Here is a 115343-nt window from a genome sequence, read left to right on the forward strand (position 1 = left end):
ACGTCGCCGCCGTCGTCGGCGACGACATCGCGCTGCACCGCCGCGACGCGTTGTGGGCAGCCGCCCTTCAGACGGCGATCGCGCGCCGCAGCGGTGACACCGGAGCCATGCAGAAGCACTGGTATACCGCGATGGAAGTGCTCGCCGAGTACTCCACAGACCTGTTCTTTCTGCTGCCGCTGGGCGAATTGTGGATCACCGCCGCGCGGCTGCGGCAGGTCGACCGGTTGCAGCACACGCTCGACGAGGCGTTCGCGCTGCTGGCCGCGCTCGGCAATCCGGTGTTGTGGTCGGTGCCGCTGCACTGGGCGGGGGTGCACGCCGGAATCCTGGCCAACGCCCCCGAGGCGGTGGCGCCTCACGGACAGGCGCTGACGGCCGCCGCAGCGCATAGCGCGTTCGCCAAGGCGCTCGCCAACGCGGGCCGCACCTGGTTGCGCACGCTGGCCAATTCGGTCGATGCTGACGAAGTCACCTCGGCTGCAAGGCTTCTGGCTCAGTTCGGCCATACCTGGGATGCGACCCGCTTGGCTGGGCAAGCCGCGCTACAGACGTCCGACGGCCGCATCTCAGGCGCGATGCTGCAGTTGGCGCGCGACCTGAAACAGACCGTCGCGCTCGACGACGCGCCCGGTCTCGAGTCCGCGACCGCGACGCGGGACGTGCGGTCCGGTCCGGCCCGCGCGTCCTCGTCGCGGCTGTCCGACCGCGAGCGCGAGGTCGCCGAACTTCTCCTGCTCGGCATGCCGTACCGCGACATCGGCAACCAGCTGTTCATCTCGGCGAAGACCGTCGAGCACCACGTCGCGCGCATACGCCGGCGGCTCGGCGCTGAATCCCGTTCGGAGATGTTGTCGATGCTGCGCACCATGCTCGCGCCGCAGGCCTGATCCCCTAACGCCGGTCGATCCCCCATTCGCGATCCCCTACGAGGGCCGGTTTGGCAACGGGAATTCCACCGATCTGCGCGCCCGTCAAACGCCTTACCCTCGTTCGCATGTGGAATCAGGACGCGCCCGGCGGCCGTGCGTTGGGGCTGTCGGTCGGCGCGACCAACCTCGCCGCGGGCGGTGACGGCCACACCTCGGCCGTGCGGCCTGCCGAGGTAGTGCTACGGGGCCAGCGGCTCACCGGTTTCGTCGACCGCGTCGGAGACCCGGTTCCGCTGATCGCCGCCGACGGCTCGAGCCATTACCCCGAGGCGCTGCTGGCTGAAGCGCTTGATGCACTCGCCGAATCGGCCGCCGAGGGCGTGCCCGCAGCGGGTGTGACGGTCGCCGTTCCCTCGCACTGGCGGCCGGCTGTCGTCGACGCAGTGCGTCGCGCGTTGCCCGGCCGAGCCGTCGTATCGGACGCGACCGCGGCCGTAACGGCGCTGGGCGCCGATCCCGGGCTGCCGAGTCGGGGCGTCATCGTCCTGTGCGACTTCGGCGGCAGCGGCAGCAGCATCACGTTGATCAACGCCTCCGCGCACTACGCCGTCGTCGGCGAGACGCTCCGCTACACCGATTTCTCCGGTGACCAGATCGACCAGGCGCTGTTGCGGCGGCTCGCGGTCGACGCGCCGCACGCGTCCGACACCGCGATGGTCGGCTCCCTGGCGCGGCTGCGTGCCGAGTGCCGCGACGCGAAGGAACGCTTGTCCGCGGAGACGGCGACCGCCGTCGGGGACATCCGCATCACCCGCGCCGAACTGGAAGACCTCATCGGTGACGCGTTCGCCGGTTTCCTGGCGGCCTTCGACGACACGCTGCAGCGCTACGGCGTCCCGCACGCGGGCGTCGCTGCCGTCGCGACAGTCGGCGGCGGCGCGCGCATCCCGCTGATCACGCAGATGCTGTCCGAGCACGTGCGGGTGCCGGTGGTGACGATTGCTTATCCCCAACTCACCGCCGCGAAGGGCGCGGCGCTGATCGGGGCGCGCAGCCGTGTCGTCGAACCCGCGACGACGCTCGCGCCTGTCGCCGGGGTGTCCCCGCCGGAGTTCGCGCCCCTGGCGTGGTCGCAGGCCGACTCGGACTTCGACTCACAGTTCGACGACAATGAGCCCGAACTTCCCTACGCGCCTGCGGCCGCGCACCGGCCCGCAATGCAATTTCAGCAGCAGGATCGGCGCGACGAGGATGCGCCGCCGCGCCGTTCGCCGCTCGTGCTGTTCGGGCTGTCGGCCGTCGCCGCGGTCCTCACGACGACCATCTTCGGCTTCATGCAGTTCGGCGCGGACACCGCTACCCCCGTCGAGGCAGCGACGACGATCGCGCCTTCCCCCGCGCCTGCGGCGCCGGCTCCCACTCCTGCACCCCCGGCGCCGCAGGCCTCCCAAGCGACCACCGTGGTCGTGCAAAGATCCAACCCGGTCACTCAGCACCCGCAGCGCCGGCAACCGGCGCCGCCCGCTCCTGCGGCCCCGGCTCAGCCGCCGGCACCGCCACCTCCGCCACCGCCCGCGTCGACGACGGCGCCTGCGACGACCACGCCTGCGACGACCACGCCGCCGACGACCACACCACCGAGTACACCGCCGTCGACACCGCCCAGCACACCCCCGAGCTCTGCGCCCTCGACACCCCCGAGCACGCCGCCGTCGACGCCCCCGGCCGACCCCGGCCCCGACGACGTCGAGCCCGAACCTGTGACCGATCCCGCCGACCCGGGCGACCCCGCCGAAACCCCTGATCCGTAGTTAGGTCAGCCTTCGTAGCGGTGTTTACCCGCGGGGTGCAACTATGAGCCCGGGCTGAACAGGCCCTGCGCTAGTTACCGACGGGTAACATCCGATAAGTTACCCTTGAGTAACTTGGGAACGGGAGGCAGGCAGTGGATACCCAGATGCTGATCAGGCTCATCGTGGGCCTTGGGCTGACGGCCCTTGTGTTGGTATTCGCTGCCAAGCGCGTGCTGTGGCTGACGACCCTGATCCGGTCGGGTCAGAAGACGAGCGTCGAGAACAACCGCAAAGACAACCTCGTCAAGCGCATCACCACGCAGTTCGAGGAGGTCTTCGGGCAAACCCGGCTGCTGCGCTGGTCGGTCCCCGGAATCGCCCACTTCTTCACGATGTGGGGCTTCTTCATCCTCGCCTCGGTCTACCTCGAGGCGTACGGCCTGCTGTTCGACCACGACTTCCACATCCCGATCGTCGGCCGCTGGGACGCACTCGGCTTCCTGCAGGACTTCTTCGCCGTCGCCGTGCTGGCAGGCATCGTCACGTTCGCGATCATCCGCGTGGTGCGCGAACCCAAGAAACACGGCCGCGACTCCCGGTTCTACGGCTCGCACACCGGCGGCGCGTGGCTGATCCTGTTCATGATCTTCAACGTCATCTGGACGTACGCGTTGGTGCGCGGTGCCGCGGTGAACACCGACGCCCTGCCCTACGGCAACGGCGCGTTCTTCTCGCAACTGATGGGCTGGGTGCTGAGCCCGCTGGGCACCACCGCCAATGCGTGGATCGAGACGATCGCGCTGCTGCTGCACATCGCTGTCATGCTGGTGTTCCTGCTGATCGTGTTGCATTCCAAGCACCTGCACATCGGCCTGGCGCCGATCAACGTCACCTTCAAGCGCCTGCCCAATGGCCTGGGTCCGCTGCTGCCGGTGGAGTACGACGGCAAGCCGGTCGACTTCGAGGATCCGCCGGAGGACGCGGTGCTGGGCCGCGGCAAGATCGAGGACTTCACGTGGAAGGCCTACCTCGACATGACCACGTGCACCGAGTGCGGTCGCTGCCAGTCACAGTGCCCGGCGTGGAACACCGGCAAGCCGCTCTCGCCGAAGCTCGTGATCATGAACCTGCGCGACCACCTGTTCGCCAAGGCGCCCTACATCCTCGGCGATAACGAGACGCCGCTGGAGAACACGCCCGAGGGCGGCCTCGGTGAGGAACTGCGCGGCGAGAAGCACAGCGAAAAGCACTCGCATGAGCACGTGCCCGAGTCCGGCTTCGAGCGGATCATGGGGTCCGGCCCGGAGCAGGCGACCCGCCCGCTGGTCGGCACCGCCGAGCAGGGCGGCGTGATCGACCCCGACGTGCTGTGGTCCTGCACCACCTGCGGCGCGTGCGTCGAGCAGTGCCCCGTGGACATCGAGCACATCGACCACATCGTCGACATGCGCCGCTATCAGGTCATGATGGAGTCCGAGTTTCCTGGCGAACTCGGTGTGCTGTTCAAAAACCTTGAGACCAAAGGTAATCCGTGGGGTCAGAACGCCAAGGACCGCACGAACTGGATCGACGAGGTCGACTTCGACGTGCCGGTCTACGGCAAGGACGTCGAGTCGTTCGACGGCTTCGAATACCTGTTCTGGGTGGGCTGCGCCGGCGCCTACGAAGACCGGGCCAAGAAGACCACCAAGGCCGTCGCCGAACTGCTCGCCACCGCAGGCGTCAAGTACCTGGTGCTCGGCGAGGGCGAGACGTGCAACGGCGACTCGGCCCGCCGATCGGGCAACGAGTTCCTGTTCCAGCAGCTGGCGGCGCAGAACGTCGAGACGCTCAACGAGATGTTCGAGGGCGTGGAACGGGTGGACCGCAAGGTCGTCGTCACCTGCCCGCACTGCTTCAACACCCTCGGCCGCGAATACCCGCAGCTCGGCGGCAATTACACCGTGCTGCACCACACGCAGCTGTTGAACCGTCTGCTCCGCGACAAGAAGCTGGTGCCCGTCACCCCCGTCGACGGCGGCTCGGACGGACAGGGCATCACTTACCACGACCCGTGCTACCTGGGCAGGCACAACAAGGTCTACGAGGCGCCGCGTGAACTGATCGGTGCCTCCGGTGCGAAGCTCACCGAGATGCCGCGCCACGCCGATCGCGGACTGTGCTGCGGCGCAGGCGGCGCGCGGATGTGGATGGAAGAACACATCGGTAAGCGCGTCAACCAGGAACGCGTCGAGGAGGCGCTTGATACCGGCGCCTCGAAGATCGCCACCGGCTGCCCGTTCTGCCGCGTGATGATCACCGACGGCGTCGACGACGTCTCTGCCACCAGGAACGTCGAGAAGGCCGAAGTGCTCGACGTGGCGCAGCTGCTGCTAGGAACGCTGGACAAGAGCAGCGTCACGTTGCCTGAAAAGGGCACGGCGGCAAAGGAAGCCGAGGAGCGCGCAGCGAAACTCGCCGCCGAGGCTCCTGCTGTAGAGGCGCCCGCAGAACAGAAGCCGGAGGCCAACGCGGAGGCCGCCACGGCGACCGAAGCCGAATCGCCCACTAAAGCGGCCGAGTCCAAGACGGCCACCGCGGCGCCGGCCAAGGGGTTGGGCATCGCAGGGGGCGCCAAGCGCCCCGGCGCGAAGAAGACTGCCGCGAGCGCCCAGCCGGCGCAGGAAGCGACGGCAGGCGTCAAGGCCGAGCCCGAGGTCAAGGGCCTCGGCATCGCAGGCGGCGCGAAGCGCCCCGGCGCAAAGAAGACTGCGGCGGCCCCCACGGCGTCGGCAGCACCGGCCGCCGAGACGCAAGCCGAACCCGCCCAGCCCGCGACCGAGGTCAAGGGCCTCGGTCTCGCCGCGGGAGCGCGCAGGCCCGGAGCCAAGAAGGCGCCGGCGAAGGCGTCACCCAACGAGGGTGAGGCCACCGTCACGCAGCCGCCGAACGTCGATCCGGACAAGGCCGAGGCGGGCGCCAAGACCGACACCGCCGATTCGGATCTGGGGCTCGACGACAAGCCCCAGCCCGAGGTCAAGGGGCTCGCGATCGCCACGGGGGCGCGACGCCCCGGCGCCAAGAAGGCACCTCAAAAGGCTGCTCCTGCAACGACGTCCGAGCCTGAAGCCGCTGCGGAGCCGACGCCCGAGACTCCCGAGCCGACGCCCGAGGCGAGTGACGACAATGGCGAGGCGCCCGCCGCGCCGGTGAAGGGCCTGGGTATCGCGAAAGGTGCACGCCCGCCCGGCAAACGGTAACGATTTGCAGGATTGAAGCGCTGATCGCGGCCAATCTGGTTGTGCTTCGGCCAGCGCTGTTCGCACCAAATTCTGACGATTCCGAGTTCGGCGTCGGCCCAATAGCTCGACCTCACGCCGAATGCACACGGTGCGTTCGTGCACTCATTGACGGCGGGTTCCCATCTGTTCATGCTGGGGCACTTCACTTTCGTCACTGACCGTGGCGATCGTCCGGTTCCCGATCAGCTTGAGGAGTGGGATGCTGGGCGCACCGTATGAGGGCGTTCCCGTCGTGCGGACGGGCGCGGCACGCTGGCGGCGCGTCGTCATGCCGTTGGTTGTCCTGTCTGCGGTCGGACTCGTTGCCCTGCTGTTGGCGGGTCGCGGGCAGCAGACGGAGATCCAGGGCGCCGGCTCAACTCTGGCGCAACCGTTGATCGAGCGAGCGGCGAGCGACTTCCGCAATGCGCAGGCCGCCGATGACCCCACGCGGCCCGAAGAGACCGGTAACGACTGGGTGCTGAATGGATCCGGTATCGAATACGAGCCGGTCGGCTCGATGGGCGGCATCATGCGGCTGTCCGATCCCGAGATCGATTTCGCCGTCTCCGATTACCCGCTCTCGGCTGACGGGCTGAAGGAGCTGGCGGTCGCGCAGTTCCCGATCGCCCTGGGCGCCATCGCCGTGGTGCACAGCGTGGATCTGCCGGCGGGGCAGGATCTGCGCCTGGACGCGGACACCCTTGCCGCCATCTACTCCGGGGAGATCACCCGCTGGAACGACCCGAGGATCGCGGCGACCAACCGCGGGGTCAGGCTGCCCGACCAGGCGATGTCCGTGGTGCACCGCAGCGACGGGTCGGGATCGACGCGGGGTTTCACCGGATACTTGAGTGCGGGCAGCCCGCAATGGGCCGCCGGTCCTGGCACGGGAACCGAAATCGAGTGGCCCACGGGCGCCGGGGCAGAGCGCACCGAGGGAGTGATCGAGCAGGTGCGCGGCAATCCGGGATCGATCGGCTACGTCGAATTCGGTCAGGCAGGCCGCGCGGGTCTCGACGTCGCCGCCCTCGCCAACGCCTCGGGGATGTACGTCCTGCCGAGCGAAGACGCCATGCTGGCGGCCGCTTCGTCGCACAACTGGAGCGGCAGTGACGATTACGTCACCGCGCTGGCCACCGCGGACGACAAGCAGGCCTACCCGGCCACCGTCGCCATCTACGTCATGGTCAAGCGCGACCCGGAGTTCGCGCGGCAGACCCAGCGCACCTTGAACTACCTGCGGTTCCTCCTCCAGGACTTTGGCGGCGCCGCCAAGGATCTCGGCTACGTCCCACTGCCGGCCTCGGCCGCGCAAGCCATCGAAAACTACTGGAACAGAACGGTTTCCGGCGCGACCTGACCGGCGCCGAACCTCGACCCATCCCATCCGAACCTGATCAGCGTCAAGAAGGAACATCGTGGATGTCGACATCCTCAAGGAGATCATTGCCCCCGTCGTCGGCGGGCTCGGCATATTCCTGCTGGGGCTGGAGTTCATGGAGCGCGGCATTCAGTCGCTGTCGGTGAACCGGATGCGCGACCTGCTGGGCAAGATGGCGGGAAGTCCGGTGAAGGGGGTGTTCGCGGGCACGTTGATCACCGGTGTCATCCAGTCGTCCACCGCGATGACTGTGATGACCGTGGGACTGGTCAACTCCGGGGTGCTCGCGCTGCGTGGAGCCATCGGCGTGATCATGGGCGCCAACATCGGCACCACCTTGGGCAACGGCCTGATCGCCATGCCACTCGGCCCACTGGGTCTGCTGTTCGCGGGGATCTTCGCCTCGGTCTACGTCTTCTCGAAGTCGGACAAGGCCCGCAACATCGCGTTGTGCGGCATGGGCTTCTCGCTGGTGTTCTACGGCCTCAACCTGATGACGGGCGGTCTCAAGCCCCTGCGTGAGATGCCGCAGGTCATGAGCGTCATCTCCGGCCTGGACGCATCCTCGTTCGTCGGCGTGGTCTCGTGTGCCCTGATTGCCGCGCTCATCACGGCGCTGATCCACTCCTCGTCGGCAACGATCGGCATCGTCATGGGGCTGGGTGCGTCGGGTGTACTGGAGTGGAAGACGGCGATCGCGTTCGCCATCGGCGCCGACCTCGGCACCACCATCACGTCGTGGATTGCCTCGCTCAACCTGTCCAAGAACGCCAAACGCACGGCGTACGCCCACATCGCGTTCAACTTCATCGGCGTCTGCGTGGTCGTCTCACTGTTCTTTCCCGCGATCTCCGTCCTGCAGTGGGTGATGGGCTTCTTCGGCGGCGACCCGGGCAGTCCAGTGATGGTGGACGGCGAAGAAACCTTCCCCCTGGTGCCCGTCGCGGTGGGCCTGTTCTCGATCTTCTTCAACATCTTCAACGTGCTCATCCTGTTCCCCTTCGTGGGCACGTTCGAGCGCGTCCTCATGCGCATCGGACACAACGACGACGATGACATCGAGGACTACTCGTTGCCGAAGTACTTGGATCGCAAGAGGATCAACGACTTCAACCGTGCCGTACCGGCCATGCGGCAGGAGGTCGCCCGTGCGCTTCAGGGAAGCAGGTTGTTCCTCGACACCGCCCGGGGCGAGCGCAACGCCGTGAAGAAGACCGCTGAGCACTCGGCGGCGATCGACGCGCTCTCTCGTGAGATCCGCGCCTACTCCGCGCAGCTGTTTCACCATGACCTGACGCGGGAGCAGATGGACCTCGTCGCGAGCATGATCGAGGAGGCCGACTTCACCGGCTCGCTCACCGAGTCGCTGCACCAGATCGCCAGGCGCATCCAGCGCGAAGAATTCAGTCCCGCGAGCCGGGAGGTGCTCGACAAGGGGCTCGACCACCTCGACCAGAAGTTGTCGCTGCTCGAGTCTGAAGCCGCCACCGACGACGGCGACGTCGCACCGGAGTTCGCCGTGCTCGACGCCCCTGAGTTCGAGGCGATGCGTTGGACGGTGATCGACGCCGGCGACATCCCGCCCGCCGAGAAGGGTGCGTTGATCGCGCTGTTGGGTTCCATGGAACGGGCCGAGAGCCTGATCGACCGGATCGCGCAGGAGCGCGTCTCGGTTGATCGCGAGCAAGCCAACGTTCTCACCCAGCCTTGAGTGGAGGCGGCGCCCCTGCGGCCGCATATTGGCTGGACAGCAATGAGACGATAAGGGGTGTGACCACCCACCACGTGCCGTTTCATGCCACCGGCCATCAGCGGCAGCGCACGTTCACGCAGTCGTCGAAGCTGCAGGACGTCCTGTACGAGATTCGCGGACCGGTGCACGAACACGCGTCGCGGTTGGAGGCCGAGGGGCACCGAATCCTCAAGCTGAACATCGGCAATCCGGCGCCGTTCGGGTTCGAGGCGCCCGACGTCATCATGCGCGACATCATCGCGGCGCTGCCGAACGCCCAGGGCTACTCGGACTCCAAGGGCATCGTCAGCGCGCGCCGGGCAGTGTTCACGCGTTACGAACTCGTCGACGGCTTCCCCAGATTCGACATCGACGACGTGTACCTCGGCAATGGGGTCTCCGAGTTGATCACGATGACGCTGCAGGCACTGCTGGACAACGGCGACCAGGTGTTGATCCCCGCGCCGGACTATCCGCTGTGGACGGCCTCGACCTCGCTGGCGGGCGGCACCCCCGTGCACTACATGTGCGACGAGACCCAGGGCTGGCAGCCCGACATCGCCGACCTGGAGTCGAAGATCACCGACCGCACCAAGGCGCTGGTCGTGATCAACCCGAACAACCCGACGGGCGCGGTGTACCCGCGTGAAGTGCTCGAGCAGATGGCCGAATTGGCGCGCAAGCATCAATTGCTGCTGCTGGCCGACGAGATCTACGACAAGATCCTCTACGACGACGCCGAGCACACCGCGATGGCTTCGGTGGCGCCCGACGTGCTGACGCTGACGTTCAACGGCCTGTCCAAGGCGTACCGCGTTGCCGGCTACCGGTCGGGATGGCTGGTGATCACCGGCCCGAAGGAGAACGCGGCCAGCTTCATCGAGGGCATCAGCCTGCTCGCCAATATGCGACTGTGCCCGAATGTGCCCGCACAGCATGCGATTCAGGTGGCGCTGGGTGGCCACCAGAGCATCGAGGACCTGGTGCTGCCTGGAGGTCGACTGCTCGAACAGCGCGACGTGGCTTGGGAAAAGCTCAACGAGATCCCCGGGGTGTCGTGCGTCAAACCGCGAGGCGCGCTGTATGCGTTCCCGCGGCTCGATCCCGAGGTGTACGACATCGTCGATGACGAGCAATTGGTGCTCGACCTGCTGCTGCAGGAGAAGATTCTCGTCACGCAGGGCACCGGATTCAATTGGCCGACACCGGATCACCTGCGCATCGTGACGCTGCCGTGGGCCCGCGATCTGTCCAACGCCATCGAACGACTCGGCAATTTCCTGGCCGGTTACCGCCAGTAGCGCGACGCGTCGCCGAATGTAACGCCACGGCGGCAAACAAGCTTGTTTCCGCCACTTCGTTAGTTCCGCGGATTGTCGGCCGGCGGACGCCGGGCGAACTGCCGTGCCCTCTACTCTGACCGCGTGACGCATTCCCATGCCCACTCGCATTCGCTGCAGGGCCCCTCCCCACTGGGGCCGTTGGCGGCCAGGATCGTCGTCGGCTTGCTCGTCGCCATCGGAGTCGTCGTTCTGGCCTGCGCTGCATGGCTGTGGCCGACTCAGCAGAAGGTCGACATCCCGCTGCCGTTCCAGAACGCCGCGGGTGGCGCCGTCACCACCGAGGGCGGGCACGTGGTCTCCAGCAGGGCGACGGCGTGCGGCAGCTCGTCGGTGGGCCAGGTGCTGACGTCGGTTCCCGCGCCTGCCCAGGACGGCGGCGGCCAATGCGTCCAGACGCTGATCGCGATTGACTCAGGCCCGAACACCGGCGCCAACACCGTGCTCGAGTTCAGCGGCGGACCAGGGCAACCGAATCTCGCCGTCGGCGACGAGATCAGGATCAGCCGCGAGGTCGACGAGACGGGAACGACGACCTACTCGTTCTACGACTATGAACGGGCGTGGCCGCTGTTCGGACTGGCCGCGGTGTTCGCGGTGGTGGTCGTCGCGGTCGCGGGGTGGCGCGGGCTGCGCGCGCTGATCGGCATCGTCGTCGCGTTCCTTGTGCTGGTGGCTTTCATGCTGCCCGCATTACGCGACGGGACGTCCGCCATCCCCGTCGCGCTCGTCGCCTCGGCGGTGATCCTGTACGCCGTGATCTACCTGGCGCACGGTGTCAGCCTGCGCACCAGCGCGGCGCTGCTCGGCACCCTGACCTCGCTGCTGCTCGCCGCGCTGTTGTCATGGGGCGCAATCGAACTGACGCACCTCACGGGTCTGTCAGAAGACCAGAACAACGAGGTGGCCGCCTACCTGGGCGACGTGTCGATCACCGGCCTGCTGCTGGCGGGCTTCATCGTCGGCTCGCTCGGCGTGCTCAACGACGTCACCGTCACCCAGGCGTCGACGGTGTTCGAAATGGCCGGCCTCGAGAACAGCTCACGGCGGACGATCTTCCTCGGCGCCATGCGCGTGGGCCGTGACCACATCGCGAGCACTGTCTACACGCTGGTGCTGGCGTACGCGGGCAGTGCGCTGCCGCTGCTGCTGTTGTTCAGCGTCGCCAACCGTTCTCTTGCCGATGTGCTGACCAGCGAGAGCGTGGCCATCGAGATCGCCCGATCGGCGGTGGGCGGCATCGCGCTGGCGCTATCGGTGCCGTTGACGACGGGCATCGCGGCGGTGCTGGCCACCCCGCGCACCGCTACCGCTCCAGCAGTTCCATCAGGTAGGCGCCGTAGCCGGACTTGAGCAGCGTCTGCGCGCGGGCGGCCAACTGGTCGTCGTCGATGAACCCGACGCGCCAGGCCACTTCCTCCGGCACGCTGATCTTCAGGCCCTGCCGCCGTTCGAGGGTGCGCACGTAGTCGCTGGCATCCAGTAGCGAGTCGAATGTGCCGGTGTCGAGCCACGCGGTGCCGCGGGCCAGCACCTCGACCGACAGCCGGCCCTGCTCGAGGTAGGTCTGGTTGATTTCGGTGATCTCGTACTCCCCGCGCGCCGATTTTCGAAGCGATCGGGCGATCTCCACGACGTCGTTGTCGTAGAAATACAGGCCGGGCACCGCGTAGTGCGACTTCGGGGTCGCGGGCTTCTCCTCCAGCGACAGCGCCCTGCCGTCGTCGCTGAACTCGATGACTCCGTATGCCGACGGGTTCCCCACCCAGTACGCGAAAATCGCCCCGCCGTCGACATTTTGGAACCTGCGCAAGCTCGTACCGAGGCCAGGTCCATAGAAGATGTTGTCGCCCAACACCAAAGCCACCGAGTCGTTCCCGATGTGCTCGGCGCCGATGACAAAGGCCTGAGCCAGCCCGTCGGGCTGATCCTGCACCGCATAGCTGAGGTTGATGCCGAAACCGGAACCGTCACCGAGCAACCGCTGAAATGCCGGCGCATCGAAAGGCGTGGTGATCAGCTGGATGTCGCGGATACCCGCCATCATCAACGTCGACAGCGGGTAGTAGATCAGCGGCTTGTCGTACACCGGCATCAATTGCTTGCTGACGCCCATGGTGATGGGATACAGCCGCGTCCCCGAACCACCGGCCAGGATGATGCCGCGCATGGTCATGGTCGAGAAGTTACGCCATTCAGAACTGCGTACGCTCCAACCAGGCGTTCCAGACCGTGCCGTCGCCGAACATCTCCAACCCGAGTTCGTCGGCGGTCCTGCGACGCGTGATCGCAAGAAGCAGGTCGCCGGCGGTGCCGCGCACCGCCACGTCGCCCTTGCCGTGCTGATGTGACCACCACACGCCGTCGTCGTCGTGCACGATCGTCCACTCGCCGGTCGGTCCGAGCCGCCCGTCGGTGGCGTGCAGGTGCATCGTGTGGCCGCGTTCGAGCGGCGGGGGCGCCGTGCGCTCGATCGCCATCAACTCGACCCATTCGCTGATCGCGTCAGCGGCCAACTCAGGCGACAGGTCATACGCGTGGCCGACCGCTAGCGCCGCGTCGGCCGTGTGCACCGTCACCTCGTGCAGGCGGCGCCGGATCCACCACCCGGCCGGGCGAGGTCCGAGGAACGTCCACACCCGCGCGGACCCGACACGGTCAACGGCGTCGACGATCAGCTGGGCACCTTCGTTGAGCCAGTCGATCGCGCCGTCCGGATCGTCGGGGGGCTTGCCGTCGCGGACCTCTCGAGGGTCAAGCGCCTCACTCCGGCGGTCGGCGATGATCTGTGCGGCCCACCGGTTGCCCCGTCCGACGTGGCGGAAAAGCTGCTTGAGCGTCCAGTCGGGACACGTGGGCACGGGCAGAGACGAATCTGCACTGCGAATCAGGTCGCCGAACGATCGGGTCTGGTCGAGCAGCGCGGCTCGGAAGTCCACGCCACGAACCTAACTCAATACTCGACGCGGAAACCTCCGATGATGCTGATTGAGTTGCCGTCGGGATCGGTGACGGTCGAGAGCCGTACACCCTTATTGGCGTCGACGATCTCACCCGGCTCGAGTCCGCGACCGCTCACTTCGGCGAGGTGGCTTTCCAGGTCGTCGACGGCGAAGTTCAGCAGGCCCGAACCCGCCCGCTCGGCGTCGATGAACACCTGCACCCATGCGCCGGGCAACACCTGCCACTCCACCAGTGTGGGCATCGGATTGTTGTCGGCCGGTCGGCCGAACAACGAGCCGTACCACTCGCGGCTCTTGTCCAGGTCTGTCACCGGCACCACAGCCAGCACATGGTCTATCGCCATGGATCGTTCCCTCCCGTTGATTCTCAGAGGTACCGACCCGCTCAGGCGGGCGAACTCATCGCGCGCGCGGTGCCCAAGGTGATCGGCAGTGATGCCCATCCCCGCAGGACACGCGTTTCGCGGCGGCTGCCTACACCTGCGAGGCGCGCGTCGGGGAAGCGCTCGAAGAAGGTCCGCAAGCCCACCTCACCCTCCGCGCGCGCCAGCGCGGCACCGAGACAGAAGTGCCTGCCGCCGGAGAACGAGAGATGCTTGCCCGCGTTCTCGCGCTGCAGGTCGAAGGTGTGCGGGTCGGCGAACACCTTCGGGTCGCGGTTGGCGCCTGCCAGGTAGACGATGATGCCCTCGCCGCGCCGGATGCGGGTGCCCTCCACCTCGGTGTCCTCGGCGGCGATACGCGCGGACAGCTGCACGGGTGAGTCGAGCCGCAGAATCTCCTCGACCGCGGTGGGCCACAGTTCGGGTTGGGCCGCCAGCGTCTGCAGATGACCAGGGTTGTCGAGCAGCATGCGAATGCCGTTGCCCAGCAGGTTGACTGTGGTTTCGAAGCCGGCGGCCAGCACCAGGCCCGCGGTCGCGAGCAGTTCCTTGTGGGTCAGCGGGCCGCCCTCGGCGGTCTCGGAGCCGCGGATGATCTGGCTCATCAGGTCGTCGCCCGGGTTACGGCGCAGTTCGTGCAGATGGTTCGACAGCCAGTCGTTGAAGCCCTCGATACCGCGGTACACCTTCTGGTACTGCGGCCAGGTCAGGCCGATATCGAGGCTGGGGGCACCGAGCTCACCGAACTCCAGGATGTGCGGTCTGGCCTCGTCGGGTACGCCGAGGATGTCGCCGATGATCGTGACGGGAAGCTGCGAGCAGTACCTGTCGACAACATCGACGGTGCCCTCCTCGTCTTCGAGATCGTCCAGCAGCGTGTTGGCGGCGTCCTGGACACGATCGCGGAGCGCGGCCACCGCACGGGGCGTGAACACCGACGACACCAGCTTGCGGTAGCGGGTGTGGTCGGGAGGCTCCACCGAGAGCATGGACGGCGGCTGAATCGGATGCAGCAGATCAGGTCTGGTGCGGGTGGCCAGCCACTGCAACGGTTTGGGCAGGTTGGTGCCGAGCCCGAAGACGTGGAACTCGTCCGACCGAAGGAGGTCGTTGGCGACCTTGTGGTCGACGGTCATGTAGATCGCCCGGCACTTCACGATCGGACCCCGCGCCCGCAGCTCATCTTGGAAGGCGACGGGGTTGGCCCGAATGTCCGGATCGATGAGCAACCGCCCCTGCGGATCGCCGCGACGGGCGAAGACCTTCGAGATTCCGCGGATCACGCCGTGCACCGCGAACCATTGGATTCGCTGCTTGACCGGGTTCTGCGCCATGATGCTCCCGTCCAACCGAATCGCGATTCGGTTATTTACCGGAGCCTACCGAATTACCATTCGGTATGGCAAGGAAGCGGATACCGGCCGCGCAGCGGCGGGCGCGCATCCTCGACGCGGCCGTCGAGGTGTTCGCCGCGCATGGGTATTCCGCGGCAAAGATGCAGGACATCGCGGCGCGCGCCGGCGTTGTGCCGTCGGTGCTCTACGACCACTTCGCCTCGAAGCGCGAGCTGCACATCACGTTGCTCGAACTCCACGCCGCGCAGTTGCGCGACCGCTCGCTGCGCATCCGCGAGGGAATCTCCGTCGAGGAGTTGGTCCGCGACAGCATCGCGAGCTACTTCGCGTTCGTCGAGGAAGACCCGTTCATGTGGCGCGTGCTGCACCAGGATCCCCCGGCCGACGACGAGATCGCCGCCGTCTGTCGACGGATCGCCGACCAGGGCACTGCGGGCATCGCCGAGCTGATCCGCTTCGGCGCGGGCGAGGCCACTTCAGTCAACGGCATTTCACTCGACGACGGGGCGTGGATCCTGGCCCGCGCAACACAATCGGCCAATGACGGCGTCGCGCGGTGGTGGTACGACAACCGCGACGTGCCGCGCGAACGTGTGGTCGAGATCGTCTTCATGTTCTTGTGGCAGGGCTTCGAGGGACTGATCAAACAGTCATCGACCGGTTGACCCGCTTCTCCCCAGACAGAACACCCGCCAACCGGCGCTGCTCCACCGATCGGCGTCGAGACAATTACGGCCATCGACAACAACTTTCGCGCGCACCGTGCCTGCGAGCTCACGCGGGTCGAGGTTCACGAACTCGCGCCATTCGGTGAGCACCAGCACGGCGTCGGCGCGGTCGCACGCCTCGAGCACCGAGGTGGAGTAGGTCAGCGTCGGAAACACCCGACGCGAGTTCTCCATCGCCTTGGGGTCATAGACGTTGACGGTGGCACCGTTGAGCTGCAGCATGCCCGCGACGTTGAGCGCAGGCGAGTCTCGCACGTCGTCGGATTCGGGCTTGAACGCCGCACCGAGGACGGCGACGTTGGCGCCCAGTAGCGAGCCGCCGCAGGCCTTGGTGGCCAGTTCGACCATTCGGGTGCGACGGCGCATGTTGATGCTGTCGACCTCACGCAGGAAGGTCAGCGCGTGGTTGGCACCCAGTTCTCCCGCCCGCGCCATGAACGCGCGGATGTCTTTGGGCAGGCAGCCACCGCCGAACCCCAGTCCCGCGTTGAGGAAACGCCGCCCGATGCGGGGGTCGTAACCCAGCGCGTCGGCCAGCATCGTGACGTCGGCGTCCACGGCCTCGCACACTTCCGACATCGCGTTGATGAACGAGATCTTGGTCGCCAGAAAGGCATTCGCCGACACCTTGACCAGTTCCGCGGTCTGCAGGTCGGTCACCAGCAGCGGCGCGCCCTCATCCAGCAGCGGTGCGTAGAGTTCACGGACGGCTTCCTCGGCGCGGGTCGACCCTTCCTGCACGCCGACGACGATGCGATCCGGGTGCAGCGTGTCGTGCACAGCGAAGCCCTCCCGGAGAAATTCGGGGTTCCACGCCACCTCCACGTCAACGCCGTCCGGCGCGAGCGCGCGCGCACGCTCGGCGAGTTCGGCCGCGGTTCCGACCGGCACCGTCGACTTGCCGATGATGACCGCCGACCGCCGCAGCCGCGGCACCAGCGAGTCGATCACCGCGTATACGTGGCGCAGGTCCGCGCCGTACTCGCCCTTCTTCTGCGGCGTGCCGACGCCGAGGAAGTGCACGTCGGCATGCTGGGCAGCGGCCTCGTAATCGGTGGTGAACTGCAGACGACCGGCAGCGAGGTTGTCCCGCAACATCTTCGGCAGGCCTGGCTCGTAGAACGGGATCTCGCCCGCCGCGAGCTTGGCCACCTTGCCGGGATCGATGTCGACGCCGATCACGTCGTGCCCGAGCTCGGCCATTCCTGCCGCATGAGTCGCGCCGAGATAGCCGGTGCCGAATACGGAACATCGCATACTGCCTCTTTAGGCAGCGGCGATGAGCTAACTGCTACGCGACACGGGCCGGCAGACCAACGGCAGGTGACGAGCAGACGCTAGCCGCTGCAGAAGATGAGGAAGCACTGATTGCCTCCGCTGCCGCGACCCGAGGATCCGCCGCCGTCGTAGTCGCCTGAGTCGCGGCCGTAGTCACCGCGCCCGTAGTCACCGGACCCGCGGGACCCGGAGTTCGATCCGCTGCCGTTCTGCCAGGGCGACTCCGGGTAGTCGGGCACTTGTGGCTCTTCGGGCTCGGGCAGCGGCGGGGTCCACGTCGGCCGGGGCGGCGTCCACGTCGGGGTGGGCGGTTCCCACGTGGGCGTCGGCGGTTTCCAGGTGGGGCGAGGGGCCTGCCACGGCGGCGTCCACGGATTCTGCCGCGGATACCGATACACCGGCGGCGGGTTGTAGATCGGCGGCGGGATGTAGGCAGGCACCGGCGCGGGCACCGGAGCCGGAGCCGCCGGTGCGGGCGCGGGTGGCGGCGCAATGGGAGCCGGCGGTGGAGCGGCGGGCGCCGGGGCCGGCGCCTCGACGAAGACGGTGCGCGGCGGAGCTTGCGGCGCCTGCTGCACGACCGGCACCGGCGGCTTGATGGTCTGCGCCGGAGGCGCGGGCGGGGGCGCCACGGCCGGTGCCGCTTCCCGCACGGGCGGCGGTGCGGGCGCCACGACGCTCGGCACGATCGCGCTCTGGCCGGGGCTGGGGCGCTGGTCGGCGGTGGGCCGGATGCTCACGGCCAACGAAATGACCAGTGCGACAACGCCGACGACGAAGACCGACGTCAACGCGCTGCCGACGAGCAGGAATGGCTTGCGCTCCTCATCGGCCGGGATCTCGAGGTCGGTCGGCGGTTCGTAGTCCAGGCCGGTGCTGCCCACCGGTGCCATCTGGGTCTCGGCGGCCGCAAGGCCGGCGTAGATGGAGCCGGCGGTGGTGCCGTCGGGATCCTGCGAGTAGGCCAGCCCGACGGTCGACGCCTCGAAGGCCGGGGCGTTGGCCGCGGCCAGGGCCGCACCGCGCGCCAGCGCGAGTTCGGGTTCGTCCGGCGCACTGACCGGCAGGCTGACCAGACCCTTGAGGTGGGCCTTCACCGAGCTGACGTCGACGCCGGAGCCGACGACGAACATGCCCTGCGGCGGCGACTCCTGCCGATCGACCGCTGCTGCCATTTCGGTCAGCACGGCCATGGCATCGTCGCTGTGCAGGCTGCGGCTCAACACCTTGACGACCGACCCGTCGTCGGTCTGCACGACCGACAGCGTCGCGGTGTCACGATCGATGAAGAACAGCGCGGTGGTGTCATAACCGACCGCCCGCCCGACGGCTTGAGCCAGCGCTGCCGCGGCGTGGCTCGCGGAGACGAGCATGACGCCCTCGATGCCACGGGCGGCCAGCGCATCGCGCAGCGCCGACGCCTCGGCATGGTCACTCCACGTGACGCCGATGGACTTCAGATCGTGGCCGCCGCCCTCGGCGCTTTCTTGCGTTCCGAGGATCGCCGCCACGACTTGGTCGGCCGCGCTTGACGTTGCCAAGCCGTCGTTCGACATGACGTCGAAGGTGTCGTGATCGACCGTCACCCCGTCCGCTTTTTCGCCTTCGACCAGCACCATGCGGACCGTCGTAGGTGTCATCGACACACCTAATACGATGTCCACTGACCCCTCCAAAAAGTTTGCTACGCCGTTTATGGAATTGCTGGGCTCTCGTCCCGCACGAGCCGACAACTAGTAATTCATCGGCGTGACCAGCTGAAGCGTTACATCCGATGCGCATTTGCTGGCGGCTCTTAGGAACTCAACCCTACTCGGCTCAACGGCGAACCGCGTCCGGTGGTTCAAACGCAGCGGCGGGGGTTTTCAGTCCCTTGTGTCCTCGGCCGTCTCGGGCCGCTTCTGCAGAGCGTCGAGGCTGCCGAGCGTCGGCGGCCGCCGCACCGGCTGATGCCCGTGCACGCCCTCGGCGTAGGCCGTCTCGGCGTGCTGGCTGAAGTCGACGCCGGTGGTCTCGTCTTCGGCGCTGACGCGGAACCCGAGGACGCGGTCGATGACCTTGGCCAGCACGTAGGACACGACGAAGGCGTACAGGCTGACAACCAGGGCGCCGAGCGCCTGCTTGCCGAGCTGAACCAGCCCACCGCCGTAGAACAGGCCCTCCGGGCCGGCCGTCATCACTTCGTTGGCCAGCAAGCCGATGAGCAGCACACCGACGAGACCGCCGACGTAGTGCACGCCGACCACGTCCAGCGAGTCGTCGTAGCCGAACCGGAACTTCATCCCGACCGCGTAGGAACAGATCACGCCCGCGGCCAGGCCGACGACGAAGGCACCCAGGGTGTTCACCGTTCCGCAGGACGGCGTGATCGCGACCAGTCCGGCCACCACCCCTGATGCGGCGCCGAAGGTGGTCGGCTTCCCGTCTCGGAACCGCTCGACCGCGATCCAGCCGAGCATTCCGAGGCACCCAGCGACGAGCGTGTTGAGGAACACCGCAGCAGCGGTGCCGTTGGCGGCCAGCGCCGAGCCCGCGTTGAACCCGAACCAGCCGAACCACAGCAGGCCTGCGCCCAGCAGGACGAACGGCAGGTTGTGCGGGCGCATGGAGTCCTTCTTGAAGCCGATGCGCGGTCCGAGCACCAGCGCCAGCGCCAATGCCGAGGCGCCCGAGACGATTTCGACCACGAGGCCGCCCGCGTAGTCGAGCACGCCGAGTTCGAACAACCAGCCGCCGGGCCCCCATACCCAGTGCGCCACCACCGCGTAGACGGCGACCGTCCACAGCGGCACGAACACCATCCATGCCGAGAACCGGGCGCGATCGGCGATCGCGCCGCTGACGAGAGCGGCGGTGACGATAGCGAAGGTGAGCTGGAAGGTGGCGAAAAGGAGTTCGGGCACCGCGCCGCGGGCGGTGGTCGGGTCGATACCGAGCATGCCGAAGTGAGCGAGGTTGCCGATCAGCCCGCCGCCCGCGTCCTCGGAGAACGCGACGGAGTAACCGACGAGGAGCCAGGCCACGGTGCACGCCGGGATCGCGACGAAGCACATCATGATCATGTTGAGCACGCCGGTGGTGCGGACCATGCCGCCGTAGAAGATCGCCAGTCCCGGGGTCATCAGCAGGACCATTGCCGTGGCGGCCAGCAGCCACGCGGTGGCTGCGGGATCGATCGCGTCCATTGGGGCTCCCTCCCAGTCGGAGAAGAGCTTGGCCATTGTTCGTTTCAGGCGCGGGGCGGATGTGTTTCGGCCATGTTTCGTGTTGCCGCGTCGTTACCGAATGCTCACCGTCAGGTCGACTTGATGAAGTTCAGGTACGAGCGTGACGGGGTCGGTCCTCGCTGGCCCTGGTACTTGGACCCGGCTTGCGAACTGCCGTAGGGGTGTTCGGACGGACTGGTCAGGCGTAGCAGGCAGAGCTGGCCGATCTTCATACCGGTCCACAGCGTGATCGGCAGGTTCGCGACGTTCGACAACTCGAGAGTGATGTGGCCCGAGAACCCGGGATCGATGAAGCCCGCGGTCGAATGCGTGAGCAGACCCAGGCGGCCCAGCGAGGACTTGCCTTCGAGCCGGCCCGCCAGGTCGACGGGCAGCGTGCAACGCTCCAACGTCGAGCCGAGCACGAACTCGCCGGGGTGCAGCACGAACGGCTCGCCCTCCTTCGGTTCGACGAGGGTGGTGAGGTCGTCTTGGCGCATCGACGGATCGATGTGTGTGTACCGGGTGTTGTTGAACACGCGGAACAGGTTGTCGAGCCGAACGTCGACGCTCGACGGTTGCACGAGACTGTCGTCGAACGGATCGATGCCGAGTCGCCCCGCGGCGACCTCGGAGCGGATGTCGCGATCGGAGAGCAGCACGCGACGAGCGTAGCCGCTCGAAGTGTTAGCCTTCGTGATCACACAAGCCAGTTGAATATGCCGATGTAGTTCAATGGCAGAACATCAGCTTCCCAAGCTGAATACGCGGGTTCGATTCCCGTCATCGGCTCCAAGGAAGCGCCAGATCATCCGCACCTGTCGCGACTCCTAGAACTCGAACTGCCGCAACTGCCGTCGCGATCTGATGCCCAGTTTGCGGAACGATGCGGCGAGATGGCCTTCCACATTCTTCACGGTGACGAACAGCTGGTCAGCGATCTCCCGGTTCGTGTGCCCGGCTGCGGCGAGGGCGGCGATCCGGCGCTCCGAAGGCGTCAAGGACTCCGGCCCGTGGCGACCGCGGGCCCGTGTCGAACCGCCCGCCGCGGCAAGCTCGGCGGTGATGTACTCGGCCAACGGCAGCGCACCACTGCGGTCCGCGATCGGCAAGGCCTCTTCCAGAGCGCGACGCCCGTCTGCCCGGTACCCGGCCCGCCGCAACGCCGCGCCCCAATCGGCCAACGCGCGCGCGAATTCCAGCGGCGCCTCGGTCGGTCGAAGTATCTCCGCGGCTTCGGCCAGCATGTCGAGATCGGTCTGCTGCCCCACCAGGGCACGCACGCGCAGGGAGCGCCCCCCGTCGATCGGGTTGCCGGTACGGCTGCCGGTGGCGACGGCCGCATCCGCAAGGTCGATCGCTTCTTCCCGGCGCCCGAGTTGGCTAAGAGCAAGCGCCGCGTCCAGTTGCCACGTCCAGATCGAAAGGCCTACCGCGCCGACCGCGTCAAGCTCTTTTCCTGACGCGAGTAAAACCTGAAGTCCATTCTCGACCGCACCGGACCGCACCAATGCTCTGCCGAGGGCGCTCTGCGCGATAGCCGCCATCGGCGTGTCCTCGCGTTGAGGCGGAAATTCGAGTGTCTGCCCGATGGCGACGGCTTCGGCTACCTTGCCCTGCTCGATGAGCGAGTGTAGGAGGGCGTACATCGCGATCGGCGGCGTCAGCCCCGCCACGAGATTTGCTGCGATCAGAGCAGCGCGCGCGTCGGCTTCGGCGTTCACAAGCTCTCCGGCTCTATACCTAGCCGTGGCGCGCGCGGCGACGGCTTCCGACATCAGCAGCGGGGAACTCATCGCGGTGGCCTCGACAACCAAGGCATCGGAGACCGCGAGCGATCGCCGAATGAGGCCCAGATTCATGGCGATATATGAGATCGCGACTGGCGTGAAGCCGTCGGCCGATTGACTGAAGCTGCATCGACCCGGCCGGGTCAGCCGATCGACCATGGGGAGGAGTTCGGCGATCGGCGTTCCGACCTTCGCGAGATCGAACGCGGCGGCTGCCAGCGCTGCGCGTTCGCCCGGGCGATCCCCCGGCAGTCCGCGCGCGTTCGACACCACCGGGCCAATGGTCGCCGAGAGACCCGGAGTCGTCGATGCGCACATGATCCTCGCCGCGTCGATGAACCATCCGAGTTCACTGTCGGCGTCGCCGAGTTGATCGCGCGCCGCCACGAGCGCATCGCTCGCCGCAGAGTTCAGGCCGGCGAATCCGAGTAGCCTCGCCCGCTGGAGTTCGATCTCGGCCCGGACGGGACCAGCCGGCGCCAATTCAGCCGCTGAAGCCAAGTGCGCCAATGCTTCCGGCCGATGGTCGAGCCATTCCGCGCGTGCCAAGGCGATCGTCAGCCGGATCCGACGTTCGACGGCCGCAGGCTCACGGAGTGCACGTTGGAGCAGTGCGATCGCTTCGTCTGGCGCTCCTCGACCGAGCGCATCATCGGCCGCGGTTTCGAGGGCCTCAACCGCCCACGACTCGCCGACAACGGCGCAGTGCAGCAGATGAGCCGCAACCTCCTGCGCCGCAGCGGAGCGCTTGGCCAGGATTGCGGCGGCATCCCGATGGCGGGTCGCGCGAATTGGCGCAGGGATCTGTTCGGCGACAACGGATTCCACCAGTGGGTGGACGAATCTGAGGTCGCTGGTGAGAACGGACGCAGCGATCAGGCGTCCGATGGCCCGCTCGGCTTCGCTCGTCGACAAACCAGCGAATTCGCCGAGGATGTCCAGTGATTGTCGCGAGCCCAGGATCGCGACGGCGCTGGCGACCGCCGCAGCGGCCTCGTCGAGCGCGGAGATGCGTGTAGTGATCAGCGCCTCCAAAGAGGCCGGTCGTGCACCAGGAACCTCGGCGCCGTCGAGCGCATTCGGCTTCTTCGCAGCCAGTTGTTTGAAGACCTCAGTGAGGAACAGCGGGTTGCCGCTCGTCCATGTCGTGCATTCGGCGACGAATGCCTCCTCGATCCTCATGCCGGGGAACCAGCGGTGAGCCATCGCCGTCACACCGGCCGCGCTGAGCGGCGCGGGAACGATCGTCCGAACGCCTGGGATCTCGTACACCGATTCCAGCATCGACCCGGCGGGCACGGGCTCGCCTTGGCGCATCGCCAGGATGATGGCGATCGCCGACCCTTCGACGCGCCGCGCCAGAAAGTCCAGCGCCCGCAGCGATGCGTCGTCGGCCCAGTGGATGTCGTCCACGATCACGACGAGCGGACGCTCCTCAGCGAGCGCCGCCAAACCCTTGGACAGGGCGGTCAGGACCGCGAAAACTGAGTCCGGCACCGGCGGGACGGCAGCGTCATCGAGCGCGGCCGTGACGCCGACGCCGCCCGAGTTGAGCAAGGTCTCAACCGCGTCCTCGTCTAGGCCGGCAATCAGTTGGCGAACAACTCCAAAGGAGTAGTCGCGTTCAAGCAGCGAACATCGTGCCCGTAAGACACGCGCTTCGGCAGCCGACAAGTCGAGGGCATCCAACAGCGCTGTCTTGCCGATTCCAGCAGGACCGAGCAAGTTTGCGACCGCACCACGACCCGCGACGGCATCGTTAATTACCCGTCGGAGTGCTCCGAGGGCCTCGTCCCGCTCGACCAGTGCAGTCCTGGTGGTCACAGCAATCTCACAGCGAATAGTTCTACTGCACACGGCGAGTGGTTGCCAGCAATCGCGATTCTCAAAGCGGCGGCCGGTCCCGACGCGGTGGCAACCAATGCGCCCGACAGCACGGCGCCCACGGCGATCCCCAAGGAACAAAACCGCTACTGATTACGAATCGTCGTCAATAGGTTGCCGGGCGCCGCATCAAGGTCCCCGCCTCGTCGCACCGATGCAGTCGGTCACGTAAACGGTGGAGTCGATGCCGTCAGCAATTTTCGAACCGTCTCGAGTAACGCACGAAACAGGCCCCCCGGACTTGGGGGGCCTGATTCGTGTCAGACAGATTTTGCCGCGTTACGGAGTGCCGTCAGCGCCGTCCGAGTTGCTGGCGCCACCAGTCGCGGTGCCGCCGGAGCCACCGGAGCCGGGGCCGCCATCGCCTCCGTCGCCACCCTTTGCTGACCCGGTCGGCGGGTTGGCGTCGTTGGAAACGACCGTGGCGTTGCCGCCCCGGCCGCCCGTACCGCCGTCGCCGCCGTCGCCGCCAGTCGCATTCCGGGTAGAGCTAACAGCCTCGCCGCCATCGCCTCCAGGGCCGTCGCCGTCACCGCCGTCGCCGCCGTCGCCACCGAATGCGTCGCCACCATCGCCCGACGGGACAAAATCACCCGGAGGGAGACCCCCTTGGGGCACCTGGTACGGCCCGACTGTGGTGATTGTTCCGCCCGGCGCCGCGAGCGCTACGCCACCGTCACCACCAGCGCCATCTGTGGCGTTGGAACTATCTCCGCCAGCGCCACCCGCTCCGCCGTAGGCGTCACCTCCGCCTCCTGACATGGCGCCGCCGCCTTGACCGCCGTCACCGCCGTTACCGCTGACCGAATCCGATGAGCCGCCGTCGCCGCCGCGGCCGCCGACAGCGTCTCCACCGGAGACAGTGGTCGTCGTGATCTGTTGGGGCTGATCGTTGACGACCGGGCCCAGGCTCTTACCGGTGACGACCAGAACCGGCACGGCGGCCGCGTTGCCACCAGCGCCACCGTCGCCGCCGCTGGTTTGGCCGGAGCCGGAAAGGGTCGAGCCACCGTCGCCGCCCGCTCCGCCGAGCGCTGTGCCGCCATATGCATTTCCGCGGCCGCCGGTTCCGCCGTCGCCGCCCACGACACCCGTCCCGCCGCTGCCGCCGTCGCCGCCGACGGCATGGCCGACCTGGGCGGTCTGCAAACCGGTAACAGGATCGGTGGTGACGATGGCGTTGCCGGTTGCCTCGCCGCCCACACCCCCGTTGCCGCCAGACGCAAGGTACCCACCGGAACCGCCGGCGCCGCCACCACCGGCGATGGCCTTGGCACCAGATGTTTCTGCGTTGCCGCCGGCACCCCCGTTACCGCCATCGCCGAATTGCCCGCCCTTCCCGCCGTTACCACCGGCCGTGCCGAAGGCTTCGCCGCTGGTCCTGATGTCGGAGTAGCCGTCACCGCCATTTCCGCCGCTGCCGAACATTGCGGCGTTGCCACCGTTGCCGCCGGCCACACCGGGGATGGTGGAATTCCAGCCATCACCGCCGTTGCCGATCAACATGCCGCCGTTGAATCCGTTGGGGTGTGAGGCGGTGCCGTCCATCCCGTTGCCGATGAAGATGTTGACGATCGGCACCGCCCCGGCGAAGTCCAACAGCGGATTGTTCAGGATGAGATTCACGCTCGGCTGCAGGTTGCGTACGACTGCGCCATTACCGAAAAGGTCGTTCAGCACCTGGGGCGGTAGGTTCAACGCCCGAGAGGGTATGTCGGTCGATCCTGGAATCAGGAGGACTCCCGGCGATCCAATGGGAGATGGCGTCCTGGGCGAGCTGTCCGGGTTCGATAGTGCGGTGGGTGGTAGCGGCAGGGCCGCGGCGGCGGTCGTCGGCTGTTTGACCATCGCCGCGCCGGCCGGTTGCAGCGGGTTGCTGGCCACCTGGAACGGAAGGCTCAGCGCCCCAGAGGGCGCGTCGGCCAATCCCGATGGGAGGACTCCGGCCGATCCAGCGCTCGACGGCAACCCGGCAAAGGTCGCCGCCCTTAACAAAGCGGTGGGCGTTGGCAGCGATAAGGCCGCCAACGACGTGGTGGGCGGCTCCGGGGCGGCCGGGGTCGGGTGCCCGACCATCGCCGCACCGGCGGCGGCCACAAGGCTCGCACCGGTCGCGGCGGCAGCAAACCGTCTCGACAAACGCTTCATCTCATTTCCTCCCGAAATGGTGATAGTGGAAGCTGTTGAGCAATCCTGCGTCGCCACCATCCGTGAGGCACTAGGGAAAAACCCTAGGATTTGCCGACGTCGCGTAAACGGTGGAGCAAATGCCCTGAGCAATTTCGTGAAAGCGTGCGGATTGACGCACGAATCAGGCCCCCCGACTCCGGAGGGCCTGATTCGTGTCAGAAGGATTCAGACGGCGTCAGGGAGAGCCGTCGGCGCCGTCGTTGCCTGGGGTGTTGCTGACGCCGCCAGTCGCGGAGCCACCGTCGCCGCCCTTGCTGCCGTCGCCACCGTCGCCGCCGTCGCCGCCCTTGGCCGAGCCGGTCGGCGCTGGAGGGATGCCGAAGTTTGAACTAACTGTGGCGTCGCCGCCCCGGCCGCCCGGACCGAACTTGCCGCCATCGCCGCCATCGCCGCCATCGCCGCCAGTCGCATTCCGCCGGACGCTAATCGCATCACCGCCAGCGCCTCCAGGCCCGCCTTGGATACCGCGTACGCTGTCGCCGCCGTCGCCGCCGTCGCCGCCGTGCGCGTTGCCGCCATCGTCCGACAGAACGATGCCCCCCCCTGTTGTTATCGTTCCGCCCGGCGCTGCAGACCCGCTACCACCGTCACCACCAACGCCACCAACGGTGCCAGCTGTTCCCCCATGGCCGCCCGCTCCGCCGTACGCGTCACCTCCGCCTAGTGACGTCGCGGACCCGCCGTCACCGCCGTCACCGCCGCCATAAGTCGCCGTGCCGCCGTCGCCACCACGTCCGGCGATAGCGACTCCGCCGGAGACAGTGGTCGTCGTGATCGTGGAGGGCTTGTCGTTGACGACCGGGCCTAGGCTGATCCCGGTGACGATCGGAACGGGCACAGCATCCGCGTTGCCGCCGGCTCCGCCGTCACCTCCGATGGCGTCACCGTTAGCGACGAAGCCTTCGCCGCCGCGGCCGCCCGCCCCGCCGGTCGCGTCGCCACCATGTGCCTCGCCGCGGCCGCCGGCACCGCCGTCGCCGGCAAACAAACCCGCCCCGCCGGCACCGCCGTCGCCACCAGTGGCGTTGGCGACCTGAACGGTCTGCAAGCCGGTAACAGGATCGGTGGTAATGATCTCGTTGCCGACTGCGTCGCCGCCAGCACCCCCGTCACCACCAAAGGTGTAGACCCCGGAACCCCCGGCACCGCCGTCGCCGGCGGTCGCGGTGGCGCCCGAAGTTTCTGCGTCGCCGCCAGCGCCGCCCGCACCGCCTTCGCCGAACAAACCGCCGCTACTGCCGCCATTCCCGCCGTTGGTGCCGGTCGCAACGCCCGAGGTTCGGATATCGCTGTACCCGTCGCCGCCATTGCCTCCATTGCCAACGCCAAGCAGTGCGCCGTTGCCGCCGTTGCCGCCGGCCACACCGGGGATGGTGGAATTCCAGCCATCACCGCCGTTGCCGAATAACGCGCCGCCGTTGTAACCGTTGGGGTGTGAGGCGGTGCCGTCCATCCCGTTGCCGATGAAGATGTTGACGATCGGCACCGCCCCGGCGAAGTCCAACAGCGGATTGTTCAGGATGAGATTCACGCTCGGCTGCAGGTTGCGTACGACTGCGCCATTACCGAAAAGGTCGTTCAGCACCTGGGGCGGTAGGTTCAACGCCCGAGAGGGTATGTCGGTCGATCCTGGAATCAGGAGGACTCCCGGCGATCCAATGGGAGATGGCGTCCTGGGCGAGCTGTCCGGGTTCGATAGTGCGGTGGGTGGTAGCGGCAGGGCCGCGGCGGCGGTCGTCGGCTGTTTGACCATCGCCGCGCCGGTCGGTTGCAGCGGGTTGCTGGCCACCTGGAACGGAAGGCTCAGCGCTCCAGAGGGCGCGTCGGCCAATCCCGACGGGAGCACTCCGGCCGATCCAGCGCTCGACGGCAACCCGGCAAAGGTCGCCGCCCTCAACAAAGCGGTGGGCGTTGGCAGCGATAAAGCCGCCAACGACGTGGTGGGCGGCTCCGGGGCGACGGGGGTCGGGTGCCCGACCATCGCCGCACCGGCGGCGGCCACCAGGCTCGCACCGGTCGCGGCGGCAGCAAACCGTCTCGACAAACGCTTCATCTCATTTCCTCCCGAAATGGTGATAGTGGAAGCTGTTGAGCAATCCTGCGTCGCCACCATTCCGTGAGGCACTAGGGAAAAACCCTAGGATTCGCCATGGCGCGCGCACCGGTGCAGCGACCGTGATGGTGGGGGCTTGACGCCCCTGTTGCGGGCTGGCCGTCCCTTAGACCGCCGGCGCGCGAACCGGTCTGACGATCCTGCACAGGGCGCGCATATCACCGGCATCGAGCATGCGAACATCGCTGGGGCCTCTGAGTGGCGGTCGGTGGATGTCTCCCAAGCTGATCCGCGGGTTCGATTCCCGTCATCGGCTCCACGGATCTCGGCTACTCGGTTTTGGTCGCCGTCTTGGGAGCGCGCCCGATAGGCCGAAACGACGCCAGTCCCTGACTAATGTTGAGCGTCTATGGACATTGACGGGGTTGAGCCCGCGTTTACCTGGCGTGGCCGGCGCGAGCTGGTCAAGACCTTGCACGAACAGGTGGACGCGCTGGTGGCGGATTGCGACCAGATGGAACAGCTGGTGCGGGTGATCGTCGCAATCGGCTCCGATCTTGACCTGGAAGTGACGCTGCATCGAATCGTCAACGCGGCGATGGAGTTGAGCGGTGCCGCGTACGGAGCGCTGGGTGTCCGTTCGTCCGACGGCACCTTCGTCTCGTTCATCGGCGCGGGAATCGACGAAGACACGGCCCGCGCGCTCGGCGAGGTGCCAGTAGGTCAGGGCCTTCGCGTCGATGACTTGAGTGCTCAGCAGGCCGCCGGGCTGCACGCACGCACCCCGCCGATACGGGCACTCCTCGGATTTCCGATTACCGTGCGGGGAGCTGACTTCGGGAATCTCTACCTCGCCGACGACCGGCCTGGCCGAGTGTTTTCCGACCCTCAGGAGAGTGCCGTGCGGGCGCTGGCGACAGCGGCGGCGGCGGCCATCGACAATGCGCGTCTCTTTGAGCGAGAACGCGAATCGGCGAAATGGACCAAGGCAAGCCGCGAGATCACTACAGCGCTGCTGTCCGGCGCTCCACAGACGGGGCCGCTGCAGCTCATCGTGAACCGGGCGTTGGATTTGGCCGATGCCGAGCAAGCGATTTTGCTGGTTCCAAATGAGCCCGATCTGCCCGTCGACGACGTCGACACACTCGTTGTGGCTGCGACAGCGGGCCGGTACGCCTCGGAGGTCATCGGGCGCCAGGTCCCGATGGACGGTTCCACCACAGGCGGCGTTGCGCGTCGCGGTGTACCGCTGATCACCGATTCTTTTCAATATCCGATCGAGGGGTTCACCGATGTGGGTGACCGCTCGGCGATTGTCATGCCGTTGACGGCGGACGACGTGGTGCTCGGTGTGATTGCCGTTGCGCGCCGTCCTCAGCAGCCGCCCTTCGGCGAGGACTACCTCGAGCTCGTCAGTGACTTCGCCCGCCACGCTGCATTGGCATTGGCGTTGGCGGCAGGTCGCGAGCATGCGCTCAATCAGGAACTGGCTCAAGCGGACACGGTGGATGACGCTTTGAAGGCTGCAGCCGAGGAACTGCGTCGGCTGTGGCGGGCACGCCGGGTGCTGGCCATCACCTTCCCAATCCGCGGATCCTCCGCTGAAACCACCCCGCAGGTGGTGTCGGTCGGCGAGGTCACGCAGTGGTCAGATTTGCCGTCCGATACCCAGCGAATGCTCATCTCGTTGCGCGACGGTGACTTGCTCACACCGAACACGACGGTGCCCGGGACTGCGGGCATTGCGATGCAGCATCCCGAGGGCGTACTCGTCGTGTGGATCGATCTGACCGAGCAGCGACCATTCACACTCGAAGACCAGACCTTGCTCACCGTCTTGGCAGGACGCCTCGGCCAGGGCCTGCAGCGGGTGTATCAGGTTGACCAGCAACGCGAGACCGCCCTGGCCTTACAGCATGCAATCCTCGGTCCTGCTGATCTGCCGCACGGGTTCGCGGTGCGGTATCAGGCTGCGAGTCGGCCCCTTCAAGTGGGCGGTGACTGGTACGACGTCGTCGACCTCGACGACGGGCGCATCGCGTTGATTGTGGGCGACTGCGTCGGCCATGGCCTCGCCGCCGCCACTGTGATGGGTCAAGTGCGCAGCGCCTGCCGAGCGCTGCTGTTCGACAATCCCAGCCCCGGCGCCGCCCTCGCGGGAATCGATCGCTTCGCGGCACGACTGCCCGGTGCCCAATGCACCAGCGCCGTCTGCGCAGTACTCAACCCCGAGACCGGTGAACTGGTGTACTCCAGCGCCGGACACCCGCCGCCCATTTTGATCCATGCTGACGGCACAATCCGGATCCTCGACGACGGCCACACCATCACCTTGGGGATCCGACGTGACTGGCCCCGCCCGGAGGCCCATGTGACGGTGCCAGCGGGCGCGACCCTTCTGCTCTACACCGACGGTCTGGTCGAGCGTCGCTCTATTGCGCTGGAGCAGGGCATTTCCCGAGCCGCCGAGCTCATGCGGAACCTCCGCGGCTCGGCGCTGGAAGATTTAGCGGACCAAATCATGACAGGTCTCGCGCCGGGGGGCGGCTACCAGGACGACGTTGTCCTTCTGCTGTACCGGCATCCTGCCCCGCTGGAGCTGCGCTTTTCCGCTGATGTCAGCCAGCTCGCCCCCACCCGCACTGCCTTGCGCAGCTGGTTGGCCCGGGCCCAGGTGCATCCGGATCAGGCGATGGACGTGCTCGTCGCCGCCGGAGAAGCCGTCGCCAACGCAATCGAGCACGGTCACCGCCATAAGCCAGGCACTGTCAGCCTGCGCGCGACCGCACTGGTCGACCAGGTGCGGTTGACCATCAGTGACACCGGCTCGTGGAAGCCTCCACAGCCGTCGCGCGACTCTCATCGCGGGCGGGGCATTACCCTCATGCGAGGGCTCATGCGCGAGGTCACCATCGACTCCGACACCACTGGAACCACAGTTCACCTATCCGCGAGGATCACCTGATGCCCACGTCGCTCACTCTCGACACCGCACGCTATGACGACGGGAAACTCGTCCTGATCGCAGCGGGCGAGATCGACCTAAGCAACATCGACGCCTTCACCCAGGCCCTCGCCGCTGCTACCACCGAGACCGCTGACAGCGACGGAACGCTTGTCGTCGACCTCAGCGCCGTTGAATATCTCGACAGCGCTGCGATCAACGCCTTGTCTGTTCGGGCCGGATACATCGCGAATCTCATCGCACACCCACGCCTGATGTCCACCGTCACCATCAGTGGCCTGAACGAACTGGTCAACATCGAACCCGCGCCGTCGGCCGCGGAGCATTGACGCAGCCGCGAACCTAGCCGAGCCTCGGCCCCGGAACCCCCGGCGGGCACGGCCCGGGCAGGAACATCGCCCAGCACCAGCCTGGTGGAAGAGGCGGCGGCGCGGGACGCCAGTACTGGCTTGCGGGCGGCCCTGGCGGATTCGGTCCATCCCAGATGTTCTGCGCGACATTGCCCTGCCCGTGGTAGACGAACCAATACTCATGGCAGACGCTTTCGTCCCAGCGCACCGGGTTGACCCTCTTGTTCCCGGTTTCCACCGGCGGATCCCCGGGGCACCACGTGTTAGGGCCGCCCGGAGGAGTTTGGGCCTCGGCGACACCGGTGGACAAACCCAGACCGGTAATGGCAATGCTGGCGGACAACACCGCTCCCGCGATGACCCGCTTTCGGCTGTGAGTGGTCATGTGTGCTCTTCCTCGTTGAGCGCCGCGTCGTCGGCGTCGTTGAGGTCAGTTCACCGGGGTGTAGGCGCTACCGATCCCAAGAATGTCGCAGTGGCCGGCGCATGAGGTTTCCACCGGCTCAACGAACCGCCCGGAATATTTTCTAGGTTCGTTAATACACCTTCGGCGGTCTTCGCTGCGCGAAATGGGTTCGGGCAAGCCAATACTCGTTACCGAGGTGGGTTGCGCCGAAAGCGGTGGGACAGAAGGCAACGACATCGCCGTGCTCGAGACGACGACAGGTCCGGACACGTTCGCGGCTATGCAGCGGACGCTGGACGAGGTCTGGTCGGCACACAGCGCGCCCGACCGGGCCCGAATGTACATGGACCTCGCGGTGGGTGAGGTAGGGGCGAACGATGGCAAGCCCTCGAGCGTCGACCTCGACACGGTGTCGCTGCCCGACGAACTCGCCGAGCACGGTCGCGAATTGGCAATTGCGTTACGCGTTCTCGATGAGCTGTCGTACCGCAGTGACAAGGACGGCAATCACCGGACTCTCGTCTCGCGGACCGACTGACAGCGGGGCTTGATATGGCCACTGCCCCTCGCCCGCGCGCGGTAGCCGACGACCACGTTCGCCCTCACTCAGCGGGCGGCAGCCCGTTCGCGCTCTTCGAGTGACGTCGCCCAGTACCGCACGCCCACCGTCCACCCCGTGAACGCGACGAGCGCGACCAGATCACTGGGAAGCAACCTCGGGTCCTTGAAGGCGTCCAGAACGATAACCACCGGGTTGACCAGCATGAGAACGACGCAGAACCAGAAGACGACGCGAGCGATTCTCCCGGCAGGCCGGGTGAACTTGTACAGCAGCAGTGCGCGACGCAGCGTCATCCGGTCTTGCGCCTCCGCGAGGGGCTCTGAGTTCTCAATGTGTTGCGACGCGAAGCGGAAGGCCATGGCGATCACCATCGAGACACAGATGGCGATGAGGTCGCCGTAGACGAATCCCCCCGAGAAATAGTCCGGAATGCCGAGTGTGTCTTGCCTGCCGAAAGCAGCACTGAGCGCCGACGAGACCTCGAGCACGGCCACGCCCAGGAAGAAATAGAAGATGCCACGAAGGACCCTTGCGGCGCGGCGGCGCATGGGGAATGCGAGAAGCAGTCGCCGAAGCGTGATGGTCGACTGTTCCTCGACGGGCGACGGCTTGGAGCCGGTGACGAGCTCCGTGGCCTCCTCGAGCCAAGCCCGCGCCTGGGCTGTGGCACGCTGTTCTGCGTCAGCGGAATCCGCGACCAGCTTGCTCGCGGTCCACCATTCAGTGGCGAACGCGACTTGTCTACTGGCGTCTTCGAACGCTAGTTTCCGCTGTCCGACTTGGGTTCTGCGTTCGCGCCAGTCCCCGATCGCGATGGCGGCGACACCGATCGCCGCGGTCAGGATCGGGGTGACCACCGTGAGTGCTATGCGTATGACCTGTTCGGAATCCATTGGTCACCCCCGCACCGCCCCTCGAGTGGGTCTCTGCGGCTGATGATGCCACGCAGGGCGGCTCTGTATAGCCGAGTGCACAGGTTCGATCCCGCGTCGGGTCCCATCGTGCGGGGCTAAGCTACGGCTATCGCAGCTGAGGCGGTGGTGATGACATGGCTGTTACCTATTGCCGAAGCGTTGCAGCGCTGACCGCATGTGTCGGGTTGTTCTTGGCAGGCTGCGCGATAGAGCCCGCGCCGCCGGCGGCGTTGAACACCATCGATCCGGCCGCGCTACGAGTGGCCGTCGACACCGCCGCCAAGGACATGATGGTCCCCGGCGCGCTGGTCATGGTCCGCACACCACACGGCGACATCACCGTCGCCACCGGCACCACCGAAACAGGCACCCAGTCGCCGCCCACCGCGAACACCCATTTCCGCATCGCGTCGAACACGAAAACCATGACAGCAGCGCTCATTGTGCTGCTGGCGCAGGACGGCAAGGTCAGGTTCAACGACCCGGTATCGACCTACGTGCCGGATGTTCCCAACGGCGAGAACATCACCGTCGCAGAGCTTTTGACAATGCGTAGCGGGCTGTACGGGTACACCGCCGACCCGTCGCTGTCGGCCGCGATGGATGCGGACCCCGGCAGGGCATGGACACCACAGGAGGTTCTGGCCATTGCGTTCCGGCACCCACCTCAGTTCACACCCGGTACCGACTTCGAGTACAGCAATACCAACTACGCCCTGCTCGGCCTGATTGCCGAGAAGGCCGGCGGGCAGACACTGGCACTGCAGTTCCGAGATCGGTTGTACGGGCCGGCCGGATTGACCCAGACGTCGCTTCCCGCCGCGAACGACACCACCCTGCCAGCACCGTATTCACACGGATACATGTACGGCGGAAGCTTCTACGCGCTCGCCGACGATCCCTATCCCCCCGAGATGCAGGCCGCGGCCTGGGTCGGAACGTTGAAACCCGTTGACTACACCCATCAGAACTCGTCGTACGCCACCGCCGCCGGCGGCGCGGTCTCCACGGCCGACGATCTCGCCACCTGGATGCAGGCGCTCGTCACCGGCAAGCTCTTCAACGCCTACTTCCGTCAGCAGTGGTTGGCCAGCCCGCAGGTAGAGGATCCTGCGGCGGGCCCGGACGGCCAGAAGTACGGATACGGCATTTCCTATCAGCGCTTCGGCCCCAGGGCCGCAATGTACTACCACGGAGGGGAACTGCCGGGGTTCAACTCGTTCATGGGTCACGACCCGGAAAACGACGTGACGCTGATTATTTGGACGAATCTGACGCTGACGCCGGACGGTAAGACCACCGCACAGGCGCTCCTGCCAATGATGCTGAACCAGATCTACACCGGACTGTCGCTGTGAAACGACAGCGATGCGACACTGACGCCGTGGCGGGACTGCTCAACGACAAAGTCATCATCGTCGCCGGTCTCGGCGGCATCGGGAACGGCCTGGCGAAACGCTATGCCGACGAAGGTGCGCGACTCGTCATCGGCGACCTCGACGCGGACCTGACGACGCGCGTCGCCACTGACCTCGATGCCTCCGGTGAGCGTGTTCTCCCAACGGCCCTCGACGGCGCCGACGAGGGCTCGGTCGCTTCGATCGTCGCGCTTGCCGTCGACACGTTCAGCCGCCTGGACGGCATTCACGTCAACTTCACCAGCGCGGCCGACGCGTACTTGCCCGGTGGCGTTGTCGACATGCCTCTCGATGTGTTCGACGACGTGATGCGGGTGAACACCCGCGGTTTCGTGATCTGTGCCAAACACGCCATCCCCCCGATGATCGACGGTGGCGGCGGATCGATCGTGTTCACCGCCTCGATCGACGCCTACAACGGCGCGGGCACCCGAGTGGCCTATCAGATGAGCAAGGCGGCGGAACTGGCGTTGATGCGCCACATCGCTCGGCGCTACGGTCCCAAGGGAATTCGCGCCAACGCGATAGCACCCGGGTTGATTTGGCACTACAAGTTCGACGAGATGACGATGCCGGACGGCGTGGTCGACCAAACGCGGGCGCGTCAGATGATCAAGTCGCGCTTCGGCAATCCCGACGACGTCGCGGCGCTCGGGGCGCTATTGCTGTCGGACGACGGGAGTTTCATCACCGCCCAGACGATCAGCGTCGACGGTGGCGTGACATTCCGTCCTTGACGGTCAGCGGTAGTAGATCTCGCTACCGGTCGGGTATCCGCCGCCCGTCGTGGTGATGTGGACGTGGTCGTAGTGGCCGTACCCGCCTTGGCGGCCACCACCGGGCGTGTAATAGCCGCCGCGCCAGATCGCGTCCTGGATTCCAAAGCGGGTGGCGTTCGCCATCACGTACGAGACGATCCTGTTCCCGAGTTCGATACCCGCGTCGCTGCTGGGGTCGGGGATCATCACGTCCAGCGCGAGCCCGTCAGGGTGCCAGCGCAGTGAATCCGGCCGCACACCGCCAATGTTGCTGATCTCAGGGAACAAGGCACTGATGCTGCGGGCGACCAGGATGGTCCTGACCTGCAGGCCGCTTTCGGGTGCGACGCCGGCAGGCAGCGTCCGGTCGACTACTCGCAGGCGGGCCGCAGCCATCGCCGGATTCGGTGCGGCGTTGGAACTGGCGTGACTGATCACCAGAGCGGGTGCGGGCGCGGTCGGCGCCGCGGCGACGATCTCGACGTTCGGCGCCAACTCCTCCGCGACCTCCGCGACGGGCTTGGGCTCTTCCCTTGCGACACGCTGATAAGCGTCTCCGGCAACGGCTAAGAACACGGCGGCGGGTGCGACAGCTGCCGCCACGGCCGCCGGCGACTTACGCCGTGTCTTGGCTACGGAATGCCTGCCCACGAGAAATCACCCTACGAGAGAATCGAGCAAAAAGTCACGGTGTTGTCACGATTTTGTCACGAACACCACATCAGTGCTGGTAGGTAGGCTCTCACGCGCACGATCGCAATGGCAAATTGGAAGCGCCCAATACAGAGATGACAGCAAACCTCGGGGAAGGTGATCCAGGGTTCGGCTACGTCGACATCGGCACCACGGGCCGTCCGCCCCGCCGCAGTCGGAGAAGCCATACTCACGCGGCAGCATCGACGGCGGGCGCAGTCACCTCGGTTCAGCAAATCAGGGCGCTGATCTCCACCGCGTGACAATCAGCGCCGATTTGTCCATCCAGTGATCTCAGATGTGCGACTCTTGTCCCAAGTCGGGGATGCATCAATCGAGGGGTCCATCAGCAATGGGTGCATCTGCATACATCGGTCGTGTCGGCGGTTTGGCCGTGGCGCTGGGCGTCGGGGCGGCGGTAGCAACCGGTCATGGCGTCGCGTGGGCAGACGAAACGGGGTCGACTTCGTCGACGTCTGAGTCGTCGGCGTCCACCTCAGCCGACACCGCGCCGACCGGGAGCCAACCCGCGTCATCGGCGGCGGCCACGAACAACACCGCCGCGCAGACCGCCGGTGCCGACGCCGACGCCGACGAGGTCGACGCCGACGAAGACGATGGCGACGAGAACGCCGACGAAGACGAAGACACCGACGAAGAGAACGCCGACGAAGAGAACGACGACACCGACGCGGACGCGGACACCGATGGTGGCGAAGACCTCGGCGTCGATACCGGCGGGGACGGGGTCGTCGACACCGGCGCAGGCACGGAGCCGCCTGCCGCGCAGCCGGGCGACGACAACGCATCCTCCAACGGCGCCCCGGCACAACCGGCCGCCCCCGCGGCGCGGGCTGTGGCCGCCGCCTCCACCGGCGAGGAGGACAAGGCTGCGCAGAACCTGACCGCCGGCGACACTCAAGCCAACGCCCAGCGTATGGCGGTGGACATCACGCCTGCCGTCGAACAGACCCAGACGCTCATCACGACGACGCAGACCGCCGCTGTTCCGGTGGCACTGGCCGCCACCCAGGCGCCCGCCGCGCCGCAGAACCTGCTGCAGCGGGTCGTGGTCAACGTGTTGTCGAGCCTCGGCATCGGGCAGTTCGTCTCCAAGCTGCCCGGCGCCCCGGTGTGGTCGCCCATCGTGATGGCGCTGCTCGGTCTTGGCGCACGTCGCGAGTTCAACGAGCCTCCGATGTCCTTCGCGAGGGCGCTGGCCGCAGTGTCGACCTCCTCGGTCCTGACGTATCCGGCGACCAGTCGAACGCCTCAGTACATCAGCGCCAACACACATTTCATCGAATTCGTGACCGGTGCGGGAAACCTCAACAACACCACCACCCGCTTCGGTATCGGCGGCACCGACCTCGGCATCATGTGGGACAACGGAATCGCGGACAACCCGGCGACACCGGACGTCAACGAACACCAGGTGCTGATCGCCTTCGGTGACACGTTCAGCAACGGCTGGCCGAATGTGCGGACCGGCGTGTGGCGGTTCAACACCCTGTTCCGCTCCGCGGACGGCACCTTGAGCAACGGGCTGTACGTGCCGAACGGTGTGCCGTACGACCACTTCAGTGGTTCGCCGATGGAGCGCCCGAACTGGTCGGACCCGATACTGCCCAGCCCCGGCCAGCCCGTTCACTCGCCCTACGCCATCGGCCCGGAAGTGACGATCATTCCGACCGCGGGCATCTCCACCCCGTACAACAACGCCTACGGCGCCCGGCAGTACATGAGCTTCATGTCGGTCCGGTCCTGGGACACCCCGGGCCGCTGGACGACGAATTACTCGGGCATCGCCTACAGCGACGACAACGGACAGACCTGGCGGATCGCGCCGACGAGCATCCGCACCGCGGCGGCCGGGCGGGCGACCGTGCCCTACGTGTCCGGCAACCAGAACTTCCAGCAGGGCGCGTTCGTCGCACCTCCCGCGGGTTCCCCAGAAGCCGCGGCCGGGTGGGTCTACGCGTACGGCACACCGTCCGGGCGCGCCGGCACGGTGTACTTGTCACGGGTCCAGCAGACACAGATCCTCGACGTGTCCAAGTACGAGTACTGGAACGGTTCGACCTGGGTCGCCAACACACCGTCGGCGGCCAAGCCACTACTGCCGGGAACAACCACCAGCTTCTTCTTCTTCAAGCAGACCACCTATCCGGCCGTCAGCGAAATGTCGGTGCAGTACAACCCGTACCTCAAGAAATACGTGATGCTGTACGGCGACTCAGGCGGCAAGATCGTGATGCGCACGGCCACCTCGCCCGAGGGCACATGGTCGGCCCCGACGACGCTGGTGGGCGCCTCCAGCATGGCCGGCAAGTACGCGCCGTACATCCACCCGTGGTCGGGCTCCGACAACGTGCCCACAGCCGAGCAGAAGTACCTCTACTGGAACCTGTCCACATGGAACGACTACCAGGTGAGGCTCATGCGGACCGATCTGACGAAGGTGTAAGTGCGCGCCATCGCGTTGGCAGCGGCGTGGCTCGCGGTGGCCGCGCCCGCTGTCGCGCACGCGGAACCCGTTGCGCCACAACCTGGTGCGCGATGTCCGGCAGTCCTTGTCGATGCGCTCACTCGGGCGTCCGATCAGTCGACCGTTCTGCGGTGCGGTGACACCGGCTGGCAGGTTGTCGACGACCCCCATCCGCACAGCGACCGATGGTTCTCCTACGGACCCGCGCTCGTCCTGCACGGCGAGGCGCAGCGCAACCGCGAGGCCGACTCCGGCGATTGGCTCGCCACCCCGCAGGACTCCGCAAGCCGGTGCACCGCCGTTCAGACCGCCATCGCCGACACCGGATCGCTGGGGCCGCCGCAGACGTCGGCCGGCGAGCCGGGGGCGCCCTTCGCGGTCGAGTTCCTGCCGCTGCTGTTCACGGTCGACCTAAGTGGGGACTGTCTCTGGGTTCGGCGGTAATGTCGGATTACCCGAACGCAGATCGAAGGCAATCCCATGGACGTCGTGCTCGGCCTGTCGATGACATCCCGCGCTGTGCGCTGGGTACTGGTCGAGGGGACGACGGGCGAGGGCGCCACCCTGAATCGCGGCGCGTTCGATCTCGACATGCCGGTGGATCCCGAGGATCTGCTCGACGTTCTGCTGGTCAGTGAGGTCGAATCACAACGTGTGCACGCCATCGGGGTCACCTGGACGAACGAGGCGCAAGACGCAGCCACTGGCATCTTGAACTCGTTGACCGCCAGAGGATTCGACAACGTCATCGCGGTATCCGAACTCGAGGCGGCCGACGTGCTCGCCGGAGGAATCGCAGGAATCGCCGAGTACGACGACGTCGCGGTGTGCATTGTCGAACCCGACGCCGCGCTGGTCGCGGTGGTCGACTCCAGTGGCGTGACCGCCGACCGGATCGCCCGACCCCTCGACGGCGCCGATGTCGTCGAACTGCCCAGCAGCGTGCTCGCCATGCTGGAACTCGACGACTGGCGCCCCGACGCGGTGTTCGTCGTCGGCTCGGCCACTGACCTCGACGTGATCGTCTCGACTCTCGACGCGGTGACCGAGGCGCCGGTCTTCTCGGCAGCCGAGGCCGAGCTCGCGCTGGCGCGCGGCGCCGCGCTCGCCTCGGCGAACGCCGTCAACGCCCTGACGCCCGCGCGGTCGAGAATTCCGTCGAAGGTCGGTGCATTGGCGTCCGTCGTCGCCGCAGCGGTGGTGACCTTCGTCGTAGCGCTGTCCGCCGCACTGGGTCTGCAGCTCTCATCGCCGTCGTCGGAACCGCAGACCGCCGGCGCCACCGAGCCCGCGGCCGCCGCTGAGGCGGCGGCACCTGAAAAGCCCCGCCGGATCGCGTCGATCGAGGAGGCGCGTCCGGTTGTCGCGCAGACCATCGTCGTTGCCGCGCCACCGCCGCGGCGAGTCGCACCCGAACCGGTGTACGACCCGCCCGCCTATGTGCCGCCCGCCCCGCGGTACACACCACCCGCGCCTGCCTACACACCGCCGGCTCCGGCATACACACCGCCGGCTCCGGCATACGTTCCACCACCGGCGCCCGCCTACGTCCCGCCGCCGCAGGTGCCCAATTACGTTCCGCCGGTTCAGCAGCAGCCCCGACTCCGCGACCGGATCATCGAACGCCTCCCGATCATCAACCGGTTCCACGAACCGGATTACCAAGCCCCGCGTTAGAACTCAGGGACAGGCGGCGGGTGCGTCGTCGCGAACCGGGTTCTGCGCGGGCAGCGTGTAGGTCACGGTGGCCACCGCGTCGTCGGTGCCCTGGTTGAACACGCGGTGCGGAACGCCGGTCTGTACGAAGACGGATTGGCCTGCGCTGTAAGGGATCGCCGCGCACCCAGGCGCGGACTGCACCCAGACCGTGCCGTCGGTGACGTTCGAGTACTCGGGTCCGGAATGGGTGTGCCAGCCGCTGCTGGCGCCGGGAGCGAGTTCGACCTCCTGAATGTAGAACGCCGTCTGCTGGCCGGCGGCGACGATGGCGATCGGCGCGTCCGTCGTACCCTTCGAGATGTCGGTGCGCTCGAGGTCTCCCTCGGCCGGTGTCGCCGCCGCGGGGCCGGCGAATGCACCGGTGCCGACGATGGCCGCTGTCGCGGCCGCTGAAAGGAATCTCTTTTTCACGGTCTCTCCCCTCCGGCGCTCAAGGTACCGGCTGATAGGGATTCTGCGGCACCTGAATCGGAATCGGCACCGGAACGAACGGAACGTTGAGGTAGGTCGTCGTCATCGGCGTGGTCATCGGAGTGGTCGTGGTGGTGGTCGGCGTGGTCGTCGTGGTTGTCGACGGTGTGGTCGTCGTGGTGGTCGTTGTCGTGGTGGTCGTTGTTGTGGTCGTGGTGGTGGTCGGCTGAGTCGTCGTGGGGGCGACCGTCGTCGTCACGGGTGGAGGCGGCGGGGGCGGCGGCTCACTGCTGAGGATCACGGTCTCGACCGGCGGGCTCGTCGGCGGCGCACTCGGCGGGCTCGTCGGCGCCGCACTGGGCGGCGGAACCGACATGGTCGTGCCTGGGACTTCGGTGACCGTGGTGCTGTCGGTCGCACTTAACAGCGCGATGGCCACGCCGCCCACCGCCACGAGCGCGATGGCGGCGGCCACTCCGAACACGAGTTGGGGCAGTCGATGCCATGCGCGCGGCGTCTCGATCGGTCCCGTCGGCGGCACGTACTGCACGGGCGGGCGCGTCGGGGTGTCGTCGTGTGCGGCATAGGGCACGGGTTCGTCGGCGCCGTTGTCGTCCTGCGACCAGGCCAGCGCGCGGAACGTCGACGACCCGGGTGCCTCGGGCTCGACGGGGACCACCGGAGCCATCCCGGTAGCGGCGTCGGCCGCCGAACCGTACGCAGCGAACAACACGGCACCCATCGCTGCGTCCAACGCCGGTTGCGGCGTCGTCACCACCGGAGCCCGGGTGTGCGCGGCGAGCCGTTCGGTGACAAACGGAATGGCGGCGCCGCCGCCCACCGCTGCAACCGCCGAGACGTTCGTCCACCCAATTGCGTTGCTGTTCAACGCATTGTCTATCGCTGATAGCAGGCCGGAGAGTGGAACCGCGATCAACTGCTCGAGTTCGCCGCGGGTCACCCGGACAGCCGACCGGAGCCCGGGCAGTTCGGCGGCCACTTCGATGACCGACTCCGTCGACAACTGCTCCTTGGCGTGTCGGCACTGCTCACGTAACCGGGTCAGCGATCCGACGGCGGCGGTGCCCGCTGGATCGACCCCGCCGGTGGCTGCGAGGCAATCGAGCAGGTGAGTGAGCAGTGCCTGATCGATCAGGTCGCCGGACAACTCCGTGTACCGGGTGGTTTCGTCGATCGGCTCGAAAAACGCGGCGGCGTTCGCCAGCGTGATACTGGTGCCGCCACCGCCGAAGTCGAGCAGTACCACGACGCCCTGCGAGGGCAGGCCCGGGTTGGCGTGCAGTGCGGTCAGCGACGCCACGGCGTCCGAGACCAGGCGCACCGGCACCCCGGCCGGCGCAAGGGCCGGGTGGTCGCGCAATGCGGTGCGCATCGCCCGGAGGTGGTTCGGTCCCCAGTGCGCGGGCACCGCGATGGCGGTGTCGGCCGACGGCTGTCCACCGGCCGACACCGTCAAGGCCGCCAGCGCGTCGGCCAGCAGCCGCTCAGCGCGATGCGCAGTTCCGTCGGCGGCCACCAACGGCACCGAGTCACCGACGCGTTCGACCAGGCCGCTGAGCACGGTGCCGTCGGCGAGGGTATGCACCGAACGCTGAATCACAGGTTGATTGCCGACGCGCGCCGCGACCAAGTTCGTCGTCCCGATCGACAACCCCAAAGGGTCGCTCATATCGGAGCACACGATAACCGGCCAACCTGGCGAAACGGGGTAGACACTCCGTGCGAACCCCGTTCGGCCAGCACGGTTTTGAGCGGCCCCCAGTGGGTACAGCCAAGGCCATGACATCTCTGTGGCTAGCAAACCGGGCCGATCGGGCGAGCGCGGCGAATCCGCTGGTCGAAGCCGACCGGTCGGTCGACGTCGTGGTGGTTGGCGCAGGTATCACCGGGCTGATCACCGCCGTGCTGCTGGCGCGGGCCGGCAAGGACGTCCTGGTACTTGAAGCGCAGTTCATCGGGGCGGGCGCCACGGGCAACACGACCGCGAAGATCAGCCTGCTGCAAGGCACGAAGCTGTCCAAGATCATGTCCAAGCAGGGCGAGAAGACCGCACGCCAGTACGTGGAGGGCAATCGCGAAGGCCAGGACTGGCTGGTGCGGCACTGCGAGGCGCACGGCATCGCCGTGCAACGCGAGGACGCCTACACCTACGCACAGTCCGAGAAGGGCTTGTCGTCGGCGCGCGAGGAGTACGACGCTTGCACGGCGGTCGGCCTCGCGGCCGAATGGGTCGACGACGCTGACGTTCCGTTCCCGTTCTCCGGTGGTGTGCGACTGGCCGATCAGGCGCAGTTCGATCCCATGCCGTTGCTCGACAGTCTCATCGTCGAACTCGACGAACGTGGCGGCCGTCTCGCGCAAGGCGTTCGGGTGCAGAAGGTCTCGAACGATTCCAACGGGCTGACGTTGAATGTGCGCACTACTGAGGGCCACGAATTCGACATCGCCGCAAAGCAATGCGTGCTCGCCACGGGTATTCCGATCCTCGATCGCGGCGGCTTCTTCGCCCGCCTGAAGCCGCAACGTTCGTATTGCATGGCGTACAAGGTGCCGGGCAATATCACGCGCGGCATGTACATCTCGACCGACTCCCCCACCCGGTCGGTCCGTTACGCACCCACTTCCGAGGGCGACCGGTTGATCGTCGGCGGCGCCGGCCACCCCGTCGGCCACGAGAAAAGCCCGTCGTCCTCGGTGTCAGAACTCGACTCGTGGGCGAAGAAGCACTACCCCGGAGCCATGCAGACGCATTACTGGTCGGCGCAGGACTACTCGCCGGTCGACGAGCTCCCGTATGTGGGGCCGATCCTCCCAGGGCATGAATCCATCTTCGTGGCAACGGGTTTCGACAAGTGGGGCATGACCAACGGACCCGCCGCCGCGCTGGCGCTGTCGAGCCGGATCCTCGGGGGCCGCATGGACTGGGCCGAGGCCTTCGCCAGCTGGAGTCCGCACGAGCTGTCCGGCATCCCCAAAGCCCTGCAGACCAACATGCAGGTCGGGTTCTATCTCGCCAGGGGGTGGGTCACGCCCGTCACCCGCACGTTCAATCGCACGCCGGAAGACGGCGGCGTGGTCAGCGGCCCGCCTTGGCACCTCGAGGGACGCGCCGTCGTCGACGGGAAAGAGCATCGGGTCTCGCCGGTGTGTCCGCACCTCGGCGGCATCGTCAATTGGAACGACGCGGACGAGGCGTGGGAATGCCCCCTGCACGGATCGCGCTTCGCCCCCGACGGCACGCTGCTCGAGGGTCCCGCAACGCGGAACCTCACGCCGGCACAGTAGCCGCACGCCGCGCCCGTGTGCTGCAATGTCGGCCATGGGTGACATCGACGAGATCCAGCAAGTCAAGTACCGGTACCTGCGGGCGCTCGACACCAAGCACTGGGACGACTTCGCCGCCACCCTCACCGACGACATCGTTGGCGACTACGGCAGCTCACTCGGTCAAGAGCATCACTTCACCGACCGCGATTCTCTGGTCGAGTTCATGCGCACGTCGATGCCCGCCAATGTGCTCACCGAACACCGAGTGACCCACCCCGAGATCGCCGTCGACGGCGACGAGGCCACAGGCATCTGGTACCTGCAGGACCGAGTGATCGTCGCCGACTTCAATTTCATGCTCTACGGCGCGGCGTTCTACGAGGACCGCTACCGGCGCACCCCCGACGGCTGGAAGATCAGCGCGACAGGCTACAAGCGGACCTACGAGGTCACGATGTCCACCGAGTCGATCACGAACTTCAAGGTCGAACCGGGCAAGGCCCTCAACATTTGACTACTTCGACAGCGCGATCACCGCGCCCGGCCGCAGCCACCGGATCAGCTTGACCATCATCGCGTCGTCGATCGCGACGCAGCCTGCCGTCGGCCCGCCGTCGGTGGTGTGCAGAAAGAACGCGCCTCCCTTACCCGGAACGCGCGCCTTGTTGACCCCCATCACGACCGCGTGCGCGTACTGCGGGATGTCGAGGTTCTCGGTGCCGTCGGACAGCGCGGTCGAGAAGGGGCACCGCGACTCCTCACACACCTGCATGGTGTTGTAGGTCGGGCTCTTCATGTCGCCGTCCCACCAATGGTTGGGACCAACCTGCACGTATTGCAGACCGCCGCCTGGATTCGGCTGCGTGCCGAAGGCGAAGTCGAGGCTGTAAACGCCCATCGGCGTCATCATCGAACCGTCGTAGTGATCGGCCGACATCCCCTTCTCGCCGATCTTGGCGGGGATACCTGCACCGACTGCCTGCCAGCCTGCGGCCGTCCGCTCGTACACGTCGACCTTGGCGTCCGTCTGGCCTACGCCCACAACGGAAATCACCTGCGTAGCGTTGCCGACCGACCGCGCGAACCACGGCGCGGCCTGCCCGGCGGCCACCGGTGCGGCAACCAGCCAGACCACGCCCGCACACAGCAGCGTCAGTAGGCGGCGCACCCGCTCATGTTAGGGCGCGACCGTGTCGCCCTCGAGCACGCCACGCATCCAATCGGTCCATTTCTTCTGCTCGGCGGCCGCAGTGTCGCTCGCCTGGGGCCCGTAGAAGAAGATGCTCGCCATGCCGCGCGCTTCGCCGCCCATATCGCAACTGCCGATCACCGCAACGCCTTCGTGGGGTTCGTCCAGCCTCAGCATTATTTCGCGCATGATCGCGGTCTGATGGATGCGCTCGACGGTGCCTGCCAGACGCGGTGCACCAGAGGGGCTTTGACAGCGGTCGCCGACGTTGGCGCCGGCCAGGTTGAGCCCGGAGGTCAGCTTCGCCCAGATCTCTGCGTCGCCGCCAGGAGCGCCCGACATGGCGTGCACCGCCGCGGAGGGTCGGCCTGCGAAATGCCGGAGGTACACCCGCAGCACCTCGAAGAAGCCCGGCCAGCCGGTCTCGAAGCTCTCGAGTTCGTCGTCCCAGTCGTCTCGTTCGGTGAACAGGCTGTGCACCATCCGCACGACACAGCTGTCTCCGGAGCGGCCCGTTACGGTCACCTCGGTACCGACGGGTGGGGCGTCACCGCTCCAGTTGTACTCCTCATAGGCGAACCGCTCCGGCGGGTTCCACACCGTCACCTTGCCGGTGGAGACGTCCTGGCCGCAGTTCGCGTCACCAAAGTCGAAAGTGATGGCGCCACCTTCGCGTTCGTCGACAGTGACGCTGGTGAACCAGGCGCTCATTCCCGGGCCGGTGGCGATGGCCTGCCACACCTGCTCGGGCGTGCCGGGCACCAGGAATTCCATCTCGACCCAGCGGCGGCCCGAGTTGTCTTTCTTCAACGGCACTTTCACTCCTCCTTCGGCTTCGGATAAGCCGCAACCATGAGGCGGTAGGTACGGCCACGGGGGTTGGATTCGTCGTGGTAGCGCGCCACCAGGGACGTGACGGCTTCGGACAGGTCGCGCGTGAAGTCCGCGCGATCGGACGGCGACCGGAACTGGACCGCGGTGTCGATGGACAACGTCGCGAGCCGCTTGTCCTTCTCCCGCGCGGCGCGCCACAGCGTTCCGACCTCACGGACCGCGCGCGCAGCCAGGGCGATCAGATAGCTCGCCGAGAGCCGGTCGTTCGTGCGGCCGGGGTCGACCGCGAAGGGCCCCATCGCTCGAGGCGACACGACGTAGGACGCCGCCGTCGCGACGAGCAGACGCTCGCGCAGGCCTCCCCATTGGCGTTCACCCGCTTCGGTGACGAGTTGATGGGTCTCCAGCGCCCGCAGGTGATAGTTCACTTTCTGCCGGGCGATCCCGACCCGCGACGCGAGGGTGGCCGCCGACGCCGGTTCGGTGAGTTCGGCCAGCAGCCGACTCCGGATCGGGTCCAGCGCGCTCACTGCGGCGGCGGGGTCTTCGATCACGTCGACGTCGAGCACGCCACCATGGTGAGGCTTGACAAGAAAGTTTGTCAATAGGCGCCGCCGGATAGGTTGGACCCATGGACTTACTGCCCGAGGGACGGCGCCGACACGGCATCCAGCGCATCACGCAGGGCCTCGGCGCCCTTGACCGGGAGATCTTCGAAGCGATCGCGGAATCGCCCACACCGCTGCTCGACTCGATGATGCCGCCGCTGACCCGCGCCGCCGATCATTCGAAGCTGTGGTTGGCCATCGCAGCGGGCCTGGCGGCCACCGGCAAATCCAGCGCGCGACGCAGTGCTGCCCGAGGCGTGATCACGCTGGGCGCAACCAGTTTGTTCACCAACCAGGGCGCCAAGCGAATCAGACAGCGTCCGCGACCGACGTTCGATTCCGTGCCGTTGCGTCGTCGCACCCGGCACCGTCCTACGTCCAACTCACTGCCCTCGGGCCATTCCGCAAGCGCGGCCGCCTTCGCGGTCGGGGTCGGCCTCGAAAGCCCGGCACTTGGCCTTCCACTGGCGCTGCTGGCTGGCCTCGTCGGCCTGTCCCGTGTCGCCACGGGCGCTCACTATCCCGGCGACGTCCTTGCCGGCTTCGGAATCGGAGCGACGATCGCCGTACTCGGGTCGAGGCTGGTCCCGCCGGTGGTACGGACCAAGATTCCGGCCGCCGATCCGTTGCGCGTGGACACTCCACCCCGGCCGGACGGCGAGGGAGTCGTGCTGGTCATCAACCCCGCATCCGGTCGCGGGACCGGCGCCCGCGTCATCGAAGACGTCCGCCAAGCGCTCCCCAAGTCCGAGATCGTCGAACTCGGCGATCAGGATGACGTCAAGGAAGCGATACGCTCGGCCGCCGCGCGGGCCGAAGTGCTGGCCGTCGGCGGCGGCGACGGCACGGTGTCGTGCGCAGCCGAGGTTGCGGTCGACGCGGGAGTTCCGCTTGCCGTGTTCCCTACCGGAACCTTCAACCACTTCGCCAAAGACATCGGCTGCGACACCGTCGCCAAAACGGTCGAGGCGATCCGTACCGGCAGCGTCGCTTGCGTCGATCTGGTCTGCCTCAACGAGGACCAGATCGTGATCAATACCGCGAGCATAGGGGCGTACCCGAATTTCGTCCGGACGCGCGAGCGGCTGGAACGTCGGATAGGTAAGCCGTTGGCCGGGGTGTATGCCATGTTGCACACCCTGTGGGGGGACGAGCCGGTCCGAATCACCTACGACAACAAGACATTGCAGACCTCGCTGTTCTTTCTGGGCAACTCGACGTACCTACCGTCGGGGTTCGCGCCGTCAATCCGAACACGGATGGATGACGGCCTGATCGACGTTCGAATTCTTGATACCGGCCGCCCGTTCTCCAAGATTCGCATCCTGACGGCGCTTGTTTTCGGCAGGTTGGAACGCAGTCCGCTGTATCACGAGCTCCGCGTTCCGGAGTTCGCCTTCACCGCGGTGGATGGGCCGACCGTCCTGGCTCGGGACGGCGAAGTCGGAAGTGAATACGACGAAGCCAAATTCACTGTGCGGTATCGGGCGCTGCCGGTGTTTCGTCCGCTGCCGAAATAGGACGTCTCGGAGACGCCACCAGAAGGCAGAGGACGAAATACGCGTACCCCGCAGCCCATCCGGCCAGCACGTCGGATGGATGGTGCACGTTGAGCACCACCCGTCCGATCCCGATCGTCACGACAACCAACACGCCCAGTGCGACGAGCCAACCCCGCCGCTGACGGCGAACTGCCGGTAGCACGACGGTCAGCCAAGCCAGCACGGCGACCATCACCCCGAGGGCATGCCCGGACGGGAACGACGTGCTCCAAGCGGAGACGAACGCGGTGTCGGGTCGCGCACGGTTCACCGACGCTTTGGCCGCTTCGGTGACCAGTCCGCTGAGTTCGACACAGACCACGAGAAACACCGCGAGAGGGAATCTGCGCTTTACCAGCGCCACGACGATGACGATCAGGGTCGTCAGCCGGAACGCTCCGGGTCCGAGCACCGTGCAGAAGACGTCCCACCCGGTCACCCAGCCGGGATGAGCCGTGCCGAAGCGGTAGAAGGTGTCGAGTGCGGATTGGTCGACGACCTCGATCCACTTCCACGGCAACGCAATGGCGATCCACATCAGCACGTACACGACGACGGCGAGAACTGCTGATGACACCAGCGCGCCCCTCCGTCGTATCACCCCTTCACCCTTACCACCCCCGTTAGGGTGGTCAGCCATGGCTGTGTTCTTGCGCAAGCTGCTCCGAATCGGCGGTCTACCCGCCGAGCTGCGGGCGGAGGTGGAGGCCGAAGGCATCATCCATCTCGCCGAGTACGTGCCGGTGACCCGACGTTTCACAGGCAAGATCCCGGGCAAGCGATCGAAGGGCAATGTGTCGAGCTTTGTGGGCTCGCTGGTGATCACCGACATGCGGGTGCTCGCCACGCTGTCGTCGGTTCCCAAACTGGCCGGCCGAACCATCGATCAGCGGTGGGACCTCGAGCAGTCCGGCACCGTGACGGCTGAACTGTCCGAGAGCGGCTTGCATCTCGACGTCGACATCGCCGCGGTGGACCCGCGCTTCAGCGGAGAGTTGTCGATGCACTACAAAGAGCCGATCCCGGCCGACATGCTGAGGCGTCTGCCCCGTCGCTCACTGGCCTTCAACGTGCCGCCGGAATACGTCTTCCGCGCGGTCGGCGTGCCCTACGACCCCTAGAACGGCGCCGGTTCGACAGGCAGCGTCACCGGTTTGCGGGCGAACCTCCCGATCCGCCGTTGTGGATAACGTGAGCGGAATGGTTGCCGATTCAGCGCCAAGCCTGTTCGGTGTACCGACGAGACGAAGGGAGCGTTGTGACTGAACCGCGACGGGACAACGTGCTGATCGTGCACTGGCACGACCTCGGGCGTCATCTCGGTGCGTACGGACACTCTGACGTCGACAGCCCGCGCCTGGACGAACTGGCCGCCGAGGGAATCCTGTTGACCCGCGCGCACGCCACCGCGCCGCTGTGCTCACCGTCTCGCGGCTCGCTGTTCACCGGCCGCTACCCGCAGAACAACGGTCTGGTCGGTCTTGCGCACCACGGCTGGGAGTACCGCGCAGGAGTGCGCACGCTGCCGCACCTGCTGTCCGAATCAGGTTGGCATACAGCACTCTTCGGTATGCAGCACGAGACGTCCTATCCCTCGAAGCTCGGTTTCGACGAGTTCGACGTTTCCAACTCCTACTGTGAATACGTCGTCGAACATGCGACCCGGTGGCTCACGAATGCGCCTGAGCAGCCGTTCCTCTTGACCGCAGGATTCTTCGAGACACACCGGCCGTATCCGCACGACCGTTACCAACCGGCCGACGCCACCGCCGTCGACGTGCCGGACTACCTACCCGACACCCCTGAGATCCGGCAGGATCTCGCGGACTTCTACGGATCCATCTCCGTCGCCGACGCCGCGGTAGGCCGACTGCTCGACACCTTGACCGCAACCGGCCTCGACCGCACCACCTGGGTGGTCTTCATGACCGATCACGGTCCTGCGCTGCCACGGGCCAAATCGACGCTCTATGACGCCGGCACAGGCATCGCGATGATCGTGCGGCCACCGCGCGACAGGAAACTCCCGCCGCGCACCTACGACGGGTTGTTCAGCGGTGTCGACCTCGTCCCCACCCTGCTCGACCTGCTCGGTCTCGACGTGCCCGACGACATCGACGGCATGTCGCACGCCGCGAGCCTGTCGCGTCCCGACGGCGACGGTCCGGTGCGCACCGAGGTTTACACCACCAAAACGTTCCACGACTCGTTCGACCCGATCCGCGCGATCCGCACCAAGGAGTACAGCTACATCGAAAACTACGCATCGCGACCGCTGCTGGACCTGCCGTGGGACATCGCCGACAGCGCGCCGGGTCGCACGGTCGCACCCCAGGTAGCCGCCCGCCGGCCCGAACGCGAACTCTACGATCTGCTCGAGGACCCCACCGAGTCACACAATCTGCTCGGCCCCGACGCCACCGACAAGGCCGAAGCTGTCGCCAACGATCTGGCGTTGCTGCTCAACGACTGGCGGATGAAGACCAACGACGTGATCCCGTCGGACTTCGCAGGCACCAGGATTTCCGAGCGCTATACCGAGACGTATCTCCACATTCACGGGCCGCGAATCACCAGCCGGTCGGCTATCGCCGCCGAACGTGGCGTCGAAGACGACCACCGCGGGCAATAGTTATTGTCATCATGATCGAAAAGGCCTAGCAAGCCGGGGATTTCGACTCCCGCTAGGCTCGCGCTCATGCCTGCTCAACAGACGGCCTATCTGGTCCTCGCCTCGCAGCGCAGCGGCAGCACGCTGCTGGTCGAGTCATTGCGGGCCACGGGCGTCGCCGGTGAGCCTCAGGAGTTCTTCCAGTACCTGCCGAGCACCAGCATGTCGCCTCAGCCGCGGGAGTGGTTCGCCGACGCCGCAGACGAGTCGATCCTGCGGTTGCTCGACCCCTTGGACGAGGGGAAACCAGACCTCGCGCCCGCGGAGATCTGGCGTGACTACATCCGGACGGTCGGGCGCACACCCAACGGCATATGGGGTGGCAAGCTGATGTGGAACCAGACGCCTCTGTTGCTGGACCGTGCCGCGAGCCTGCCCGAGCGGTCCGGTGACGGTCTGCTCTCAGCCATCCGCGACGTGATCGGCAGCGACCCCGTGCTGATCCATGTGTTCCGCCCAGACGTTGTGTCGCAAGCGGTCTCGTTTTGGCGCGCGGTGCAGACGCGGGTCTGGCGAGGACGGCCCGACCCGGTGCGCGATGCGCGCGCTGAATACCACGCCGGCGCCATCGCCCACGTGGTCAACATGCTGCGCGCGCAGGAAGAAGGTTGGCGCAACTGGTTCGCCGAGGAGAACGTCCAACCGATGGAGGTGCCCTATCCGGTGTTGTGGCGCAACCTCACTCAGGTAGTGGCCGACGTCCTCGAGGCCCTGGGACAGGACCGTCGGCTGGCGCCCGCGCCGGTATTGGAGCGACAGGCCGATCAACGGTCCGACGAGTGGGTGGACCGCTACCGGGCCGACGCCGAGAAGGAGGGGCTTCCGACATGACGGTCGACACGGTGCACGTCGACGAGCTACGGCTGCTCGAAGCCGAGGCGGTGCACATCATTCGCGGATTGGTGACGCAGGTGATCGTTCTGCTGAACCGGAGGCGATACCGTCAATCCACCTCAGCGACAACGAATATCCGTCGGAACGGGAAGAACGTCTTGCCGTTGGGCCGCATCGGGTAGGCGGCGTCGAGCAGGGGGATCAACTCCTGCCTGAACAGCTCCCACTGCGCGTCGGACAGCCGACTCCGCACGGGCCGCAACGCGGTCCCGGTGATCCACTCGAGCACCGGGTTCTCGCCGGTCAGCTCGTGGATGTACGTCGTCTCCCAGGCGTCGACCGTGCAGCCGGCATTGGCGAGCAGCTCTGCGTACCCCGCGGGATCGTCGACCTGCCCCTCCCGGAACGGGAAGTCCTGCAGCAGCTCCGCCCACCTGTCCCGCCGCGCGAGTTCACGCACGGCGCGATGCGACGGAGCGTCGAAGTTCCCCGGCACCTGCATGGCGATCCACGAGCCGGAGTCCAGTTGCGCCGCCCACCCCGCCAACAACGCGGCGTGGCCCGGTACCCAGTGGAGGGTGGCGTTGCTCAGCACGACATCGGTGTCGGGCTGCGGCACCCAGTCGCGCACATCGCCGACCCGCGCGTCGATGCCCCTCTCGCGCGCCGCCTCGACCATCTCCGGTGAGCTGTCCCAGGCCTCGAGAGCCGCGTCCGGCCAACGTTGCGCCAGGCTGGCGGTGAGATTGCCGGGCCCGCATCCGAGGTCGACGACGCGCCGTGGCGACTCCGCACGCACCCTGCCCATCAGGTCGAAGAACGGCCGGCCGCGGTGGTCGGCGAACGCCAGGTAGACGTCGGGGTTCCACATGCCGCCAGTGTCGCACTCATCGCCGGGCTACCATGCGGACGTGACCACTTCGGACACAACGCCGGTGGATCCGGGGTCTGATGTCGCCGGCCGGGCGGCTCCGGGGTCTGATGTCGCCGGCCGGGCGGCTCCGGGGTCTGATGTCGCCGGCCGGGCGGCTCCGGGGTCTGATGTCGCCGGCCGGGCGGCTCCGGGGTCTGATGTCGCCGGCCGGGCGGCTCCGGGGTCTGATGTCGCCGGCCGGGCGGCTCCGGCGATTCCCGTTCCCGACGTTCCCGGCGCCGACGCCGGCTTGCGCGGGCTCCCGCGCCGCGTGGACCTCACCACCCGACAGCGGTTGATCGTCGATTCGTCGGCGGTGGCCGACATCGCCCTGCGCACCGGGATCGCTTCGCTGCTGGCCGCGACCATGCTTCCGTCCCTGGCCGGCGGCCTTCGCCGCTCCCAGTCGCGCGCCGAGCAGGAGTATCTGCGGTTCTACGCCGAGCTCGCGTCCGCAAAGGATCCGGCGCTGTCCTTCCCCGCGCCGACGTCGCTGCCCCGGGTCTCGTCGCGCCCGGCCAACCCGCTCGCGGAGTGGGTCGCGAAGGGCAACGTGCACAACATCCGATTCAACAGCAGTTTCGAAGCCGTCAACCCGGCACTGCGAGAACAGTGCAGAGGCTTCGCGCGCAACAACGTCGTACACGCCCAGCACTGGCGCCATGAAGACGGACCACGTCCCACTCTGTGCGTGATCCACGGCTTCATGGGCTCCCCGTATCTGTTCAACGGACTGTTCTTCTCGTTGCCGTGGTTCTACCGCTCGGGGTACGACGTCCTGCTCTATGTCCTGCCGTTCCACGGCAACCGCGCCGAGAAGGGTTCCCCCTTCAGCGGACACGGCTTCTTCGCCAACGGGTTCGCCGGCTCCGCCGAAGCGATGGGCCAAGCCGTGCACGACTTCCGGTCGATGATCGACTATCTGGAGTTCACCGGCGTCGACCGTATCGCCCTGACTGGTATGTCGTTGGGCGGCTACACCGCTGCCCTGATCGCCAGCGTCGACGACAGGGTCCAGGCGGTCATCCCGAACGTTCCCGTGGTGACCCCCGACCGCACGGTCGACGAGTGGTTTCCCGCAAACAAGATGGTCGCGCTTCGCAATTTCCTGTCCGGCACCGATGCGGAATTATCCACTGCGGCAACACAGTATTCGTCCCCGCTGAACTATGCGCCGCTTGTGCCCAAGGAGCGGCGGTTGATCATCACCGGCCTGGGTGACCGCCTTGCGCCACCGGAGCAGGCCGAACTGTTGTGGGAGCATTGGGACCGCTGCGCTTTCCACTGGTTCCCGGGCAACCACATTCTGCATGTCAGTCAGCCGGACTACCTTCGCCGGATGACGCGGTTCATGCACGACTTCATGTTCGACTGAGCTCGCCGGACCCGACGGGCCAGACGATCCGCTCCAGCAGTCCTTGGGGCAGTGGGCTGCTCGATATCCCGAGCGGTGCGTTGCTTGTCGGATCCATCGCGGCGAGCAACGGGCCTTGGAGGCCTGGCTTGGCGATCAGACCGCGCACCGGCGCTGCGCGGACCGGCTCGGTGGTCCGGAGTGCGCATGCAGCAGCGACGGTGGGTTTCGTTGCCGCGCCACTGAATTCCAGCACGGTCCACCGTTCCATCGGCTGCAGCCGTAGCTCGGCGAGGCGCTCGATGATCCGATCGTCGACCGGCATCGCGTACGCCGACACGACGCCACGCTCATCACGGACGCCGCGCCACATCTCCCTGGCCGCACCGGCGACGGGCGCGTCGGCCACCTCGACGAATGCAACCGTCAGCCCGGTTTCGCGAAGATGGTCCGCCAGCCTGCGGCCGGTGGTCTCAGCGGTGTCGCGCAGGGGCATTTCCGGCGAGCGTGCCTGCAACGCAGCCAGATTGGCGGCCGCATCGAGGGTCAGTCTGATCCAGGTTGCTCGGCTACCAGCCAGGTCCCGGCTTGTGACGGACACCGTCTCGCAGCGGAGACCGAAACGTTCGACGTACCCCGCCACCAGGGGAAGCGACAAACCGACGCCGTCCGGATCCTCCACGCGCAACAGCACCGACACCCGGTGGGACGGTCTCTGCTTGGGCCTGGATCGGTTGCGGCGCCACACCTTCAGCTGACGGACGATCATCGTCGTGACGAACTGTCCGCGCCACCAGGCTAGGACCATGACCAGCACGGCACCGGCCACGCCGAGTATCCACCAGTCGGTGTCGGTGTTCCACGGAAATGCCGTAGCGGCTGCGACGATCATCAGCAGAGCCAGGGCTAGTCGGACGGTCACGTCGTGTTCTCCTTACGTCGTTGCGCGGCAACAGCGGCCGTGACGACAGCGATGAGGAGCAGCACGCCCGCTCCTGCGAACGCGATCGTGCGCGGTGCGGTGTCCGGAATCGCGGGGGGCGGCGGCGCGGCGATCGGCTTGGACGCGGGAGGGGCGGCCGCGCCGTCGCCGGCCGCGCTGACGTCCCACGTCAACGCGGCGACGGCGTCGACCAATCCGGCGCCGGTCAGGTTCGACGGTGCACGAGCGGCGCCCTGGGCGCCCGCGGTCAGGCGGTCCACCACCTGCTGTGCGGTCAGCTCCGGGAATCGGCTGCGCACCAGGGCCGCAACCCCCGACACATACGCGGCGGCGAAGCCGGAACTGTTGAGGCCGAACAGCTGTCCCTGATCGTTGGGCAAGGCGTTGGCAAGCCCGCCGCCGTCGGCGTTCCCCACCGAGGCGACGTTCTCTCCGGGCGCCGCGATCCCCACCCACGGGCCGGCCATCGTGAAGTCCGATGCCTGCCCGCCTGCCGACAGCGACCCGACGGACAGCACGTACTGTTGCCACGCGGACGGGATCGACATCGACGTGACACCGGCCCAGTTGCGCGGATCCGCCGGACGCCCCGGATCCGAGAGCGGATTCGACGGGCATGCCGATCCTGGGTTCAGCCCGGCGCGGTTGTTGCCCGCCGCGGCGACGACCACCGCGTTCTTCTCGACGGCCGCATAACGCAGTGCGGCACCGAGTTCGGCCTGGTTGACGTCTTCGATGGCCGGCAGGCATGTCACGGCGGAGATGTTGATGACTCGAGCGCCGAGATCGGCGGCGCGCACCACGGCACGCGCCAGCGTCGCGACGTCGAGCGCGACGCGCGCCGTGGCCGGATCCTCACCGGTGTCGCGGGGCGCGAAGCGCGCCGACGTAGAGCGGATCGACAGCACTCGGGAATTGGGTGCGACGCCCGAGAAGCCGTCGGCTCCGGGCTGTCCGGCGATCAAGCCGGCCACCAGGGTTCCGTGGCCGTCACAGTCGGTCAGCCCGTCCGTCGACTCGACGAAGTCACCGCCGGGATCGACATTGGGCAACCGCGGGCCGGGCCGCACACCGGTGTCGATCACCGCCACAAGTTGGCCGTCGCCGCGGCTGTACTTCCACGCACCCGCGAGGTTCAGCATCGACTGGTTCGGGCTGACCGCACTCGGGTCGCTACCGGGCAGGACAGCGGTCGTGACGCAGTCGCCACGCTGAGCCATCGCCTGAACGGGCGCAGCGGCACCCGAAGGAGGAGCCACTCCGGGCTCGACCTCGAGTGGTGTAATCGCCTGCGCCGCAGGAGAACTCACCGCCACCATGGCCACCACAGCCATCGCGGCGGCAAGACGGGGGTACATCACCGATTCAGCACCCAGGCGAACAACCCCACCAGATAAGCCAGCACCGGGATCAGCGAGGCGTCGACACCTGAGGCGAGGAAGCCGACCAGCCTGCGCATCGGCAGCGAGTACGTGTCCGGCGACGCGACGCCCGGGAACAGTGCGGCGATCACCCAGACGGCGGTCAGCGCGCCGAGCGCCGCCAGCGCCCACCACGCCGCGGCGTAGCGACCGTCGGCGATGAACACCGCGAGGAACGCCAGGCCCATCAGGAACGGCTGGGCCAGCAGCCAGGCCTTGCACGGTGCGGAGTCCCACACCCTGGCGCGCAGCACCGAGCCCAACGCCACGGCCCCGACGACATACCATCCCCAGCTCGAAACCCCCTGCGGGGCAGCCAGCATCAGCGTGCCCGCTGTGGACAGCAGAACGGCGCCCGCAATGAAGCCGGTCTGATGGGAGTCGCTGAGACGGACGCGACGCGGAAGGTCGGCCAACACCGCCAACGACGGTGCCGACGGCGTGGGGTCACCGGGCGCCGGAATCACCGGTACCGGCAGCCGCGACCACAATGCGGACAACTGGGCAGCCTGCACGGTGACCACAAGGGCCAGCACGATGAGCGCTGACCCGACGATCACCGAGTTCAGCTGCCAGATCGCCGCGGCACCGGAAACCAGCAGCGACACCAGGCCCACGACGGCGGCGGCGGTGAAAACCGCGACTGCGCGTTCGGCGATCGTGATGCACACGATCGACCACGCCGTCACGCCCGCGGCGGCGAGCAGCACCTGGGACGGACCGAACTCACCGGGTACCAGTAATCCGAGCGCGGCGGCCAGCGGTACGAGCGCTGTCACCGACAGCGCCGTGGCCAGTTGCGGCGCGCGGGGACGGGCGAACAGCGAAACCACGACGGTCAGAACGGCGATCGCAGCGACCGCGATGAGGCCGGCTTGACCGCCTGTGAGTATGCGGTGCGCCGTCGCGAAACCGGTGGCGACGACAATCAGCGCGATGGTGGCGATGGCGGCGAAACGCTGAATATCACGAGCACCCCATGGCTTCTCGCGTGCCGCGGAGAAGATCACCGCCGCGTCGCCGATGTCCTCCACAATGCGCGGAGCCGGCGGCCCCGCCGGCACGGGCTGCAACGCGAGTAGATCACCGTCGACGACGCCGACGGTGTCCAGCGTGGCATCCAAACTGAACGGCGCCCCGCCGACCGGCGCGAGCGACAGCGCCGTCGGCGCGCCGTCGTCGGTGTCGTCGGTGGGCATCGCCATCCGGCGTACCGCAGGCAGGATCTCGCGCAGCGGTAGTTCGGTCGGCAGGGCCATGTCCGTGACGCGTCCGCCCGCAGAAGCGTCCGGGCCGCCCGCGGCGAGCACCGCGACGCGGACGATCGGCATCACCGCCGCCGAGGATGTCGTGCCGGTCAGCTGACTGTCTGGCGCCATTGCTGGTGTTCCGTTCTCTGGTCGGAGTCGAAGTCTCGGGTCAAGTGCAACTGCGGGAACCACGGGCCGTCGGGCAGCGTGGCGGTGAGCCGCTCGATTGCGGCGGCGATCGCCAGCGGCGTGCCGGGTGTGAATGTCGATATCCACTCGCCGTCGAAGGCTTTCGTAGGTGTGACGAGCACCCGCCCCTTCTCGGTGTCGACGATGCTGACCCCGACGTTCGTACTGACGCGATGACCGTCGCGGTGGTCGCCCGCGACGATCTCCACGAACGTGCGGCCCGGTGCGTATGCGGCCTCAACCACCGGCCGCGCTGTCGGCGGGATGCCGAGGAATTCGAGGATCTCTGTGAGGTCCGCGCCGTTGCGTAGCTGCTCGTCGGCGCGCGCGCCGGCGCGTGCGGGTATCGCGAACTCCTCGAACGTCGCAGGCGACCGCCCCGAGAGGCCCGCTGTCAAGACGGGCACCAGCGCCTGCGGATGGTCGACATCCAACGCGGTGAACGTGACCAGGCCACCGCTGCGGAGCGCGACGACCGTGCGGTCGTCGCGGCGCGACACCTGTCCGCGCAGCATGTCGCCTGCGCCGCTGACGAATCGGAGTTCGAGCCAGCGTCGAGGTCGGCAGGTCATCGTGATCCATTGGCGCACACCGGGATCGATGATCCCGCCCGCGGTCATCACGCCGAGGTCTGTCAGCTCCAGGGACAGCCTGGCTTCGACGCCGGCTCGATGCGCGAGGTCGCTGTACGGCGGCGTGATGGCCAGAACCCATGGGAAGTTCCCGACGCCCGACGCATCGGCGACGAACCAGGCCTGCTCCGCGGTCAGCTCGACTGCGTTAGCGGCCACCGACTGTCAGCCGCCCCACTTGGCGCCTTCGGCGGCATCGCGGGCGCTCATCGACATGGTGTTGGTCTCGTGGGTGGCCGCCATCGCGCGGTAGGCGCGGACCAGTTCTTCGAGGCTGGTGTTCCACTGCGCCTGCCACGCCTGGTAGCTCATGCCGGTATCGCCCTGCCAGGCGCCAGCCAGAGCCGCCTGCTCGCTGGCGATGTCGGCGCCGACGCCGTGCATCGCACCCGCGTATCCCGCCATCTCGCCCGCGTGAGCCAGCATGGCCGGGTAGTTGTACATGATCTGGGACATCAGGTTCTCCCTCTCGTCGGTTCGAAGTTCAGATGGCGGTGTAAGTGCTTGCCGCGGCGGCATCCTCGGCGACGTAAGTGCCCGCCGCGTCGCCCAGGTTGACCTGCGCGATGTCGAGAAGCGCGTTGACCTTCGCGGAGACCTCGATGAATCGCGCGTGCGCGGCCTGGAACGCGGCCGACGATTCGCCCATGTGGAAGGCCTGCGCAGACTGTGCGGCCTGCTCGGCCTGGGCCATGGTGCTGCGCATCAACGCCGCCTTGGCGGAGAACGCCGCCTCCGAGGAGACCAGCTGCGGGATGTGAGCGTCCAACATGCTCATGGATGTTCCTTTCGGATTGAGGATCGTGCTCGGTTTCGGTCAGATGGTCCGATCAGTCGCGTGCTCCCCTCTCCGGATGCCAGTCGCCGGGCAGCAGAGGTTCGGTGGGCCCGCCGCCGAACGAGTCGCCCATGAGCTCAGTCAGGCCGGCCGCTTCTTCGGCTTCGGACCTCGTCGCCGCTCCCGTGAAACCGACTGTGCCCGCGCCCTTCTGCGACGCGGCCACGTGCGGCCCGCGTACCGGCTCATCGGGGGTGTCGTCCTCGTCGGGCTCGTAGTCCATGTACGCGTCGGCGTATTGCCGCTGGTTTACCGGTGTGGTGCGGCGCCGGCGCGCCTTGCGCTTGGCCAGCGACGATGCCGCGGCAGCCGCGGCGGCCGAAGCCGCGATGTCGGAGGCCGGCGCCTTCGCGCTCGTTCCCTCGCGAAACGTCGGCGACAGCCCGCCGTCCGGGTCGACGTTGCCGATCGCGTACGGCACCGCTGCGCCCACACCCGGCGCGGGAGCGCCACCGGCAGGCGCGGTCCCGCCGGCCACCGATGCGCCGGGCGCGGGTGCCGTCGACGGCACGGTCGGCGACACGGTCGTGACCGGGGCGAGGGCGCTGTCGGCACGCTGCGGCGTCGGAGCGGTGGGCTGCGGTGCGGGTGCAGGCGCGGGTGCCGGTGCCGGCTCGCCCGCAACGGGTCGGTTCAAGTACTCGTTGAGGAAGTATCCGCCGACACCAAGGCCGATCGCCAGCAGCGGTTGCAGCAGGAGCTGGGGATAGGTCAGGGAGGCGCCCACCCACGAAACTGCCTGGTAGGCAACGGCGAACAGAAACGGGCCGTACTGGACCAGAGTTGGACCGGGGTTGGTCAGCAAGCCGGTGATCAGATCGATGGTGTTCCCCACCGGATCGTTGAAGAACGTGAGGATCGGCTCGAACAGCTGGTACGTGTAATCCGTGTAGGCCTGATAGAACTGGCCCAGCGCCTGCAGCAGCGACGAGATGAAGTCGGAGTTGGCCAGCGCCGAACCGGAATCCGCCGCGGTCACCTGGGCGAAGGACTGCTGCGCCGTCGCCGCCGACGACCCCGCCTCACTGACACCGGGTGCCAGCAGCATCGGCGCGGGCGTTGTTGTCGGCGTCGCCGCCACCGCAGCTCCTGACACGGCCTGATACATGCTCATCGTGGTCGCGGCCTGGATCCACATCCGCACGTAGTCGGCCTCGTTGAGGGCAATCGGAATCGTGTTGATACCAAGGAAATTCGTTGCCAACAGCACCCCGTGGATGGTGTGGTTGAGTGCGAGCTCGGCCAGCGTCGGCATCGTCGCCAACGCGGTGGTGTAGGCCGCGGCGGCCGTCTCGTGCTGGACGGCCGTGGCCGCGCTGTTGGCACTGGCCTGCGCCAACCAGGCGAGATACGGCGCATGCGCGGCGGTGTACTGCTCAGCGCTCGGGCCCTCCCACGCCCCCGATTGGACCGCACCGAGCACGCTCGTCAACTCCGCGGCAGCACTGGAGTATTCAGCCGCCAGCGACTGCCAGGCCCCTGCTGCGGCGAGCAGCGACCCCGGCCCGGGCCCGCTGCTCAGCGCCGCCGAGTGCACCTCCGGGGGGAGTGCCATCCATACCGGGGCGGTCACGATCAGCTGCCGGCGACCAGGTACGACGAAGCCGCCGCCGCGTCACCGGTGGCGTAGCTGACGCCGGACTCACCGACGCCGACGCCCGAGCGGCCCAGTTCCTCGATGCCCTGGGCGGCCATCGCGTTGTGCTCCACGCCGTGGGAGCTCAGGCCCGCGGCGGTCTGCAGCGACACCGGGTCGACTGCTGGCGGCAGGACGGCCGTGACGAGCGGTGCGGCAGCGGCGTGCGCAGCGGCCAGGCGGGCGGTCAGCGCCTCGACGGCGCTACCTGCCGCGGCAAGTCCCTCGGGAACGACTCGCAGAGTCATCAGTTGAACTCCCTTCCTCGGTTTCTCGGGCCGCCGACAGCGGCCTCGTCGGCGAACGGGTTGACGAGTTGCAGGAACGTCGCGTCGTCGCCGTCGTCGAGCAACATCGCGCGACCCGCAGGCAGCCGGCGGAACCGCTGCCCCCTGATCTTGCCGCTGTCCTGCGGATTGCCCGACAGCATGACGATAGCCGCTTGGAGCTCGTTGAGGCGTCTCAGCAAAGGCGCGGTCATCAGGGCGTGCGCCGAACCCGTCGCTCGTGCAGTGACGATGACGCGTAGCCCCAGCTCGCTGGCCTGGCCCAGCAATCCGAGGAGCGCGGTCCAAGGACGTTGCCCGACGAACGGCCCGCTGACCGCGGGCGCGTCCGGGATCTGGTCGATGTCGTCGACGATCAGGTAGTGGGTGTGGCCCTCGTAGGTCCAGCTGGTCAGCTGCTGTGCCGTCATACCGGCAGGCGGACGTCGCTTCTCCAACAGCGCGGACAGACCCAGCATCGCCGGAGTGACCCGGTCGATGTTCGGCGTGTACTCGTTGTCCGGGAACAGCGGTTCGTCGACGAGGTGGAGCCGACGGTCGATCACCGTGAACGCGACGGTGTCTGGCGTATTATGTTCGCGCACGGTGCGAATCAGGTGGCGTAGCAGAGTCGTCTTACCGGACTTGGCGTCGCCGAACACCATCAGCAGCGGGTTGTGTGCGAACGCCACCGACACCGGGGCGAGGTCCTCCTCACGCTGTCCGATGACGACCCGCTCGGGCGCCGGGTACAGCGGAGCGAGCGCGGCAGGGGCGAGGTCGTGCGGCAGCAGCCGCACCGGTGGGGCCGTCACTCCGGGGTATCGGGAGTTGATGACGGCGATGTCGCGCAGGTTGGGCTCGGCGAACAGGAAATGCTCGGCGGCCATCGTGAGGCCGCGGCCTGGCTGGTCGGCCGGCACGGCATCGGCGGGACGTCGCAGCGCCCCGGTGACCCGCACATTGCTGTCGCGCGCGTCCGGCAGTTTCAGTTCGAGGCGCAGCCCGAGCCCGTCGCGCATCGCCAGGGGAACTTCAAGCCAGTTCGGGGTGGTGATGACGACGTGGATGCCGTACGACATCCCGGCGTTCACCAGTTCAGTCACTCTGGCCAGCAACGGGTTTCGGGTGTTGAAAGTGTCCGTGTTGTCCCTGCTGAACGCGTACAGGTTGTCGATCACGAGGAAGACCTCGCCGTACTCGTCGCGCTCGACGCCGTTACCTGCCCGGCCGTTGTGGCCGCGTGCCTGGCGGGCGCGCAGGAGCTGTTCGAGCTCACCGAACGTGCGCCGGATCCGCTCTGGCTCCAACGGCGATGCGACGCTGCCGACGTGGGCGAGGTCCTCGAGGTCGCGCAGCTGGCCGCCGCCGTAGTCCAGGCAGTAGAAGGTCACGTCACGAGGTGAGTGCAGCGCGGCGGCCGACAGAATGAACGTCTGCAGCGCTGTCGTCTTACCGGACTTCGGGCCGCCGTGGATCAGCAGGTTGGCACCGGCCGACGTCGCGTCGAACACCAGCGGGTCGCGCCGCATTGCGAACGGACGATCGATCTCGCCGAGCGGCCAACGCCATTGCCGCTCCCCGATGTTCGTGCGGGCCAGCAGATCGTCCAGCGGAATCGACTCCTCCAGCGGCGGCAGCCACAGGCGCGGTGCCTTCGGCCCGTAGTGCGCCAGCTGATCACCGATCGTGGCGACCAGCTTTCGCGGCTGCCGTTCCTCGCGAGCGGCCGGCTCGATGACGGCGACCGTGTCGGTCGGGGCATCGACGTGTCCCGCGGTGAACAACTGCGGCACCGGAACCGATTTCACGACAACGGCCTTCTCGACCCGCGGCGGGTCGTAGATGCCGTCGACATAGGTGCTGCGGAACTTCACCGGCATCGCGCCCGGCGTCGGGACCAGAAAGCCCTCGCCCTTGTGGTCGGGACCGGCCTCGATGTGGAAGGCGTCCTCCACACCGATGATCTGGCGGCTCACTGCCGGACTGGCCACCTTCAGACCGATGCGGTAGGAGGTGTTCTTGTCGATGTCCTTGATGCGGCCGACGTCGAGGGTCTGCGAGGCGAACAGGATGTGGATGCGGAAGGAACGTCCTTTGCGCGCAACGTAGTCGAAGAGATCAGCGTACTCAGGGTGGTCGGCCAGCATCAGCGAGAACTCGTCGGCGACCACCAGCAGCGTGGGTAATGGCGGCAGGTCGTGGCCCGCCGCGATCGCGGCCTCGTACTCGAGCACCGAGCTGAACGCACTGCCCTGCACGCGGCGGCCTGCTTCCATCAGCAGCTGTTCGCGCCGCGCCACCTCACCACGCAGGGTGTCGGCGAACCGGTCGGCCAGCGACCGCTTCTCGGCCATGTTCGAGATGACAGCGACGACCTGCGGGAAGTCGCGGAAGATGTCAGCGCCTGCTTCGCCCTTGAAGTCGGCGTAGATCACGATCAGCCGATCGGCCGAATGGGTTGTCAACAGCGACAACAGGATCGACATCAGGGTCTGCGACTTGCCCGAGCCGGTCATACCGATCATCAGGCCGTGCGGCCCCATGCCGCCTTCCGCTTCGTCCTTGAGGTCGAAGAACAGCGGCTCACCGGTCGCGGTGACGCCGATGGGAACCCGCAGCTCGTCGGCACGCGTCCGTGGCGCCCACAGGCTCGCCACATCCAGTGCGGCAGCGTCGGGAATGCCGAGCAGTGCCGAGAAGGTGGCGACCCCTGAACTGCTGGAGCGTGCATGGCTGGGGTTGGAGTCCCAGCGCGACAGCCGGCGCGCGACGTGGCGTGCCGTGGCGACATCGAGTTGGTCGGCCACCTCGACGTAGGACTGCCAGCCGTTCGGCTGCCACCGCTCGAGACTGCCCTCGATGAGGCGAAGGATGGGCCGCTCCGGATCAGCGTACTGCTCGCGATGCGGCGCCTCGGTGATGCGGTGCACCAGCGTCACGCCTGCCAGGCCGTTGCGAGGCAGCACGGTGGCGGGGTCCGCGTCGGGATCGTCGAGGACGATCAGCATGTGCTTTGCGCCCGCGGCGTCGCCTGCACCGAACGGCGCTCGGTCGTCGAGCACCGGATCGAGCAGCGCACGCAGCTCCCGCGTATCGCTCGCGAGGTAACGAGCCGGCCCGGCACCGTCGAACGAGCCGGGAATATCGTTGTGGGGTAACCACTTCAGCCATGCCCAGTCTTCGCTCTCGACGTCCGGCGATAGCAGGGCAACGCCGAGGACGGCGGGGTCGTGCCACGTGACAGCCTGCGCGATCCATGCCCGCAGCGCGCCGCGGACATCGGCGGGCTCACCGAGCACGCTGATGCGTGAAACCTTGGCGAGGTCAATGCCCGCGGGGACTGCCCGCACCGTCCGTTGCACGTCGAGCAGCCCGCGCAATGTGGTGTGTGAGACGGGTTCGAGGTCCACCTCGTCGGCACTGTCCTTGACGCGCAGGGTCGCGTTGAGCGGCGCGTCGTGCAGACCGGTCCGCACGACCAGGAAGTCGCTGTCGTGCGGATCGCGCTCCCACTGCCTACGGGTACCGGGAACCTCGGCCAACAGGGCGGGGGCGGGGTGCGACCACTCGAGTGCCGCGCGCTGCTCGGCGGCGTGGGCCCGCACGTTGTCTCGGACCACGGACAGGTAGCGGAGGTAGTCGGCCCGCTCGGCGTCGACCTCCTCGGTCCGCATCTTGTTGTCGGTGCCGCGGTAGAGCGCCGTGGCGGCCAACAGCAGGACGAACGGGAAGAACAGGGTCGTCGGAGAGATGAGGCGCATGCCGGTGGCCACCAGTGCCACGATCATGCCGATCACCAGGATCACGATCAGGTAGGGCAGCACCCGCCGCAGCAGCGACGGTGGCACCATCCGCGGCAGCTCGGGCGGCGGTTCGATGGTGATGGTTCCCTTGCGCGTCGCCGGCGCAGGAATCCTTCGGCGCGCTTCGAAGATGAGCCTGCTCATTTGCCGGCCTCGCGGGCTCGCCCGGCGCATTCTGTGCCGATGGTTCGCTTGCAAGCTTCGCTCACGGAGTCTCCCTCACGACAGCGGGTCGGGGGTCGGCTGCGAGCGCATCGTGGGCCAGAAGGGCGTCCGCACGCGACAGCGTGGGACCGGGCGCAAACTGGCTCAACATCGACCACGGAATCGGTAGCGCGGGCTGATTGAGACCAAGCGCCGCAATGGTTTTCTGGTCAGTGTCCTCGTCGAGGCCATAGCGGACACCGGTGTCGCTGAGCCAGAAGTAGGCGGTTCCGCTGGGCGAGGCCGCTGCGCCGCCGCCGTCCTGTCCGACGCTCCGCACGAGATATCCGCGGCCGGGTGACAGGGCGACCCGGTTGGCAGTGGTTCCCGACCCGGCACCGACAAGGGCGACCGCCCGGAGTTCGTCGGACACCGGAAGGGTGACGCCGGAGCGCAGCGTGAGCGCGCCGCTCGTGGCGTCGGCGCGCCTGGTCCACTGGGCGCAGGTCAGCGGCGCGTCCTCGGCGTCGACGAGGGTGATCGGCTCGTCCGGGTAGGCGTTGTTGTCGATGATGTTGGCCACCGGCAGGCGCGCGATGTCGTCGGCGTCCAATCGGGGTGGCTGGTCGAGCCCGAACGAGTCGGTGTTTCGCAGGATCGCCGCCACCACACCGGAAATCGGTTGCAGCCCCTCGCTGAGCACCGCGTAGTGACGGAGCGTGTTGTCGGCGTCGAACGAGGTCACCACCGAACCGACCCGTGCGGGCGCGGGGAGCTGATAGCGGGCGGGCTCGCCGGCACCCGGTATCGCAGGCGCCTTCAGTGCGGGCGCTTCGGGTACCGAGTTGAACAGGCCGGCCGCAACGGGGCGCGCCGCCGACGCGTCGGCGCCGAGGCCCAGCGCGCCGGTGACGGCGCGGTCGTTGAGGTCGATCGCGCTGCGGCGACCTTCCCACAACAGCCACGTCCCGGCGTTCGGGCCGCTCGCGTTGGCCACCAGGACGGCCTCATCGGGAGGAAACTCGGCTGCTCGTTCGCCGCCGTCGGTCAACGATCCGGCGATCAGCGTCACGCCGGCCGCCGGGCCCGAGGTGCCATCGCACACCGTCCAGTCCGCGTCGGCGGTGGTGTTCTGCACCATGCGTTCCGGCGCGCCCGGAATTCCGATCAGGTTGCCCCGCGGAAACCGGTCGATCTCGCTCGTCTTCACAGTGGACGGATTGTCGGGACGGCCCGCGATGAGCCGGGCCGAGGTCAGATTCAGCACGGGGTGCAACTGATCGCCGAGGCGCACATAGAGCGCCGAGGTGGTGCGGTCGGCCAGGATCGCGTCGTTGCCCGCGACGCCGCCCGGCCTGATAAGCGAGAAGATGAAACAGCCCGCGAGTCCGGTGATGAGCACGAGCGCGCCGACCAGCACGGCGCGGGTCTGCGTGCGCAGCGGGTCCACGAGCATGCGGGTGTCGTGCAGGGCCACCCCGGATGCGATGCGGCGCATGATGAATCGCCACCCGGACACCTGATGGCGGGTGACGAAGCCGCGCCGGTACGCGACGCGGTCGGGATTTTCGTTGGTCGGCGTGCGTGAGGTGAACGCGCGGCGGTCATCCCCGTTCGGCGCGGTCACGCGGGCACCGTCAGGCCCAGGCCGCGCAGCAGCGGAATCGCGGATTTGGTGACGTCCTCATCCGTGATGGTCATAAGCTCGTCGTCGGTGAATTCCTCGGAAGCGGAATGGTCCAACCGGTATTCGCGCTCCTCCTCCGAGCGCTCGACGAGGTTACGGACGAAGCGGCCGTTACCCGCGATGTCGAGGCTGCGCCGGTCGACACCGTTGGCATCAGGAGTGGTCGCGGCCGCGAGTTGAGCGAACAACGTCTCCATGTGCGACAACGCGCCCGGCTCGAAGACACTGTCGCGCTTCTCGGCCATCCGCATCGCGATCTCGACGAGCTCATGCGGTGTGTAAGAGGGGAAGTCGATGCTGCGGGTGAACCGCGACCGCAGACCCTCGTTGGTGTCGAGGAACGAGTCGAGGTCTTTGCGGTATCCCGCGATGATGACGACCAGTCGCTCGCGATCGTTCTCCATGCGGGCTAGCAGGGTGTCGATGGCGACGAGACCGAAGTCGTTCTTGGCGCCGGTGGACACCAACGCGTACGCCTCGTCGAGAAACAGCACACCGTCGAGCGCGCTGTCGATGAGGGCGTTCGTCTTGGCTTCGGTTTCACCGATGTGCTGACCGATCAGATCGGCGCGGTGGACCTCGCGAACGGTCTCCTTCCTGAGAATGCCCAGCCCGCAATAGATCTTGGCGACGACACGCGCGATGGTCGTCTTACCGGTCCCCGGCGGTCCGGCGAACACCAGGTGGTTGGTGCGCTGGGCGACGGTAAGTCCGCGTTCTTGTCGCCGAATAGCCATGGCCACTGAGCTTTTCAATCGCGCGACCTGATACTTGACCTCTTCGAGGCCGATGAACTCGGCGAGTTCGGCCTCAGCCTCGATCAGGAGGTGGGCTTTGCGCTCCTTGGCGCCCGGGTCGACGAAGTCGGACTCGGTCGGCTCGGTTTCGGGATCCCACACATCGGCGCGGGCCTCGATGCGCGCGGCGGTGGTCGGCACGATGCCGTAGGACGTATCCGACAGTGCGATCTCGACTTGTTCGTTCTCCGGATTGGCCGCATACAACTCGGCCAGGACGTCGGCCGCGTCGAGGTCCTCGCCCTGCGCGCGCAGGCACAGGGCTTTGACCAGCATGCCGTCGACCGTGGCGACGTCGACGGGCCCGCTCGGGTCTTCGAGGTAGGACAGCGCCGGCGCGAACATGCCCAACCGCGCCAGCGCTGTCCCCAACGCGATGCGCACTGCGTGGGCGTAGGTCTCGTCGAGCTCGGCGTCGTTGACGATCGGAGTGAGTAGTCGCACGACGTCGGACCATCGCTCGGTGCGGTAGTACATCGCGACCCGCACCCAGCGCGCCTCGAGCCAGCCTGGGCGCCGTTCGATCAGAGGGCCGACGAGCGTGTCCGCCCCGGCGAAGTCGCCGCGCTCGCAGAGCGCGACCGCGTACGCCAGTTGGAAGTCGTCGGGGTGAGTAGCCCTGAACTGGAGATAGAGTCCGGAGTCATAAGTGAATGCCAGATCTCCGTCGTTGAGTTCGATCTGGCGCTGCAGCATCCCCGCCGTCGCGACGGTCTGCCAGACGGCCTCGATGACCCGGCCGCTGGTGTCTCCCGCGGCCGCGAGCCCCGTCCACGCGTCACATTGTTCGCGGGCGATGCGGGTCAGTTCGGCGAAGCCGGATTTCGCTGCGGCCGGATCCGGCGGACGGCGGCGGTCGTGCACCGTCAGGCCCAGCGCGCGGCAGCTCGTGGCAAATCGGCTGACGACGGCTTGGTCTACGCGCGAAATCGCAGCAAGATCCGTAGGTAGCGGCACGCGCCGTCGTCCCCCTTAGTTATGACAGGCTAACTTCGCAAAAGTTAGCATTGCATAACTTAACTGTCGAGACGCACGGTGCCGGCTCGCGGGGTGACCCCACTCACTGCTTGATGGCGCTGACCAGGTTGATATCGCCGGTCATCGCGCCCGCCTCGGAGTCGGACGCCGGAACGGGCCGATTGTTTTCCCGCAGGTTTCGGTCAGTGCGGTGGTCTGGGCTCGCCAGCCGCGGTCGCCGAACCATTGCTCGGCCGGCTGGTGCTGCTCGTTGTAGACGAGGGAGAAGAACGCGCCCTTCTGGCGCGACAGTGTCGTTCGCGCTCGGGCGGGTAGCCATCAGATGGCGGGCACCCGCCTGATCACACCAGCGGACGGCCGGTGCGGACGCGCCAGTCGAGGTCCTTGAGCAAGACGTTGAACGGGAATTTGCGGACAAATCTCGGGAGCAGGTTGTTGATCGTGCGCAACCGGGCGATCAGACGGTCGAACCGCCGCTGTTTTTCGGCATCCCAGTCGAGCTTCATCTCCTCCCGAAAGCGTTGCGGCAGAAAGCCGCCGGTGATCAGCAGATTGAAGTCATCCATCGCCTGCTGTATCCGCGCCGGAAGTTTGACGCCGCGAATCCGGCCCGCCGCGATCGGCCAGAGGTACTCCCGAACGGCGTCATCGATGTGGACTTTGTCCAGGGACTCCTGCCAGTACCGATCGAAGGCGGCACGGTCCGGCGGCCACATGTCCTGCGGCACCTGCAGGGTCGTCCCCAGCGGGATGCCCTCCCGGTAGTGGCGCTCGGCGGTCTCCTCGTCCATCTCCCCGACGAACAACCGTTGGATGTCGACGCCGCCCTTGTAGAGGCAGGCACCGACCCACAACTGCAGATCCTTGTCGAACGCGTGGTACTTCACCGGGCTGTCGTCGAGCGAGTACACCTGAGCATGCGCCCGGTTCACCGCGCGCCGGAACGCGGCCTTTTGCTGCTCGGTGCCCATGGTCGCCACGGCGAGATAGGTGAACGTGGTGCGGGCCCGCTTGATCGGGTGGAGGTCGACGCGGCCACTTTCGACGCGGCTCTCCATCACGCCATAACCGACTCCCGGCCGCGCCAGTTGCATGATCACGTTGGCCGCGCCGGCGAGCAGCGCGACGCCCATCAGACCGTCGTCAAAGTGGGCGGCCCGCTTCGAGCGTTTCGTCGACACCGGCAACGCCGGGTCGCTGACGGCCCGTCCTACGTGGTCAATCGGCTCCATAACCGTCATCGGCCACCCCTTCGGCAAATGTGAGAACGCGTGTTTCCTGATATTGCACCCGCCGTGAACAGGTGTCAAGATGGCGGGATGGCACAGGTCCGGCCGTACCGCGGCGTCGACGCCACTGAGCGTCTCGCGCAGCGTCGACGGCGCCTGCTCGAAGCGGGCCTCGACGTGCTGGGGTCCGGTGCCGAGTTGACCGTGCGTGCCGTCTGCCGACAGGCAGGACTGACCGTCCGGTACTTCTACGAGAGCTTTCCCGACAAGGACGACCTCGTCGCCGCGGTGTTCGACTGGGTGATCGCCGACATCGCCGCGACCACGCAGGCCGCCGTCGCAGCGGCGCCCGCCGAGGAGCAGAGCCGCGCGGGCATGGCGAACGTCGTGCGCGCCATCGCCGCCGACGCCCGGGTGGGCCGCTTGCTGTTCAGCGTTGAGCTGTCCAACGCGGTGATCGTGCGCAAACGCGCCGAGTCGACCGCCTTGTTCGCGGCCTTGCTGTTCCAGCACGCGGGCGCGCTGGGAGCCCAGCACAACGATGCGGTGAAGGCCGCCGCCCACTTCGCCGTCGGCGGCGTCGGACAGACCATCAGCGCATGGCTGGCGGGCGACGTGCGGCTGACGCCGGAAGAACTGGTGGACCAGTTGGCGACGACGCTCGACGCACTCGCCGAGCCGACGCGGTACCGCGAGACCTAAGCCGAAACGCGAGGTCGGCGGTCGGCGGCCGTCTTCGGAACGGTCGTAGTATCGCTTTCGGTGAATTCCTTGGTCCAGCAGGCGAACTCGAGCGTGATGCCGTTAGGGTCGTGGAAGTAGAACGAACGCACGTACACCCCGGGGTGGACCGTCGGCGAGACCTGCGCCGCACTCTCGTCGTGGTTGAGGACGGGGCCGACGCGCACACCTTTGTCCTTCAGGCGTTGCCGGTACTCGTCGAACTTCTCGGCAGGTACATGAAAAGACAAGTGGTTCATCGAACTCACGGCGCTGACGATGTCGCCGATTCCCGGGATCGCTTCCGGCGACGAGATGCCGGGGACCCGGTCCGGGGCGTCGGCGAACCAGAAGAACGCGACGCAATCGCCGTTTCCCGCGTCGAAGAAGAAGTGCTGGCCAATGCCGCCGGGCAGGTCGAGCGACTTGATCAGCGGCATGCCGAGCACATTGCTGTAGAAGTCGACGGTCTTGGCCATGTCCGAGCAGACCAGGGCCACATGGTTGATTCCGCCGAGCTGGAATTCGGGATTGGGATTGTTCGGCTTGATCATCTCTGGTTGCTCCTCTGGTCAAGCTCGAAATTCGAATCTAACATCGGGTTCAGTTGCGATCAATGGTCGAGGAGAGGCCGTGACCGTTAGCCCGCGTGTACCGCCGCCGACCGACGGGGCAGAAGGACGCACGACACCATGACCAAGGCACCGGTGGACACCGCAACACCGGGTGTTACAAGAGAATTCGTCGGACTGTCGTCGGCCACCGCACGACGCGCGGGCGCTGGTGGGCACCCGTGCCAGGGTCTGTACCACCGCGGTGTCGGCCGCAAGCCCAAGGTCGCGATGATCGCCACGCATTACCAGATCGACTTCTCCGAGCACTATCTCGCCGACTACATGGCTACCCGCGGCATCGGCTTTCTCGGCTGGAACACCCGCTACCGCGGATTCGAGAGCAGCTTCCTGCTCGACCACGCGCTGGTCGACATCGGCGTGGGAGTGCGCTGGTTGCGCGAGGTCCAGGGTGTCAACACGGTTGTGTTGCTTGGCAATTCGGGTGGTGGGTCACTCATGGCCGCGTATCAGGCGCAGTCCGTCGACCCTCACGTCACGCCACTGGAGGGTATGCGCCCGGCGGCCGGTCTGGCAGATCTGCCCCCTGCCGACGGGTACGTCGCCAGCGCCGCGCATCCCGGCAGACCTGATGTGCTCACCGCGTGGATGGACGCGTCGGTGGTCGACGAGAACGACGCGGTGGCAACCGATCCCGAGCTCGACCTGTTCAGCGACGACAACGGCCCGCCGTACACCGCCGCGTTCGTCAAGCGTTACCGCGAGGCGCAGATCGCGCGTAATCATGCGATTACGGACTGGGCGGAGACCGAATTGAAGCGCTTACACGCGGCGGGGTTCTCGGACCGCCCGTTCACGGTGCTGCGCACCTGGGCCGATCCGCGCATGGTCGACCCCGCCCTGGAGCCGACCAAGAGACCGGCCAACATGTGCTACGCCGGCGTTCCCGCCAAGGCCAACCGGTCGGCGCACGGCATCGCCGCGGCGTGCACGCTGCGCAACTGGATCGGCATGTGGAGCCTTCGGCACGCGCAGACGCGCGCCGAACCCCACCTCGCGCGAATCAAATGCCCGGCGCTGGTGATCAACGCCGAACAGGACACCGGCGTGTACCCCTCCGACGCCAAACGCATCTACGACGCATTGGCGAGTACCGACAAAACCCACTTCTCGATCGATACCGACCACTACTTCACCACCCCCGGGGCCCGCAGCGAGAAGGCCGACACCATCGCCAGATGGATCACGAAGCGTTGGCGCTGAACCGGTTTCAGTGAGAGGCGGCGAGTGCGTCGAGCACCGATTTGGCGGCGGTTACGCGGGCTGCGATCGGAAAATTCCTGTTGGCGAGCATGACGATGCCGATCCTTTCCTGGGGCACGAACGCGGCGTACGCGCCGAACCCGTCGGTCGACCCGGTCTTGTTGAACAGCCCTGGCGCCTGCGCAGCCGTGACCGGTGTGGCCGGATGCGGCTTCATCGCCATGTCGGCCGAGTTGCCTTGCAGCAGCGAGTCGAGCGCGACGGGATAGCCGTACTGCTCCCAGCCAAGGCCTTGCACCATGGGGCCGACCTGGTACCGGCCGACGTGCGTTGCTCGCACAGCACTGTTCAGCGGCGGGTCGACCTGGCCGGGCCGCAGATTGACATCGATGAAGCGAATCATGTCCGCAGCGGTCGACTTGACGCCGTACGCCTGGGCGTCGAAGACCCCGGGGTTGACGCGGACCGGGTTGTCGGCCTTGTCGTATCCCCACGCATAGGAACCCATGGCGGCTTCCGGAACGTCGATATACGTGTGGCGCAGGCCCAGCCGGGGCAGGAGGTCGTCCTCGACCAGGTCGACGAACGGCCGTCCCGCGGCCAGCGCGGTGACGTGCCCGAGCAACCCGATGCTCGGGTTGCTGTACTCGCGGAGGTGCCCCGGCGGCGCGGCGGGTCGCCACTGTTGGAAGTACGCGGTCATGTCGGCGTCCGTGCGGACGGTCTCGGGAAACTGCAGCGGCAGGCCGCCTGCAGTGTAGGCGGCGAGGTCCAGTAGGCGGGCCGCGTCGAGCGAGGTTCCGCGCAGCGCCGGCATGTACCGCCCGGGTTGCTCGGTCAGCGAGATCGTCCCGGTGGTCTCCGCTGACGCGGCCAGGGTCGCGGTGAATGTCTTGCTGAGCGAGCCGATCTCGAACAAAGTGTCCTGGCTGACGGGAGTTCCCGATTCCTTCGACGCGATGCCGAAGTTGAAGAAGGCCGGGGTGCCGTCCTCGATCACCGCCACCGCGATGCCGGGCACGTCGTAGGTCTGCAACAGCGGCGCGAATGCCTCGTGCACCGCGGTGGACACCGGGTCGGGCACCGAGGCCGCCCTGGGCAGCGGCGTGCAGACGAGAGCGATCGCCAGCGTCAGTAGGACGGCCTTCGCATTGCACATCGTCGCTTTCATGCGGCTGCGAGCTTACAGGTCGACTAGGGTCCGAGTGGGTGAGCGCACTGAGGGTTCTCGCGCACTTCCTGCCCGGCGACAAGGTGATCGATTTCCTTGCGCCGGTAACCGACTGGTTGGACATCCGCTACTGCGGTGAGGACGACGACGAGACGTTTCACCGCGAACTGCCCGAGGTCGACGTGATCTGGCACGTTTTGCGGCCGCTCTCCGGTGCCGACCTCGAACGGGCCGGCAACTGCAAGCTCGTGCACAAGCTGGGCGCCGGGGTCAACACCATCGACGTCGATGCCGCGACCCGACTGGGCATCGCTGTTGCGAACATGCCCGGCGCGAATGCGCCGTCCGTGGCCGAAGGCACCCTGCTGCTGATGCTGGCCGCGCTGCGCCGGCTGGTCGAACTCGATCAGGCCACGCGCGCGGGGAAAGGCTGGCCGTCGGACCCCACGTTGGGCGAAACCGTGCGCGATATCGGCGGCTGCACTGTGGGCCTGGTCGGGTACGGAAACATCGCCAAGCGGGTGGAGACCATCGTTTCGGCGATGGGCGCTGCGGTGCTGCACACCAGCACCCGAGATGACGGCCACCCCGGCTGGCGATCGCTGCCCGACCTGCTGTCCGCCAGCGACATCGTCTCTCTGCATCTGCCGTTGACCGATCAGACCGCCGGACTGTTGGGTCGCGAGGCGCTGGCTGCGATGAAGCCCGGCGCGGTGCTGCTCAACACCTCGCGCGGAGGTGTCATCGACGAGGAGGCACTCGTCGACGCGCTACGCACGGGCCGGTTGGCAGCCGCGGGGCTCGACGTGTTCGCCTCTGAACCGGTCGCCGCGGACAATCCCCTGCTCACACTGCCCAACGTCGTGCTCACCCCGCACGTCACCTGGTACACCGTCGACACGATGCGGCGCTATCTGGAACACGCCGTCGACAACTGCCGGCGGATGCGCGACGGGCAACCACTCGCCAATGTGGTCAACCGGCCCGAGTACCCTCGAACCCAACCGACCGGTTAATAGGGAAGGCAATGACGCATGCCCATCGCGATCAATCCTGAGCACAACGATCTCGCCGACTCGGTGCGGTCCTTGGTGGCACGGGTTGCCCCGTCAGAGGTCCTACACGAAGCTTTGGAGACACCGATCTCCAATCCGCCGTCGTACTGGAAGGCCGCGGCCGAACAGGGCTTGCAGGGTCTGCATCTCGCCGAATCCGTTGGCGGACAAGGCTTCGGCATCCTCGAGCTGGCAATCGTCGTCGCGGAGTTCGGCTACGGCGCTGTGCCGGGCCCGTTCGTCCCGTCGGCTATCGCGAGCGCGCTGATCGCGGCGCACGATCCCGAGGCCAAGCTGCTGAGCGACCTCGCCTCCGGCGACGTGATCGCCGCATATGCCATCGACTCCGGACTGACCGCGACCCGGCACGGCGACGGATGGGTCATCCGCGGCGAGGTGCGCGCGGTCCCGGCCGCCGCGCAGGCGTCGGTGCTGGTGCTGCCCGTCGCTGGGCTCGACACGGGCACCAGCGGATACGAGTGGGTGGTCCTCGACGCCGACCAGTTGGAGATCGAACCCGTCAAGAGTGTCGACCCGTTGCGTCCGCTGGCTCATGTGCGCGTCAACGCCGTCGAGGTCGGCGACGATCGGGTGCTGAGCAACCTGAGCAGGACGCTCGCCCGCGCGCTGATCTCGACGCTGCTGTCGGCCGAGTCGATCGGCGTCGCCCGGTGGGCGACCGACACCGCGACCGCGTACGCCAAGATCCGCGAGCAGTTCGGCCGTCCGATCGGCCAGTTCCAGGCCATCAAGCACAAGTGCGCCAGCATGATCGCCGACACCGAACGCGCGGTCGCCGCGGTCTGGGATGCGGCCCGCGCGATCGATGAGGCCCAGAACGGTTCGCAGGACAGCGCTTTCGAGTTCGCTGCGGCCGTTGCGGCCACGCTGGCCCCGGCGGCCGCGCAGCACTGCGCGCAGGACTGCATCCAGGTGCACGGCGGCATCGGCTTCACGTGGGAGCACGACACCAACGTCTACTACCGGCGCGCGCTGGTACTTGCCGCGTCCTTCGGCCGCCACGCCGACTACCCGCAGCAAGTGGTTGACGTGGCCACCAGCACGGGCATGCGCTCACTGAACATCGACCTGGACCCGGATACTGAGAAGCTGCGCGACGAGATCCGCGGAGAAGTGGCCCGGCTCAAGGACATTCCCCGCGAAGAGCGCAACGCCGCGATCGCCGAGGGCGGTTGGGTACAGCCGCACCTGCCCGAGCCGTGGGGCCGGGCGGCGGGCCCCGTCGAGCAGATCATCATCGCGCAGGAGTTCAACAGCGGCCGGGTGCGCCGACCCGCGATGGGTATCGCGGCGTGGATCATCCCGTCGATCGTCGCTTTCGGCACTGACGAGCAGAAAGAGCGTTTCCTGCCTCCGACATTCCTGGGCGAGATGATTTGGTGCCAGCTGTTCTCCGAGCCGGGCGCCGGTTCGGATCTGGCCAGCCTCACTACCAAAGCCACCAAGGTCGAGGGCGGCTGGCGCATCACCGGCCAGAAGATCTGGACGACCGGCGCGCAGGTCTCCCAGTGGGGTGCCCTGCTGGCACGGACCGACCCCAGCGCCCCGAAGCACAACGGCATCACGTACTTCCTGCTGGACATGGCCAGTGAGGGCGTTGAGGTCAAGCCGCTGCGCGAGCTCACCGGCAACGCGATGTTCAACACCGTGTTCATCGACGACGTGTTCGTGCCCGACAACCTGGTTCTCGGCGAGGTGGACCGTGGGTGGGAGGTCAGCCGCAACACGCTGACCGCCGAGCGGGTGTCGATCGGCAGCAGCGAGCCGCCGTTCCTGCCGAGCCTGGACGGCTTCGTCGAATTCGTCCGCGAGGGGCAGTTCGACCAGATCGGCCAGAACCACGCGGGCCATCTGATCGCCGAAGGCTACGCCGCCAAGGTGCTCAACATGCGCTCGACGCTGCTGACGCTGGCGGGCGGGGACCCGATGCCCGCGGCCGCGATCTCCAAGCTGCTGTCGATGAAGACCGGACAGGGCTACGCCGAGTTCGCGGTGTCGTCGTTCGGCACCGACGGCGCGGTCGGCGATGCCGAGTCGCCACAGGGCAGATGGGCGGACTACCTGCTGGCCAGCCGTGCCACCACGATCTACGGCGGCACGTCGGAGGTGCAGCTCAACATCATCGCCGAGCGGCTGCTCGGCCTGCCGCGCGATCCGTAAACGGGCTTGTCAGCGGGCGTACCATGAAATAGCTGGTTGGTTCCGGCTGTTGGGTGGTGGTGATGAGCATTTCAAGAGTCACGAGATTTCTGGGCGCGGCCGTAGCAGCCGCCGGTTTCCTGATGGGGCCCGCGGTCCTGTTCGGTGGCGCGACCACCGCACAAAGCGAGGCGCGGCCCTGCTACAACGGCATCATCCCGGGTAACCCGTGGGTGCAGAGCTGCTCGCTGCCGGACCGCGGGCACAAGATTCGTGGCTCGGCTCCCGACGCCAACGCAATCATCGCGTGCCGCGACATTCCCGGCTGCCTGTCGGCGTACGTCAACGGCCCCTGGTAGGCGTGACGCACGACGCTGAGAAGCGTTTCGACCAGCCCGGCGCGTTTCGCACGGCGGCCACCTACGTCGGTGTGGTGGTCGCGATCGCGGCTCTCGCGTTCGCCGTCTATGTGGTCCTCGCAAGAGAATCCGTCGTCAGCGCGTCGACGGTGCCTGCGATTCTGTTCGTCGGTGGGGTGGGTGCGTTCGTCAAGACCTACCGGGAATGGAAGGCGCAGGGCGCTTGGGTCGCTTGGCAGGGCGCAGGCTGGTTCCTGCTCGTCTCGATGCTGTTCTGCCTGTCGATTCCCGGCGCGGCGATGATGGCGACCTAGCGCCGCCGACCTAAGCCTTCTCGTCGTCTCCGCCGACGGAGATCTCGCGCAGTTCGCGCTTGAGGATCTTGCCCGTCGGATTGCGCGGCAATTCGTCGAGGAACACCACCTCACGCGGCACCTTGTACCGGGCCAGGTTGTCGCGGACGTAATGCTTGATCGCGTCTTCGTCGATGCTGGCGCCGTCGGTCTTCACGACGAACGCGCGCAGCCGATGCCCCCACTCTTTGTCCTCCACCCCCAGCGCCGTGGCCTCGACCACCTCGGGGTGGCCGCTGATCAGGTCCTCGACCTCGGCGGGGAAGACGTTCTCGCCGCCGGAGACGATCATCTCGTCGTCGCGGCCGCTGACGTACAGCAGACCGTGCTCGTCGAAGTAACCGACATCGCCCGACGACATCAGCCCGTCAATGATCTGCTTGTGCCCGCCGCCCGTGTAACCCTCGAACGGGAAGAAGTTCCCGACGAAGATCCTGCCGACTTCGCCCTGCGGTAACTCGTTGCCGTTGTCGTCGAGGATCTTGACCTTCACGCCCTTGACCAACGGCCCGACGGTCGCCGGATTAATCGACAAATCCTTCGGGCGCGCGATCGTGGCGTACGCGATTTCGGTTGAGCCGTACAGGTTGTAGATGACGGGTCCGAGGTCCTTCATGGCCCTGGTGGCCAGCTCCGCCCCCAGCTGTGAGCCGGAGACGAACACGATCCGCAGCGACGACAGGTCCGGCTTGCGCTCCATCTTCTCGAGCGCGTCGAGCATGCGCGACAGCATCACCGGGACGACGACAACTGCTGTAGCCCTGTGTTTTTCGATATCTTCGAGCACCGTCGCCGGCTTGAAGCGGCGGCGCAACACCAGGGTGCTGCCCAGCAGCATGGCGATGGTGGCGTGCAGGTACCCCAACGCGTGGAACATCGGCGCGGGCAGCGACGTGATCTCCTGGGCCTTGAACGGCACGTGCGACAGCACCCCGCCGACCGGGGCCAGCGTCGGTGGCGTGCTTCGGTTGGCGCCCTTGGGGGTTCCGGTGGTGCCGCTGGTCAAGATGATGATCGACGAGTGCCTGGTGACCTTCGGCGCCGGCTTGCCGCTGTGGCGGGCGACGAGATCTTCCAGCGTCTCGTCCGTGCTCCCCGACGGCTCGTCCTTGTCGGGGTTGATGCCCAGCGCGCGCAGCTTGCCCAGTTCGGGTTCGGCCTTCGACACCGCCTCGCAGTACTCGTCGTCGTAGATGATCACCTTCGCATCCTCGCGCTCGGAGACCTCTTTGATCTGCGGGCCAGAGAACTCGCTGTTGAGCAGGATGATGCGGGCTCCGGTACGGGCGACGCCATAGACGGACACCAGGAACCAGCGGTGGTTGCGGGCCAGGATCGCCACCCCGTCGCCGCCCTTGATGCCCATCGCCAGCAGGCCGTTGGCCACCGAGTGTGCGGCGTCGTCCAGCTCCTTGAACGTCATCTCGCCGAAGTCATCGATGACCGCAGCACGATCCGGCGTGCGCCGGGCGTTGAGCGCCGGGATCATCCCGAACTCGCCCCAGCGGCGGATGTCGGCCAGCATCGCGGCGACGTTCTGCGGCGGTTCGAGCTTGAACGCGCCCGCTTCGAACATCTTGCGCGCATAGTGCAGCTCGGCGGCGCCCCGCTCCACGTACTTCCCGACGGACTGCTGGACTTTGGCGACTGCCTGCAAGGGAAATTCGGTCAGCTTGGGCATGCGCCCACAATATGTGACAAGGATCGCACCGGGCTCAGAACCTACGATGGCGCTATGGCTGGTCCGCTCACGTTGGAGGTCGACGGTCAGCCGGTCACGGTCACCCACCCGGACAAGATCGTCTTCCCCGACGCCGGCCTGACCAAGCTGGATCTGATCCACTACTACCTCTCTGTCGCCGACGGTGCGCTGCGCGGGGTCGCGGGCCGGCCGATGATTCTCAAACGCTTCGTGAAGGGCATCACCGAAGAGGCCGTCTTTCAGAAGCGCGCACCCGAGAAACGACCCGGCTACGTGAATGTCGCCGAGTTGAAATACGCGTCGGGGACCTCGGCGAAGGAGGCGGTCATAGATGACGCCGCGGGGCTGGCGTGGGCGATCAACACAGGTTGTGTCGACCTCAACCCGCACCCGGTGCGCGCAGGCGACCTCGCCCATCCCGACGAGCTGCGGGTGGACCTGGATCCGATGCCGGGGGTGGATTGGCGCCAGATCGTCGACGTCGCGATGGTGGCCCGGGAGGTACTCGAGGACCACGGCCTGACGGCTTGGCCCAAGACGTCAGGCTCGCGCGGCTTCCATATATATGCGCGCATCCAGCCGCGGTGGCCGTTCAAGTTCGTCCGGCTGGCCGCCCAGGCGGTGGCGCGTGAGGTGGAACGGCGCGCCCCCGAGTCCGCCACCGCGCGGTGGTGGAAGGAAGAACGTCAAGGCGTGTTCGTCGACTTCAACCAGAACGCGTTCGACCGCACCGTCGCCTCGGCGTACTCGGTGCGCGCGACGCCCGACGCGCGGGTGTCGACGCCGCTGCGGTGGGACGAGGTCCCCGGCTGCAGACCGGAGGCGTTCACCGTGGCGACGGTCCCCGCCCGGTTCGAGCGAGACGGTGATCCGTGGGAACCGATGGACGACTACGCCGGCACGCTTGACGGGTTGCTGGACCTGGCCGATCGGCTGGGCCCGGCCGAGAAGGCGCCCAGGGGCGCCAAAAAGGGGACCGGTCGCCGCGTTTCCTCGAAGCCGCTGATCGAGATCGCCCGCACCAAGACCAAGGACGAGGCGCTGGCCGCGCTCGACGAGTGGCGCGCACGTTACCCGTCGGTAGCCGAAAAGCTGGAGCCCGCAGATGTTCTCGTCGACGGTATGCGGGGGCCCAGCTCGATCTGGTACCGCATAAGGATCAATCTGCAGCATGTTCCCGAGAACGAGCGCCCATCGCAGGAACCGCTGCTGGCCGACTACAGCCCTTGGGAGAACTATTCCGGGCCACAGGGGATGCGGGGTAGCTGAGCGGTTTGCTGTCGCCGCCGAAATCAGGTTCTTACCAAAGGCTTAGCACCTGCACCCGGTTGCCTTACTTTGGCTCAATAACGTAGGCCTCACGTAACCGAGAGGAGGCGCTATGTACGGAAACCCGGCGTTCGACTGCGACGGCGCCCAGATTCGCGCCCGCTGCCGCCAACTGGCGACGGTGGTGACCATCTCGGGAGACATCGGCGCGAACATCGACCGCGTGACCCAGTTCGCGCGGCGCTTCGTTTTACCTGAGAAGCCGATTGTTCTCGACCTCAGTGGCGTCGGTTCCTTTGCCGCTCACTGTGTTTCGCTCTTCTACGCCATCGACGACGCCTGCGCCGCTGCAGGGGTGGAGTGGGAGCTCGTGACGAGCCCGTCCGTCAGCCGCGCTCTGAGCGCGTTCGGCGACGCGGGCGTGTTCCCCATTGCCGATTCCGTGCCCGATGCGCTCGAGCACTTCGCCGACGTCCTCGGTGAGCGCCGGCGCTTACTCCCGATACTCGGAAAGACTGCGTGAGATTGTCATGTTGATCGATGTTCGCTGGTTGACCTACCTACTGACCCGTCACCGCGCCGCCGCAAAGCCCGTATAACTGCGGATCAGCGGTAGCGACGCCGCGGTTGCAAAGCCCGGCGGTGCGGCACAGACCGCCGGGACCGCGTTGAGCACCTGCATAGCGGTGGCCACATTGGCCGATCGGACGTGCTCCTCCATGCTCGCCGCGCGGCTGAAGCTCGCGAGCGAGAAGAAATGGGTGCGCATCGACGGATCGCCCTCGATGGTCAACGTCCAACCGTGCTGCGGGGACGGCCAGTGCGCCGGGTACTCACCGCCGACGGTCCACAGGGTCTCGATCTCGACCAGCGGTTCGGCGCGGCGGCGTCCCGTCCAGTTCCAGCGTTGACCCGCAGTCGTCCCGGCAGGCAGCAGACGGTCGAAGATCTGGTGATCCTCCCGTGCGGCGACTGCGTCCACCGTCGCGGTCACCTCGTCGATGTCGGCATTGAGCACGTCGGCGAGCAACCAAACCTGCTGGGTGAACAGTGAGCTGTTGAACGCGAGGAACTCGTTGGCGGTCGGGCTGATGTCCTCGACCGGCTGACCGAACGCCATGTTGTCGAACGTGATCGCCGTGCTGTCGTACACCGACCAGTCGGCGCGCTCTTGGAGCGTGATCTTCTCGATCGTCCGGCTCATCCCCGACAGCACCAGCGGCAGCGCCGCCGACAGATTGCCCGGGTTCAGACCGCCGCCGTGCACCGTGGAGCGGCCCTGCTCGCACGCCGCGAGGACGCGGTCTCTGTCCTCCGCGTCGATGCGTTGCGGGTGAAACAGGAACGCGGTCGTCGCTACGTTCTTGCCACTCGCCAGGAGAGCGCAGACATCGGCGATGTCGGTATTGCGTGGCGTGTAGAGGACACAGTCGGCGTCGAGCGCCAACACCTGCTCGACGTTCACCGTCGCGGTGACGCCCACCGGCGCACGGCCCACCAACGCGCCGGCGTCCACCCCGTCCTTCGTATCGGAATAGACGCGCACACCGACGAGGTCGAGGTCGTCGCGGTGGTCGAGAATCGCGGTCAGCATTTCGGAGCCCACCGCCCCGGTCCCCCACTGGATGACGCGAAGCCTGTTCATGAACGGAGCGTACTGACGCCGACCGAACGACACGGCGCGAAACTCGGCCGCATGGCCCCTAGGGTCGAGGCATGAACCGTCTCGACCGCTTCTTCGAGATATCGGCACGCGGGTCCTCGGTCGCCGCCGAGTTGCGCGGCGGGCTCGTCACGTTCATCGCGATGGCCTACATCATCGTGCTGAATCCGATCATCTTGTCGGGCGTCGATGACGTGGAGGGCAACCGGCTGGACTTCGCGCAGGTCTCGGCGACGACCTCGCTGGCCGCGGGCGTCATGACGATCCTGTTCGGCCTCATCGCGCGCCTGCCGTTCGCATTCGCCGCCGGACTGGGCATCAACTCGTTTCTCGCCTCGACCGTCGTCGGCTCGCTGACGTGGTCCGAAGCGATGGGCCTGGTGGTGATCAACGGGCTGATCATCGTGCTGCTGTCGACGACAGGGTTGCGGCGGCTGATCTTCGACGCGGTGCCACTGCAGTTGAAGCTCGCGATCACGGCGGGCATCGGGCTCTTCATCCTGTTCATCGGGCTTGTCGACGCAGGCTTCATCGGCTCGACCGGGCTGCCGTCCCCGCCCGTCGGACTGGGCACCGGCGGCAGCGGCTCCATCAGCACCGTGCCGACCGTCGTCTTCGTATTCACGCTCCTGCTCACCGGCGTTCTCGTCGCGCGGCGGGTACGCGCCGGGATCCTCATCGGTCTGATCGTCGGCACCCTGGTCGCCGTCACCATCGAGGCGATCTGGCACCTCGGCTCGGCGACCGAGAAGCCGGGCGGCTGGAGCCTGTCGGTGCCCGAACTTCAGGGTTCACCGTTCGCGCTGCCCGACCTGTCCCTCATCGGTGACTTCAGCGCGGGCAGCTTCAGTCGCATCGGCGCGCTCGCGGCGACCATCCTCTTGTTCACGCTGGTGTTCACGAACTTCTTCGACGCCATGGGCACATTCACCGGCCTGGCGCGGGAGGCGGGGCTCGCCGACGAGCAGGGCACCTTCCCGCGGCTGCGCTCCGCGCTCGTCGTGGAGGGCGCGGGCGCGGTGGTCGGCGGCGCGTCATCGGCGTCGTCGAATACGGTCTTCATCGAATCGGGCGCGGGCATCGAGGAAGGTGCGCGCACCGGCCTGGCGAACATGGTGACCGGGACTTTGTTCCTCGCCGCGATGTTCATCCACCCGCTGGCGTCGATCGTGCCGACCGAGGTCGCCGCAGCGGCGCTCGTCATCGTCGGCGCGATGATGGTGTCGCATCTGCGCCACATCGACATCGCCGAGTTCTCCGTGGCGCTGCCGGTGGTTCTCACCGTGGCGACCATGCCGTTCTCGTACTCGATCGCCAACGGCATCGGGGTGGGCTTCATCGCGTGGGTGGTGGTGCGGTCGGCGGCAGGCAAGGCGCGCGAAGTCAGCCCGCTGCTGTGGATCGTCTCGGCCGGATTCGTGCTGTATTTCGCGCGCGATTGGATCGAGTCGCTGATCGGCTCGTGACGTCCTTCTAGGGTTCGGATATGCGCAACCGCTCCGCCGGACTCGACGTCGCCCACCGTCACGCCGAGAAGTTCTTGAGCGGACTCGACGATCGTCGGGTCGCGGCGCTGGCCGACGCGGCCGAGGTCCGCAACCTGCTCGGCGGGCCGCTGCCCGGGCACGGAGAAGATCCGGCTGCGGTGATCGCGGCTCTCGCCGAAGGCGCCGAACCCGGTTTGGTGGCCAGCGCGGGACCACGGCATTTCGGTTTCGTGACAGGCGGTGCCCTGCCCGCGGCGCTGGCCGCCGACTGGCTGGTGTCCGCATGGGATCAGTGCGCCGCATTCCACGCCCTCTCGCCCACGGGCGCGGCCATCGAGGAGATCACCTCCGAATGGATCCTCGACCTACTGGGTCTGCCCGCCACGGCCAGCGTCGGATTCGTCACCGGCGGACAGGGTGCCAATACGACCTGCCTGGCGGCGGCGCGTAATTCGGTTCTGGCGCAGTCTGATTGGAATGTCGAGCGCGATGGCCTGTGCGGCGCGCCGCCCATCCGGATCCTATGCGGCGAGCAGGCCCACGCCACCATTCACACCGCCTTGCGGCTGCTCGGCCTCGGCTCGGGAACCGCTGTGCGTGTCGCGGCCGACGGTCAGGGCCGGATGGACCCCGCCGCACTGGCCGACTCGATGGTCGGCGGCGACGGACCGACGATCGTGTGTGCGCAGGCGGGCAACGTCGCCACCGGAGCGTTCGATGCATTCGGCCCGATCGCCGACATCTGCGCAGAGCACGACGCATGGCTGCACGTCGACGGCGCCTTCGGCCTCTGGGCTGCGGCGGCACCGGGCCTGCGCGCACTGACCGACGGTGTCGGGCGGGCCGACTCGTGGGCCGTCGACGCGCACAAGTGGCTCAACGTGCCCTACGACGGCGCGATGGCGATCGTCGCCGACCCCGCCGCGCACGTAGCCGCAATGAGCCTCGCAGGCCCGTACCTGGTCGTCGACCCCGGGCAGCGGGACAACACGAACTACGTTCCCGAGAGTTCGCGGCGGGCCAGGGCGGTGCCGATCTACGCAGCGCTGAGGTCGCTGGGTCGAGCGGGTGTGGCCGAACTCGTGGAGCGCAACTGTGCGCAGGCGCGGCGAATGGCGCACCATCTCAGCAGCATTCACGGCGCACAGGTGCTCAACGATGTCGTCTTGAACCAGGTCCTTCTGCGTCTTCCGGGTGGGGACGAGGTCAATCGCGCTGCGGTGGAGGCCATTCAGCGCGACGGCACCTGTTGGCTGGGTGGCACCACATGGGATGGTCGATACGTGCTGCGGATCTCGATCGCGAACTGGGCCACCACCGATGAGGACGTGGACCGCTCGGCGGGCGCAATCGCCGAGGTGGTGTCGAAATGAGCGCTAAGGAGCAGCGCGAGGGCGTCGAACTGACCAACCTCGACCAGCCGCTGAGTCCCGAAGCCGACGCGACCAAGCGCGATTTGGTCGATTACCTCGACGCCGTCGCCGACCAGATCCTGCCGGTGTTACGGAACCGGCCGCTGACGGTGCTGCGTGTGCTGCGTGGGCAGGCGCCGTTCATGCAGAAGAATGCGCCGAAGTACACGCCCGACTGGGTGAGAACCGTCGCGATCTGGGCCGAGGCGTCCAAGCGCGAGGTGCACTATCCGCTGTGCGACGACCGGCCCACCCTTCTCTGGCTGGCGAATCAGCGGGCGGTCGAATACCACCCGAGCCTCGGCCTGGCCGACGACATCTATCGGCCCACCCATTTGATTCTCGACCTCGACCCGCCCGAGGGCGGGGACTTCCGCGCGGTCGTCGCGGTCGCCATGCTGGTGCGGCAGGCGCTCGCAGACAGCGGACTGGCCGGCGCGGTGAAGACCAGCGGCGCCAAAGGTGTCCACGTGTTCGTGCCGATCGATGCCGCCGTCCCCGTGGAGGACGTCGCCGCGGCTACCCGGGCACTGGCCGCGCGAGCCGAGGCGCTCGACCCTGCCTTGGCGACAACGGCTTTCATCGTCGGGGACCGCGGAGGGAAGGTGTTCGTGGATTCCACGCGCGCCGGCGGCGCGACGATCGTGGCGGCCTACAGTCCTCGCCTGCGTCCCGGCACACCGGTGTCGTTCCCACTGGACTGGTCCGATTTGGACCGGGTCACTCCCGCCGATTTCACCGTGCACACGGCGATCGACGCACTGGCAGGGCGTGACCCGTGGGCCGCGACTATGCCTGCGCCGCAACGCCTGCCGGCCGATCTTATCGAGCACGGGCGCACGATCCCCGTCGCCAGGGTGGCCGCGATGCACGAGGGTAAGCGCCGCGCCCGCGCGCGGCGCAAGAGCGACGGCTGACCCACGTTGTCCGCGCCGTTACGTTCGCCGCGCGGCTAAGCGGGCCAGAACGTAGAGCACGGCGCCGACGGCCAGCAGAATGCCTGCGAACAGCCAGACCGTGCCGCTCTGCTGACTGAGCAGCAGCACACAGGACGCCACGCCCAACACGGGAACTGCTGTCCAGACGCGGAAGTGCGCATGCTCGACGGTGTCGCGGCGCAGGACAAGCACCGAGACGTTGGTGGACAGGAACACGAAAAGCAAGAGCAGGACCACTGTTTCGGCCAGCGTCGACAGATCGCCGACGGCGGTGAGCGCCATTGCCACCGCGGTGGTGGCAATGATGGCGACCCACGGCGTGCGCCGGTTCGGCAGGACCCGACCCAGAACGGCGGGCAGCAGGCCCTGCTCGGCCATGCCGAAGGTCAGCCTGCTCGACATGATCATGGTGAGCAGCGCGCCGTTGGCGACCGCGATGAGTGCGATCGCGCTGAACACCCAGTCCGGGACCCCCACCCCGGACGCTTGGACGACCGAGAGCAGCGGTCCGGACGACTCCGCGAGGTCCTCCGGCCGCAACGCGATCGAACTGGCCAGCCCGACCAGGACGTAGACCGCCCCCGCGGTCGCCAACGCGCCGAACAGGGCGCGCGGATACACCCGACTCGGGTTGCGAATCTCCTCGACGACATTCGCCGACGTCTCGAAGCCGACGAAGGAGTAGTACGCGAGGATGGCGCCGCCCAGGATCGCGAGAGCGGGGCTGGTGTCGGGCGGGAACTGGCCGACCCGAGACAGGTCGCCGTCTCCGCCGCCGACCATGAGGGCGACGACCACGACGACGATGATCAGGCCGGTGAGTTCGATCGCCGTCATCACGACGTTGCTGTTGAGTGACTCCTTGATGCCGCGGGCGTTCAGGCAGGCGATCAACGCCAGGAACACGATCGCCGCAAGCGCGACCGGCACGTCGATGAACGTCGCGAGGTAATCGCCGGAGAACGCCAGCGCCAGGCCCGCGGCACTGGTGACGCCCGCGGCCAGCATGCTGAAGCCGACGAGAAACGACACCAGCGGCTGTCGGAACGCGCGTTCGGCGAACACCGCCGCCCCACCGGCTCGGGGATACTTCGTCACCAGCTCGGCGTACGAACCGGCGGTCAGCAGCGCCAGCAGCAGTGCTATCAGCAGCGGCGCCCACAGTGCCCCGCCGACCTCCCCGGACAGCTCCCCCATCAGCGCATAGATGCCCGCACCCAGCACGTCGCCGAGGATGAACAGGTACAGCAGCGGGCCGGTGATGTCGCGCTTGAGCTTCGTTGCAACCTCGCCGTCGGGTTGCGTCTCGACTTGCTTCTCGACCGCCACGAGCACCTCCGGCTTCCTGTTGCGGTGGCAAAAAGATAGCCGTAGCGCGGGCGCGGGAAACCTCCGACCGGTGATTGACCACAGAAGTACCCGGGTAGCCAGCAGAACACACTGCCCCTGCGCGAGGTCGAGATGATTGGTGACGCTGTTCGATTGCTGGGCCGTGCCACGGTGCGCGCAAGCAGAGCGATCCCGCTGATCGGCGATGCGCTGGGAGCGTCGCCGTCAATCGAGCTCGACGGTCGCGTGCTGTTCATCACCGGAGCCGCTCGCGGTCTTGGCGCCGAGATCGCGCGGCAGGCGCACGCCCGTGGTGCACGGGTCGCGTTGGTGGGGCGGCGGCTAGCGCCGCTTCGGGAGCTGGCCAACGAGCTGGGCACCGGAACCGCCGCGTTCCAGGCCGACGTGACCGACGTTGACGCACTGCGTCGCGCCGCCGATGAAGCCGTGGCCACGTTCGGCGGTATCGACGTGGTTGTCGCCAACGCCGGTATCGCGCCGCCGTCGGAAACGGTCGCCACGATCGATCCGGACGACTTCGAGCGCACCGTCGAGGTGGACCTTCTCGGGCAGTGGCGGACCGTGCGGGCCGCGTTGCCGAGTGTGATCGAGCGGCGTGGACACGTCATGCTCGTCGGCTCGATCTACGCCTTCTTCAACGGCGTGCTCGCCGCCTCCTATGCGGTCAGCAAGGCCGGGGTCGAGCAACTGGCCAGGACGCTGCGGGTCGAACTGGCACCGCACGGCGTGACGGCCGGCATCGCATACCTGGGATTCATCGACACCGACCTCGCCGACGCGGTCTTCGCCGACGACCACGCCGCCGCGATACGCCAAGCGGTGCCGGGTGTTTTCACCAAGCCGATGACCGTCGAAGACGCTGCGGCGGCGGTGCTGGCCGGTGTCCAACGGCGCGCGGCGCGGGTCACCGCCCCGGCATGGGTCGGCCCGCTGCTCGCGATGCGCAGCATCACCACGGCGGTGATGGACGACGTTCTTCTGCACAACCGCTCAGTCGCGAAGGCGATCGACATGGCGGAAGCGGCTGTGCGGTCACGGTCGTAACGGGGAGGTCGGCGCATGCGTCAACTGAGCAGTCTGGACACTCAATTCCTGGCTATCGAAGATGGACGCCGCACCGGGCACGTCGGTGCTTTGGCGGTCTACGACCCAAGCACCGCGCCCGATGCCACGATGACCTGCGCGACGATGATGGCGCTGCTGCGCAAGCGGATGCACCTTCTGCCACCGCTTCGATGGCGACTGTCGGACGTGCCATTCGGACTCGACTACCCGTACTGGGTCACCGACGACAACTTCGACCTCACCTACCATGTGCGCGAGGCGGCCCTTCCTTCGCCGGGAAGCGACACCCAGCTGGCCGCCTTGGTTTCCCGTCTGCACAGCCATGCGATGGACCGGGCGCGTCCGCTGTGGGAGATGTATGTGATCAGCGGGTTGAAGAGCGGCCGCGTCGCGGTCTACACCAAGATCCACCACGCCGTCATCGACGGGGTGTCGGGAGCCGAGATCACCGGCCTCCTCCTCGACGTCAGTCCGCAGGGCCGCGACATCCCGCCACCGGAGTGGCCTCCGAAGGGAACCTCGTCGAGCGCGGTACAGCGTTGGGGCCGTGCACTTCTCGGTGTTCCGCGCTATCCGGCCCGCGTCCTGCGAGCGGTGCCGCGCGCACTGCCCAACCTCGATGAGACGGTCTTCTCGGCGCTGCCGGGAGTGAGCCGGGCGGGGCGGTTGGCGGGACGCCGGACGCGCACGCCGATGGCCGCCCCCAAGACGTCGTTCAACGGCCGGCTCACCCCGAATCGTCGGTTCGCGTTCGGGCGCCTCGATCTGGAGCGCGTCAAGGCCGTCAAGAACGCGCACGGCGTCACCGTCAACGACGTCGTCGTGTCTATCTGCGCGGGCGCCGTGCGCCGGTGGCTAATCGACCATGAGGAGTTGCCCGATCAGCCTCTGGTGGCACAGATTCCGGTGTCGGTGCGCACGGACGAGCATGCGGGGACCTTTGGTAACCGGGTACAGATGCTCGCGGCGCCGCTTTACACCAACATCGCCGATCCCGCCGCGCGCCTGCGCGCGACCGCGACGAGCATGCGGGAGATAAAGGACCGCCACCGTGCGCTGCCCGCCGACCTGCTGATCGACGTCAACCACTTCATCCCGCCCGCCCTGTTCAGTCGCGCGGCCAGGGCGACGTTCGCGCTCGCGACGTCACGGGTGGGTCGGCCGACGTGGAATGTGGTGGTGTCCAACGTTCCCGGTCCGCAGATACCGCTGTACTGCGGCGGGTCGCGACTGGTCGCGCACTATCCGGTTTCGGTGATCACCGACGGCCTGGGACTGAACATCACCGTGATGAGTTACGACGGCCACCTCGACGTCGGAATCGTCGCCGACCGTGAACAGATGCCCGATGTGATGACGCTCCTCGACGGTCTCGAGATGGCGCTCGCCTACCTCGAGGACACGGCGCGCAGGGTCAGGCGCCGCGTTTGAGACGTCAGTGGCTCGCCGACGGCCGCGGTAGGGCGCGGATCGCCATGCGGATCGTCAGGTAGATCAACGTCGTGGTGACGACGAAGATGGGCCAACCCATCGCAATGCGCGCGACCGCGAGCAGACCCGCCTGGTTCGTGTCGTACAGGTAGTACTGCACGAGGAACCGAGACCACGACACGACCGCCATCACCGCGGTCACCGCGTCGAATGCCCTACGCACACGCGGGGTTCGGCGCCAGGTGTCGTCGCGGCCCGTGACCCATGCCCACAGCACGCCGATGATCGGGCGACGGACGAGCACCGACGTAGTGAACACGACGGCGAGGGCCAGGTACATCCAGATGCCGGGGAGATAGAAGTCCTTGGCCTGGCCGGTGACGAACGCGAACGCCGCGCACACGACCACGCCGATAAAGCCCAGCACCGCTGGGCGCACGGACTCCCGCCGCGCCAACTGCCAGATCAGCACGACCGAACCGGCGCCGACCGCGGCGATGATCGCCGGGGTGAGGTCCGACAGCGCCGACACGACACCGAAGACCGCGACCGGAAGCGCGGACGAGACCAGGCCGCGGACCCCACCCGCGCGAACCAGCAGCGCATCGAACGGCGTCTCGGTCACCCGACCGAGGATACGAGGTGCGGGACGGGCAGGATCGGTGCCACCCGCAGGCGAGGAGCGAAAAGCAAGATGTCCCGACGGCGTCACATCGTGCGGCTGGCGCTGTTCGCCGCGGTTCTGCTCACGATGTTCTATCTCGTCGCCATCGCCCGGGTCATTAACGTCGACGGCGTGCGCGGCACGGTGGCAGCGACCGGCCCTGCCGCACCACTGGCCTACGTCGCGATGTCGGCGACCCTCGGCGCGGTGTTCGTGCCGGGCCCCATCCTCGCGGCGGGCAGTGGCCTGCTGTTCGGCCCGGTGCTCGGCATGGTCGTGACGCTGGGCTCGGCGGTGGGCACGGCCGTCATCGCCACCCTCATCGGCAGACGGGCCGGACGGCAGAGCGCGCGCGAATTACTCGGGCCCCAGCGGGCCGACCGCATCGACGCGCTGATCGAAAAGCGGGGCTTGTGGGCGGTGGTGGGTGCGCGTTTCGTGCCGGGGCTGTCCGACGCGCTGGCGTCCTACGCCCTCGGCGCCTTCGGGGTCCCGCTGTGGCAGATGGCCGTAGGATCGTTCATCGGATCCGCGCCGAGGGGTTTCGTGTACACGGCGCTGGGCTCATCGCTGGACGACCTGTCCTCGCCCCTGGCCTACGTGGCGATCGCCGTGTGGTGTGTGACCGCGATCATCGGCGCTTTCGCCGCCCGACGGCTGATCAACATGCGGCGAGCATCCCGCGACGGCGGCGATTGAGGCGCTCCGGGGGCGGGCGGTGAGCTAGCTCAGAACGCGTACCGGACCCGGCAGGTCGGCAGTTTGTCGCCGATCAGGTCGGTCAGCTGCTCAACCCAGCGGCCCTTCCACGGGCTCTTGTAGCGCACGTTCCACTGGCCGCTTTGGCTGCGTTTGAGCTGCTGGAGGTCCGGTCGCCACAGCAGGTCCTCCCCCTTGGGATGCCAGCCGAGGTTGACGTCGTGCAGGCCTTCGTTGTGGGTCAGGAAGATGATCTCCGCGGCGAGCTGCTGCCGGGTGCGTTCATTGGTGCCGTCGGCGATCTGCTCGAGCAGCTCTGCCCAATCGGCCAGCCAGTCCTCGTGCACGATGACCGGACTGAAGTTGAGGTGTACCTCGTAGCCGGCCTCGACGAAATCGTCGAGTGCAGCGATCCGTTCGGCGATCTTGGAGGTGCGGACGTCGACGAGCCGCGAGGTGTCGGCGGGCATCAGGCTGAACCGAACCCTCGTGCCACCCCTCGGGTCGTAGGACAGCAGGTCGCGGTTGACTAACTTGGTCGCAAAGCTGGCCTTGGCGTTGGGAATTCGCGCGAAAAGGTCGACGAGGTCGCGCACATTGGCCGAGACCATCGCGTCAACCGAGCAGTCGCTGTTCTCGCCGATGTCGTACACCCAGTCGATCGGATCGCACTGGTTGGGCTCCGGCTTGACACCTTGGCGCGCCGCATGCCGCTCGAGATAGCCCGTGATCTTGTCGATGTTGGCGAACACCGTGATCGGGTTGGCGTAGCCCTTGCGGCGCGGGACGTAGCAGTAGGAGCACGCCATCGCGCACCCGTTCGCCGTCGACGGCGCTATCCAGTCGCTGGAACGCTCGTTGCGGCGCGCCGACAGGCTTTTCTTCTCGCCGAGCACCAGCGTCTCGCGTTTGATGCGGACCCAGTCCTCGACGTTGCCCTCGTTGCCGTAGAGGCCGGGGATGGCCTGGTGGGAGAGCACTTCGATGCGCTCTGCGTCAGGGAATCGCTCCAGCACCTCGACAGCGCGAGGGAACCGCGTGATGTCGGGCTCATGGTAGATGCGCTTGATGTCGAGCAGTCTGTCGGCGAGCGTGGCCGGGGTGCGGTGGGCGGAGGCGTCGTCTTCGACCGTCAACGTCATATCCGGTTCAACGATGAGAGGTTCCTGATAATTCAGTTTGATCTTGTTGTGGTGCAATGAGGTTGGTCACTGCTGTACTGAGTGAGGTGGCATGCGATGTCGGAGGCGATCGGCGAGGCCTGCACCCGGAACGACTTCAGCGGGCCGATCAGCGGCTCGTCGTAGCCGGCGAACCAGAGGCCGGGCGCCGCACTCGGCAGGCCGTTGGCCTTCGGCCGTCCCGCGGGGTCGAGCACATCGTGGTGGCCGACCAACGGTTCGAGGCCGCGCTGGTAGCCCGTCGCGGCGATCACCACGTCCGGGGTGACCGCGGTGCCGTCGGCCAGCACCACCCGGTCGCGGTCGAATGACTGCACGGCTGCCACGATTTCGATCCGACCCGACTTCACGAGCGGCACCAGTTCGTCGCCGAGGGTCGGAATCTGCTCGTCGTCGAGCAACGAGGTGTAGATGCCGCGCTGCGGCGCGGGCAGACCTACGGGTCGCAGGTCGCCGAACCAGACCCTGCGCATCACCGCCGCAGCCCGGTCGAGCACCGGCAGCGGCAGACGGCTGAAGGCGCCGCTGAACGCGTCGACGGGGATCCCGGCGACGGCCCGCGGCACCAGATGTGGCGGCGTCCGGACGGCCATGCGGACGCGGCGGGCCACACGATCGCTCAGTTGCAGGGCGATGTCGGCAGCCGAGTTGCCCGCCCCGACGACGAGGACGTCGCGGCCCGAGAACGGCCATGCGTTGCGGTAATGCACGCTGTGCAGGACGGTGCCGGTGAAGGTGTCGACTCCGGGCCATGTCGGCAGGGCCGGGGTGTGATAGTTGCCCGTCGCGACCACCACCGCATCGGCAAGGATCGGCTTGCCGTCGGAGCTCAGCCGCCAGGACTGCTGCTCACGGTCGATCCGGGTGACGGTGACGCCGAGTGCGAGCCGCAGCCGCTGTCTTCGGACGTAGTCGTCGAAGTAGTCGACCATGTCGTCGCGCTTGGGCCAGCGCCCGTGGCGCAGCGGAATGCGCTGGCCCGGCAGGTGCGACCAGAGGCCGCAGGTGTTGAGCCGGAACCCCTCGTAGCGGGCGCGCCACGCCGACACGGGCGCGGTGGCCCGGTCGACCACCAGCGCGTCGATGCCATGAAAGTGTCGGAGCTGGCGCGCTATTGCCAGACCGCACGGGCCGGCGCCGACGATGACGACGCGCTCGTGCCCGTCTGCCCGTTGGGCCATTTACGGCAGGCGCCTCGTCGTCAGCTGGCCTTCGGTGAGGTCGCGGTGCAGTTGCTCGAGCAGGGAGCGACGGCGTAGCGGCGGACTCTCGGCATGAGCTTCCTGCGCGACGCCGCGGATGACGTCCTCCAGCGCGGCAATCGACGACCACTGCGGATGCCAGTCGAGTTCGGCCTCGGCGCGCGCGCAGTCCAGCAGCGGAACGCTGAACGCCATGTCGATCCAGCCCCGGTCGATGGGTTGCAGCCGGGCCCGCCAACTGACGTCGACAAGCGTGCCCAGCACTCCTGACGGCACATGTATCGATTTCGCGCCGAGCACTTTCGCGACGTCGTCGCGGCGCAGTGGTGGTTCGGCGGCCAGGTTGAACGGTCCGGCGGCTCGGCGCTCGACGGCGCGCGCGAAGGCGTCGGCGACGTCGTCGGCATGTATCAGCGGGATGCACAGCTGGCGGTCCAACGGAAGCAGGGGCAGTAATGGCACGGCGAGCATCGGCACGAAGCCCGGTAGCGCGTAGCGCATCAGCCCGCTGGCGGCCAAACGCTGGACGATGAAGCCCGGACGCATCCGCGTGATGACCACACCTCCGTCGCCGTTTTCGCTTTCGTACTCGTCGAGCAGCGACTCGGCGGCCGACTTGTGCCGGCTGTAGGGCGAGGTCGAGATCCCGTACGTGGACCAGGACTCGTCGACGCGTTCGCCGTAGCGCCCGGCCGCATACGTGCCGACCGACGACATGTGCACCATCTGGCCGACGCCCGCGGCGTGGGCGGCCTCGAGGACAGCGCTGGTGCCTCCGATCCCGGTGCGTGACAAGTAGTCGATGTTGCGGGTGGGTTGGAATCCCCACGCGAGATGGACGACGGCGTCGGCCCCGTCGAACACCTGGCGCAGGTCGGGCGCCGCGTGGGGGCTGGCGATGTCGAGGCCGTGCCAACGCACGTTCTCGTACACGCCGACCGGTTTGGGCGGCCGGCGCACCACCCCGACCAGCTCATGGTCCGCTCCCGCGAGCCTGCGCAGCAGCGCGGTTCCGACGTTGCCCGACGCTCCGGTGATCACGATCCGCATGGTGGTGCGGGTTTCCTGATCGGGCGCTCTCAAACGTGCGTCAGTTCGACCATTAGACAAGGGACCCCCGGGTCACACGGCCACCGACAGCTTCGCCGCCGGGTGCAGCCAGTTCGCAACGTTGCGGACGTAGTCCTTGAAGATCCCCAGCCGCACGGGGTCGGCTTTGATCTGGGTGCCGGGCGGTTCTGTCACGAACGACGGCACGCCCTTGTCGAGATCCCAGTTGTAGTCGGCGAAATGATGGAACGTCGACTCGGCTACCGCGCGGCCCATCGCCAGCCCGTCGGGTGCCAACTCGCCGTCGAGCACAACGGCGAGGTTGAAGTGCCGACCGGTCGCGGTGCTTCGGCCCCGCGCCAGCACGGTCGCGAACGGGATGCCGACGGCCGATACGAGGCCCTCGTGCGGATGCGCGGGGAACCATTCGACCCGCCCGGTCTCGGATCGGCCCGTGCGCAGGAGTTCGTGCGGGGCACCGTCGACGAGGACCGGCTGGTAGTCGCCGTTGGCCCCGGAATGGTAGTTCGGCCACGAGATCGTCGGGGTGTCCTGGTCATCGCACATCGTCGCCGCGTCCACCGCCGTGTCGTGGAATTCGTTGACGACACCAAGGGATCCGAGTCGGTTCAGACAGCAGCCGAGGTCCTGATGGTCGCGGGCAGTCAGCACGCCGCCGCCTTCGGCACGGAACCGCAGAATGGCGTCCGCGTCGGCGGCGGTCAGGCCGTCACCGGTGTCGACGGCCATCAGCCACAGCTGGTCGTAACCGAGTTCGTCGACGTGACTCAGCACCGGATCGTCACCACCGCTGCCGCAGCGGTTTCGCGCCACCACGTCGTGGCCCGCGGCCCGCAGTTCGTCGGCCAGCAGCGAGAAGCGGGTCACGTCCCAGTCGTCGGGATTGGCCGCAATCGTGGTCTGCAGAAGGATCTTCGACATCGGACTCCGCCTGTCAGCGCGTGCTGGGTTCAGCGGGGACGCGAAGATGCCTGCGGGCGGCGAGTTCTGGCTCGTCGACAATGGTCAGCATCGGCTGACCAGGAACGCAGAGCATCGTGACCGTGAAGCGGCACCGCATGTCGTCGCGGTTGTTGCCATCCGAGTAGTGGATGACATCGCCGCCGGGCTCCCAGAACGCCTCACCCGCGCGGATCACCCGCGGCGGTTCGCCTTCAAGTTCGAACAGCATCTCGCCCTCGAGCATGTAGCCGAACGCGGGACCGCCCGGATGCTTGTGCGGCGGCGCGCCTGCACTGCCCGGCGGATAGTCGATCACCACCGTCATCGCGTGTGCGCCTTCAGGTATCGCCGGCGGCTGCACCTCCTGCACGACTGTGAGCGCGCTTTCCCACGAAGCGTCGTAGTCCTTCGACATTGAGATTCCTCCTTGTTGTGGTGCTTAGATTGCGGTGCCGCCGCCGTCTGCGTGCAGCACCGATCCGGTGATGAAGCTGGAACGCGGTGAGGCCAGGAAGAGCACCGCTTGCGCAATCTCGTCGGGTCGCGCGGTGCGTCCCAAAGGTAGGGAGCGGCCGAGTTCTTCGTTGGTGTCGCCCCATTCCGCCTCGACCCCTTCGGTTTTCGTAGGACCGGGAGCGACGCTGTTGACCCGGACACCGCGGGCGCCGAATTCGGCGGCCCAGGTGCGGGTGAGCGATTCGAGGGCTGCCTTGGAGGCGCTGTATGCCCCCGCTCCGGGCACACCCTTCGCCGCGACCATCGTGGTGACGTTGACGATGCTGCCGTGTCCCCGCTCGAGCATTCCGGGAGCCAGGCCCGCCGCCAGGAAGTACGCGCCACGCACGTTGGTGTCGAACGTCCGCTCGAACGCGTGCAACTCCTGGTCGACGGTCAGCGATGCGGGGAAACTGGCGGCGTTGTTGACCAGGATGTCGATCACACCTGCGTGCTCCACAAGCGATTTCACCGATTCGATGTCGGCCAGGTCGGCTTGGACGAAGCGCACGCTGCCGTCGATGCCCGCGGCCGCCGCCTTGCCTCGCTCGGCGTCGCGGCCGGTGATGACGACTGAGGCGCCTTCCTGAGCCATCAGATGCGCGCACGCCAGGCCGATGCCGGCCGTACCGCCGGTGATCAGGGCGTTCTTGTATGCCAGTTCCATTGCTGTTTCCTTTCTCAGGCGATGAGTGGTTCGTCGGAGGTGGTGGGGGCCAGGTGCGCCAGGGCGACACGCAGCCGTTGCCTGCCGCGTGACGCCCGCGACATCACGGTGCCCTGGGGAACGCCGAGGATGGCGGCCGTTTCGGCGTACGTGTAACCCTCGACGTCGGCGTAGTACACCGCTTCGCGGAAGCCTTTCGGCAGCGCTGCGAGCGCGGACTTGATGTCGTTGTCGGGCAACGCATCCAGAACCTCCGCCTCTGCCGAGCGCGATCCCGCGGCGTGCCGCAGGGCGCTGCCGGCCACATCGCGGTCGATGAGGTCGTCAGCGGACACCTCTGCCGGTCGCGACTGCTTTGCGCGGTAGGTGCTCACCCATCGGTTGTAGAGAATGCGGAACAGCCACGCCTTGAGGTTGCTGCCCTGCTGAAACGAGCGAAATCCCGCGTAGGCGTGCAACAGAGTGTCCTGCAGAAGGTCGTCGGCGTCGGCGTCGTTGTGAGTCAGTCGACGGGCGCCGCGGGAGAGAACGTCGAACAGCGGCTCAGCGTCCCGGGCGAAGCCGGCGGCGAGCTCCTGATCCGGATGGACCTTCATGTCGAACCTCCGATTGCTGCTGCATTGTGCTGGTGAGAGCCGGTAGGCGGCTGACGCAACTCACTCTCGCGGCCGCAGAGGCAAAGCGAACCCTTGGAAACCCGTAGTCCGTGGTTCGTGGTTCGTAGTGGGTTGGCCGGTTATCCCCTTGACAGGTCGGACGGGCCGCGCCGAACGCGCCCCATCCGGTAGGCGCCGGCTGCCATAATCGTTCGGATCACTCGCGTCTCGACGAGCGCCTCAATGTCAACCTGGTGTGGTCGGGACCGGGACGTATCGAGCACGAGACGATTAACCCCGAGGACATTTCGACTCGGATGCGGGAGGTAACCGCGCACGGCAAGCTCGTCGAGTGACGCGCTAACTCGCCCAGGCGACGGTGCGCAGCTGTCTGCGCGATGTGATGCCGAGCTTGACGAAGACCTTGCGCAGGTGCCATTCGACGGTGTGTGTGCTGATGAACAGTTGCGCGCCGATCTCCTGGTTCGTCAATCCGTCGCCGGCCAGCCGCGCGATCTGGGCCTCTTGAGCCGTCAGCTCCGCCCCGGAGCTGACCGACGGTTTGCGGACCTTTTCGCCGGTGGCCGTCAACTCGCGTCGAGCCCGCTCGGCGAAACCCTGTGCACCCATACCGGTGAACATCTCATGTGCCTCGCCGAGATGTCTGCGCGCGTCGACGCGCCTATTGGCCCGCCGCAGCCATTCGCCGTAGGTGAGGCGGGTGCGCGCAAGGTGCACCTTGACAGTGGTGCGCTGTAGCCGATCGATGGCTTCGGTGAACAGTGCGTCGGCGTGATCGTCGTCAGCGAGCAGCGCGTGTGCGCCCGCGAGGGCGCCCAGACCCCAGTCGGTTCCGCTCGCACCCGCCCGCTCCTCGAGTTGACGCACGGCGTGTGCACCGGCTTCCCGGTCGTCGGTGCGCGCGGCGGCTTCTGCGAGCTCGTAGAGACACCACCCGTAAAACCCGAGATCCGGGTAACTGCAGGCTTCCCGCGCGGCGGTCAGCGCCTCGTCGTACCGCCCCAATCCGTTGTAGAGCACGGCAGATGCGTATCCGGTCAATCCGAGCAATCGGCCTTCGCCCCTTGCTTTTCCGTCCGCAGCAGCCGCCTCGATCGCTCGGATAGCGTCCGGTCCGTTACCCCGCCAGGCATCCAGCAGAACCGAATGGTAGCGGACGGGCGTGTGGTTCTCGGTCGACGCCGTGATCGTGCCTGCTTCGTCGATAAGCGTTGCCGCGGAGACGAACTCGCCGGCCAGCAGGTGAACACCCGCTCGATACACGAGTGCTCGCGGAAGCCCCGCGAGCGCACCTGCATCCCGCGCATGCCGCACCGCGGCGGTGGACAATTGGTGCAACAGCGTGTCCTCCCACAGCTCGTGCGCGGCCGACTCCTGCAGTATCGGGAAGGCCGGCACCACCACCCAGCGCCGAGCCAGCTTGTCGTTTGACTGCACCTGCTCGCACATGCGCAGCAGCGCGACGCGAAGCGGGGCGGCGCCCGTCGTCACGCCACCGGTGAGCCGTTCGGCGAACCCCTTCAGCAGGTGGTCGACGGACCGCGGGAGTTCGGAATCCCGGCTGACCGCCGCGTGTGCGGCCTCGGCCGTGGCCTGCAGCGCGTCGGCGTCGCCGAGTCGGCCCGCGTACAAGTGCGCCGCGATAGCTTCCAAGTAACTCTCCCTGGCGCTGTATTCGTCGCGCGGGTCCAGCTGCTTAGCGGCGTCGAGCAGTGCTGGCGCGGTATCACCGATACGGGGTGCGCCGGGTTCGCCGGCACGACTACGGACGAACTCCATCTGAGCGCGAAGCCGGGCGATCTGACCTCGGTGCAGGTCTGACAGCTGCCCGAGCTCGGCAATTGCCAACAGCTGCTGGGCCGCCTCTGGGTCGGCAGCGTCGCGCTTGGCCAGCGCGGCGGCGATCGCCCTGTCTGCGCGTCGGGCCGGGTCGGCGGTCAACGCAGTGGCGCGTTCGAGGAAGGCGGCGGCCGCCGCGAGGCCACCCCGACTCTGCGCGCGGTCTGCCGACGCTTCCAGCTCTGCCGCCACCGATTCGTCGGGCCCGGCCGCGGCGTTGGCGGCATGCCAGGCCCGACGGTCGGGATCGGCTCGGGGATCGGTGGCCTCGGCCAGCGCCCGGTGGATCCTTCGGCGGTCGTCGAGGTCTGCGGCCCGATACGCCGCCGAACGAATCAGCGGGTGGGAGAAGCGCAGACGGGGACCGAAATCGATGAGGCCCGCAGATTCCGCCGGCGCGAGGTCGCCGGCCGGGATGCCAAGATGCGCTGCGGCTGCGAGAAACAACGCGGGATCGCCGAGGGGTTCGGCCGCAGCGACAAGCAACAGCCGCTGCGTCGGTTCGGGCAGAGAATGGATGCGGCGAACGAAATCCTGTTCGATCGCCGCCGTCGACGAGCGCTTGCCCGAAATCCAGAAGCCGCCTGCGAGTTCCGTGGCCGAGATGCTGCGCGGCACCTGCAGCAGCGCCAGCGGTACACCGCGCGTCTCGGCGACGATGCGGTCGCGCACAACGGGATCGATGCCGCCGACCATGACCGATTCCAAGAGCTCGCGCGCGGCGAAGTCGGACAGCCCTTCGATGCGCAGTTCCGGCAGCCCGGCAAGCGCTTCGGCTCCGGTGTCGCGGGCCGCGAAGACGAGGGCGATCGGGTCGGCCAGCAGGCGTCGCGCGACGAACGCGAGAGTTTGCACCGACACCTTGTCAAGCCATTGAGCGTCATCGACGATGCACAACAGGGGCTCGCCGTGGGCGGCCGCGGCCATCAGGCTCAAAACCGCCAATCCGACCAGGAAGCGGTCCGGAGTCGGTCCCGCCGCACGTCCGAATGCGACGTTCAGCGCGTCGCGCTGCGGTTCCGGCAGCTCGCCGAGACGGTCGAGCAGCGGCGCACAGAGTTGCTGCAGACCGGCGAAAGCGAGCTCCATGTCGGATTCCACTCCGGCCACGTGGACGCAGCGAAACCCTGCTGCAAGCTTGGAGAGGTAGTCGAGCAGCGCTGTCTTGCCGACACCGGCTTCACCGCGAAGCACCAGCACCTGGCAGCTGCCGGATCGGGCGGTGTCCAGCAGATTCCGCAAAGCCTCGCATTCGCTGTCGCGACCGCGAAGATTGTTGGCCCGACCCTCGCTCGACATTGGCTCCACCGCGTCTGTTTGCGTAGACCTTACCGCGAAGGATGGTGCCCCGTATCGGTCGACAGCAGGTGCGGCCGGCCACGCTACGTCTTCGCAGCGGCCTCGAGAATCCAGTCTTCGAACCGGGTATCGAACAGCGTCGCATCCTCGCCGGGGACAAGCGTGCGTTCGTCGATGTGGATCCCCCAATAGGTGGCGTCGGAATCGACGATGACCTTGCGGGAGTCGCCGCGCGCGGTCAGCGCGGTGCCGATGAGGTCGGCCATGGTGAACCGCTGCGGTCCGCCCACCTCGGTGATGCCGTTGCTCGGAGCGTTGACCGCCGCGATCGCGACGGCCTCGGCGACGTCGCCCGACGCCATCGGCTGGATGTACGCCGGCGGCAGGTGGACGACGTCATCGACGGTCGAGGAGTCCGCGATGACCATGAGGAACTCGAAGAACTGCGTCGCGCGAACGATCGAGAAGGGAACGGGGCCCTCGCTGATGAGCTTCTCCTGCGCCAGCTTTGCCTCGAAGTACTCGCTCCCCTTGGCGAGCTGGTCGGTACCGACCACGGACAGCGCGACATGGTGCCCGACGCCCGCCAACGATTCCGCCTCGAGCAGGTTCTTGGTGGCGGTGTCGAAGAACTCCTTGGCGGCGCCGTCGAGCGTCGGAGAGTTCGAGACGTCGACGACCACCTGCGCGCCCGTCAGCACGTCGGACAGGCCTTCACCGGTCAGCGTGTTGACACCGGTCGACGGGGCTGCGGCGACGGCGTCGTGACCGTGTTCGTTCAGGCCGTGTACCAATCTCGATCCGATGCGACCGGTTCCGCCGATGACGACGATTCTCATTTCTGATCCCTTCTGATTGGAACTTCCTGAGGGCCAGAACGGATCGACGGCTACCGACTCATCCCGCGGAGCGGTTCTATTTCGCGGCGGCGCGCCGTCGCTTCGGTTGCGGCTTGTCTTCGCCGAGCAGAATGACTCTCAGGAGGTGGCCGACGATCAGCCGCGACGACTCGGTATTGCGGTAGTGCACAAGTCGGCCCAGATCGACGACGAGCGCAAAGGCCGCGTGCACGGCGAAACGCGCATGCGCGGCAGGTGTACCCGGGCGGGCACCGACGACCTGGGCAACCCAAGCCTCGACGGTGGCCCGCTGAATGTTGTTCAGCGCCAAGCGATCCTCGGTCGGCACATTGACCCGTTCGGCGTAGTAGACGTACGCCAGTTCGGGTTCGACGAACGATCGCCAGATATACGCGTCGATCAGCCGAGCGACGGCGTCCCGCGGGTCTGCGGTGGTGGACAGGATGAGAGCCAGGTCTCCGGAGACCCGGTCGGCGGCCCGCCGGTACACCGTCGCGAGGATCGCGCTCTTTCCGCTGAAGAACCGGTAGATGCTCGACAGCGGCAGCCCTGTCGCCGAGGCGATGTCGTCCATCCCCGTCTCGCGGTAGCCGCGCTCGTTGAACAGGATCATCGCGCTGTACAGGATCTGCTCGTAGTCGCCTGCGGCGCTGCTGGGCACGTTGCGGAGCTGCGTCGTCTCGACGATCTTCGGCGGAAGTTCGCAGTCCCGGATGTCGCGGGCCATTCTGGCCAGCAACGTTCGGAGCTCGGTGGTCGGCAACTTCGCGCGGTGGTCGGTGATGCTCCCGATCACGCTGAGCACGGCCGACGACTTCGTCCACCGCTCTCGGCTGTCGATGCCGGGCTGGATTTCCTCGAGCGGACGCTGCAATCGACGGTTCACCAACTTGATCTGCGCGTTGAGAAGTGCCTGGTCCTCGGGTTGGAGATAGCGGCCCTCCCACCGATACAGCCCACCACTCGACCGATTGCGCAGCGTCGTCTCGATGAGCTCGTCGATGATTCGGTCCCACAACTCCGGTGAGGATGTCGGAGCCTCGTCGACGAAGTCGGTACAGGCGACCAGCTGTTCCCCCAGACCGAGTACCGCGGCCCGGAACAATTCGTACTTTCCGGCGTAGTGCCGGTACAGGGAGGCGGCCGTCACCCCGACCCGCGAGGCAATGTCCTCCATGCTCACCGCGTGATAGCCGAGTTCGCTGAACGCCTCGGCCGACGCCCGCGAGATCTGCTGCTTGCGGTCTTTTGGTCTCCTGCGGGCCTCGGCGCGAACGCCCGCGCTGGTCGACATGTGGCAACCCTAGCGTCGGTGTGTCGCGCTGTTGGTTTGCGCGCCTGACGGAATGTTGACGATCTGCGGGCGCACTACGGGCTAGTCACGCTTCTTGTTGCCGTTGCCATTGCCGTTTCCTCTCTTGCCATTGCCGTCGCCCGCTTCAGCGTCTTCCCCCGGCTCGTCGGGCGGCTCGACCACCGGGGTCACCGAAGGAGGCGGTGGCGCAACACTGGGCGGGGTGGATACCGGCGTGCTCGTGCTCACCGGCTCGGTTACCTGCGTGGTCGATGACGGATCGGTTGCCAAAGCAAGAACGCCGACCGTCAGCGCGACCAAGACGCCCGCCGCTGCGAGGAACTTCTGGTTGCGGGTGAGTTTTCGTTTGCGACCACCAGGGACGAAGTAGTCGGCGTTGGGTGCGACGAAAGTGCCGGGCGCCCCGACGGGCAGCGGCTCGTCGAGGACTCTTGTGGCCGGGCGCGCCGCTGCGGTCGACGCCGCTCCGGAGAACAGCGCAGCGCGATCCCCGCCGAGCGCGGCGCGCATCTGGTCGGCGGTCGCGAAACGGTGCTGCGGATCTCGCGCCATCGCCCGGTCGATCACGCCTGCGAGGGTGGGATCGACGTCCGGGCGCACGGCGCTCACCGGAAGCGGCGGCGCATCCATGATGGCCCGGGCCAGCGTCGCCGGATTGTCCTGCGGGAAAGCCCTGCTGCCGGTCAGCGCTTCATAGCCGATCACACCGACGGCATAAAGGTCGTCAGCAACGGATGCGGGCGCGCCGGCAATTCGCTCCGGACTCATGTACGCCATCGTTCCGACGATCTGCCCGGTCAAGGTGTGAGCCACTCCTGCCGTCTTTGCGATACCGAAGTCGGCGACCTTCATCGTGGTGCCGTCGGCCGAGACCAGGATGTTGCTTGGTTTGATGTCGCGGTGCAGCACACCGGCCCCGTGCGCCGTGGCCAGCGCGGCCAGCACGTCGCTCAGGATCGCGCGTACGCGATGCGGCGGAAGTGATCCTTGGGCGATGTGGTCGTGGAGAGTGTCGCCCGGAAGGCGCTCCATGACGATGAACGGTCTGCCGTCGTCGTCACCGCAGTCATACACGCTGACGATGTTGGGATGGCTCAGCGCCGCGGCGGAGCGCGCTTCGTCCTCGAATCGGCGGCGAATGTCGGATTGGACGTTGAGCGCCGGATGGAGCAGCTTGACGGCGACCGCACGGTTGAGCCGAGTGTCCCAGCCGTCGCGGACCTCGGCCATTCCGCCACAGCCCAGAACCCCACGGAGCTCGTAGCGTCCCAACAGCGTCTCGCGGCCGGACATGGCCATCTCTTAACCCTCTTCGATGCGGCATAAACCTAGGTCAGCAAAGCTAAACTCGAGTGGATCACGCCAATACCGGTGCCAACCTACGGCACGTGACCCCACAGGGACTGTCGCATTGAAACGCGCGGACGTTAACAACGCACCCATCCTCATCGGCCACACGAGTCACATTGCGCTCGCGACTGTTTCGCAGCTCAGGCCCGAGGGCTGATCGACCGAGTGATGTCGGAGATCTCGGCGCACTCGGGAATCGGGTCCGCATCGGAGCCGTCGTACTGCGCGCGACAATGCCGACACCGCGCAGCGCGGTTCCGACACTCTTGCCCGGAAACTCGGCGCGCTCCCCGAACGCGGTGCGTTATCTGTTGCAGCACAACCGTGTCGCGGTTCCCGGCTTCGGTGTGCTGCCCCGCGGCGGACTCTACGCCGCGGTCGTCGGCGGCGGCACCGTCAACCTCGTTCGACGAGGCGCAACTCAGCGCAGAGCGGACGCTGCCGACATGACCGCCTCGGTGACGGCACCGACGATCGGACTGTCCAATTTCCAGCACTGCCAGAACAGCGGCACGTCGAGGTGCACGTCGCAGATCCTGACGAACGACCCGTCGTCCAGTTGCGGACCTGCCAGGCCCTCCGGAAACATGCCCCACCCCAAGCCGGCACTGACCGCAGCACCGAAACCCTCGGCCGTGGGGACCAGATGCACCGACCGGCTGATGTCGCGACGAAAAGCTTTGCGAAGCAGCATGTCTTGTAATGCGTCGTCGCGGTTCCACGCCAGCGACGGCGCGCCACCCGCCGCCCGTGCGGTGAACCCGTCCGGCAGATACCGGTCGACGTAGTCGCGGCTCGCCACTGGTACATAGCGCATCACACCCAACGACTGCACCCGACAACCCGTCACCGGTGCGCGTTCGGTCGTCACTGCGCCCATCACGACACCTTCGCGCAACAACCGCGCGGAATGGTCCTGATCCTCGATACGGATATCGAAAAGCACTCCGTCGAGCCTCGGGAACACGCCGGTGAACCACGTTGCCATCGAATCGGCGTTGACCGCCAACGCAATTCGCGGTGAAATACCGTCACCACCGCTCATCTCGGACAGCGCCTCGGCTTCCAGTAACGCCATCTGCGCGGCCAGGCGCAACAGCGGTACCCCGGCACCAGTTGCGGCGCAGGGCTTCTCGCGGATCACGAGCACTTGACCCACCCGCCGTTCGAGAGCCTTGATGCGCTGGCTGACCGCCGACGGTGTCACGTGCAGTTGTGCGGCGGCGGCATCGAAAGAGCCCTGCTCGACCACCGCGGCGAACGCCGCCAACTGCTGACCGTCGATAGTCACATTAGCTACTCTAATGCACACACAGAATCATTAGCTGTACTGAAGCAACTCACGGATTTACCTTCGAGTCCATGAGCTCGCCCCTTCTGCTCGGCTTCCTCGCCTCGCTCGCCCTGATCGCCGCGATCGGCGCCCAGAACGCGTTCGTGCTGCGCCAGGGCATCCGCGGCGAACACGTGCTGGCCGTGGTCGCCGTGTGCACGGTCTCCGACATCGTGCTGATCGGGGCGGGCATCGCGGGGGTCGGCGCGCTGATCTCCGCGCACCCCGATGCGCTCACCGTCGCCACCTTCGGCGGCGCCGCCTTTCTTGTCGGGTACGGGTTACTTGCCGCACGGCGGGCCTGGCGGCCCTCGGCGCTCACCCCGTCGGAGGACAAACCCGCCCGCTTGCTGGAGGTGCTCATCACGTGCCTCGCCATGACGTGGCTGAACCCGCACGTCTACCTCGACACCGTCGTGCTGCTCGGGGCCCTGGCCAACGAGCACCGCGACGACCGCTGGTTGTTCGGCGTCGGTGCGGTGACAGCCAGCGCGGTCTGGTTCGTCAGCCTCGGCCTTGGCGCGCGCCGCCTCGCGGGGTGGTTCGCCACCCCGGTGACGTGGCGCGTCCTCGACGGGCTGATTGCGGTCGCGATGATCGGACTCGGCGTGTCGCTCGTCCTGTCCTGACAGAATCGCCCCATGGGGGTCACCGGACGCGCGCTGGGTCTGCGGGATCGTAAGAAGCTGCAGACCCGCGACACCATTCGACGCGAGGCGATGCGACTGATCGAGGCGGGGGGCTACACCAACACCACCATCGAGCAGATCGCGGAGGCGTCCGACATCTCGCCCAGCACGTTCTTTCGGTACTTCCCCACCAAGGAATCAGTGCTGATGGCCAACGACCTCGACCAGGTGACGCTCGACGCACTCGCCGCACAGCCCTCGAATCTGCCGACGCTGCATGCCTTTCGGCGCGCGCTCGAAATCACCATGGCGACGGTTTCCGCGGCCGAATGGCGGTTCGAGCGAGCCCGGCTGCGGCTGGTCCTGTCGGTGCCCGAACTGAAGGCGGCACAGTTCGACGTCTACCGCCGCACCATAGCCAAGCTGGCCAAGACCGAGGCGGCGCGCATCGGCCGGGACCCGCACGACCTCGAGGTGCGGGCGCTCATCGGTGCGATCGCCGGCGGCCTGATGGCCGTCATCGACCATTCGTCCGATGCGGTGGAACGGATGTACAGCGCCCTGGACTTCATCGAAGCGGGTATGGCTGTCAAATGACGTCGCACCGGAGATCTGTCTTCATCACAGGCGCCGCAGCAGGCATCGGCCGTGCCACCGCGCTGACATTCGCCCGCAACGGGTTCGTCGTCGGCGGCTACGACCTCGACGAGGTCGGGCTCAAGTCGCTGTCCGACGAAATCGAGCAGATCGGCGGTACCGCGCACGTCGGCCATCTCGACGTCACCGATCCTGACGAAATGGCGCAGCGGCTAGGCGAATTCGTCGGGGCCGCAGGCAACCGGCTCGACGTGCTCATCAACAATGCGGGCATCCTGCGCGCAGGCCGGTTCGAGGAGATGGAGCTGGGCGGCCACTTCAAGGAGATTGACATCAACGCCAAGGGCGTGGTCAACGGCCTGCACACCGCGTTCCCCTACCTGCGGCAGACGCCGAATTCCGTCGCGGTCAACCTCGCCTCCGCGTCGGCGATCTACGGCCAGGCCGAGCTCGCCAATTACAGCGCGACCAAATTCTTCGTTCGCGGCGTGACCGAGGCCCTCGACCTCGAATGGAATCGTTACGGCATCCGGGTCATCGCCATGTGGCCGCTGTACGTGCAGACCGCGATGACCGACAGCGTCAAGACCGGTACGACGGACTCGCTGGGCATCCGGCTGACCGCTCAGGACATCGCCGACGCGATCCTGGCCGCCACCGAGCCCTCACGGTTGCGCCGCGCCATTCACCAGGTGCACTTCCCGGTCGGGTCGCAAGCGAAGGTTCTGGCCACCGGCGCGCGGTTCTCGCCGGGCTGGCTCACCCGTTTGGTCAACAAGAGGCTGGCACACTCGTGACTTTTCAGATGACGGTCGAGGACGCCTTCGCCATTCGTAACCGTGGTGTCGTCGTGACGGGAAAGGTGGCCCGCGGCACGCTGCGTATCGGCGACACCGTCCGCATCAACGGTGGCCCCGGCCTCACCGTCGACGCCATCGAGAAGTTCCGCAAGCAGTGCGACGAGGTGACCGAGGGCGAGGACGTCGGCGTGCTGTTCAAGGGCATCGAGCGGCGCGACATCAATCGCGGCGATGTCCTCACCTCATCCGGTGAGACACCTCCGATCGAGGGCACCACCGTTATCGTCTGACATTCGACTCGCGCTGAGCGCAATCGGTGACCCCCCGGGGCTCACGCGCATACCGTCCGCCCATGAACGAGGACTGGCTGGCCGTCATCGTCGGCCTCACCCTGCTTGCGCTCGTGCTCGTCGGTGCGGTCCCGGGCGGCGTGATCCCGTGACCGAGGTAGCCGAAACACGCGACGGGACCCGCTCGGCCGGTATCGGATACGCCGTCGCCGGTGTGATGGTCGTCGTCGCGCTGGGAGCCGCGACCAGATTCCTGGAGTCGCAGGTGCCGGTGTGGGCGGACGGCACCGCCTTCGAACGCGTCGCGAAATCGATCGAATTTCCGGTCTACGCAATCGCGCTGGGACTCATCGGCAATGCGGTGCTGTCGCGGCTCGCTCTGCGCGACGCGCTGTCGGGCGGGTTCCGCACCGAGTTCTTCATCAAGACCGGCCTGGTACTCCTCGGCGCGTCGATAAACCTCAAGGTGCTCGTCACGGCCGCAGGCCCGGCGATCATTCAGGCGCTTCTGCTGATCTCCATCGTGTTCGGGTTCACCTGGTGGCTGGGTGGGCTACTGCAGCTGGAGGACAAGCTGCGGGCACTGCTGGCCTCGGCGGTGTCGATCTGCGGAGTGAGCGCGGCCATCGCCGCGGCAGGCGCCGTGCAGGCCAAGCGCGAGCAGTTGGCCTACGCCGCATCGCTGGTGATCGCGTTCGCGCTGCCCTCGATCTTCCTGTTGCCGTGGCTGGCCGACGTTTTCAATCTGTCCGACGCGGTGGCCGGTGCGTGGATCGGCGGCAACATCGACACCACCGCCGCCGTCGCGGCCTCGGGGGCCATCGCCGGTGAGGACGCACTGCAGATCGCGACCATCGTCAAGACCACCCAGAACGCGCTGATCGGCGTCGTCGCGATCGCCCTCACCGCCTACTTCGCACTGAAGGTCGAGCGGAAGTCGGCTGCCGACGCCCGGCCCACACTCGGCCAGTTCTGGCAGCGGTTCCCGAAGTTCGTTCTCGGCTTCATCGCCGCGTCCATCATCGGCACGCTGTATCTGCAGTGGGGCGGCGACAAGGCCGCGATCACCACGGTCAACGACCTGCGCACCTGGTTTCTGATCTTCGCGTTCGTCGCGATCGGCCTGGAGTTCTCCCTGAAGGGACTCAAGGAGGCAGGTTGGCGCCCGGTCGTGGTGTTCGCCTCGGCGACCGTCGTCAACATCGTCGTCGCGCTCGGCCTCGCCGTCGTGTTGTTCGGGAACTTCGAGGTCAGTTAGCTAGGCTCGCCGGGTGTCCACTCCGCTGTCCCGGCGAGGCTTCCTGACACTGTCAGCGAGCGCGGCGCTGTTCGCGGCGGGCTGCGGATCCGACAAGCCGGGCGAGGTCGCCAAGGACGGCTCCGTCACCGTCAAACACGTCTTCGGCGAGACGAAGATCCCCGCACCACCCGCCCGCGTCGTGAGCGCGGGACTGACCGAGCAGGACGACCTGCTGGCACTCGGCGTCGTGCCGATAGCGGTGACCGATTGGTTCGGCGCGGAACCGTTCGCTGTATGGCCCTGGGCGCAACCGAAACTCGGTGGCGCGCAGCCGGTGGTGCTCAGCCTGGCCGACGGTCTTCAAATCGACCAGATCGCTTCGCTGCGGCCCGATTTGATCGTCGCGACCAACGCCGGCCTCGACCAGGACACCTACAACCGGCTGTCGGGTATCGCACCGACGATCGCCCAGGCGGGCCAGGATGCGTTCTTCGAGCCGTGGAAAGACCAGGCGTCGGCCGTCGGCCAAGCCGTGTTCAAGCACGACGAGATGACGGCCCTGATCGCCGGAGTCGACCAGAAATTTCTCGCCGTCGCCGAGGCCAACCCGTCGTTCGCCGCGCGCAAGGTGATGCTGCTGCAGGGTCGTCTCGAGCGCGGTGAGCCGGCAACCTTGAGTCCAGGCTGGCGCGGGGACTTCCTGACGCAGATGGGTTTCGCCCTCGCCGACGGGATGGACAGCGCGGACGTGCTGATCTGGTGCACCGAGAGCGACGAGGAACAGGCGGCGCTGCTGGCCGACCCGGCTGTCGCGCAGCGGGGCAAGCGCAATCTGTTCACGGGCAAGGAACTCGCGGGCGCGATCGCGTTCGCGTCGCCGCTGTCGTACCCCCTTGTGGCCGACCGGCTGCCGGCACGCATCGCCTCCGCCCTGGCCTGACAAGATGTCCGGGTGACCGGCACGCTGGAAAGGGACCACCGCGGATTCGCGACGACAGGATCGGCCTACTATCCGATACTCGTCGCGGTCTTCACCGGCCTGGTGCTGATCTCGAATGTCGCGGCCACCAAGGGCATCGCGTTCGGGCCGATCATCGGTGACTGGTCTCTGATCACCGACGGCGGGTTCATCGTGTTTCCGCTGACGTACGTGATCGGCGACGTGCTGTCGGAGGTTTACGGGTTCAGGGCCACCCGGCGGGCGATCTACATCGCGTTCGCCATGGAGGCGGTGGCGGCGTTCACGTTCTGGCTCACGGCTTATCTGCCTGCTGCCGACTTCTACACCAACCAGGCGGCGTTCGAAGCGGTGGTGAAGCCCTTCACCCAGCTGATCTTCGCGGGGCTCGCCGGGTTCATCGTCGGGCAGACGCTGAACGCCTGGGTCGTGGTGCGGATCAAGGAGCGGGTGGGTGAGAGGCATCTGTGGGCGCGGCTGATCGGCTCCACGGTTGTCGGCGAGTTCGCTGACACGCTCGTGTTCTGCAGCATCGCCGCCAGTGCCATCGGCATCAGCAGCTTCGACGATTTTCTGACCTACGTCGCGCTCGGGTGGGGTTACAAGACGGCCGTCGAAGTGGTGGTCCTGCCGGTGACCTATCGCGTCATCGCGTTCATCAAGCGCCGCGAGCCCACATATCAGCCCGCCGTTTGAGGCTTCGTTAAAACTCCTCTGGCAAGGTTCACAGAGCACGAGCCTGGGTAGCTACTCGGCAGTAAGTTCGGAATATGAGTGTGACTGCCGAGGTGACGAACCCCAACGTGATGGGCACCGTGCACGACTACGGTGATCAGGCGCTGCTGCTCGAGTTCGACAGCACCGCCGAGGTGTTGGCGTGGGCCGAGGCGATTCGTGACGCCGAACTGCTCGGCGTGCTCGACATCGTCCCCGCGTCGCGCACCGTGCTGATCAAGCTGGCCGGGCCCCGTTATCAGGCGCCGACCCGGCAGCGGCTGGCCAAACTGCAGGTGACTGCCGACGACGTCAGCGCCTCTGAGGTGCCACGCGTCGATGTCGAGCTGGCTGTCGTCTACGACGGACCCGACCTCGACGAGGTCGGCCGCCTCACCGGGCTGACTCCTGACCAGGTCATCGACGCGCATACCGGAACTCCCTGGCGTGTCGGATTCGGAGGCTTCGCACCGGGTTTCGCCTACCTCATCGGCGGTGACCACCGACTCGAGGTGCCGCGCCGGGCCGAGCCGCGGACCAAGGTGCCCGTGGGGTCGGTGGGCTTGGCAGGTGAGTTCAGCGGCGTCTATCCGCGCGAATCTCCCGGCGGCTGGCAGTTGATCGGGCACCTGGCCGACGGGCAGCCGGCGCTGTGGGACGTCCATCGAGACGGCCCGGCACTGTTGACACCGGGCATGTGGGTCCAGTTCACGGCGGTGAAGTGATGCCGACGCTGGAGATCCTGCAGTCCGGACCGCTGGCCCTGGTCGAAGACCTGGGGCGCCCCGGATTGGCGCACATGGGCGTCGGCCGCTCAGGCGCGGCCGATCGCCGGTCGCACTTGCTGGCCAATCGGTTGGTCGCCAACCCTGACGACCGCGCCACCATCGAAGTGACGTTCGGCGGGCTCACCGCACGCGTGCGCGGCGGCGGAAAGGAAGGCATCGCGATCGCCGTGACCGGCGCCGACACCGACCCGGCTGTGGACGGAGTTCCGTTCGGCTCCAACAGTATTCACTACGCCCGGGACGGTGAGGTGATCTCTCTGGCGGCGCCGCACGCGGGGTTGCGAAGCTATCTTGCGGTGCGCGGCGGTTTCGACGTCGAGCCGGTTCTCGGGTCGCGGTCCTACGACGTGATGTCGGCGATCGGCCCGCAGCCGCTGCAGCCCGGTGACGTGCTACCCATCGGTGCGCACACTGAGGAATTCCCCGAAGTCGACCAGGCGCCGGTCGCCGCCATCGATGGCGACGTGTTGGAGCTGATGGTCGTGCCCGGCCCGCGCGACGACTGGTTCATCGACCCCGACGTGCTGGTCCGCACCAACTGGCAGGTGACCAACAAGAGCGACCGGGTCGGCTCACGACTGGTCGGGATGCCGTTGGAGTACCGCTGGCCGGACCGCCAGCTGCCCAGCGAGGGCGCGGCTCGCGGCGCGATCCAGGTGCCGCCGAACGGGTTTCCGGTGATTCTCGGTCCGGACCATCCGGTGACCGGCGGTTATCCGGTGATCGGTGTGGTGACCGATGACGACATCGACAAAGTCGCCCAGATCCGGCCGGGGCAGACGGTGCGGATGCATTGGTCGCGTCCGCGCAGACCGTTCCAGAACGGGGCGCAAGACTGGTAGAACGGCAGTGTGGATCTACAAGCTCCCCGCGTGCGTGCGGTTCACACGGCCCGCCTGATCCACACCTCCGATCTCGACGCCGAGACGCGCGAGGACGCCCGGCGCATGGTCATCGAGGCCTTCGGCGGTGACTTCACCGACGCCGACTGGGAACACACACTGGGCGGCATGCACGCGATGATCTTCGACCATGGCGCGCTGATCGCCCATGCCGCCGTGGTGCAGCGGCGAATGCTCTACCGCGACACCGCGCTTCGCTGTGGTTACGTCGAAGGCGTCGCGGTGCGCGAGGACCGGCGCGGCCACGGCCTCGCTCAGGCCGTGATGGACTCCGCCGAGCAGGTGATCCGTGGCGCGTACCAGTTGGGCGCGCTTAGCGCGTCGGAGTTGGGCAGACCCATGTACGAGTCGCGCGGTTGGCTACCCTGGCGCGGCGCGACGTCGGTGCTGGCGCCCGCCGGTGTGACCCGCACCCCCGACGACGACAACGGCCTGTACGTGTTGCCGGTCGGATGCGAGATCGACACCTCGCTGGAGATCACCTGCGACTGGCGCGACGGCGACGTCTGGTGAAGCTCACACCCCCGCCGGTTACCGGGTGAGCGGAAATTCACGGCGGGGTTATCGACAGGCGACTTCGCGCAATAAAGCGTTCCTAGCGTTGGCGCCATGTCGCACACCATCACCGAATGGGATCCCGAAGACACCGTCGCGTGGGAAGCCGGTAACAAGAAGATCGCCCGCCGCAACCTGATCTGGTCGGTCGCCGCCGAGCACATCGGCTTCTCGGTCTGGTCCATCTGGTCGGTGATGGTGCTGTTCATGCCGGAGTCCGTGTACGGCTTCTCCGCTGGTGACAAGTTCCTCCTCGGCGCCACCGCGACGCTCGTGGGCGCATGCCTGCGCATTCCCTACACCTTGGCGACCGCGACGTTCGGTGGCCGCAACTGGACGGTGTTCTCGGCGTTCGTCCTACTGATCCCGACCGTGTTCACCATGTGGCTGTTGGCCAATCCGGGCCTGCCGCTGTGGCCGTATCTGCTGTGCGCGGCGTTGGCCGGATTCGGTGGCGGGAACTTCGCGTCGTCGATGACGAACATCAACGCGTTCTACCCGCAGCGGTTGAAGGGCTGGGCCCTGGGCATCAACGCCGGCGGCGGCAACATCGGGGTCCCGATGGTCCAACTCGTCGGCCTGCTCGTGATCGCGACGGCGGGCAACCGGCAGCCGTACTGGGTGTGCGCGGTCTATCTAATGGCGTTGGCCGCCGCCGGGATCGGCGCGGCGCTGTACATGAACAACCTCGAACAGCACAAGATCGATGTGACCTCGATGGTCGCCATCCTGCGCGTACGCGACACCTGGGTGATCTCTCTGCTCTACATCGGCACATTCGGGTCGTTCATCGGCTTCGCGTTCGCATTCGGGCAGGTGCTGCAGATCAACTTCATCGCAGGCGGGCAAACCGCGGCAGAGGCCGCGCTGCACGCCGCGCAGATCGCGTTCATCGGACCGCTGCTGGGCTCGGTCAGCAGGGTGTACGGGGGCAAGTTGTCCGACCGGATCGGCGGGGGCCGGGTGACTCTCGCGGTGTTCGCGGGAATGATCCTGGCCGCCGGTGTGCTGGTCGGGATCAGCACACTCGACGACACCACGTCCGGTCCCGCGACCGCGACGATGATGACCGGCTACGTCGTCGGCTTCATCGCCCTGTTCCTGCTGAGCGGCATCGGAAACGGCTCCGTCTACAAGATGATTCCGTCGATCTTCGAGGCACGCAGCCGTTCTCTCGAGCTCAGTGAGGCCGAGCGTCAGCATTGGTCGCGCGCCATGTCCGGTGCACTGATCGGCTTCGCGGGGGCGATCGGAGCGCTCGGCGGCGTCGGCATCAACCTCGCGCTGCGCCAGTCCTACCTGAGCAGCGCTTCGGCAACGTCGGCCTTCTGGATCTTCGCCGTGTTCTACGTGGTCGCCTCCGCCGTGACGTGGATCATGTACGTCCGGCGCCCAGCGACACTCCGAAGCAATGCCGAGGAAACACCCGCGCAACACAACCTGCTTACACATGGAGCATGAGTGAGCCCGACTGGGCACCGCTCACCGGTTTTCGGGTGGCGGTGACGTCCGCCCGACGTGCCGAGGAGCTCGGTGCGCTGTTGCAACGACGCGGCGCCACGGTGACCAGCGCCGCGGCGATCACGATGGTGCCGCTGCCCGACGACGAGCAATTGCGGGAACACACCCTGTCACTGATCGAGGCGCCGCCCGACATCGTCATCGCCACCACCGGCATCGGTTTTCGGGGCTGGATCGCGGCCGCCGACGGCTGGGGACTGACGCATGATCTCCTCACCGCCCTCGGCAAGGCCCGCGTCGTCTCGCGTGGACCGAAGGCCACCGGAGCCCTGCGAGCGGCCGGTCTTCCCGAGGAGTGGTCGCCGGACTCGGAGTCGTCCCGCGAGCTGCTGCACTATCTGGTCGAGGGCGGGATTGCAGGACAACGCATCGCGGTGCAACTGCATGGTGCGACCGATGAATGGGACCCGTTCCCGGAGTTCCTCGACGAGCTGCGCGCCGCGGGCGCGGACGTGGTGCCGATTCGGGTATACCGTTGGCGCCCCGCGCCGCGCAACGGTGACTTCGACCAACTGGTGTCAGGTGTGGCGGACGGGAAGTTCGACGCTGTGAGCTTCACGTCGGCACCGGCTGTCGCCTCGATGCTGCTGCGCGCGAAGGAGATGGGCATCGAGGATCGCGTGCTGGCGGCGTTGCGTGGCGAGGTGCACGCCATGTGTGTCGGCCCGGTCACCGCGCGTCCGCTCGTGCGACTCGGCGTGCCGACATCGGCGCCCGAGCGAATGCGCCTGGGCGCGTTGGCCCGTCACATCACCGACGAACTGCCGCTGCTGTGTGCCCGTACGGTCCGGGTGGCCGGCCACGTGCTGGAGATCCGTGGCACCTGCGTCCTGCTCGACGGAGTCATCAAGTCCGTGTCACCGGCCGGGATGGCCACGCTGCGCGCGTTGGCGCACCGGCCC

General features: G+C 67.2%; 101 protein-coding genes and 1 tRNA gene (2 of these 102 only partly in view). 51 read left to right on the forward strand and 51 right to left on the reverse strand.

The window, feature by feature from the left end; translation table 11 throughout:
• From iniR to N4S67_RS09885, 7 genes are all read left to right on the forward strand, one after another.
• On the forward strand, positions 1 to 890 hold the final stretch of the coding sequence (iniR, locus tag N4S67_RS09855; protein ID WP_260992762.1) for an isoniazid response ATPase/transcriptional regulator IniR. The gene continues 1609 nt to the left of window position 1, outside the view; the window shows 890 of its 2499 coding nt (coding positions 1610-2499); its start codon lies off the left edge, out of view; it ends in the stop codon at positions 888 to 890.
• A gap of 107 nt (positions 891 to 997) precedes the next feature.
• Positions 998 to 2683: an Hsp70 family protein gene (locus N4S67_RS09860; protein ID WP_260992763.1), complete on the forward strand. Its 1686-nt coding sequence runs from the start codon at positions 998 to 1000 to the stop codon at positions 2681 to 2683.
• A gap of 134 nt (positions 2684 to 2817) precedes the next feature.
• Complete coding sequence (locus N4S67_RS09865) at positions 2818 to 5904, forward strand: heterodisulfide reductase-related iron-sulfur binding cluster (protein ID WP_260992764.1); 3087 nt, start codon at positions 2818 to 2820, stop codon at positions 5902 to 5904.
• Positions 5905 to 6145: 241 nt separating this feature from the next.
• Positions 6146 to 7288 carry a phosphate ABC transporter substrate-binding protein PstS gene (gene pstS, locus N4S67_RS09870; protein ID WP_260992765.1) on the forward strand — a complete coding sequence of 381 codons (1143 nt, stop codon included), beginning with the start codon at positions 6146 to 6148 and terminating at the stop codon, positions 7286 to 7288.
• A 58-nt stretch (positions 7289 to 7346) separates the two neighbouring features.
• The gene (locus tag N4S67_RS09875) at positions 7347 to 9020 is read left to right on the forward strand and encodes a Na/Pi cotransporter family protein (protein WP_260992766.1); all 1674 of its coding nucleotides are present in this window, start codon (positions 7347 to 7349) and stop codon (positions 9018 to 9020) included.
• Positions 9021 to 9052: 32 nt separating this feature from the next.
• Positions 9053 to 10342, forward strand: a complete 1290-nt coding sequence (locus N4S67_RS09880) for a pyridoxal phosphate-dependent aminotransferase (protein ID WP_260993067.1) — start codon at positions 9053 to 9055, stop codon at positions 10340 to 10342.
• A gap of 123 nt (positions 10343 to 10465) precedes the next feature.
• Complete coding sequence (locus tag N4S67_RS09885) at positions 10466 to 11734, forward strand: YibE/F family protein (RefSeq protein WP_260992767.1); 1269 nt, start codon at positions 10466 to 10468, stop codon at positions 11732 to 11734.
• On the opposite strand, the gene rfbA is transcribed toward N4S67_RS09885, so the two are convergent.
• Genes rfbA through N4S67_RS09905 form a run of 4 tightly spaced genes read right to left on the reverse strand, consistent with a single transcriptional unit; the run spans position 11688 to position 15061 of the window.
• A complete protein-coding gene (gene rfbA / locus N4S67_RS09890; protein WP_260993068.1) occupies positions 11688 to 12551 on the reverse strand; it encodes a glucose-1-phosphate thymidylyltransferase RfbA in 864 nt (287 codons plus the stop codon). The genes N4S67_RS09885 and rfbA overlap by 47 nt on opposite strands.
• Before the next feature lie 25 nt (positions 12552 to 12576).
• The gene (locus tag N4S67_RS09895) at positions 12577 to 13320 is read right to left on the reverse strand and encodes a maleylpyruvate isomerase family mycothiol-dependent enzyme (RefSeq protein WP_260992768.1); all 744 of its coding nucleotides are present in this window, start codon (positions 13318 to 13320) and stop codon (positions 12577 to 12579) included.
• A gap of 14 nt (positions 13321 to 13334) precedes the next feature.
• Entirely contained in the window at positions 13335 to 13688 is a 354-nt protein-coding gene (locus tag N4S67_RS09900; protein WP_260992769.1) for a VOC family protein, read from the reverse strand.
• 41 nt (positions 13689 to 13729) lie between these two features.
• Positions 13730 to 15061, reverse strand: coding sequence for a cytochrome P450 (locus tag N4S67_RS09905; RefSeq protein ID WP_260992770.1), 1332 nt, complete (start codon positions 15059 to 15061; stop codon positions 13730 to 13732).
• 65 nt (positions 15062 to 15126) lie between these two features.
• Between N4S67_RS09905 and N4S67_RS09910 the strand changes: the two genes are divergently transcribed.
• Complete coding sequence (locus N4S67_RS09910) at positions 15127 to 15747, forward strand: TetR/AcrR family transcriptional regulator (protein WP_260992771.1); 621 nt, start codon at positions 15127 to 15129, stop codon at positions 15745 to 15747.
• Here the strand turns inward: N4S67_RS09910 and N4S67_RS09915 are convergent.
• The 4 genes from N4S67_RS09915 to dcd all read right to left on the reverse strand — a co-directional run bounded on the left by N4S67_RS09915 (position 15733) and on the right by dcd (position 20956).
• Positions 15733 to 17067 carry a UDP-glucose dehydrogenase family protein gene (locus N4S67_RS09915; protein ID WP_260992772.1) on the reverse strand — a complete coding sequence of 445 codons (1335 nt, stop codon included), beginning with the start codon at positions 17065 to 17067 and terminating at the stop codon, positions 15733 to 15735. The two genes, N4S67_RS09910 and N4S67_RS09915, sit on opposite strands and share 15 nt — an antisense overlap.
• Positions 17068 to 17147: 80 nt before the next feature.
• Positions 17148 to 18752 (reverse strand): DUF7159 family protein, encoded by a 1605-nt coding sequence (locus N4S67_RS09920; RefSeq protein WP_260992773.1) that lies wholly within the window; start codon positions 18750 to 18752, stop codon positions 17148 to 17150.
• Positions 18753 to 18953: 201 nt separating this feature from the next.
• Entirely contained in the window at positions 18954 to 20273 is a 1320-nt protein-coding gene (locus tag N4S67_RS09925) for an ammonium transporter (RefSeq protein ID WP_260992774.1), read from the reverse strand.
• Between the two features lie 110 nt (positions 20274 to 20383).
• Positions 20384 to 20956 carry a dCTP deaminase gene (gene dcd / locus N4S67_RS09930; RefSeq protein WP_260992775.1) on the reverse strand — a complete coding sequence of 191 codons (573 nt, stop codon included), beginning with the start codon at positions 20954 to 20956 and terminating at the stop codon, positions 20384 to 20386.
• A 59-nt stretch (positions 20957 to 21015) separates the two neighbouring features.
• Here dcd and N4S67_RS09935 point away from each other — a divergent pair.
• A tRNA-Gly gene (locus tag N4S67_RS09935) sits at positions 21016 to 21089 on the forward strand.
• Between the two features lie 35 nt (positions 21090 to 21124).
• Here the strand turns inward: N4S67_RS09935 and N4S67_RS09940 are convergent.
• The 3 genes from N4S67_RS09940 to N4S67_RS09950 form a co-directional block, all read right to left on the reverse strand.
• Entirely contained in the window at positions 21125 to 23941 is a 2817-nt protein-coding gene (locus tag N4S67_RS09940) for an ATP-binding protein (protein WP_313959934.1), read from the reverse strand.
• 306 nt (positions 23942 to 24247) lie between these two features.
• Positions 24248 to 26116, reverse strand: coding sequence for a PGRS repeat-containing protein (locus tag N4S67_RS09945; protein WP_260992777.1), 1869 nt, complete (start codon positions 26114 to 26116; stop codon positions 24248 to 24250).
• A gap of 217 nt (positions 26117 to 26333) precedes the next feature.
• Positions 26334 to 27761, reverse strand: a complete 1428-nt coding sequence (locus N4S67_RS09950) for a PGRS repeat-containing protein (RefSeq protein WP_260992778.1) — start codon at positions 27759 to 27761, stop codon at positions 26334 to 26336.
• A 55-nt stretch (positions 27762 to 27816) separates the two neighbouring features.
• Between N4S67_RS09950 and N4S67_RS09955 the strand changes: the two genes are divergently transcribed.
• From N4S67_RS09955 to N4S67_RS09965, 3 genes are all read left to right on the forward strand, one after another.
• A complete protein-coding gene (locus N4S67_RS09955; RefSeq protein ID WP_260992779.1) occupies positions 27817 to 28278 on the forward strand; it encodes a hypothetical protein in 462 nt (153 codons plus the stop codon).
• A 342-nt stretch (positions 28279 to 28620) separates the two neighbouring features.
• On the forward strand, positions 28621 to 31176 hold the full coding sequence (locus N4S67_RS09960; RefSeq protein ID WP_260992780.1) for a SpoIIE family protein phosphatase: 2556 nt from the start codon (positions 28621 to 28623) through the stop codon (positions 31174 to 31176).
• Positions 31176 to 31505, forward strand: coding sequence for an STAS domain-containing protein (locus N4S67_RS09965; RefSeq protein WP_260992781.1), 330 nt, complete (start codon positions 31176 to 31178; stop codon positions 31503 to 31505). Before N4S67_RS09960 ends, N4S67_RS09965 begins: the two co-directional genes overlap by 1 nt.
• Before the next feature lie 13 nt (positions 31506 to 31518).
• Here N4S67_RS09965 and N4S67_RS09970 read toward each other — a convergent pair whose 3' ends face one another.
• Positions 31519 to 31911 carry a hypothetical protein gene (locus N4S67_RS09970; RefSeq protein WP_260992782.1) on the reverse strand — a complete coding sequence of 131 codons (393 nt, stop codon included), beginning with the start codon at positions 31909 to 31911 and terminating at the stop codon, positions 31519 to 31521.
• Positions 31912 to 32095: 184 nt separating this feature from the next.
• Between N4S67_RS09970 and N4S67_RS09975 the strand changes: the two genes are divergently transcribed.
• A complete protein-coding gene (locus N4S67_RS09975) occupies positions 32096 to 32470 on the forward strand; it encodes an ATP-binding protein (protein WP_260992783.1) in 375 nt (124 codons plus the stop codon).
• A gap of 68 nt (positions 32471 to 32538) precedes the next feature.
• Here the strand turns inward: N4S67_RS09975 and N4S67_RS09980 are convergent, their stop codons facing one another.
• The gene (locus tag N4S67_RS09980; RefSeq protein ID WP_260992784.1) at positions 32539 to 33387 is read right to left on the reverse strand and encodes a hypothetical protein; all 849 of its coding nucleotides are present in this window, start codon (positions 33385 to 33387) and stop codon (positions 32539 to 32541) included.
• A gap of 155 nt (positions 33388 to 33542) precedes the next feature.
• On the opposite strand from N4S67_RS09980, the gene N4S67_RS09985 reads away from it, so the two are divergent.
• Both N4S67_RS09985 and N4S67_RS09990 read left to right on the forward strand, forming a co-directional pair.
• Positions 33543 to 34766, forward strand: a complete 1224-nt coding sequence (locus N4S67_RS09985) for a serine hydrolase domain-containing protein (RefSeq protein WP_260992785.1) — start codon at positions 33543 to 33545, stop codon at positions 34764 to 34766.
• A gap of 26 nt (positions 34767 to 34792) precedes the next feature.
• Entirely contained in the window at positions 34793 to 35563 is a 771-nt protein-coding gene (locus N4S67_RS09990; RefSeq protein WP_260992786.1) for an SDR family NAD(P)-dependent oxidoreductase, read from the forward strand.
• Between the two features lie 3 nt (positions 35564 to 35566).
• Here N4S67_RS09990 and N4S67_RS09995 read toward each other — a convergent pair whose 3' ends face one another.
• Positions 35567 to 36235, reverse strand: coding sequence for a hypothetical protein (locus tag N4S67_RS09995; RefSeq protein ID WP_260992787.1), 669 nt, complete (start codon positions 36233 to 36235; stop codon positions 35567 to 35569).
• A gap of 394 nt (positions 36236 to 36629) precedes the next feature.
• Here N4S67_RS09995 and N4S67_RS10000 point away from each other — a divergent pair, with 394 nt between their 5' ends.
• The 3 genes from N4S67_RS10000 to N4S67_RS10010 are packed head-to-tail and all read left to right on the forward strand — an operon-like array spanning position 36630 to position 40442.
• Positions 36630 to 38744 (forward strand): DUF4185 domain-containing protein, encoded by a 2115-nt coding sequence (locus tag N4S67_RS10000; protein WP_260992788.1) that lies wholly within the window; start codon positions 36630 to 36632, stop codon positions 38742 to 38744.
• A complete protein-coding gene (locus tag N4S67_RS10005) occupies positions 38745 to 39209 on the forward strand; it encodes a hypothetical protein (protein WP_260992789.1) in 465 nt (154 codons plus the stop codon).
• Positions 39210 to 39245: 36 nt separating this feature from the next.
• Positions 39246 to 40442, forward strand: a complete 1197-nt coding sequence (locus N4S67_RS10010; RefSeq protein WP_260992790.1) for a DUF7159 family protein — start codon at positions 39246 to 39248, stop codon at positions 40440 to 40442.
• Positions 40443 to 40445: 3 nt separating this feature from the next.
• Here the strand turns inward: N4S67_RS10010 and N4S67_RS10015 are convergent, their stop codons facing one another.
• Complete coding sequence (locus N4S67_RS10015; protein ID WP_260992791.1) at positions 40446 to 40895, reverse strand: cupin domain-containing protein; 450 nt, start codon at positions 40893 to 40895, stop codon at positions 40446 to 40448.
• A gap of 19 nt (positions 40896 to 40914) precedes the next feature.
• Positions 40915 to 42585 carry an Hsp70 family protein gene (locus N4S67_RS10020; RefSeq protein WP_260992792.1) on the reverse strand — a complete coding sequence of 557 codons (1671 nt, stop codon included), beginning with the start codon at positions 42583 to 42585 and terminating at the stop codon, positions 40915 to 40917.
• A gap of 110 nt (positions 42586 to 42695) precedes the next feature.
• On the opposite strand from N4S67_RS10020, the gene N4S67_RS10025 reads away from it, so the two are divergent.
• Both N4S67_RS10025 and N4S67_RS10030 read left to right on the forward strand, forming a co-directional pair.
• Positions 42696 to 44201 (forward strand): FAD-dependent oxidoreductase, encoded by a 1506-nt coding sequence (locus N4S67_RS10025; protein WP_260992793.1) that lies wholly within the window; start codon positions 42696 to 42698, stop codon positions 44199 to 44201.
• Positions 44202 to 44235: 34 nt separating this feature from the next.
• Complete coding sequence (locus N4S67_RS10030; protein WP_260992794.1) at positions 44236 to 44697, forward strand: nuclear transport factor 2 family protein; 462 nt, start codon at positions 44236 to 44238, stop codon at positions 44695 to 44697.
• Here N4S67_RS10030 and N4S67_RS10035 read toward each other — a convergent pair whose 3' ends face one another.
• The 3 genes from N4S67_RS10035 to N4S67_RS10045 are packed head-to-tail and all read right to left on the reverse strand — an operon-like array spanning position 44698 to position 46775.
• The gene (locus N4S67_RS10035; protein ID WP_260992795.1) at positions 44698 to 45351 is read right to left on the reverse strand and encodes a L,D-transpeptidase family protein; all 654 of its coding nucleotides are present in this window, start codon (positions 45349 to 45351) and stop codon (positions 44698 to 44700) included. It abuts the gene before it with no gap.
• A 9-nt stretch (positions 45352 to 45360) separates the two neighbouring features.
• The gene (locus N4S67_RS10040) at positions 45361 to 46188 is read right to left on the reverse strand and encodes an SRPBCC family protein (protein WP_260992796.1); all 828 of its coding nucleotides are present in this window, start codon (positions 46186 to 46188) and stop codon (positions 45361 to 45363) included.
• Positions 46189 to 46190: 2 nt separating this feature from the next.
• Positions 46191 to 46775: an ArsR/SmtB family transcription factor gene (locus N4S67_RS10045; protein ID WP_260992797.1), complete on the reverse strand. Its 585-nt coding sequence runs from the start codon at positions 46773 to 46775 to the stop codon at positions 46191 to 46193.
• 62 nt (positions 46776 to 46837) lie between these two features.
• Here N4S67_RS10045 and N4S67_RS10050 point away from each other — a divergent pair, with 62 nt between their 5' ends.
• Entirely contained in the window at positions 46838 to 48334 is a 1497-nt protein-coding gene (locus N4S67_RS10050) for a bifunctional phosphatase PAP2/diacylglycerol kinase family protein (protein ID WP_260992798.1), read from the forward strand.
• Here N4S67_RS10050 and N4S67_RS10055 read toward each other — a convergent pair.
• On the reverse strand, positions 48285 to 48956 hold the full coding sequence (locus N4S67_RS10055; protein WP_390893328.1) for a phosphatase PAP2 family protein: 672 nt from the start codon (positions 48954 to 48956) through the stop codon (positions 48285 to 48287). The two genes, N4S67_RS10050 and N4S67_RS10055, sit on opposite strands and share 50 nt — an antisense overlap.
• Before the next feature lie 37 nt (positions 48957 to 48993).
• Between N4S67_RS10055 and N4S67_RS10060 the strand changes: the two genes are divergently transcribed.
• The 3 genes from N4S67_RS10060 (at position 48994) to stf0 (ending at position 51857) form a co-directional block, all read left to right on the forward strand.
• Positions 48994 to 49476: a hypothetical protein gene (locus N4S67_RS10060; protein ID WP_260992800.1), complete on the forward strand. Its 483-nt coding sequence runs from the start codon at positions 48994 to 48996 to the stop codon at positions 49474 to 49476.
• Between the two features lie 137 nt (positions 49477 to 49613).
• Positions 49614 to 50987 (forward strand): sulfatase family protein, encoded by a 1374-nt coding sequence (locus tag N4S67_RS10065; RefSeq protein WP_260992801.1) that lies wholly within the window; start codon positions 49614 to 49616, stop codon positions 50985 to 50987.
• 66 nt (positions 50988 to 51053) lie between these two features.
• Entirely contained in the window at positions 51054 to 51857 is an 804-nt protein-coding gene (gene stf0 / locus N4S67_RS10070; RefSeq protein ID WP_260992802.1) for a trehalose 2-sulfotransferase, read from the forward strand.
• Between the two features lie 112 nt (positions 51858 to 51969).
• Here the strand turns inward: stf0 and N4S67_RS10075 are convergent, their stop codons facing one another.
• Positions 51970 to 52731, reverse strand: a complete 762-nt coding sequence (locus N4S67_RS10075; protein ID WP_260992803.1) for a trans-aconitate 2-methyltransferase — start codon at positions 52729 to 52731, stop codon at positions 51970 to 51972.
• A gap of 256 nt (positions 52732 to 52987) precedes the next feature.
• On the opposite strand from N4S67_RS10075, the gene N4S67_RS10080 reads away from it, so the two are divergent.
• Positions 52988 to 54148 (forward strand): alpha/beta hydrolase family protein, encoded by a 1161-nt coding sequence (locus tag N4S67_RS10080; protein WP_260993069.1) that lies wholly within the window; start codon positions 52988 to 52990, stop codon positions 54146 to 54148.
• Here the strand turns inward: N4S67_RS10080 and eccE are convergent.
• The 12 genes from eccE to N4S67_RS10140 all read right to left on the reverse strand — a co-directional run bounded on the left by eccE (position 54135) and on the right by N4S67_RS10140 (position 69955).
• Entirely contained in the window at positions 54135 to 55049 is a 915-nt protein-coding gene (gene eccE / locus N4S67_RS10085) for a type VII secretion protein EccE (protein WP_260992804.1), read from the reverse strand. The two genes, N4S67_RS10080 and eccE, sit on opposite strands and share 14 nt — an antisense overlap.
• Complete coding sequence (gene mycP / locus N4S67_RS10090) at positions 55046 to 56428, reverse strand: type VII secretion-associated serine protease mycosin (RefSeq protein ID WP_260993070.1); 1383 nt, start codon at positions 56426 to 56428, stop codon at positions 55046 to 55048. The genes eccE and mycP overlap by 4 nt, the downstream gene beginning before the upstream one ends.
• Positions 56428 to 57870, reverse strand: coding sequence for a type VII secretion integral membrane protein EccD (gene eccD, locus N4S67_RS10095; protein WP_313959935.1), 1443 nt, complete (start codon positions 57868 to 57870; stop codon positions 56428 to 56430). Before eccD ends, mycP begins: the two co-directional genes overlap by 1 nt.
• The gene (locus N4S67_RS10100; protein WP_260992805.1) at positions 57849 to 58721 is read right to left on the reverse strand and encodes an ESX secretion-associated protein EspG; all 873 of its coding nucleotides are present in this window, start codon (positions 58719 to 58721) and stop codon (positions 57849 to 57851) included. Before N4S67_RS10100 ends, eccD begins: the two co-directional genes overlap by 22 nt.
• A 6-nt stretch (positions 58722 to 58727) precedes the next feature.
• On the reverse strand, positions 58728 to 59018 hold the full coding sequence (locus tag N4S67_RS10105) for a WXG100 family type VII secretion target (RefSeq protein ID WP_260992806.1): 291 nt from the start codon (positions 59016 to 59018) through the stop codon (positions 58728 to 58730).
• Between the two features lie 28 nt (positions 59019 to 59046).
• Positions 59047 to 59340: a type VII secretion protein EsxS gene (locus N4S67_RS10110; protein ID WP_260992807.1), complete on the reverse strand. Its 294-nt coding sequence runs from the start codon at positions 59338 to 59340 to the stop codon at positions 59047 to 59049.
• Positions 59341 to 59392: 52 nt separating this feature from the next.
• Positions 59393 to 60973 carry a PPE family protein gene (locus N4S67_RS10115; protein WP_260992808.1) on the reverse strand — a complete coding sequence of 527 codons (1581 nt, stop codon included), beginning with the start codon at positions 60971 to 60973 and terminating at the stop codon, positions 59393 to 59395.
• A gap of 2 nt (positions 60974 to 60975) precedes the next feature.
• A complete protein-coding gene (locus N4S67_RS10120) occupies positions 60976 to 61284 on the reverse strand; it encodes a PE family protein (protein ID WP_260992809.1) in 309 nt (102 codons plus the stop codon).
• Positions 61284 to 65252, reverse strand: a complete 3969-nt coding sequence (gene eccCa / locus N4S67_RS10125; protein WP_260992810.1) for a type VII secretion protein EccCa — start codon at positions 65250 to 65252, stop codon at positions 61284 to 61286. Before eccCa ends, N4S67_RS10120 begins: the two co-directional genes overlap by 1 nt.
• Before the next feature lie 61 nt (positions 65253 to 65313).
• Complete coding sequence (gene eccB, locus N4S67_RS10130; RefSeq protein WP_260992811.1) at positions 65314 to 66879, reverse strand: type VII secretion protein EccB; 1566 nt, start codon at positions 66877 to 66879, stop codon at positions 65314 to 65316.
• Complete coding sequence (eccA, locus tag N4S67_RS10135) at positions 66876 to 68693, reverse strand: type VII secretion AAA-ATPase EccA (RefSeq protein WP_260992812.1); 1818 nt, start codon at positions 68691 to 68693, stop codon at positions 66876 to 66878. Before eccA ends, eccB begins: the two co-directional genes overlap by 4 nt.
• 362 nt (positions 68694 to 69055) lie before the next feature.
• A complete protein-coding gene (locus tag N4S67_RS10140; RefSeq protein ID WP_260992813.1) occupies positions 69056 to 69955 on the reverse strand; it encodes an oxygenase MpaB family protein in 900 nt (299 codons plus the stop codon).
• A 78-nt stretch (positions 69956 to 70033) separates the two neighbouring features.
• Here N4S67_RS10140 and N4S67_RS10145 point away from each other — a divergent pair, with 78 nt between their 5' ends.
• Positions 70034 to 70645 carry a TetR/AcrR family transcriptional regulator gene (locus tag N4S67_RS10145; RefSeq protein WP_260992814.1) on the forward strand — a complete coding sequence of 204 codons (612 nt, stop codon included), beginning with the start codon at positions 70034 to 70036 and terminating at the stop codon, positions 70643 to 70645.
• Here N4S67_RS10145 and N4S67_RS10150 read toward each other — a convergent pair.
• On the reverse strand, positions 70642 to 71217 hold the full coding sequence (locus tag N4S67_RS10150; RefSeq protein WP_260992815.1) for a VOC family protein: 576 nt from the start codon (positions 71215 to 71217) through the stop codon (positions 70642 to 70644). The two genes, N4S67_RS10145 and N4S67_RS10150, sit on opposite strands and share 4 nt — an antisense overlap.
• A gap of 138 nt (positions 71218 to 71355) precedes the next feature.
• Here N4S67_RS10150 and N4S67_RS10155 point away from each other — a divergent pair, with 138 nt between their 5' ends.
• Entirely contained in the window at positions 71356 to 72498 is a 1143-nt protein-coding gene (locus tag N4S67_RS10155) for an alpha/beta hydrolase (protein ID WP_260992816.1), read from the forward strand.
• 7 nt (positions 72499 to 72505) lie between these two features.
• Here the strand turns inward: N4S67_RS10155 and ampC are convergent, their stop codons facing one another.
• On the reverse strand, positions 72506 to 73657 hold the full coding sequence (gene ampC / locus N4S67_RS10160) for a class C beta-lactamase (RefSeq protein WP_390893329.1): 1152 nt from the start codon (positions 73655 to 73657) through the stop codon (positions 72506 to 72508).
• A gap of 59 nt (positions 73658 to 73716) precedes the next feature.
• Here ampC and N4S67_RS10165 point away from each other — a divergent pair, with 59 nt between their 5' ends.
• The 4 genes from N4S67_RS10165 to N4S67_RS10180 all read left to right on the forward strand — a co-directional run bounded on the left by N4S67_RS10165 (position 73717) and on the right by N4S67_RS10180 (position 77557).
• Positions 73717 to 74685 (forward strand): 2-hydroxyacid dehydrogenase, encoded by a 969-nt coding sequence (locus N4S67_RS10165; RefSeq protein ID WP_260993072.1) that lies wholly within the window; start codon positions 73717 to 73719, stop codon positions 74683 to 74685.
• An 18-nt stretch (positions 74686 to 74703) separates the two neighbouring features.
• Positions 74704 to 76905 carry an acyl-CoA dehydrogenase gene (locus tag N4S67_RS10170; RefSeq protein WP_260992818.1) on the forward strand — a complete coding sequence of 734 codons (2202 nt, stop codon included), beginning with the start codon at positions 74704 to 74706 and terminating at the stop codon, positions 76903 to 76905.
• A 62-nt stretch (positions 76906 to 76967) separates the two neighbouring features.
• The gene (locus N4S67_RS10175) at positions 76968 to 77243 is read left to right on the forward strand and encodes a hypothetical protein (protein ID WP_260992819.1); all 276 of its coding nucleotides are present in this window, start codon (positions 76968 to 76970) and stop codon (positions 77241 to 77243) included.
• A gap of 2 nt (positions 77244 to 77245) precedes the next feature.
• Positions 77246 to 77557, forward strand: coding sequence for a hypothetical protein (locus N4S67_RS10180; RefSeq protein ID WP_260992820.1), 312 nt, complete (start codon positions 77246 to 77248; stop codon positions 77555 to 77557).
• A 10-nt stretch (positions 77558 to 77567) separates the two neighbouring features.
• Here the strand turns inward: N4S67_RS10180 and fadD2 are convergent, their stop codons facing one another.
• On the reverse strand, positions 77568 to 79277 hold the full coding sequence (gene fadD2 / locus N4S67_RS10185) for a long-chain-fatty-acid--CoA ligase FadD2 (RefSeq protein ID WP_260992821.1): 1710 nt from the start codon (positions 79275 to 79277) through the stop codon (positions 77568 to 77570).
• Positions 79278 to 79331: 54 nt separating this feature from the next.
• Between fadD2 and N4S67_RS10190 the strand changes: the two genes are divergently transcribed.
• Entirely contained in the window at positions 79332 to 80567 is a 1236-nt protein-coding gene (locus N4S67_RS10190; RefSeq protein WP_260992822.1) for a DNA polymerase domain-containing protein, read from the forward strand.
• A gap of 112 nt (positions 80568 to 80679) precedes the next feature.
• Positions 80680 to 81090: an STAS domain-containing protein gene (locus N4S67_RS10195; protein WP_260992823.1), complete on the forward strand. Its 411-nt coding sequence runs from the start codon at positions 80680 to 80682 to the stop codon at positions 81088 to 81090.
• A gap of 48 nt (positions 81091 to 81138) precedes the next feature.
• On the opposite strand, the gene N4S67_RS10200 is transcribed toward N4S67_RS10195, so the two are convergent.
• Positions 81139 to 82212, reverse strand: coding sequence for an NAD(P)H-dependent amine dehydrogenase family protein (locus N4S67_RS10200; protein ID WP_260992824.1), 1074 nt, complete (start codon positions 82210 to 82212; stop codon positions 81139 to 81141).
• A 71-nt stretch (positions 82213 to 82283) separates the two neighbouring features.
• Between N4S67_RS10200 and N4S67_RS10205 the strand changes: the two genes are divergently transcribed.
• The 3 genes from N4S67_RS10205 to N4S67_RS10215 are packed head-to-tail and all read left to right on the forward strand — an operon-like array spanning position 82284 to position 86046.
• The gene (locus N4S67_RS10205) at positions 82284 to 83696 is read left to right on the forward strand and encodes an NCS2 family permease (RefSeq protein WP_260992825.1); all 1413 of its coding nucleotides are present in this window, start codon (positions 82284 to 82286) and stop codon (positions 83694 to 83696) included.
• A gap of 20 nt (positions 83697 to 83716) precedes the next feature.
• The gene (locus N4S67_RS10210; RefSeq protein WP_260992826.1) at positions 83717 to 85090 is read left to right on the forward strand and encodes a pyridoxal phosphate-dependent decarboxylase family protein; all 1374 of its coding nucleotides are present in this window, start codon (positions 83717 to 83719) and stop codon (positions 85088 to 85090) included.
• A complete protein-coding gene (locus N4S67_RS10215) occupies positions 85087 to 86046 on the forward strand; it encodes a DNA polymerase domain-containing protein (protein WP_260992827.1) in 960 nt (319 codons plus the stop codon). Before N4S67_RS10210 ends, N4S67_RS10215 begins: the two co-directional genes overlap by 4 nt.
• An 18-nt stretch (positions 86047 to 86064) precedes the next feature.
• Here the strand turns inward: N4S67_RS10215 and N4S67_RS10220 are convergent, their stop codons facing one another.
• Complete coding sequence (locus tag N4S67_RS10220) at positions 86065 to 87396, reverse strand: APC family permease (RefSeq protein ID WP_260992828.1); 1332 nt, start codon at positions 87394 to 87396, stop codon at positions 86065 to 86067.
• A 171-nt stretch (positions 87397 to 87567) separates the two neighbouring features.
• Between N4S67_RS10220 and N4S67_RS10225 the strand changes: the two genes are divergently transcribed.
• Positions 87568 to 88461 carry a short-chain dehydrogenase/reductase gene (locus tag N4S67_RS10225; RefSeq protein ID WP_260992829.1) on the forward strand — a complete coding sequence of 298 codons (894 nt, stop codon included), beginning with the start codon at positions 87568 to 87570 and terminating at the stop codon, positions 88459 to 88461.
• Positions 88462 to 88476: 15 nt separating this feature from the next.
• Positions 88477 to 89913: a WS/DGAT/MGAT family O-acyltransferase gene (locus N4S67_RS10230; RefSeq protein WP_260992830.1), complete on the forward strand. Its 1437-nt coding sequence runs from the start codon at positions 88477 to 88479 to the stop codon at positions 89911 to 89913.
• 4 nt (positions 89914 to 89917) lie between these two features.
• On the opposite strand, the gene N4S67_RS10235 is transcribed toward N4S67_RS10230, so the two are convergent.
• Positions 89918 to 90538, reverse strand: coding sequence for a DUF3159 domain-containing protein (locus tag N4S67_RS10235; RefSeq protein WP_260992831.1), 621 nt, complete (start codon positions 90536 to 90538; stop codon positions 89918 to 89920).
• A gap of 69 nt (positions 90539 to 90607) precedes the next feature.
• Between N4S67_RS10235 and N4S67_RS10240 the strand changes: the two genes are divergently transcribed.
• The gene (locus tag N4S67_RS10240) at positions 90608 to 91276 is read left to right on the forward strand and encodes a TVP38/TMEM64 family protein (protein WP_260992832.1); all 669 of its coding nucleotides are present in this window, start codon (positions 90608 to 90610) and stop codon (positions 91274 to 91276) included.
• Between the two features lie 29 nt (positions 91277 to 91305).
• Here the strand turns inward: N4S67_RS10240 and N4S67_RS10245 are convergent, their stop codons facing one another.
• From N4S67_RS10245 to N4S67_RS10300, 12 genes are all read right to left on the reverse strand, one after another.
• Positions 91306 to 92418 carry a spore photoproduct lyase family protein gene (locus N4S67_RS10245; RefSeq protein WP_260992833.1) on the reverse strand — a complete coding sequence of 371 codons (1113 nt, stop codon included), beginning with the start codon at positions 92416 to 92418 and terminating at the stop codon, positions 91306 to 91308.
• Positions 92419 to 92450: 32 nt separating this feature from the next.
• Positions 92451 to 93638, reverse strand: a complete 1188-nt coding sequence (locus N4S67_RS10250; protein ID WP_260992834.1) for a flavin-containing monooxygenase — start codon at positions 93636 to 93638, stop codon at positions 92451 to 92453.
• Positions 93639 to 94709, reverse strand: coding sequence for an NAD-dependent epimerase/dehydratase family protein (locus N4S67_RS10255; protein WP_260992835.1), 1071 nt, complete (start codon positions 94707 to 94709; stop codon positions 93639 to 93641).
• Positions 94710 to 94781: 72 nt separating this feature from the next.
• Positions 94782 to 95651 carry a hypothetical protein gene (locus tag N4S67_RS10260; RefSeq protein ID WP_260992836.1) on the reverse strand — a complete coding sequence of 290 codons (870 nt, stop codon included), beginning with the start codon at positions 95649 to 95651 and terminating at the stop codon, positions 94782 to 94784.
• Between the two features lie 13 nt (positions 95652 to 95664).
• A complete protein-coding gene (locus tag N4S67_RS10265; protein ID WP_260992837.1) occupies positions 95665 to 96087 on the reverse strand; it encodes a cupin domain-containing protein in 423 nt (140 codons plus the stop codon).
• A gap of 24 nt (positions 96088 to 96111) precedes the next feature.
• The gene (locus N4S67_RS10270; protein WP_260992838.1) at positions 96112 to 96834 is read right to left on the reverse strand and encodes an SDR family NAD(P)-dependent oxidoreductase; all 723 of its coding nucleotides are present in this window, start codon (positions 96832 to 96834) and stop codon (positions 96112 to 96114) included.
• A 14-nt stretch (positions 96835 to 96848) separates the two neighbouring features.
• Positions 96849 to 97430, reverse strand: coding sequence for a sigma-70 family RNA polymerase sigma factor (locus N4S67_RS10275; protein WP_260992839.1), 582 nt, complete (start codon positions 97428 to 97430; stop codon positions 96849 to 96851).
• Between the two features lie 360 nt (positions 97431 to 97790).
• Positions 97791 to 100589, reverse strand: a complete 2799-nt coding sequence (locus N4S67_RS10280) for a helix-turn-helix transcriptional regulator (RefSeq protein WP_260992840.1) — start codon at positions 100587 to 100589, stop codon at positions 97791 to 97793.
• 83 nt (positions 100590 to 100672) lie between these two features.
• Positions 100673 to 101428 carry an SDR family oxidoreductase gene (locus N4S67_RS10285; protein WP_260992841.1) on the reverse strand — a complete coding sequence of 252 codons (756 nt, stop codon included), beginning with the start codon at positions 101426 to 101428 and terminating at the stop codon, positions 100673 to 100675.
• Positions 101429 to 101504: 76 nt separating this feature from the next.
• Complete coding sequence (locus N4S67_RS10290; RefSeq protein WP_260992842.1) at positions 101505 to 102743, reverse strand: TetR/AcrR family transcriptional regulator; 1239 nt, start codon at positions 102741 to 102743, stop codon at positions 101505 to 101507.
• Between the two features lie 81 nt (positions 102744 to 102824).
• The gene (locus tag N4S67_RS10295) at positions 102825 to 104057 is read right to left on the reverse strand and encodes a serine/threonine-protein kinase (RefSeq protein WP_260993073.1); all 1233 of its coding nucleotides are present in this window, start codon (positions 104055 to 104057) and stop codon (positions 102825 to 102827) included.
• Positions 104058 to 104535: 478 nt separating this feature from the next.
• Entirely contained in the window at positions 104536 to 105405 is an 870-nt protein-coding gene (locus tag N4S67_RS10300) for a LysR family transcriptional regulator ArgP (RefSeq protein ID WP_260992843.1), read from the reverse strand.
• A gap of 71 nt (positions 105406 to 105476) precedes the next feature.
• On the opposite strand from N4S67_RS10300, the gene lysE reads away from it, so the two are divergent.
• From lysE to N4S67_RS10360, 12 genes are all read left to right on the forward strand, one after another.
• The gene (lysE, locus tag N4S67_RS10305) at positions 105477 to 106076 is read left to right on the forward strand and encodes an L-lysine exporter (protein ID WP_260992844.1); all 600 of its coding nucleotides are present in this window, start codon (positions 105477 to 105479) and stop codon (positions 106074 to 106076) included.
• A 12-nt stretch (positions 106077 to 106088) separates the two neighbouring features.
• The gene (locus N4S67_RS10310) at positions 106089 to 106673 is read left to right on the forward strand and encodes an acyl-CoA-like ligand-binding transcription factor (protein WP_260992845.1); all 585 of its coding nucleotides are present in this window, start codon (positions 106089 to 106091) and stop codon (positions 106671 to 106673) included.
• Positions 106670 to 107470, forward strand: a complete 801-nt coding sequence (locus tag N4S67_RS10315; RefSeq protein ID WP_260992846.1) for an SDR family oxidoreductase — start codon at positions 106670 to 106672, stop codon at positions 107468 to 107470. Before N4S67_RS10310 ends, N4S67_RS10315 begins: the two co-directional genes overlap by 4 nt.
• A gap of 8 nt (positions 107471 to 107478) precedes the next feature.
• Entirely contained in the window at positions 107479 to 107763 is a 285-nt protein-coding gene (locus N4S67_RS10320; RefSeq protein WP_260992847.1) for an EF-Tu/IF-2/RF-3 family GTPase, read from the forward strand.
• Positions 107764 to 107980: 217 nt separating this feature from the next.
• Complete coding sequence (locus N4S67_RS10325) at positions 107981 to 109021, forward strand: YeiH family protein (RefSeq protein WP_260993074.1); 1041 nt, start codon at positions 107981 to 107983, stop codon at positions 109019 to 109021.
• A gap of 13 nt (positions 109022 to 109034) precedes the next feature.
• On the forward strand, positions 109035 to 109943 hold the full coding sequence (locus tag N4S67_RS10330; RefSeq protein WP_260992848.1) for an ABC transporter substrate-binding protein: 909 nt from the start codon (positions 109035 to 109037) through the stop codon (positions 109941 to 109943).
• 12 nt (positions 109944 to 109955) lie between these two features.
• Positions 109956 to 110657 (forward strand): queuosine precursor transporter, encoded by a 702-nt coding sequence (locus N4S67_RS10335; protein WP_260992849.1) that lies wholly within the window; start codon positions 109956 to 109958, stop codon positions 110655 to 110657.
• A gap of 74 nt (positions 110658 to 110731) precedes the next feature.
• Positions 110732 to 111400: a 5-oxoprolinase subunit B family protein gene (locus tag N4S67_RS10340; protein WP_260992850.1), complete on the forward strand. Its 669-nt coding sequence runs from the start codon at positions 110732 to 110734 to the stop codon at positions 111398 to 111400.
• Positions 111400 to 112305 (forward strand): 5-oxoprolinase/urea amidolyase family protein, encoded by a 906-nt coding sequence (locus tag N4S67_RS10345; protein ID WP_260992851.1) that lies wholly within the window; start codon positions 111400 to 111402, stop codon positions 112303 to 112305. The genes N4S67_RS10340 and N4S67_RS10345 overlap by 1 nt, the downstream gene beginning before the upstream one ends.
• A 9-nt stretch (positions 112306 to 112314) precedes the next feature.
• Positions 112315 to 112878, forward strand: coding sequence for a GNAT family N-acetyltransferase (locus N4S67_RS10350; RefSeq protein ID WP_260992852.1), 564 nt, complete (start codon positions 112315 to 112317; stop codon positions 112876 to 112878).
• Between the two features lie 96 nt (positions 112879 to 112974).
• Positions 112975 to 114381 carry a nitrate/nitrite transporter gene (locus N4S67_RS10355; protein WP_260992853.1) on the forward strand — a complete coding sequence of 469 codons (1407 nt, stop codon included), beginning with the start codon at positions 112975 to 112977 and terminating at the stop codon, positions 114379 to 114381.
• On the forward strand, positions 114378 to 115343 hold the 5' portion of the coding sequence (locus N4S67_RS10360; protein ID WP_260992854.1) for a uroporphyrinogen-III synthase. The gene runs 177 nt beyond the window's last position; only the first 966 of its 1143 coding nucleotides appear in the window; its start codon is at positions 114378 to 114380; its stop codon lies off the right edge, out of view. The genes N4S67_RS10355 and N4S67_RS10360 overlap by 4 nt, the downstream gene beginning before the upstream one ends.

Source organism: Mycobacterium deserti (assembly GCF_025345615.1).
Lineage (GTDB): Bacteria > Actinomycetota > Actinomycetes > Mycobacteriales > Mycobacteriaceae > Mycobacterium > Mycobacterium deserti.

What these genes read in the sequence shown, in the direction of transcription:
- N4S67_RS09860 (WP_260992763.1), top strand. Translation starts at nt 998, where the DNA reads ATGTGGAATCAGGACGCGCCCGGCGGCCGTGCGTTGGGGCTGTCGGTC.
- pstS (WP_260992765.1), top strand. Translation starts at nt 6,146, where the DNA reads ATGCTGGGCGCACCGTATGAGGGCGTTCCCGTCGTGCGGACGGGCGCG.
- rfbA (WP_260993068.1), bottom strand. Translation starts at nt 12,551, where the DNA reads ATGCGCGGCATCATCCTGGCCGGTGGTTCGGGGACGCGGCTGTATCCC.
- N4S67_RS09900 (WP_260992769.1), bottom strand. Translation starts at nt 13,688, where the DNA reads ATGGCGATAGACCATGTGCTGGCTGTGGTGCCGGTGACAGACCTGGAC.
- N4S67_RS09905 (WP_260992770.1), bottom strand. Translation starts at nt 15,061, where the DNA reads ATGGCGCAGAACCCGGTCAAGCAGCGAATCCAATGGTTCGCGGTGCAC.
- N4S67_RS09910 (WP_260992771.1), top strand. Translation starts at nt 15,127, where the DNA reads ATGGCAAGGAAGCGGATACCGGCCGCGCAGCGGCGGGCGCGCATCCTC.
- N4S67_RS09915 (WP_260992772.1), bottom strand. Translation starts at nt 17,067, where the DNA reads ATGCGATGTTCCGTATTCGGCACCGGCTATCTCGGCGCGACTCATGCG.
- N4S67_RS09925 (WP_260992774.1), bottom strand. Translation starts at nt 20,273, where the DNA reads ATGGACGCGATCGATCCCGCAGCCACCGCGTGGCTGCTGGCCGCCACG.
- N4S67_RS09945 (WP_260992777.1), bottom strand. Translation starts at nt 26,116, where the DNA reads ATGAAGCGTTTGTCGAGACGGTTTGCTGCCGCCGCGACCGGTGCGAGC.
- N4S67_RS09955 (WP_260992779.1), top strand. Translation starts at nt 27,817, where the DNA reads ATGGGAGATGGCGTCCTGGGCGAGCTGTCCGGGTTCGATAGTGCGGTG.
- N4S67_RS09960 (WP_260992780.1), top strand. Translation starts at nt 28,621, where the DNA reads ATGGACATTGACGGGGTTGAGCCCGCGTTTACCTGGCGTGGCCGGCGC.
- N4S67_RS09965 (WP_260992781.1), top strand. Translation starts at nt 31,176, where the DNA reads ATGCCCACGTCGCTCACTCTCGACACCGCACGCTATGACGACGGGAAA.
- N4S67_RS09970 (WP_260992782.1), bottom strand. Translation starts at nt 31,911, where the DNA reads ATGACCACTCACAGCCGAAAGCGGGTCATCGCGGGAGCGGTGTTGTCC.
- N4S67_RS09975 (WP_260992783.1), top strand. Translation starts at nt 32,096, where the DNA reads ATGGGTTCGGGCAAGCCAATACTCGTTACCGAGGTGGGTTGCGCCGAA.
- N4S67_RS09980 (WP_260992784.1), bottom strand. Translation starts at nt 33,387, where the DNA reads ATGGATTCCGAACAGGTCATACGCATAGCACTCACGGTGGTCACCCCG.
- N4S67_RS09985 (WP_260992785.1), top strand. Translation starts at nt 33,543, where the DNA reads ATGGCTGTTACCTATTGCCGAAGCGTTGCAGCGCTGACCGCATGTGTC.
- N4S67_RS10000 (WP_260992788.1), top strand. Translation starts at nt 36,630, where the DNA reads ATGGGTGCATCTGCATACATCGGTCGTGTCGGCGGTTTGGCCGTGGCG.
- N4S67_RS10010 (WP_260992790.1), top strand. Translation starts at nt 39,246, where the DNA reads ATGGACGTCGTGCTCGGCCTGTCGATGACATCCCGCGCTGTGCGCTGG.
- N4S67_RS10020 (WP_260992792.1), bottom strand. Translation starts at nt 42,585, where the DNA reads ATGAGCGACCCTTTGGGGTTGTCGATCGGGACGACGAACTTGGTCGCG.
- N4S67_RS10025 (WP_260992793.1), top strand. Translation starts at nt 42,696, where the DNA reads ATGACATCTCTGTGGCTAGCAAACCGGGCCGATCGGGCGAGCGCGGCG.
- N4S67_RS10030 (WP_260992794.1), top strand. Translation starts at nt 44,236, where the DNA reads ATGGGTGACATCGACGAGATCCAGCAAGTCAAGTACCGGTACCTGCGG.
- N4S67_RS10050 (WP_260992798.1), top strand. Translation starts at nt 46,838, where the DNA reads ATGGACTTACTGCCCGAGGGACGGCGCCGACACGGCATCCAGCGCATC.
- N4S67_RS10060 (WP_260992800.1), top strand. Translation starts at nt 48,994, where the DNA reads ATGGCTGTGTTCTTGCGCAAGCTGCTCCGAATCGGCGGTCTACCCGCC.
- stf0 (WP_260992802.1), top strand. Translation starts at nt 51,054, where the DNA reads ATGCCTGCTCAACAGACGGCCTATCTGGTCCTCGCCTCGCAGCGCAGC.
- N4S67_RS10075 (WP_260992803.1), bottom strand. Translation starts at nt 52,731, where the DNA reads ATGTGGAACCCCGACGTCTACCTGGCGTTCGCCGACCACCGCGGCCGG.
- mycP (WP_260993070.1), bottom strand. Translation starts at nt 56,428, where the DNA reads ATGTACCCCCGTCTTGCCGCCGCGATGGCTGTGGTGGCCATGGTGGCG.
- eccD (WP_313959935.1), bottom strand. Translation starts at nt 57,870, where the DNA reads ATGGCGCCAGACAGTCAGCTGACCGGCACGACATCCTCGGCGGCGGTG.
- N4S67_RS10105 (WP_260992806.1), bottom strand. Translation starts at nt 59,018, where the DNA reads ATGTCCCAGATCATGTACAACTACCCGGCCATGCTGGCTCACGCGGGC.
- N4S67_RS10110 (WP_260992807.1), bottom strand. Translation starts at nt 59,340, where the DNA reads ATGAGCATGTTGGACGCTCACATCCCGCAGCTGGTCTCCTCGGAGGCG.
- N4S67_RS10120 (WP_260992809.1), bottom strand. Translation starts at nt 61,284, where the DNA reads ATGACTCTGCGAGTCGTTCCCGAGGGACTTGCCGCGGCAGGTAGCGCC.
- eccCa (WP_260992810.1), bottom strand. Translation starts at nt 65,252, where the DNA reads ATGAGCAGGCTCATCTTCGAAGCGCGCCGAAGGATTCCTGCGCCGGCG.
- N4S67_RS10140 (WP_260992813.1), bottom strand. Translation starts at nt 69,955, where the DNA reads ATGACGGTTATGGAGCCGATTGACCACGTAGGACGGGCCGTCAGCGAC.
- N4S67_RS10145 (WP_260992814.1), top strand. Translation starts at nt 70,034, where the DNA reads ATGGCACAGGTCCGGCCGTACCGCGGCGTCGACGCCACTGAGCGTCTC.
- N4S67_RS10150 (WP_260992815.1), bottom strand. Translation starts at nt 71,217, where the DNA reads ATGATCAAGCCGAACAATCCCAATCCCGAATTCCAGCTCGGCGGAATC.
- N4S67_RS10155 (WP_260992816.1), top strand. Translation starts at nt 71,356, where the DNA reads ATGACCAAGGCACCGGTGGACACCGCAACACCGGGTGTTACAAGAGAA.
- ampC (WP_390893329.1), bottom strand. Translation starts at nt 73,657, where the DNA reads ATGTGCAATGCGAAGGCCGTCCTACTGACGCTGGCGATCGCTCTCGTC.
- N4S67_RS10170 (WP_260992818.1), top strand. Translation starts at nt 74,704, where the DNA reads ATGCCCATCGCGATCAATCCTGAGCACAACGATCTCGCCGACTCGGTG.
- N4S67_RS10175 (WP_260992819.1), top strand. Translation starts at nt 76,968, where the DNA reads ATGAGCATTTCAAGAGTCACGAGATTTCTGGGCGCGGCCGTAGCAGCC.
- fadD2 (WP_260992821.1), bottom strand. Translation starts at nt 79,277, where the DNA reads ATGCCCAAGCTGACCGAATTTCCCTTGCAGGCAGTCGCCAAAGTCCAG.
- N4S67_RS10190 (WP_260992822.1), top strand. Translation starts at nt 79,332, where the DNA reads ATGGCTGGTCCGCTCACGTTGGAGGTCGACGGTCAGCCGGTCACGGTC.
- N4S67_RS10195 (WP_260992823.1), top strand. Translation starts at nt 80,680, where the DNA reads ATGTACGGAAACCCGGCGTTCGACTGCGACGGCGCCCAGATTCGCGCC.
- N4S67_RS10200 (WP_260992824.1), bottom strand. Translation starts at nt 82,212, where the DNA reads ATGAACAGGCTTCGCGTCATCCAGTGGGGGACCGGGGCGGTGGGCTCC.
- N4S67_RS10205 (WP_260992825.1), top strand. Translation starts at nt 82,284, where the DNA reads ATGAACCGTCTCGACCGCTTCTTCGAGATATCGGCACGCGGGTCCTCG.
- N4S67_RS10210 (WP_260992826.1), top strand. Translation starts at nt 83,717, where the DNA reads ATGCGCAACCGCTCCGCCGGACTCGACGTCGCCCACCGTCACGCCGAG.
- N4S67_RS10215 (WP_260992827.1), top strand. Translation starts at nt 85,087, where the DNA reads ATGAGCGCTAAGGAGCAGCGCGAGGGCGTCGAACTGACCAACCTCGAC.
- N4S67_RS10230 (WP_260992830.1), top strand. Translation starts at nt 88,477, where the DNA reads ATGCGTCAACTGAGCAGTCTGGACACTCAATTCCTGGCTATCGAAGAT.
- N4S67_RS10240 (WP_260992832.1), top strand. Translation starts at nt 90,608, where the DNA reads ATGTCCCGACGGCGTCACATCGTGCGGCTGGCGCTGTTCGCCGCGGTT.
- N4S67_RS10245 (WP_260992833.1), bottom strand. Translation starts at nt 92,418, where the DNA reads ATGACGTTGACGGTCGAAGACGACGCCTCCGCCCACCGCACCCCGGCC.
- N4S67_RS10250 (WP_260992834.1), bottom strand. Translation starts at nt 93,638, where the DNA reads ATGGCCCAACGGGCAGACGGGCACGAGCGCGTCGTCATCGTCGGCGCC.
- N4S67_RS10255 (WP_260992835.1), bottom strand. Translation starts at nt 94,709, where the DNA reads ATGCGGATCGTGATCACCGGAGCGTCGGGCAACGTCGGAACCGCGCTG.
- N4S67_RS10260 (WP_260992836.1), bottom strand. Translation starts at nt 95,651, where the DNA reads ATGTCGAAGATCCTTCTGCAGACCACGATTGCGGCCAATCCCGACGAC.
- N4S67_RS10265 (WP_260992837.1), bottom strand. Translation starts at nt 96,087, where the DNA reads ATGTCGAAGGACTACGACGCTTCGTGGGAAAGCGCGCTCACAGTCGTG.
- N4S67_RS10270 (WP_260992838.1), bottom strand. Translation starts at nt 96,834, where the DNA reads ATGGAACTGGCATACAAGAACGCCCTGATCACCGGCGGTACGGCCGGC.
- N4S67_RS10275 (WP_260992839.1), bottom strand. Translation starts at nt 97,430, where the DNA reads ATGAAGGTCCATCCGGATCAGGAGCTCGCCGCCGGCTTCGCCCGGGAC.
- N4S67_RS10280 (WP_260992840.1), bottom strand. Translation starts at nt 100,589, where the DNA reads ATGTCGAGCGAGGGTCGGGCCAACAATCTTCGCGGTCGCGACAGCGAA.
- N4S67_RS10285 (WP_260992841.1), bottom strand. Translation starts at nt 101,428, where the DNA reads ATGAGAATCGTCGTCATCGGCGGAACCGGTCGCATCGGATCGAGATTG.
- N4S67_RS10290 (WP_260992842.1), bottom strand. Translation starts at nt 102,743, where the DNA reads ATGTCGACCAGCGCGGGCGTTCGCGCCGAGGCCCGCAGGAGACCAAAA.
- N4S67_RS10295 (WP_260993073.1), bottom strand. Translation starts at nt 104,057, where the DNA reads ATGTCCGGCCGCGAGACGCTGTTGGGACGCTACGAGCTCCGTGGGGTT.
- lysE (WP_260992844.1), top strand. Translation starts at nt 105,477, where the DNA reads ATGAGCTCGCCCCTTCTGCTCGGCTTCCTCGCCTCGCTCGCCCTGATC.
- N4S67_RS10310 (WP_260992845.1), top strand. Translation starts at nt 106,089, where the DNA reads ATGGGGGTCACCGGACGCGCGCTGGGTCTGCGGGATCGTAAGAAGCTG.
- N4S67_RS10315 (WP_260992846.1), top strand. Translation starts at nt 106,670, where the DNA reads ATGACGTCGCACCGGAGATCTGTCTTCATCACAGGCGCCGCAGCAGGC.
- N4S67_RS10320 (WP_260992847.1), top strand. Translation starts at nt 107,479, where the DNA reads ATGACGGTCGAGGACGCCTTCGCCATTCGTAACCGTGGTGTCGTCGTG.
- N4S67_RS10325 (WP_260993074.1), top strand. Translation starts at nt 107,981, where the DNA reads ATGGTCGTCGTCGCGCTGGGAGCCGCGACCAGATTCCTGGAGTCGCAG.
- N4S67_RS10340 (WP_260992850.1), top strand. Translation starts at nt 110,732, where the DNA reads ATGAGTGTGACTGCCGAGGTGACGAACCCCAACGTGATGGGCACCGTG.
- N4S67_RS10345 (WP_260992851.1), top strand. Translation starts at nt 111,400, where the DNA reads ATGCCGACGCTGGAGATCCTGCAGTCCGGACCGCTGGCCCTGGTCGAA.
- N4S67_RS10355 (WP_260992853.1), top strand. Translation starts at nt 112,975, where the DNA reads ATGTCGCACACCATCACCGAATGGGATCCCGAAGACACCGTCGCGTGG.